Consider the following 115343-nt stretch of genomic DNA (forward strand, 5'->3'; position numbering starts at 1 on the left):
TACGTGAAGAAGAAGGCGGAGTTTACGGAGTAGGAGCAAGAGGAAGCATCAGCAAAACGCCTTATGGTTGGTATTCGTTTAGCATTAGTTTTCCTTGCGGACCCGAAAATGTTGATAAATTGAAAAAAGCAGCCATTAAAGAAGTTGAAAAATTGGTTGAAGAAGGACCAACCGAAAAAGATTTAGCGAAAGTAAAAGAGTCGCAAATTTTGGAAAGAAAAGAAGAATTAAAAGAAAATAAATTCTGGATCAACACTTTAAAAGATGCTGATTATGAAGATGAAGACGCTGAAAATGTATTTGAATTTGAAAAAAGCGTAAACAGTTTAACTCCTAAATATTTACAAAAAGTAGCCAAAAAATATTTAACCGATGGTTATATTTTAGGAATCCATAATCCAGAAGCTACCGAGTAATTTATTGGTACTGCCAAAGGCTTAATAACCCGAAGCAATTTACTTTTCACAAACCTACAAGGTCTTTTTGATCTTGTAGGTTTTTTATTTCCATATAAAATCTATAAAGTCTTTCAAGTTTTTTTGGTAAAACATTAAAATACCTGATAATGGGTAGATTATGAAATATTAATTACGTGTATATTTAACAATAAATCTATTATTATGAAAAATGATATCAAGCTTTTAGTTCTAGTTTTAGTATTTCCGCTGTTTACCTTTGCGCAAAATAAAATCTATTCTGCCCATTATAAAATTGATATTTATTATACAGGAAATGATACTTTTAAAGATTTTATTTCGGCAAATAATTCTATAAAAAATTATGCTGTTAAAGTGATAACAATGGATAGGTATATTTGGGCGAATGAAGATTATATGAAGATAAAAATGATAACGACTTCTTATGATAAAGAAACAAAAAAATCCACTCAAGACAGTACCATTCTTAGCATAGATAAAAATCGAGCACTTGTTTTAAATGAAAAAAAGAATGAATTTTTCAAAATAAAAAAATATGAGCTTGTAGATAATGGTTTTTTGGTCAAGGTAAAGACCAAGGACAATGAAAGTCATGTCTTTTTTGATAATGAAATTCCAAAACCTATCATGCCATTTTACACCGAAGGTTTAGGAATTAATGGAGGCGTGAATGTTTCTATGGGTGCAAATTCTATAATCCGTTTAATTAGTTGGGAAGAAACGAATAAAGCGATAGATTATTCTCAAGTATTCAGTAAAATTAAAGAACCCGAAACCTTAGAAGAAATGGATTTTTTTTAATAAAAAAATGTTAACCAAAAAGACCGCTTTGTTAGATGGTCTTTTTTTATATTTATTTCTTAAAGAGGTTTTATGAAAAGACTATTTATTTTTTCACTCATTTTTTTAAGCTTATTTTCTTGCAATAAAGATGATGATCAAAGTTCAAAAGATCCTGTAAGCCAATTACCAGCAGCTACGCAAACAGGTGAAAATACTTTTGGTTGTTTATTGGATGGAGAGGTTTTTTTACCGGACAACCACCATTTATCTTTAGATTGTGTATATCAGTATGTAAATGGAGGATATTATTTTGCTCTACAAGGGAATAGGGATAATGAAAATTTTGATAGTATATTGATAGGTGTTTCAACAAATGATTTAAAAATAGAAGAAGAAGGTTTGTATCCACTTAGAGAAAATATACCTACAAATGCTTATGGTACATATGGATATGCTGGAATATTTTCTCAAACATCTCAACAATATACAGGAGAATTGATTATTACCTATTTAGATGAAGAACAAGGGATTGTGTTAGGAACTTTTTGGTTTGACATCGAGGACCACAATGGAGTAGTACATAGAATAAGGAAAGGTAGATTTGATATGCAGTTTACAAATTAATATTTTAAGTTATTATCAATAAAAAAATCCTCCAAAATCTTAAAAACCTTGAAGGATTGATTCATATTAATTAAAAAATTACTCCTCACTTCTATACTCCGGATCGTTATCATCAGGATTTTGTTTTGGTGGAGTTGGTTTCTTGCGTTTTTTAGGAGTAATTCCTTTTAGCTTATTTTGCTTTTTCATCTCTTCACCAATTTGGTTAGAAGCGGTAAACGAAGCAATCATATTATTCAGCATATCGCTTCCGGCTTGTGGAGAATTTGGCAAGAGAATTAAATTGCTATTGGTTTCTTCACCAATCGATTGTAAGGTATCGTAATGTTGCGTCACCACAATTAGTGCCGAAGCTTCTTGGGAGTTAATCCCCACATTGTTCAACACATCTACAGATTCTTCTAAACCACGCGCAATTTCACGACGCTGGTCGGCAATACCTTGACCTTGTAAACGCTTACTTTCCGCTTCAGCTCTGGCTTTAGCAACAATCTTAATCCGTTCTGCTTCCGCTTCAAATTCTGCGGCAACTTTTTCACGTTCAGAAGCATTAATTCTGTTCATTGCTGCTTTTACTTGCACATCGGGGTCAATATCAGTCACTAAAGTTTTAATAATATCGTATCCATAATCAATCATCGCGTCGTTTAATTCAGCTTTTACCGCATTGGCAATATCATCTTTTCGTTCAAAAACATTGTCTAATTTCATTTTAGGAACTTCAGCACGAACCACATCAAAAACATACGAAGTGATTTGATCTTGCGGATTTTCAAGTTTATAAAACGCATCGTAAATTTTAGTTTGCAGCACTTTAAATTGAACGGATATTTTTAAACGCACAAAAACATCGTCTTTGGTTTTGGTTTCCACAATTACATCTAATTGTTGAATACGCAGATTAATACGCCCCGGAATACGGTCTACAATCGGAATTTTAAGGTGTAAACCCGAATTGCGAATGCTTTGAAATTTACCAAAACGTTCTACCACAGCGGCGGTTTGTTGTTTTACGGTAAAAATACCGGTGATAAGAATGATTAGTCCTAAAAAAATGACAAATCCGAATAAAAAATAACCCATAAATTTTGTTTAGATTGAAGTTTAAAGATAACACAAAACAACGGAAGTTTATAAACAAAAAACCTTCAACTATAATTGAAGGTTTTTTTGTCAATAGAACCGTCATGCTGAACTTGATTCAGCATCACATATGGTAGCTTCATCAAGCATTATGGAGCCCTGAATCAAGTTCAGGGTGACAAAGTTTTAAAACTTTTGCAGGAGATTCTTTTTAACGAAGTTCAGCTATAGCGAAATCTATACGCTGTATAGCATTTTCTTTTCCGATGGAAGAAATGATGTGGAATAAATCGGGTCCTTTCATTTCGCCTACCATTGCTAAACGTAGTGGTTGCATTACTTTTCCGAAACCAATTTCTTGATCAGTAATCCATTTTTTTACATTTTCTTGAAGGGTTTCTTGGGAAAAATCTTCTGTGCCTTGCAAGAGAATTTTGATATTCTCCATAATTTCTGGCGTCTGTTCTTTCCAAGCTTTTTTAGCGGCTTTTTTCTCAAAACTTTCCGGAGCAACAAAATAAAACGAACTCAACTCCCAAAAATCATTAACAAAGGTAGCGCGTTCTTTAATGGTTTTAACCACCTCTTCAACATAAGGTAAACTTGCTTCAATATTTTTTTCGGCTAAAATCTGAAGGTATCTTTTGGCTAAATCTAAGTTTTCTTCTTCTTGTAAATAATGATGCTGAAACCATTTTGTTTTTTCAGGATCAAATTTAGCACCGCCTTTAGAAACGTGTTCTAAACTAAAAGCTTTAATTAATTCATCTAACGAATAAATTTCTTTTTCTGAACCTTCACCTTCATTCCAACCTAAAAAGGCTAACATATTCATTACAGCTTCCGGAACATAACCTTCTTCTCTGTAACCTGATGCAATATCGCTAGTTTTAGGATCTTTCCATTCTAATGGGAAAACCGGGAAGCCCATTTTATCGCCATCACGTTTGCTTAATTTTCCTTTTCCTGTAGGTTTTAAAATTAAGGGTAAATGTGCAAATTTTGGTGTTTCCCAACCAAAGGCTTTGTACAATAAAACGTGTAACGGCATGCTTGGCAACCATTCTTCTCCACGAATTACGTGGGTAATTTTCATTAAATGGTCATCTACAATATTTGCTAAATGATAGGTTGGCATTCCATCGCTTTTAAACAAAACTTTATCATCTAGAATATTGGTATCAATATCTATTTCACCACGAATTTCATCTTGCATTTTTAAAGCTTCATCTTGTGGCGATTTAAATCGAATGACATACGGCTCGTTATTAGCCAATTTTTTCTGAACTTCTTCTTCACTTAACGCAAGCGAATTGGAAAGTTTTAAACGATTATGCCAATTATAAATGAAGGTTTTTCCCTTAGCTTCATGATCTTTTCTGTGCGCTGTTAATTCATCTGGGGTATCAAAAGCATAATAAGCATTGCCAGATGCTAATAAATTATCGGCATAAGCTGTGTATAAATCTTTACGTTCGCTTTGTCTGTACGGACCTACATTACCTTCTTTTTCGGGTCCTTCATCAAAAGGAATATTGCACCAATTTAGGGTTTCAATAATGTAATCTTCTGCACCTTCTACATAGCGTGTTTGGTCGGTATCTTCTATACGTAACACAAAATCGCCGTCATTTTTTTTGGCAAATAGGTAATTAAAAAGTGCCGTTCTTACGCCACCAATATGTAAAGGTCCGGTTGGACTCGGGGCAAATCGTACTCTAACTTTTGACATTCCTCTTTTTTTTGCAAAGATACAATCTTATTGCTCTTTTGCTAAAGCCTTTTTTTAGAAGTATTTTTTAATGCTGCTAATCCTACTTTAAATAGTTTATGTATTCATTTTTTCCAATGATGAAAAAACGAAACAAAAAAATCTAGGCTTACGAAACTTTATCTAAATTTATTGTTCGCCTTCTAAATTTTAGGAACTCGCCTTAAAAAATAGTGCTTTTTGGAATATTCTGGTTGGCTCAGACAGCCTAAAATTTTACTCTAAAGCACTATTACTATTTACTTTCAAAGTTTTAAACTTCGACACCTTGCTTTTTTGTAAAAATACATAAAACCTAATGCTAATTATTTTTGTTCCTGTTTATTAGGTAGTTACAATCAGGTCTTGATTCTTGTTTCTAAAAGCGAAGCGGTCTGGGTTCTATATTGGACAGCAAATACTTTTATGGTAAGAATTTTGCACTATACTTCCCGTTAAAGCCATTTTAAAAAATAGCGGAGTAAAATTTTTATTGTACTTTTAAAGGTTATAGAAATTGCATAGAAGAACATGAGTAATTACGATAAAATAATACATAAACTTGAAAGTTTCATTAAGCGGTATTACACCAATGAGTTAATAAAAGGAGCAATCCTTTTTTTTGCTATTGGTTTGCTTTATTTTTTACTCACCGTTTCTTTTGAATATTTCTTTTGGCTAGGCAGTTTAGGGAGAACTATTTTGTTTTGGTTGTTTATTGCAGTAGAAGTTGGACTTTTTGGCCGATTTATTTTGTTTCCCCTTGCCAAACTTTTTAAGCTTTCTAAAGGAATAGATTATTATGAAGCCTCAAAAATTATTGGTCAACATTTTCCTGAAGTTAATGATAAATTACTGAATGTTATACAGTTAAAACAAAATGCAAGTTCTAAAGATTCTGAATTAGCTTTAGCGAGTATAGAACAAAAATCGGTAGAACTACAACCTATTCCTTTTCAAATAGCTATTAATTTTAAACAAAATTTGCGCTATATAAAATATGCTGCCATTCCATTACTTATAGTCTTGGCAATATATATTTCAGGAAACAGCTCTTTATTTTCTGAAGGTTATACGCGAGTTGTTAATTATGAAAAAGCATACGAACCACCGGCACCTTTTCAGTTTACTATTAACAATAAAAGTTTACAGGTTAATGAAAATGAGAATTTTCTTGTTGAAGTAGAAACTAACGGAAAAATTATTCCGGAAGATGCTCAAATTCATATTGGCGATAATGATTATTTATTGACAAAAATTTCGCCCGGTGTTTTTCAATTTAGTTTTGATAATGTAAAAAAAGATCAGGAATTCTATTTTTCGGCTAATAAAGTTGAATCGAAACCATATACGTTAAAAGTCACACAAGTTCCTACTTTGTTGAATTTTGAAATGCGTTTAGATTACCCGGCATATCTTCAAAAACAAGATGAAGTTATTAAAGGGAACGGAAACGCCAATATTCCTGAAGGTACAAAAGTTACTTGGAATCTTAAAACTAGAAGTACAGATCAAGTTCAATTAGAATGGAACGACAGCCTAATTGATTTTTCGAAGGCAAATAACAGCTTTACACAGCAAATGCCGGTATATAGAAATAAATATTATAGCATTGCTACTTCCAATAAAGATTTAAAAAATTATGAGAAACTTTCCTATGCTTTTAAAGTAGTACGCGATCAATTTCCGGAGATAGAAGTGGAGATGAAAAAGGATAGTGTAACCGAAGATCAATTATATTTTCGGGGCAGAATTTCTGATGATTATGGCTTACGAAAAGTGGAACTTGTTTATTATCCTATCGAAAATAAAAAAGATACACAGCGAAAATCAATTTCAATTTCAAGAGAAAATTTCGATCAGTTCTTATATAGTTTCCCTGCTGGCGTGGACTTACAAGAAGGTAAGGCTTATGAATTGTTTTTTCAAGTTTACGATAATGATGGCGTAAACGGATCTAAAACCAGTAAAAGTTCGACGTTTGTTTATAGAAAAAGAACTGAGGACGAGGAAGAGGAGCGCCAACTCAATAACCAAAATGAAATGATTCAAGGGATGAATAAATCACTTGAAAAAATGAAAGAATCTAATGAAGAATTACAAGAAATAGATCAGCTTCAAAAGGAGAAGAAACAATTAAATTATAACGATCAAAAAAAATTGGAACGTTTCATCGAACGACAAAAACAACAAGAAAAAATGATGAAACAGTATTCCAAAAAAATGAAGGAAAACTTAGAAGATTTTAAATCTAAAGACAAAGAAGATCCTTACAAAAAGAATTTAGAAGAACGTTTTGAAAGAAATGAAAAGAAATTAGAGGAAAATGAAAAACTCTTAAAAGAATTAGAAAAGTATAACAAGAAAATTTCTAAAGAAGAACTAACCAAAAAGCTTGAAAAACTCTCTAAGCAAAATATTAACCAGCAAAAAAATTTAGAGCAATTATTGGAGTTAACAAAGCGATATTATGTTCAGGAAAAGGCAAAAAAACTGGCTTCGGATTTAGAAAAACTTTCAAAGAAACAAGAGGATTTAAGTAATAAAAAAGAAGAGAATACAAGTGAGGCTCAGAAAAAAATGAATAAAGATTTTGAAGAGTTGACCAAAGATATTGATAGTCTTCAGAAAGAAAATAAAAACTTAAAAAAACCCATGGAGCTGGGTATGAAAAAAGAAGACGAAGATGCTGTAAAAAAGGATCAAGAAGAAGCTACCAAAGAATTGGAGAAAAAGGAGGATGCTGAAAAAAGTGATTCCGAAAACAGTGAAGGAGATTCTGAAAAAAAGGATGCTGAGAAGGGTAGTAAATCTTCATCCAATTCTGCTAGTCAAAAAGCACAAAAAAAGCAACAATCAGCAGCAAAAAAAATGAAGCAAATGAGTTCTCAAATGCAGCAGCAAATGAGTCAATCCGGAGGAGAACAGCAACAGGAAGATGCCGAAATGCTGCGTCAAATTTTAGATAATTTAATTACCTTTTCTTTTCAGCAAGAAAATTTAATGGAAGATTTTAAGGCTTTGAGTGATAATAGTCCAAATTTTGGTAAAAAATTGCGTTACCAAAATGTATTGCGTGAAAATTTCCAACACATAGATGATAGTCTTTATGCACTTGCCTTAAGAAACCCGATGATTTCAGAAAAAATCACTGCTAAATTAACTGATGTAGAATTTAATCTAGAAAAGTCTTTAGAGCGTTTGGCTCAAAACGATTTACGTACAGGTACTGCTAGTCAGCAATATACTTTAACTGGTGCTAATGATTTAGCTAACTTGCTTGGGGATGCTTTAAATCAAATGCAAATGAGTATGCAAGGCTCAGATGGACAAGGAAAACCCGGTAAATCAGGTAAAGGACAGGGTCAAGGACGAGGTTTTCAATTACCCGATATCATAAAAAAGCAAGGAGATTTAAACTCGAAAATGCAAAATGGTCAGAAGCCTGGAGAAAAACCTGGTGGTGAACAACAAGGCCAAAATGGGAAAAATGGTCAATCGCAAGGTCAACAAGACGGACAGGGAAAATCAGGCCAAGGTTCGCAAGGGAATAATGGAAAAGGAGAACAAGGCCAAGGTCAAAATGGTGAACAACAAAGTGAGCGACTTTATGAAATTTACCAAGAACAACAGCGACTACGAATGCAGTTAGAAGATTTAATAGAACGCGAAGGCTTAGGAGGAGATGCAAAACGTCTTGCTAAAAGTATGGACCAAATAGAACAAGAATTATTACAAAATGGTTTTAATAGGCAAACTGAAGAACGCATGATGAATCTTCAACATCGATTATTACAATTAAAAGACGCAAGTTTAAAGCAAGGAAAAGATAATAAAAGGCAATCACAAACCAATGAAGATGAGTATGTTAATGAAGTAAATGATTCTTATAAAAAGGCAAAAGATTATTTTAATACCACTGAAATATTAAATAGACAAAGCTTACCTTTGCGCCAAAATTATAAAGAGCTTGTTGAGGAGTATTTTAAAGAATAATAATGATTAATTTTTTTAGCGAAACAAATTTTAATTTAGATTCTAGTCAAAATTTTGAAGATTGGATTACTAAGGTAATTTCATCAGAATCCAAAAATTTAGGCGATATAAATTATATTTTTTGTGATGACGAATATTTACATGAGATTAATCTAAAATACCTTCAACACGACACCCTTACAGATATTATAACTTTTGATTCAGTTGAAGGAGACATTATAAATGCCGATATCTTTATCAGTATTGACCGCGTTAACGATAATGCCAAAGATTTAAATATAAACTTTAATGAAGAATTAAAACGTGTTATGATTCATGGCATTCTTCATTTATGTGGTTTTTCAGATCATTCTACTGAAGAAAAGCAAATTATGAGGGAAAAAGAAAACGAAAAAATTAAAATGTTCCACGTGGAACAATAGAATTGCAATGTTATGTTTGAAAAGGAGTATGATGTAATTGTAGTAGGAGGAGGGCACGCAGGAAGTGAAGCTGCTGCAGCTGCTGCAAATATGGGAAGCAAAACGTTATTAGTGACTATGAACCTCCAAAATATCGCGCAAATGTCCTGCAATCCTGCTATGGGAGGTATTGCAAAAGGTCAAATTTTGCGTGAAATTGATGCCATGGGCGGTTACAGTGGAATTGTAAGCGATACGAGTGCTATACAATTTAAAATGCTTAATAAATCTAAAGGACCAGCAATGTGGAGTCCACGTGTTCAAAGCGATCGAATGCGTTTTGCTGAAGATTGGCGTATGATGCTTGAAAAGACTCAAAACCTTGATTTCTATCAAGAAATGGTAGCCGGAATACTCATTGAAAATGGAAAAATATCCGGTGTTAAAACATCCTTAGGTCTAGAAATTAAATCCAAAAGTGTAATCCTTACTAATGGAACCTTCTTAAACGGACTTATTCATATTGGTGAAAAAAACTTTGGGGGAGGGCGATCTGGTGAACGTGCTGCAACGGGAATTACTGCGGATTTAGTTGAACTAGGTTTTGAATCTGGAAGAATGAAAACCGGAACACCACCAAGAGTAGACGGAAGGTCCTTAGATTTTTCTAAAATGATAGAGCAACCCGGTGATGAAATCCCGGCAAAATTTTCTTTTTTGGATTCAACAAAACCATTAACGCATCAACGATCTTGTCATATGACGTATACTTCCCCTGAAGTACACAATCTATTGAAAGAAGGTTTTGATCGTTCGCCTATGTTTAATGGAAGAATAGATAGCGTTGGCCCGCGTTATTGCCCAAGTATTGAAGATAAAATTAATCGATTTGCCGATAAAGACCGTCACCAACTATTTGTTGAGCCAGAAGGATGGAATACAGTAGAGTATTATGTGAATGGATTTTCAACAAGTCTACCGGAAGATGTACAATATAAAGCTTTGAAATCTGTAGCTGGTTTTGAAAACGTAAAGTTTTTTAGACCGGGTTATGCAATAGAGTACGATTATTTTCCACCGACACAATTAAAACATACCTTAGAAACTAAACTTGTAGAAGGACTTTATTTTGCGGGTCAAATTAACGGAACCACAGGTTATGAAGAAGCTGCTTGTCAAGGATTAATGGCCGGTATAAATGCTGCCCTTAAAATACAAGAAAAGGAAGAATTTATTTTGAGTAGAGATGAAGCTTATATAGGCGTTTTAATTGATGATCTTATTACAAAGGGAACAGAAGAGCCTTATAGAATGTTTACTTCTCGTGCTGAATATAGAACACTTTTAAGGCAGGACAATGCTGATTTTAGACTTACTGAAAAAAGCTACAATCTTGGTTTAGCTTCGGAAAAAAGGCTAACGCGTATGCTTGAGAAAAAAATGGCAGCTGAAAAATTTGTTGACTTTTTTAAAGATACGAGTGTTAAACCCGAAGAAATTAATCCGGTTTTAAAAGTTAATAATTCTGCTCAGGTTAAACAAAGTGGAAAAATGTTTAAGATTTTTGCTCGTCCCAATATCAGTATGAATGATATCAGAAAGGTTGAATCTATAGAAAATTATATTCAAGAAAATAATTTAGATACAGAAGTGTTAGAACAGGCAGAAATTCAAGTAAAATATTCTGGATATATTGATAAGGAAAAAAATAATGCCGATAAATTACATCGATTAGAAGGTTTAAAAATCCCTGCAAATTTTGATTATTCCGGTCTTCAATCTATGTCTCTAGAAGCAAGAGAAAAATTGAATAAAATTCAACCCAGAACAGTTTCGCAAGCTTCAAGAGTAAGCGGTGTAAGCCCGAGTGATATTTCGGTTTTATTGGTATATATGGGGAGATAATTTTATATGTTCCACGTGGAACATATTATTATATGCTTAAAAAAGTTGCTTTTTTATTTGTTTTATTTTTCTTTATGTACTCTTGTATTCCTGTTTATACAGCTAAAAGAATTAGTACACACGAGATTTCAGATGGAGGTCAGGAGTTTTTAGAACTGAAAGCCTATACCTTTCAATATAAAGGAAACAATTTTAATTATTTCAAGGCTATTCGAGATTTTTTTGAGTTGTCTAATGATGTCAATTTAAATGAATTTATTACAAATGATTTCATTGAAAATAAAGAGCTAAAGTTTTTTATTTCTCGAGATATTGATAGGGATAGTTATTTAGATCTAACCGGATTAGTTTTCGGAAATAAGGATAATGACAATCAAAACAACTCTCATAATATAAATGATAAAGAAGGTGATATAACAATAAAAAATGGTGGAGAAGTTCACTATGTTTATATTCAAATTTTAGATGAAAATGGTAATGATTTACTTGCAACAGATAATTTTTGGAAATCTATTGCCATACAAAAGTTGAAAAAACTTCAAGAAAAGATTAATAACAGATGACCAAAAAATTAGATCGCTATTTTTTAAGCTGTCGAGATTATACAGTTTCCGGAAAAGAATTTGATTTGTATTGGAATGAAGAAAGAGATATCCTTCAAACATTTCCGGTTCCGTCTTCATCAGAATTACCCGGTTATTATAAAAGTCAAGATTATATTTCGCATACCGATTCTTCTAAAACATTGATTGATAAAATTTATCAAGCGGTAAAAAGCAAAATGCTTCAAAAAAAACTAGATTTAATTTCATCTTTTTCTAGCGGAAAAACTTTGTTAGACATCGGCGCGGGAACAGGAGATTTTTTAGCTTTAGCAAAACAAAACTACTGGCGTATAAATGGAATTGAACCAAATACCAATGCCAGAAAATTAGCCCTTGATAAGGGTGTTAATTTATCAGCTAATAAAAATACTTTAGAGCCTGAAAAATATGATGCTATTACACTTTGGCATGTGTTAGAACATATTCCAAATTTAGAAGAAGAAATAGAATCATTAAAATCACTTTTAAACATTGACGGAACTTTATTTATTGCTGTACCCAATTTCAAAAGTTACGATGCCAGGCATTATAAAAAATATTGGGCGGCTTACGATGTGCCTCGGCATATATGGCATTTTTCAAAAGAAGGAATAGAACGCTTATTTTCTCAACATAATTTAAAATTGGTTAAAACTAAACCCTTAGTGTATGACTCTTTTTATGTTAGTTTACTTTCTGAAAAATACAAAGGAGGAAATTTTAAATTTATCAAAGCATTCTTAACCGGATTAAAAAGTAATATTCTTGCAAGACGCTCTAAAGAGTACTCTTCTATAATTTATATATTTAAACAAGCTTAAAACGTTTTTTAAGGACATTATTTGCATTTTATTATAGATGAGTAGGCTTTTGTTCATAAATTCTACTGAATTCCATTAAAAAGCTCTTATTTAATCGATTTATAATAATAATTATCTATTCGAAAATAATTTATATAAATTTAAACTATAGCAACTTATTTTCTTCATTTTATTTAAAATATTTACATTTGACCAAAATCAAAAAATCATGAAAAAGTTTGCCTTAATTTTTATAGCCGCACTTGCTATTTCTTGTAATCAAGATAAAACAGCTTATGTAGACAATACTGTTTTAATAAAGGAGTATAAGAATATGAAAGCTACCGAGGAGAGATTCAATGAAAAATCTAAGGAAATGCAAAAGGAGCTTGATGCTGTAGCAAAACAATTTCAAAATGAGGTAGAAGCTTTTCAGCAGCAGTCCGCTTCTATGTCAGATGAAGAATTGCAAAAAAAACGAACACAGTTGATGCAGCGTCAACAACAATTGCAACAACAACAGCAAGCTAAAAGTCAAGCTTTACGCGAAGAAAGTGATAAGGTAATTGATAGTTTAATAGACGAAGTAAAAGGCTTTGTTGTAGACTATGGTAAAGAACATAATTACACCTATATTTTTGGCTCTAATGAATCTGCAAACATTATGTATGCTAAAGAAGGAAAAGATATTACACAAGATGTTTTAAAAGAGCTTAACGGTATTGAAGAAACTACTTCTAAATCTGAAAAAAAGGAAGAGTAATTATTCACAAATCTATATGTATAACCGACTTTTATAGGTCGGTTTTTTTATGCTTTTTTGTGAAGTAATCGTGTTAATTTGATGGATAAATCGGTTAAAATTATTTTAGCATTTCCATTTCGTTCGATGTGAAAAATAGCTTTTTCCAATTCTTCAGTTATAGCTAAAATATTGTTTCCGTGTACAAAAGGAGCAAATTTAGAAAGATCAAAACCTTGTGTTTGCGATTCAAAAAAGACTAAATTTTCAGCTTTATAATTTAATAATAAAGCTTGCCTAAAAAAATCAATACAATAATTTAGAAATTTCTTTTGCGTTTCTCTTCCTGAAGCTGCAATTTCTTCTGCCCAAGCTAAAAGTTCACTAATGGCACTTTTATTTCCTTTAGCTTTAAAGGCTGTACGAATCCATTTTATAAATAATTGCTCAAAATCTTCATCTTCCGAGTTATGGTTTAGAATTTCTAAGGCTTTAGTAAAATTTCCATCAGCCTGATGCGCAATCTTTTTTGCCTCAAGATTGGCAACATCTTTTTTTAGCAATGCATTTTTTATATCAATTTCACCCAATGGCGGAAAATGTAAAACTTGGCATCGCGAACGGATGGTTTGTAAGATTTGTTCTTCATCTTCGGTAATAAGCAAAAAGATGGTTTTCTGAGGCGGTTCTTCAATTAATTTCAACAATTTATTGGCCGCAGCAATATTCATTTTTTCGGCACACCAAATCAGCATTATTTTATAGCCACCTTCGTAAGCTTTTAAAGAGAGAGATTTTACAATATCTTGGGCTTCATCTACGCCAATCCTTCCTTGTTTATTCTCAATATCTAATTTTTGATACCAATTAAATAAAGTACCGTAAGGATTTTCGGCAATAAATGCCCGCCATTCTTCTAAAAAATGACTTGAAACGGGGTGTTTTTTTACTTTATTTGTTCCTGCTACCGGAAAGGCAAAATGAAGATCTGCGTGGGCTAGCTTTTTAAAATTAAGGTTGCAAGAATTTTTACCGGTATTATTTTCTCCATCAGAATTTTGGCACAAAAGATATTGGGCATAAGCAATAGCCATAGGTAGAGTACCGCTGCCGTGCTTGCCAACAAATAACTGTGCATGCGGAATTCTACCGCGATCTGCACTTGTGGTAAGGTGATTTTTAAGGTGAGTTAAGCCAACTATTTCCGAAAATAACATAGGGCGAAATTAGCTATTTTTAATTTATTTTAAAGCAGACAAGCCTTAAAAACAAGAAATAATTAAATTTGAAGAAAAATAGAACTTATGATGACTCTAGACGACTATAATTTTGAAAATAAGCAAGCCTTAATCCGAGTTGATTTTAATGTACCGCTAAATGAAAATTTTGAAGTAACTGATACCACAAGAATAGAAGCTGCAAAACCTACTATTACCAAAGTTTTAGAAGATGGCGGTTCTGTAGTTTTAATGTCGCATTTAGGAAGGCCAGAAGGAAAAGAAGAAAAATTCTCTTTAAAACATATTGTAGCAAAAGTATCAGAAATTATAGGTGTTCAAGTTAAATTTGCTGAAGATTGTGTAGATGATGAAGCTCAAAAAGCATCTGATGAATTGGCAAATGGAGAAATTTTATTGCTCGAAAATTTACGTTTTCATCCGGAAGAAAAAAAGGGTGACGAAAATTTTGCTGAAAAACTAGTGCAACACGGAGACTGCTATATAAATGATGCTTTTGGAACTGCGCACAGAGCACACGCCTCAACCACCGTAGTTGCTAAATATTTTAACGAAAAATGCTTCGGATATTTATTAGCGAAAGAAATTGAAAGCCTTCAAGAAGTTCTAGACTCAGATGATAAAGTAACCGCTATTTTGGGCGGAGCAAAAGTTTCTTCAAAAATTACGGTAATTGAAAATATACTAGATAAAGTAGATCATTTAATTATTGGCGGCGGAATGACATTTACCTTTATAAAAGCGCAAGGAGGAAAAGTAGGAAATTCTTTAGTTGAAGAAGATAAATTAGACTTAGCCCTAGAAATTTTAGAAAAAGCAAAGGCAAAAAATGTACAAGTTCACCTGCCGAAAGATGCTATTATTGCCGATGCTTTTGCTAATGATGCAAATACAAAGATTACTGCTATAAATGAAATTCCAGAAGGCTGGATGGGTTTAGATGTAGGTCCGGAAACCTTAATAGACTTTGATAAGGTTGTATTAAATTCAGCTAAAATTCTCTGGAACGGTCCGCTTGGCGTTTTTGAAATGGAAAATTTTGCTAAAGGAACAATCTCCTTAGGAAACAGTATTGCGCAGGCAACAAAAAACGGCGCTTTTTCGTTAGTAGGAGGAGGAGATAGTGTAGCGGCTGTAAAACAATTTGGTTTCGAAGATAAGGTAAGTTATGTTTCTACCGGAGGAGGCGCTATGTTAGAAATGCTAGAAGGAAAAACGCTTCCAGGAATTGCAGCCATCAAAAATGCTTAGGCATCATTTTTGATATTATCTTAACAAAAATTAACAAAGTATATGAAGAAACTCTTTTTTCTGTTAGCATTTGGTTCAACATTATTGGTACAAGCGCAACAAAAATCGCATTTAGACAAGCAAGAAAACGACTCATTAATAGCAAAAGAGAGCCTTGTAGAACGCGATTTCTCTGCCATAAATCCCGCTCCGGAAATAATGAAAGATTCCGTAGTATTACGGTTAATGGATTATAAACCTGCTGCTCGCGTAGATTCTTTATGGGAAAAGGAGCTTTTAAATTCAGACTTATATAAAAAAATGCAAGAGGCAATTGTTAATGCAGCATATGCAGATTCTCTTGTAAAAAAAGAAGTTTCAACCGATACCTTAAAATCTCGTTTAGCTAGATTAAATGCAAAAACTCCATTTCGTGTAGAATATAATACTTCTTTAGAAAGCGTTATTAATTATTATTTGAAGCGCAATAGAGAATCGATGGAGCGTTTACTTTCGCTAAGTCATTATTATTTCCCATTATTTGAACAAAAGTTAGATCAGTACGATATTCCACTAGAAATGAAATATCTGGCTATTGTTGAATCAGCACTTAATCCGCAAGCAAAATCTAGAGTAGGAGCAACCGGACTTTGGCAGTTTATGTTTGCTACCGGAAAAATGCATGGGTTAGATGTTAGTAGTTATGTAGATGAACGTATGGATCCTGTTTTAGCAACCGATGCGGCTTGTCAATATTTGGCAAAATTACACGGTATGTTTAACGATTGGGATTTAGCTTTAGCATCGTATAATTCTGGCCCGGGTAATGTTTCTAAAGCAATTAGAAGAAGTGGTGGAAATACAAATTACTGGGAGTTAAGAAGATATTTGCCAAGAGAAACCGCGGGTTACGTGCCGGCTTTTATAGCAACAATGTATATTTTTGAATATGCAGAAGAGCATGGTTTTAATACTTACAAACCGCAAGTTACATATTACGAAACCGATACTATTCAAGTAAAGCAATTATTGAAGTTTGACCAAATTTCTAAAGTTACCGGAATTGATAAAGAATTACTTTCATTTCTTAACCCAAGTTATAAATTAGGAATTATTCCTTTTATAGAGGATGAAGAATATTATGTGCGTTTACCGATTAGAGAATCTGGCGTTTTTGTAGCCAATGAAAATGAAATTTACGGGCACGTAACAAAAGAGCTAGAAGAAGCAAAAGAAGAGTTACCACGTTATGTTGAAGCAGACGCAAAAATAAGATATCGCGTTCGTAGTGGAGATTATCTAGGCAGAATTGCTGAGCGTTATGGCGTTGGTGTAAGCAAAATACGACGCTGGAATAATATGCGAAATAATAATATTCGTGTGGGGCAATACTTAACAATTTACCCAAGAAAACCAGCTGAACAAATTGCGATTACCGCTTCAAAAAAAGAAGAAAAAAAATCGATTAAAGAATTTTATACCGTGAGAAAAGGAGATTCTCTTTGGAGTATTTCAAAAAAGTTTCCGGGGGTTACTGTTCAGAATATTCAAAAATGGAATGATATTAGCGGGAATAGATTAAAACCAGGAATGAAGCTCAAAATATCTAAGAGTTAAACACGCACTACAGGAAACTTTATTATGAAAAAACTAATCGTATTTCTAGCTATTATCAGTGTTTTTACAGGATGTAAAGACGGTAAAAAAGATCAAATTATATTAACAACCTCTTCGGGAAGGTTAAACCATCTTTCTATAATTTCAGATAATGATTTGTGGCAAGGAGAAATTGGCGAAATGTTACGAAATAAATTAGCAGCTCCCGTAGAAGGCTTACCGCAACAAGAACCTTTATTTACGTTAAGTCACATCCCGACTAATGCTTTTGAAGGTTTTGTAAGAAAAAACCGTACTTTTTTAAAAATACAAAAACGCGAAAAGGCATCGTTTAAAATTGTACAAGATACGTTTGCACGCCCACAAACAGGAATTTACATTTCCGGGCCTACAACAAGATCAATAGTTGATTTAATTGAGCAAAAAAGTTTAAAAATTATAACAAGTTTAAAAAATACAGAGATCAATGAACAGCAAAACCGTATCTCAAAATCACTAAAAAATGATAAGTTTTTAGAAGAAAAAATGGGCGTTTCTTTAAAATTCCCTACAGCTTATCGATATGCAAAAAGGAAGGATGATTTTTTCTGGATTAGAAAAGATATTCCTAACGGAAGCATGGAAATTTTGGTTTACGAAGTTCCGTTTAGTACCATAGAAAGCGACACCAATACTATTGGCGATATCATAAAAATGCGCGATTCTATAGGAAAACAATATGTTCCCGGACCAACAGAAGGAACCTATATGATTACCGAAGCGGCTTATGCTCCGTATTTATTTGAATCTAAAATTGATGGAAAGTTTGCTTATGAAACCAAAGGAACTTGGGAAGTAAAAGATGCATTTATGGCCGGTCCATTTTTAAACTATGCTGTTAGAGACCAAAAAAATAATCGTTATGTGGTTTTAGAAGGATTTGTTTTTAAGCCTTCAGCTACAAAACGAGACCATATTTTTGAAATAGAGTCTATTTTAAAATCAGCTAAGATTAAGTAAAGTAAAAAAAAGAAGCATAAAAAAATCCGAACAAAAATTGTTCGGATTTTTTTATTTAACCAAGACAATAAAAAAATTATTGCTTATTATTTTCAACTTTTTTATCAGTTTTCACGTCTTCTTCATCTTCTTTTGAGGCGTCTTTAAATTCCTTCAGACCGCTTCCTAATCCCTTCATTAATTCTGGAATCTTTTTCCCTCCGAATAACAAAAGAATGACAACAGCTATAACCACACCTTGCCAAACTCCAAATGCTAAAAATATTCCTAAAGTCATAATTTCAATTTTTTTCTAATACAAACTTAATAATTAATATCTAAAGATTACGTTAACTTCTTAATAAATCAATTACAAGAATAGAATATCCTATATTTGTGGCGTAAGAAGCTTAAGTATGGCAGAAAAAAGAGAGAAAAAACGCTTAGCAAAAAAACTCTTGCATAAGTATCGATTAGTAATCCTTAACGAGGATACTTTTGAAGAACGTTTTGCATTTAAGTTAACCCGCTTAAATGTTTTTGTTACAGTAGGCTTATCGGCAATTGTTCTTATAACCTTAACTATTTTACTGATTGCTTTTACGCCCTTACGCGAGTATATTCCCGGATATTCATCAACCGCATTAAGGCAACGTGCTACAGAATTAGTTTACACAACAGATTCTTTACAACAAGTTATAGAAAAAAGAAACCGTTACTTTTCATCTATCCGAAAAGTCTTGAGTGGCGATGTTTCTCCAGCAGAAATCCAAAACCAAGATTCTTCAGGATATACCAATGCAATTTCTCCAGATAGTATAAATTTAAATCCGTCTAAAGCAGACTCTCTTTTACGAGACAAAGTTGAGCAAGAAGATAAATACAATGTGTTTGATGTGGCTGTTTCACGTTTAGATTTTAAATTATTTGCACCGGTTAACGGAAGTATTTCTGAAGCATATGATGTAGAAAAGAAACATTTTGCAGTAGACATTGTAACGGCTGAAAACACGCCCGTAAAAGCAACAGCAGACGGCACAGTAATTTTTGCCGAATGGACTTCAGAAACCGGTTTTGTTATTATTTTAGAACACAGTTACGGATTAATTTCTGTTTATAAACACAACTCTTCGTTGACAAAAGAACAAGGAGAATTGGTGAAAGCAGGCGAAGTTATTGCTATGGTAGGTTCTACCGGAGAATTTACCACCGGACCACACCTTCATTTTGAATTGTGGAGCGATGGTTATCCTGTAAATCCAAGTGAATTTTTAGAGTTTGAATAAATACACTTTATGTCTTTAAAATCTATTTCGGCCAAAATATTTGCTAAAATCATCAAGAAAAAAATTGATCATTGGGCAAAGAAACCTGTAGAAACACAACAGAAATTATTAAAGTCACTTATAGAAAGTGCTAAAGACACAAAGTTTGGTAAAGACCATGATTTTTCGTCAATAGCTAATGCAAAAGACTTTGCCATTAAAGTTCCTATAAGAGATTACGAAGCCTTAAAACCTTATGTGGATGAAGTAGTGGCTGGAAAAGATAATATTCTCTGGCCAGGAAAACCCCTTTACTTTGCAAAAACCTCAGGGACAACAAGCGGAGCAAAATATATACCGTTAACTAAAGCTTCTATGCCGAGTCATATTGAAGGAGCACGAAACGCAATTTTGTGTTACATTGCAGAAACCGGTAAAGCAGATTTTGTAGATGGAAAAATGATTTTTCTGCAAGGAAGCCCGGTTATGCACGAAAAAAACGGCATTAAAAATGGTCGACTTTCCGGAATTGTAGCACATTATGTACCGGCTTATTTACAGAAAAACAGATTGCCAAGCTGGGAAACTAATTGCATAGAAGATTGGGAAGAAAAAGTAGAAGCTATTATTGAAGAAACCTTACCTGAAGATATGGCTGTTATCAGCGGTATTCCCTCTTGGGTACAGATGTATTTTGAGCGAATTCAGCAAAAAACAGGAAAAAAAATAGGCGAGGTTTTTCCTAATTTTAACCTCTTTATTTATGGAGGAGTTAATTTTGAACCCTACCGCACGAAGTTTGAAGAATTAATAGGTAAAAAAATTCCAAGTATAGAATTATTTCCGGCTTCCGAAGGTTTTTTTGCTTATCAAGATTCACAAAAAGAAAAAGGAATGTTGTTGCGCTTAGATGCCGGCATTTATTATGAATTTATTAAAGCAGATGAATTTTTTGAAGAAAACCCTAAACGACTCACAATTGGCGAAGTAAAAAAAGACATTAATTATGTTATGATAATTTCTACCAATGCAGGTTTATGGGGCTATAATTTAGGAGATACGGTTATGTTTACTTCAATAAAGCCCTATCGTGTTATTGTTTCCGGTAGAATTAAACATTTTACCTCTGCCTTTGGAGAGCACGTTATTGCTAAGGAAGTAGAATATGCTATGAAAGAAGTAGCGGCAAAAATGAAAGTTCAAATTAACGAGTTTAGCGTAGCGCCACAAACCAATCCTAAAGAAGGCTTGCCGTATCACGAATGGTTTGTAGAATTTGAAAAAAGCCCCAAAAAATTAGATACCTTTGCAAAAGCGCTAGACGAAGCATTGCAAGCACAGAACAGCTATTATAAAGATTTAATTGAAGGAAATATTTTACGTACTTTAGTGATTAACACGGTTGCAAAAGGCGGATTTAAAAGCTATATGAAATCTATCGGAAAACTAGGAGGACAAAATAAACTGCCTCGCTTATCTAACGATAGAAAAATTGCAGAAGCACTAGAAAAAATCGATAAATAAAAACGATAAGATTTATGAATACGGTAAAAAATATAGGCAGAAATAGAGCGCAAGAAAGCTCTAACGCTATTGAGCGGCTCTATATTACCATGCGTCATTTATTTAATCGCGGTTTTTATAAACCAATGGGCGTTTCCGGAGAAACCCTTCGTGAAGCGTTATTAATTTTACGTCCTGAAATTTACGGAAGTGTTGCAGAAAATAAAGTAGAATTAAACGGATTGTTATATGTTGTAGATCGCTTGCCGGTTGGCATAGAAGAATGTCGTTATATTAACTTAACCAGTGACGAAGGCTATGGCGAATCTCATTTTAAACCGATTGTTCCACCAAAAAGAAGAAGAAATTGCTACCGAATAGATGAGGAGCAAATGAATATTGAAATAACACGTGGACGTTCAGAAATTTATGATATTCTTACCCATCTAACCTTTCTTTTTATCGAATCTCATAAAATAATGCGTCGGGTAATTATTGATGAAGAAGATAGTTTAACGCGCGATTGGCAAAAGCTGGAAGAAGCAGTTCATAAAAAAGAATTATCACAAGCAGAACGAGAAATTGCATTAACACATACCGCAAATATTTTAGGACGTACTTTTCAAGAAGTATCGCATATTTATCCGCTATTCAGTACACCCGAAAATAACAAACGGTTTTTACATCTAATATATTATTTAGGTCGTTTAGCAATCGATGAAAGTATTCATAATAATAAACGTATTGTTACCTTTACACCCGTACTTCGTGAACGCTTAGGGCATCATATTCACGGGGAAATTTGGGCCGATAAAATAAAGCAAACCTTAGCAGAAAAAGGCTTACTAAATCGTGAAATTCATATCATTAGTGCCAATATGCATAGTGTTATGAATACGCTTTATGCGCCTATAGCTTTAAAGGAAGAATTAAAAAATAAATCGAGAGAAGAACTTTACGAAGCCTTAAGTAACAGCGCCAACGGTAAGTTGCGAATGAAAGTTCAGAAAACGGCTTTAGAAAATGGAATGGTTTATATAGAAGACCAGAGTGGTGCCAATATAAATGTGCAACTTTTTGATACTTCAAAAATAAATCATCCGGAAAAACGATTTCAAGCAGATATTGAAAATGCTCCTGTTTTAATTGTGATGGACTATGCTTTTGGTGAGCAAGCTTACGAAACCATGGATGAATTGCTAAAACCTTACGCAACCATCGAAGAAAAAGTTCATCTACCGGTTAACTCAATCTCAATTATGGGTAAAGCGGGAATTTTGGAAGGTAAAAAAGGAGATATTATGATTCCGAATGCACATCTATTTGAGGGAACAGCAGATAACTATCCGTTTAAAAATAAGCTTAAAAAGAAACATTTAGCCGGCCATGGAATTCAAGTATATGATGGAGCTATGATAACCGTCTTAGGAACATCACTTCAAAATAAAGATATTTTACGCTTTTTTCATGATTCTACCTGGAATGTTATTGGCTTAGAAATGGAAGGAGCACATTACCAAAAAGCAATACAAGCAGCTTCACGCTTACGTGGAAATATAAAAAACAAAGTAAAGGTACGATACGCATATTACGCTAGTGATAACCCTTTAGAAACCGGAAGCACATTAGCTTCAGGTGGATTAGGAACTACAGGTGTAAAACCAACCTATTTAATTACAGAAAAGATTTTAGAACAAATTTTTGAAAACGAATGAGCACAAAACAAACAACCAAAGAAGAAACAGATGTAATTGATCTGTACGAACTTACTAAAAAAGTTTTTTATAAAACACTACAACTTTTTTTTAGGTTTATTAATTTCTTGATTAGGAATATAGTTATAATAGCAATATTAATTGCTATAGGTGGCGGCTTAGGCTATTTTCTAGATAAAAATAAACCTGATATTTACAAAACAGAGTTTATTGTTGCAACAGATTTTGATGCCGCTGAATATTTATATAAGTCGATTGAAGAATTAAAATTTGGGCTTAAGCACTATAACGATTCTTTTATGAACGAATTGGAAATACCTAAAGAGAAAGCTGCTAAAATAAACTTAGACATAGAGCCCATTGTCGTATTAAATGAACTTAATAAAGAAGAACAAGCTTATGCAGAGTTTTTAGACGAAAACATTGAAATTGAACAGAAAGAAAGATTGTATATCAATAGTGTAAAACGTCATAAGCTTACATTATACCATCCTGATGATATTGATTCTAAAGAGTACTTGACAAAAATAATTAAATATCTTAGGAAAAATGATTATTACCAAGACCTTTATTCATTATATGAAAAAGAAGCAAATCGCCAATATAAAAGCACAACAAATCTTTTAAGTCAAATTGACTCATTAGTTATAAACTACTCAAACAGTTTTAGACAAGAAAAGTATACCACTCCAGGGGTTACCTATTTTAACTCTGGAACGGTTATGGATCTAGGAATGGTTCTAGAAAACAGAACGCTTATTCAAGACGATGTTAACCGTCTTTTAGAAAATACAATAACAAGTACAGAGTTTTTAAAAATTATTGATAAGGGCTCTCCAAGAAACTTAGAGCATTTTAATCCATTTTCTCGTAAAATGTATTTTTATCCAGTTCTATTAGTTCTTATTTTTATTTTAATTAAATTAATTAGAGTGATTTATAGAAAGGCTAAAGCACTATCATAAAAGCTTTAATTTTTACAAAAAAATGCCTTAAAAATCACCAAAAAATTTTAATTAAGCATATATGAGAGGTAGCGTTTGTAAACACTTATAGTTTAACTACTATGAAGACGCTAAATAACTTCATAACAGGATGTTAAATACTTCTAAAATTTAAATTAATTTGTGAGTAGAAACCTCAGACTAGCAAAAAAGTTTACTAGAATTGTATAAACTTAACAAACTCATTTTATCCAATACTAGATCTTTGTACTAGTAGTGATATTTAAAAGAAAATTATTATGGATTTAAACCAGTTCCTACCTTTAATTATTGATGCCAGCCGTGATGCCGGAATCAAAATCATGGAAGTCTACAATTCTGAAAGTTTTGATGTAGAACAAAAGCAAGATGACTCCCCTTTAACTCGCGCCGATAAATTAGCAAATCAAGCAATTACTAAGCGTTTACAAGAAACAGACTTCCCTATTCTTTCTGAGGAAGGAGCAAAAATCCCTTATGAAGAACGAAAAGATTGGGAATATTTTTGGATGGTAGACCCCTTAGATGGAACTAAAGAATTTATTAAGCAAAATGGTGAGTTTACCGTGAATATTGCATTAATTCATAAAAATGAACCGATTTTAGGTGTCGTTTATGCACCGGCTTTAGATAAAATTTATTTCGGAGGAAAAGGACTTGGAGCCTATCGTTCAGAAAATATGGATCCACAAGACCAACTGAAGTTAATTAAGCACGAAAAAGGGCCAACAAGAATAGTAGCTTCACGCTCGCATTTAAATAAAGATACAGAAGATTATATTAATCAATTTAAAGAGGCAGAAACGGTTTCTATGGGAAGCTCTTTAAAGTTTATGCTACTTGCCGATAGCGAAGCAGATATTTATCCACGTTTTGCGCCTACAATGGAATGGGATACTGCTGCTGCTCATGCCGTTCTAAAAGGTTTAGATCTTGAAGTAATGAGTATGGAAGATGATAAACCTTTACGTTACAATAAAGAAAATCTTTTAAATCCGTATTTTTTAGTAAAACGATAATTTAATTATTTTTTTGCGTGCTATGTTGAACAAAATAAAATCATTTGCTTTTTCTTCAAAGGACGCAAAAGAGGTTACTATAAATTCATTTTGGTCTGTTATTGGAACAGTCATTTCTAAAGGATTGGCCTTTTTGGGATGGGTGGTTGTTGCTAATTTTTTGGGTAAAGAACTAAATGGTGAAATTGGTATAGTGCGTTCAACCATTAACCTATTTCTTATTTTCGTTGGATCTGGATTAGGGCTCACAGCAACACGTTATATATCCAAATATAAAAATGAAACGAGAACCAAAACAGCTAATATTGTAAGCTTAACACTTTTAACAACACTTATATTTGGACTATTTATTAGCTTACTGTTCTATTTTTTTTCATCTAGTCTTGCAAAAACTTTAAATGCTGTAGGTCTTACTGAAACTTTAAAACTCGGAGCATTTTTATTATTCTTTGGAGGTTTAAACGGTTCTTTAAAAGGATGTTTAGAAGGTTTTCAGTTATTTAAAGCAGCAGCAATCATTAATATTATATTTAGTGTGGCTTTATTTTTCGGCTTGTATTTTGGAGCAAAATTTAATAGCGTAGAAAGTACATTTACAGGTTTTTTATTAGCTACAATTCTACACTTTATTCTTCAAAGTATTTTACTTTGGTTTGAGTTAAAAAGAAGAGCCATTAAACTTACAGTTCGTTTAAAAGAGGAAATACCAGTTCTTTCAAAATTTACAATTCCTGCAATTTTAAGTGGAGCAATGGTAGTGCCTTTTAAATGGTTAGCTGAAGCTTTGCTGGTAAATCAGCCCGAAGGATATATAGAAATGGGTTTATTTGCAGCTATTATCTTATTTCAGACTTTACTATATATGATTGCAAATACTCTAAACGCTCCTTTAATTACATTGATGGCTAAGAAAGGAGAAAATTTAAAAATTGATAAAATTAGTTTAATATTACCTTGGGCAATAGGTGTTTTTGGAGCTCTACCATTTATCTGTTTTCCAGAACTATTTGGGTTAATTTTTGGTGACGAATATTTGAAGGATGCTAATTTTTTTAGTACCTATTTAATAGTTCTGCTGTTTACAATCGTAATGCTTTACAAGCAAGGTATTGCTAGGATTATGGTTCTTAACGATCTAATGTGGTTTAGTTTTTTAAGTAACTTGATTTGGGGTTTAAGTCTTACAGGAAGTTTCTTTCTTTTAAAAGATAGTGGAGCTGTTGGTCTTGCTTGGGCATACTTAATAGCCTACACTATCAATGTAATTATTGTGATACCATTATACTTAAAGCGAAAAATTATACCAAGATTTTTGGTATTTTCTCCTTATGCTATTAGTTTATGGATAGGCGTTTTAGGTTTAGCTTTTATTTGTTTTTATTTTGAAATGAATTTATTCATAAAAGCGGCTGTAGCCTTAATAAGTAGTTTTATTTTTGTATTCTTATTTTACAAACTTTTCAACTTCTCTAAAAATGCTTAAAAAAGGAAGTATAGATATATTGGTAAAAGGAGCTTATGGTGCAAAAAATTTTGGGGATGATGCCCTTCAATTTTTTTTAACTGAATGGTTTAAAAAGAACCATTATAAAGTTGCTTTTATAACAAAAAAATCAAAATATTTAAAAAAAATGTTTCCTAATACTCGTCTTATTTCTCAAGACCAGGCATTTAATGTTGATGCTAAAACACTTATTTTAGGTGGAGGAACACAGTTTTTTGCTTTCAATAAAATTAGTTTTAAAGAAAAATTAGCTTTTTATATAAAGCACCTTTCCTTTAAAAAATTGCTTTTTACTTTTCAGAAAAGAGTTTTAAAACAAAAAATGCGAGCTAATAAAAGCATTGGTCTGGGTTTAGGCTTGGGACCATTTCAAGAAAACACACCACAACTTACAGCAGCAAGCAATAGTATAGCAGCGTTAGATGAAGTATTCACAAGAGATCGTTTAAGTTTTGAGTTTGCTAAATCTTTAAATAGTAAAGCATTAAAATTTACCGATATTTGTTTTCTTCCAGGAATTATAGACTTTTCTAAATTTAAACAGCCCAAAACAAAGATAAAAAAAGTAGGGATAATTGTTAGAGATTGGAACTTGTCCTCTGAAGGTAAACAATATTACAAAAAACTTCAGCAAGAAGTAGAGCGTTTAAAAAGCCTAGGTTACTTACCTACTTATATTTTATTTAAACCTGAATCTTATTGGCAAGAATATTTAGAAAATCAACAGGAAAAATACATTGTTTGGAATCCTGAAAAGATGAAAATAGTAGATTTTCTTAAAGAATTAATGGAATTTGATTTAATGATAAGCGCTCGTTTTCACGGAATTATTTTTGCTTCACTTTTAGGTATTCCAAGCATTAGTATAGGTATAGAGCAAAAATTAAAAGTTGTAGGTGAATTTTTTCCTAATTCTTTACAAGTTTGGCCCTATCCTTTTTCAGAAGATCTTATAGAAAAAGTAAATGACGTACAAAAGAACTATGCTCAAGTGCAGAAATCCCTTCAGCAAGAAACAAACAACAATCAAATTTTAGCTCAAAATATGTTTAACGAGCTAAAAAAAGTAATACAAAATAATTAATAAGCTTTTGAAACTTCTATTTTATATCACGCAATTTGATCAAGTAAAGGATGCTACACAGTTCTATTTAGAAACTATTTGTGAAGCGCTTACAGGTTCTGCTAAAATGCAAATGACTGATAAAATAAGTGATTTAAAAGATGCAGACTACGTAATGACTTTTACGGTAACCGATTTTTTTAGGCTAAAGTTAAAGAACCCAAAAATAAAGATAATTCATTGGTTTCAAGGAATTATCCCTGAAGAGGCGCGCTTAAAAACCAAAAATAGAAAGCAATACTTTGCATTTAGTATGTTAGAACGTTTTACGTTAAAGTTTGCTATTTTTAACTTTTTTGTTTCTGATGCGATGAAGAATCATTACAGAAAAAAATACGCATATAAAAAGAAAAACTATTTTATAATGCCCTGCTTCAATGGTAAACTTCAGCATAAAAGAGCTTTTTTCGAAAAAGATTATACAAACCCAGATTTTGTTTATATAGGCTCTATGGCTACTTGGCAATGTGTAGATACTGTTTTGAGTGTGTTTAAATCGGTAAAGGATAAAATTCCGAAAGCACGTTTAACACTATTAACAGGACAGCAAGAAAAAGCAGAAAAAAAATGTGCAAAGTATAATGTAGAAGCAAGTATAGGCTACGTGCCCTTAGAGAATATAGATCAGGAATTATTGAATTATAAATATGGTTTTCTATTGCGTGATGATATAAATGTAAACCGTGTGGCCACTCCCACAAAAATGAGTACTTACATGGCTAGTGGAGTTGTTCCTGTTTACACGGATGTTATTGAAGCTTTTTCGGTTTTTAATTCATTAAACTATCAAGTTAAAATTAACAATAGTACCGTTACAGATATAGCTGAAAAGATTATCAATTTTGAAAAACAAGCGATTGATAATGAAATTTTATATGAAGAATATAAACAAGTTTTTGAGAATTATTATAGCAAAAAAAAATATATCAAAAATATAAAGGAAATTTTTAAAGCTTAATGAATTCAATATTATCAATAAAAAGAGATACTTTGGATAAAGCATTTTTGCTTTTTCCTGTTATTTTGATTTTCATTTCTGAGATTTTACACTTTATATTTCCTTCTATAGGAGTTGCAGTAAAGTTTTTGGGTCTAATTTCTATGGTTGGTATTAGTATTCTAAAAGGAAAATTTAATACTAATTCCCTAATAATTTTTGCCTTTTTAATTCCGGTTTTAATTTATCATTACTTTGTTTCGTTTAGCTATAAAGCAGCCACAGAAGAGTTAGTTCGCTACTGTTTCCCGATAGTTATTTTGTTTTATAGTTATACCTTAAAGGACCAGTTTAAATTGATTTTTAATTTTTTTCTTGTTTTCTTCTTTATAAATCTATTCGCACAAATAGTTAATTATATTTTATGGCAAAAAGGCGTAGTTTTATGGTTTTTTGATACACATGAAAACGGATCATATACTATTCCTTCTGTATATGGTTTTATGCGGGCTACAGGAGTTTTAGGATTCTTCAGTCTTTTTGGTTTTTTCTATTTATTAATGTTTTTTATTATAGAAACCTATTATAAAGGAAGGTTTAAGGTTGTTTTATTGTTACTTTCTTTATCAGGGCTTTTTGCAAGTATATCTTATAAAGGAATTGTAACTTTTTTAGTATTGATTTTTGTGTTTTCTAAAAAGAAACTACAAATAATTAGTGGGTTTATTTTTTTAGCTGCAATTCTCGTCTTCTCATTTCCTGATAAGGCTTTAGAGTTTTATGAAGGAGCTTTATTAAGAACTGAATTATACATTTCTGAAGGGAATTCTGCCAGAGCAGAATCGTATAGAGTTATGGCAAACCATACGGGTTTATTAGGAGAGGGTTTAGGTAGTTTTGGCGGTCCGGCTTCTGTAGACTACGGATCTCCATTTTATAGAGAAGTAAATTTTAATTGGTTTGGATTAAAATTAGGAACTACAGACACTTATTTTCCACATCTATTTATTGAAGTTGGTTTAATAGGAGCTTTGTTATATATACTTTTCTTAATGTCACCACTTTTAAAGAAGAGAATTTCTGTTCGTGCATTACGGATTTTAGGCATTATTTATTTTGCCTTATTTTTTGATGCTGCTTTTTCATATTCCTTAAATAATACGGGTTATTTAATGGTTGCCTTAATTTGGGTTTTTCCAGTAATTTATTATTCTCAACAAAATGAAAAAGCCTAAAAAAATTTTAATGGTTGGTAATTTACCGACTGAAGACTCACGTTCTATTGGAGGAGCAACGGTTTTAACGCAACGTATTTTTGAGTTTATAAAAACCAAAGCAACAATAGATCTTTATTTTTTAACAATCAGGAAGCATTGGAAACCTAAAGCCCAAATTATAGACTACTTATGGTTTCCATTTCGGTTTCTGTGGTATCAAAAAAGTTATAATCATATAAGTTTTCATGCCTCAACAGATTTTCACCTTACCGTTGGACCTATCGCAACAGGATTTTGCAGGTTATTTAGAAAAAAATATAGCTATCATTTTTTTGGTGGAAATTTTCATAAAAAATTTCAGCAGTTACCTAAGTTTTATCAAAAATGGATAAGAGCTACTATTTTAAAAGCGGATACCGTTTTTATGGAAACCTTAGAAATGATTCGTTATTTTGAAGCTGATGATATCAACTTAGAATGGTTGCCTAATTCTAGAAAAACACCGCCGGTTAATACACCTCCTAAAAAGTTTGAAAAGCGTTTTGTTTTTATTTCTAGAGTTACACCAACCAAAGGTATAGATACAATTATTGAAGCAGTAAAAAACTTACCACGAGACTATATAATTGATATTTACGGACCTTTAGATGAGCGTTTTTATAAGAAAGAGCATTTTGATAAGTTTAAAATAAATTATTACGGAAGTATTTCTGCAGATGAGGTTATTCCAACACTTTTAAGATATGATGTTTTACTTTTACCTACATTTCATCCAGGAGAAGGGTACCCGGGCATTGTTATTGAAGCTTTATCGGTTGGTTTACCGGTAATAAGTACAAAATGGAATGCTATAGAAGAATTAATTACAGATGAGATAAGCGGAAAAATAATTCCTATAAAATCCAGCCAAGCCTTAACCAAAGCTATACAAAGCTTTACACCAGAAAATTATCCCCTTTTTAGTAAAAATGCCTTAGATAGTTTTGCTAACTTTAATTCAGATTTGGTTTTTAAAAGAGTTGTTGAGAGTTATGATTAATGCCTATTCTTTTTATCAAGTAGCACATAAGCTGTATCAAAAGAAAATTCCTATTCTTCCGAAGCTTATAAAATTACTTTGTTTTTTAATTTATAATTCGAGTATTCCGTACGAATGTGTGCTAGGAAAAGGAACGCGTTTTGCTTATAGCGGAATTGGAGTTGTACTTCATAAAAGAACCGTAATGGGAAAAAACTGTATGATTGGTGCGCAAGTAACCGTTGGCGGAAAATCAGGCCATTATGAAGTTCCTACAATAGGAGATAATGTTTACTTGGCAACAGGTTCAAAAATTTTAGGACCTATAAAAATAGGCAATAATGTAACCGTTGGTGCTAACGCAGTAGTAATTAATGACATTCCCGATAATTGTGTGGTTGCAGGAGTCCCGGCAAAAATCATTAAAAAAGGATGATGAAGGATTTTTTGAAGTTTCATTTACGGCATAACTTTTTGTTAAAAAAAGAAATAAAAAAAATAGACAGCCACTTTCAATTAGATGCTTTAGCAGAAAAACAAAACAAAGCTTTTTTAAAACTTATAAAGGCTGCAAAAAAACCAAGTTTTATCCAGAATTTTATGAAAAAAATGGAGTAGATATTTGTCAAATTCATTCGTTAGACGATTTAAAAAAATTACCTATTCTTCAGAAAAAGCATATAAAAGAAAATCCTTCAGCCTTCTTAGCTCAAAAGAAATATCTAGCAAAAACAAAAGCTTACACTAGTGGAAGTACCGGTTCACCGTTAATGGTTTATCGCGATTTTAAATCAATTTTAATAGAAAATGCTTACGTTTGGTGGTTCAGGCAACGAGCCGGATTAGCTATTCAAGATAGAAAAATTTCTTTGCGAGGAGATTTAGATAGAAGCAAGCTTTTCTATTTTGATAAAGTTGCAAATACACTTTTTATTTCAAGTTATCATTTAAATAGAGAAAAATTTCCGCAGATTGTAGAGAAAATAAATCAGTTTCAACCCAAAGCTTTATTGGCTTACCCAAGCTCTGTATTTACATTAGCGGGTTTGTTAGAGGAAACAAATAAAAAATTAACTATTCCGCTAGTTTTTACAAGCTCTGAAAGCCTATTGGCTTTTCAGCAAGAAAAAATTCAGCAGTATTTTCAGTCAAGAATTTTTGATTGGTATGGGACTGCAGAACGTACAATTGCTTTATATTCAGAAAACGGAAAATATTATGAACCGCCTTTGTATTCTTTCAATGAATATCAGAAAGATAAAATAATTTCTACTGGTTTTATAAATACACTTTTTCCGATAATTCGCTATCAAGTAAATGATGTAATTCAGCATCAAAATAAATATGATGAAAATCATAAATCACTAGAGATTGAGGGAATTCACGGAAGGATAGAAGATTATATTTTACTTCCTGATGGTTCAAAAATCGGCAGAATGGATGTAGCTTTTAAAAATATTAAAGGAATAAAAAAGGCACAACTTATTCAACATTCATTACAAAAAGTAGAGGTGTTATTAGTTACTGAAAATTTTACTTCCTCTGAGAAAATAAAACTTCAGCAAAACTTAACAAATAGATTAGGAAAACAAATAGAAATTTTTATTAACGAAGTTGATGAAAATAAACTACAACATGCTGAAAATAAAAAGTTTAAATTTGTAATCTCTAAATTGAGTTAAAAAAGATAAGTTGAAAAAAAAGCTTTTTTTATTAGTTTTAATTCTAACGCAATTTTTTATTTCTTGTGAAGATGATTATATGGAAAAAGAATTGCCCGAAGTAAAAGTATTAAACTCATTAGGTGTTTTTTCTATAGCTATAGAAGATAATCAACTTATTTTAGCGCCAAAACACACAAAGATTACGGCTCCTTTATTGTACCAAGATGATATAAATAATTTTAATTTCAATGCATTATATCGAATAAAAAATGAAGAGGGTGAAATGGGGTATTTTCGTTTTGGTTGGATAGAATATAAAGATTCTGAAAATATACTTTCTAATATAAATTGGTTTTACACAAATCCGCCTACAACTTGGGGTTTTGAAGATTTTACTATAGAAACTGTTGAGGTCGCTTCAACTCAGAAAGGAAATTTAAAAGTTTGTACGATTGGTGATAGTCAGACGTGGTGGAGTAAATCTTCACTTTTAAGAAAAAAGATGAATGATATTTATCCTGATCTTTATTTCACCGGAAGCAACACAGATATTTATGGATTTCCTCATGAAGGAGAAGGAGGAAATGACACCAAAAAAGTACTCGAGCGAATGGGAAAAATTCCCGAAGCAGACTTCTATACCTTATTAATTGGAACAAATGATTGGAAAAACGATATTTATAAGAGTACAGAAAATATAAAAGAGATTATTAATTATCTTTTAAAAAAATATCCTTCATCAAAAATTATTTACCTTAGTCCCCTGCCTACAATAAATGGAGAAAGAGATCGCTTTAATCAAGCTTTAAAGTTAAATGTGATGAAATTTGCAGAAAGAAATCCGAAAATATTATCATTTTCTTTAGGCGAAAAAATGCGTGAAAATAAAAATTGGGCAACAGATTATTTTAAAGAAGATGGTTTGCACCCAAACGAAGAAGGGGTAAAGTTTATGGCAGAAAACATTACCTCTTTTATAAAACAAGAAACGGATTAATCTTTATAATCTATGAAATTTATTTCAAAAAAATTAATCGGATTCACATTTTTAGGATTCCTTGTTTATCTAACCATAGACTTCCTTCAAAAGAAGGAAGAAAATTTTTGGCAATTTAATTACAATTGGGAGGAAATAGAAACTGTACAAAAACTTGGTAAAGTAAGCCTAGACTCTGTACAAGTTAACTATTTAGAAATTTCGACCGATAAAAATGTTTCTACTGAAAATGTTCACACAATTGCCTTAGGAGAAGGGGCAAACAAGACCTATTTTAATTTTGAAAACTCCTATGTTAACAATCAAAAGATTAAGTTTACAGGTGGTTTTTGGGTGCTAAATGATCCTATAAAAAATAAAGAAAATGTTGAAGCAGAATTGATTAATTTACCTTTAAAACAAACCGGGGAACTAAAAATTAATATAATAACAGATTCCCAGCTTTTATGGCGAGGGGGAAGAAGCTTCAGAAAATGGCTTAAAGAAAAAAATAGTAATCTTTATTTTGTAGGTGATAAAATAGACTTATTCGGATTTCCTTATAACGGTGAAATTGTAAACACTACAGAGAAAACTTTAAACAACAGAAGTAATATTCCTAAAGCAGATCTCTATGTAATTTCATTAGGAACTCATGAGTCGCAAAGAACAATTCAAGAAAGTGTTAAGAATTATAAAAAGCTGATGAAAGAATTACAGCAAAAAAATAATTCAGCTACTATATTTATTGTTAATGCGCCGCCCTCTTTAGATAAAAGAAGAAACACATATAACAAAAAATTGAACAAAGCCTTAGCGACAATAGCAAATGCAGAACAAGTACAAATAATAGATTTTTACAAATTAGTAGAAAATAATTATAAAAACTTGTTGGTTCAAGATCAAATTCATTACCAAAGCGAAGCCTATAAAATGTTGGTAAATCACATTAATAAGCAAATCCATGGAATTAAGTAAATTAAAAATAAATTTTTTTAATTGGAGTTTAGTATTGCTTTTTATCACCTTGCCAATGCCCAAATATAGCTTGAGCACACAAGCTTTAATTGTATTGGCTATTTCATGGCTATTATTAAATTCATTTAAAGAAAAAGTTAGATTATTAAAAGAACATTCTTCGAGTATATTATTATTAAGCTCACTTTATGGAGTAATGTTAGTTGGAATGATTTATACTGAGAATTTAGATCAGGGTCTTGAACAACTGAAAGACAAGCTTCCTTTTTTAATTATTCCCATAATAATAGGGACTACACAAACATTAACCAGTGATAATAAATTTAAGTTCATTAAAATTTTCAGTATTTCTGTTGTATTAATGGCTTTGTTTGCCTTAGCAAAAGCTTGGTATATTCATGCATTAGGAATGGGTGATTATTTTGTATATGATAAACTATCCATTTTGTTAAATAAGCACACCACATACTATTCGCTGTATTGTGTAATCGCAATAAGCTATTTTTTATATGATTTACTTCAATTAAAAAAAACAAATCTGCTTTTTTCAATAGTAGCCATCATCATTTTGCTTTTTTTCATTTACTTGTTAAGTGCAAGAATTGCTATAATAGCACTAATTGTGGTTGCCATTTATTACATAAAAATGCGAATAACCCACCGTAAGCAAAAGGTCTTTTTAAGTCTGTTAGTTATAGGTATATTATCAAGTACATTACTTTTTAGTAGTAATTATACTGCACGTTTTGAGTCGATATCTAAAAACCCAAATGAATTAACAGAAAACAATGAATTTAATACAAGGCTAATACATTGGAAATCTGCTTTAGAAACATTAAATACATCAAGTTATATATTTGGTAAAGGTACTGGAGATGGTAAAGAAAACTTATATCAGCAATATTTGAAAAACGATTTTACTATCGGCTACCTTCAAAAATATAATGCGCACAATCAATATATAGAATTTTTATTATCAAATGGTTTACTTATTATAATAGCGTATTTTTGCCTGCTATTAGCAGCATTAATTTATGCCATCAGATTTAACGATTTGTTTGGTGTTTTAGTGGTTTTATTATTTATGATGTATTCTATTACAGAATCCATTTTAGAACGGCAATCAGGTGTATTAATTGTAGCACTCTTGTGCAGCGTGATACATTTTAGTAATAAAGAATTGTTGAATAAAAAAAATAGATAAAGCATTTTGCATACTACAGATTTTAAACAAAGCTTTACAAACTTGAAGCACTTTTGTGAAGCAGAAGACTTTAAGAGTTGGGATCCGTACGATGGACTTAACAGTAATTTATTTCAGCAATTACCAATTTTTAAAAACACTCGTTTCTTTCGATTAGCTTGGATTCAACTTTTTAAGCGATCACCTATAAATGTTAGAAAAATAGTAGGCGTTAAAAAAACACATAACCCAAAAGGCTTGGCGCTTTTTTTAATAGGGTATTGTAATTTATATAAGCAAGAGCCTAAACAAGAGTATTTAAATTATATTAAAAAATTAACTAAATTAATTTTAGTTAAAAAAACTAAAGGATATTCTGGATCTTGTTGGGGGTATAATTTTGATTGGCAGGCTCGTGCTTTTTTTCAACCAAAACATACACCAACAGTTGTTGCAACTTCTTTTGTCGCAGAAGCTTTAATCGCTTCATATAAGATAACGGGTGATTTAGAAGTATTAAGAACCTTAAAAAACATTGTAAAATTCATAACAGAAGATTTGAATAAAACCTATGATGATGATGGTAATTTTACGTTGTCCTATTCTCCATTAGATAACACGCAAGTTTTCAATGCTGGATTGTTGGGTGCAAAAACGTTGTGTTTATTATATGAATTTTTAAAAGAAGAAGATTTATTGGCTTTTTCAAAAAAAATAGTTCAATATGTGTGTAATAAACAACAGGAAAATGGAGCTTGGGCATATGGAACATTACCTTTTCATCAATGGATAGATAACTTTCATACGGGCTACAATTTGGAGTGTATTCATATTTATCAAAAAGTATCTGGCGACTTATCATTTCAGGATAATTTAACGTCGGGAACAAATTATTACCTTGAAACTTTTTTTACAAAAGAAGGAATGGCGAAATACTACAATAATCAGACATATCCCATAGATGTACATGCTCCTGCACAATTGATAATCACGTTAAGTAAACTAAAAATCTTAAAAAAGCATAAAGCTTTGGCAGATCGAGTACTGAACTGGACAATAGAACACATGCAATCATCAAAAGGCTATTTTTATTATCAAAAAAGAAAAGATATTTCCTCTAAAATTCCATATATGCGTTGGGCACAAGCGTGGATGTTTTACGCATTTTCTTATTATTTTTTAGATACTCCAGAAGCAAAACTTCATGATTCCTAGCATTAACATCCTAAATACAAAAATACATAACCTTAGCATGCAAGAAACTTTGCAGTTAATAACTCAGTGTATTCAACAGAAAGAACAAATTCACCATACCGTTGTTAATGCCGGAAAAATTGTAGCGCTTCAAAAAGATCTGGAGTTGCGGCAAAGTGTAAATGAAGCTGATTTAATAAACGCCGATGGACAAGCTGTTATTTGGGCATCTAATGTATTAGGCAAACCCTTAAAAGAGCGTGTTGCCGGAATAGATCTGTTTACTAATTTATTAGCGCTAGCAAAAGAAAAAAAATACAAGGTTTATTTACTGGGAGCAAAGCAAGAAGTGTTGAATGAGCTCATAAAGACAATTAAAAATACCTATGGTTCAGAGATTATAGCGGGACAACATCACGGTTATTTTTCAACCGAAGAAGAAGCAGAGCTTGTAGAGAATATTTCAAAAAGTGGTGCAAATATGTTATTTGTAGCCATGAGTTCCCCTAAAAAAGAGATATTTTTGCATAAACATAAAAAAGCTTTAAAAGCTGTTAACTTTATTATGGGTGTTGGTGGTAGTTTTGATGTAATCTCAGGGAAAACCAAAAGGGCACCTTTATGGATGCAGGATTCAGGTTTAGAGTGGTTCTATAGATTTATACAAGAACCACGCAGAATGTGGAAAAGATACCTTATAGGAAATACGAAGTTTATATCTTTGGTGCTCAAAGAGAAATTAGAATCTAAAGACGAGGCAAACTGATGGAAATAAAAAATATTTGTTGCATAGGCGCAGGTTATGTAGGGGGTCCAACAATGGCCGTTATTGCGCAAAAATGCCCGCATATCAACGTTACAGTGGTCGATATTAATGAAGCAAGAATTCAAGCCTGGAATAACGACGATTTATCGAAGTTGCCGGTCTATGAACCAGGTTTAGATCACGTGGTTAAAGAAGCAAGAAACAGAAACTTGTTTTTTTCTACTAAGGTAGATCAAGCTATTGATAAAGCAGATATGATTTTTATTTCTGTAAATACGCCAACCAAAACCTATGGTAAAGGTAAAGGAATGGCAGCAGATCTAAAGTATATAGAACTTTGCGCTCGCCAAATTGCTCGTGTTTCAAAAAGTGACAAAATTGTTGTCGAAAAATCAACACTTCCGGTAAGAACAGCATCAGCTATAAAAAGCATCTTAGATAATACCGGAAACGGAACAGATGTAAAATTTCAGATATTATCTAACCCGGAGTTTTTAGCTGAAGGAACTGCAATTGAAGATTTGCTACATCCGGATCGTGTATTAATAGGGGGCGATATTTCTACTGCTGAAGGAAAAGAGGCCATAGATGCCTTAGTGAATATTTACGCAACCTGGGTTCCTGAAAAACAAATCTTAACAACCAATGTTTGGTCTTCAGAACTTTCTAAACTTACCGCAAACGCATTTTTAGCACAGCGTGTTTCTTCTATAAATTCTTTATCGGAATTATGCGAAAAAACAGAAGCTGATATTAATGAAGTGGCCAAGGCTATCGGAATGGACTCTCGTATTGGGTCTAAATTTTTAAAAGCTTCAGTTGGCTTTGGTGGTTCTTGTTTTCAGAAAGACATTTTAAACCTTGTTTATATAGCCAAAACCTACGGATTAAATGAAGTAGCAGATTATTGGGAGCAAGTGCTGTTGATGAATAATCACCAAAAAAGAAGGTTTGCTCATAATATTATCAGTACACTTTTTAACACCGTTTCTGGAAAGAAAATCGCTTTCTTGGGGTGGGCATTTAAAAAAGACACTAATGATACGCGAGAATCTGCTGCTATTTATGTTGCTGATGAATTATTAAATGAGCAATCAAAAGTTTCTGTATTCGATCCTAAAGTGCAAAAAGAGCAGATGTATACCGATTTAGATTATTTGAATACACGCTCTAGCGAAGAAAATAGAGCGGGATTAAGCGTATTTAAAGATCCTTATGAAGCTTGTAAAGATGCACACGCTATTGCCATTTTAACGGAATGGGACGAATTTAAAACATACGATTGGCAGAAAATTTACGATACCATGCAAAAACCGGCTTTTCTTTTTGACGGAAGAGGGATTCTCAATATTCCTGAATTAGAAAAAATAGGCTTTGTGTGTTATAAAATAGGAAGCAGTAAGCATAATTATTAAAAAAGCGACAGCGATTGCAAAAAAATGGGTGTAAAACGAATTTTAATTACCGGTGCTGCGGGTTTTTTAGGCTCGCATTTGTGCGATAAGTTTATTGCAGAAGGCTACCATGTTATTGGTATGGATAACCTAATTACCGGCGATTTAAAAAACATATCACATTTATTTAAGCATGCTTCATTTGAGTTTTATCATCATGATGTCACTACCTTTGTACACGTTCCCGGACGTTTAGATTACATATTACATTTTGCTTCACCCGCGAGTCCAATCGATTATTTAAAAATACCGATTCAGACATTAAAAGTAGGTTCGTTAGGAACGCATAACTTATTAGGCTTGGCAAAAGAAAAAAACGCTCGAATTTTAATTGCAAGCACTTCTGAAGTTTACGGCGATCCGCAAGTTCATCCGCAAGATGAAAACTATTATGGTAATGTAAATACCATTGGTCCAAGAGGGGTTTACGATGAAGCGAAGCGTTTTCAAGAATCCATTACCATGGCCTATCATCGGTTCCATGGGTTAGAAACCAGAATAGCTCGAATTTTTAATACCTATGGTCCGCGTATGCGTTTAAATGATGGTCGGGTAATTCCGGCATTTATTGGTCAAGCGCTTCGTGGAGAAGATTTAACAGTTTTTGGTGATGGGAGTCAAACACGTTCTTTTTGTTATATAGACGATCAAGTTGAAGGAATTTTTCGTTTGTTGTTAAGCGACTATGTTTTACCCGTAAATATTGGTAATCCTGAAGAAATTAGCATTAAAGAGTTTGCTGAAGAAATAATAGCGCTAACAGGAACTTCACAAAAAATTGTGTATAAAGAATTGCCTAAAGACGATCCGCTGCAGCGTCAACCAAATATTGCTAAAGCTAGAGAAATATTAAATTGGAAACCAACTGTAGATCGTTCTGAAGGGATGAATAGTACCTATACGTATTTTAAAAACCTTTCTTTAGAAGAACTGCAAAAAAAGGAGCATAAAGATTTTACAGATCATATCAGAAAATAAATATGATACACAAACAAGGCAGATATTCTAGTTATTTACGTCCGTTGGCTTATCTTATAGATTTAGCCATTATTTTATTATTTGCCTTACAGTTTCAATTTCAACTGGTAGATTATTTTAATTACGTAGTTTTTATTGCAGTAGGCTGGCTTTTGTTATCGATAAAATCTAATTTTTACGAAATTTATCGCTTCACAAAAGTGATTAGAATTATATCCTTAACCATTTTACAAGCCTTATTATTCGGATTAATTGTATTCTCCTTTTTTGGGATATTTAATGAATTAAGCAGACCCTATCCACGAGTACTTTTATATATAGGAAAAGTATTTTCTTTTATTCTGTTAGCTAAATTGAGTGTTTTTTATTTGCTGAAAAAATACCGAAAAGATTTAGGAGGAAATTATCGTAAAACTGTAATTATAGGAAGAAATAGCAAAACGAGAATGCTTGCTAATTTTTTCACAAGAAATGTAGAGTATGGCTACCAATGTAAAAAAGTTTTTCACCTTTCAGAAAAAGTTAGTTTAGAAGATTGCCAAGCCTATATTTTAGAGAATGATATTGATGAAATTTATTGTTCGGTAGCCGAATTAGAAAACGAACAAATTAACCAATTAATAGATTTTGCAGATAACAACTTAAAGGTTCTTAAGTTTTTACCAGACAACAAAGATATCTATACCAAACAATTAAAACTAGAATATTACGGCTATTTGCCTATTTTATCATTACGGAATATTCCAATAGAAGATCCATTAAACCAATTCATAAAGCGCGCTTTTGATATTTTGTTATCTTTGTTTGTTATTGTTTGTATCTTATCTTGGCTGACACCTATTTTGGCAATATTTATAAAATTGGAATCTAAAGGACCTGTGTTTTTCAGACAAAAACGAAACGGATTAGATTACAAAGAGTTTTATTGCTACAAATACCGCTCAATGAAGGTGAACCCTAATGCTAATTTAGAGCAAGCTACAAAAAACGATGTACGCATTACCAAAGTAGGTAAGTTTATCAGAAAAACGAGTATGGACGAACTTCCGCAGTTTATCAACGTTTTGTTGGGCGATATGTCGGTAGTAGGACCGCGTCCACATATGGTTAGCCACACACATATGTACGCTGAGCGAATCGATAAATTTATGGTGCGCCACTTTATAAAACCGGGCATTACAGGTTTGGCACAAACCAGCGGATTTAGAGGGGAGGTTGAAACCGATTTTGATATCATTAGTCGGGTAAAATACGATATTTTTTATCTTGAAAATTGGTCTATATTGTTAGACTTAAAAATTATTTTCCAAACGGTTTATAATGCCTTAAAAGGTGAAGAGAAAGCCTATTAATTTTTCCGGGTTATTTTTGTTTTGTAAATTTCAAAAATTAGCGAAATGAAAAAAAGAACGCTTATTTCTATTGGTATAAGAATTGCCATTATGATTACCGCTTTTATGTGGTTAGGATTTGATTTTAATCAGTTAAAAGAATTTGCTACTGATGATTACAATCAAACTATTTTAATTATTGGGTTACTTCTTTTGGTATTGAATTTTTTAAAAAATTGGAAATCAAATCCTGCAAAATAATCTTATTTCTCCTAATAATTAATTCAAATAAAATTTCATCACCTAAGATTTCCCTTTATTTTTCCTAAAAAAATTAGGGCTTCAGTCTACAAACAATTATTTTTGAAGCTTCATTTATAAAACCCATTTTCAATGAATATTCTTGTATTAGGCTCTGGCGGAAGAGAACACACATTTGCGTATAAACTTGCGCAAAGTACAAATTGTAGTCAACTTTATGTAGCACCTGGAAACGCTGGTACTTCGCAAATAGCTACAAATCTTAATGTAAATCCAAAAGATTTCCAAGAAGTAAAAACCTGCGTTTTAGAGAAAGATATTCAAATGGTAATTGTAGGTCCTGAAGATCCGTTGGTTGACGGAATTTACGATTTTTTTAAAGAAGATGAGGCTTTAGAAAACGTGATGCTAATTGGGCCTTCAAAACGCGGCGCTTTGTTAGAAGGAAGTAAAGAGCGTGCAAAAGAGTTTATGGCGATGTACGATATTCCTACAGCAGCTTACGAGAGTTTTAAAGCAGAAAGTATAGAGGCAGGAAAAACGTTTTTAGAAAGCTTAAAACCGCCTTACGTTTTAAAAGCAGATGGTTTAGCAGCAGGAAAAGGCGTGTTGATTTTAAATGATTTAGCTGAAGCAAAACAAGAGTTAGAAAATATGCTAACCAACAAAAAGTTTGGAGAAGCAAGCGAAACAGTGGTTATTGAAGAATTTTTAGACGGAATTGAGTTGAGCGTTTTTGTATTAACCGATGGCAAAAACTACCTAACCTTACCTACAGCAAAAGACTACAAACGCATTGGCGAAGGAGATACAGGCTTAAATACGGGCGGAATGGGAGCTATTTCTCCGGTTCCTTTTGCAGATGAAGCATTTATGGTGAAAATCGAAAATCGAATTATTAAGCCAACAGTAAATGGTTTAGCAAAAGAAGAGATCGATTACAAAGGTTTTATTTTTATCGGCTTGATAAAAGTAAATGATAACCCGTACGTAATTGAATATAATGTACGTATGGGCGATCCAGAAACGGAAGTGGTTTTACCACGCGTAAAAAATGATCTAGTTGAGGTGTTTGAAAAATTAAGCAACGGACAATTAAACGAAATAAGCCTTGAATTAGATCAACGTTCTGCAGCTACAGTAATGGCAGTTTCAGGCGGTTATCCTGAAGCTTACGAAAAAGGAAAAGAAATTAGCGGGTATAACACTATTAAAGATTCTATTGTCTTTCACGCAGGAACCAAAGAAGATAATGGAAAAGTAGTTACAAGCGGAGGACGCGTAATTGCCATAACTTCTTTTGGAAATGATTTTAATGAGGCACTAAAAAAATCTTACCAAAATATAGAAAAACTACATTTTGATAAGATGTATTATAGAAAAGACTTAGGAAAAGACCTGAATTAAATTTCAGCGTTTTTTCCTAAAAATCCGTGTGCTTTTGCATCACGATTTTCTTCATTATTGTCATTAAACTTTTTAAGCTGCTTCATCCAGTAAACAAAAGCAACAGCGGCAATTAACATAAAAATCCAGTTAAGTGCGTTGGCTGCAAACCAGTTTTCTAATTCTAGTTTTCTAAGCGCGTGAAACGGGATAAATAATACATCTTCAAATAAAGTCTGTATAAGTTCTAAAAAATCTTTCATGAGTTTAGCTTATTATCTTATGCTGCAAAATTAAGTAAAATTTTGCAGTTATTTTTTGATGCTGCAAAGATGAAAAAAAATTATCGTATTTCTGCTCGCAAATCCTAAATTAGTATTGTATATTTTCATCAATTGAATTAAAATGATTTTTAGTTAGAAAAATTATATGATGCTGACCAGTTTTTTTAGGAAATCCAAACCGATACATTTTTTGTTGGTGGGAATATTAATGACTGTTTTTTTCTGTATCGATAATTTTTTTCTGATTAATGATAAGCTAGATTTTATTGCTATTTTAAAAAATGTAGCTTATTTATTAGTGTATTTAGGCTTAATGCTCATCATTAATTTTATTGTAAAACGTAGTGGAGTAACTAAACGAAACACCTTTACCATTATTCTTTTTGCGCTATTCAGCTTAAGTTTTGTAACTGTTTTACAAGCCGAGCAATTATTATTAAGTGCCTTTTTTTTGTTGTTGGCTTTACGTAGAATTATAAGCTTACAAACCGGAATGCACCAAAAACAAAAAATTTTTGATACAACTTTTTGGCTTGGTATAGCAACAATTTTATATCCGCCTTGCGCCATTTTTTTATTGATTCCTTTTGTGGGTATTCTTTTTTATACGGCAGAAAATGTAAAAACTTGGCTAATTCCTTTTGTGGCTTTAACTTGTGTTTTTATTTTAAATACGGCAGTTCAGTTGTTGTTGAAAAATCAATTTTTTGAGCTAAGTGATTTGTCTTTTACACCGGCTTTACAATTTGATTTGTACCGAAAGCTTGAAATATTAATTCCGTTAAGTGTTTTACTGACCTTTTCTTTATGGACACTTTTTAATTACCTCAACCAAACGCAAAAATCTATTAAAAAACAAAAAAAGGGACGCTATTTAGTTTTTGTCACGTGGATGCTTTCTATTTTAGTAGTTGCTGCCAGCCCACAAAATAGTGGAGCAGAAATATTGTTCTACATTTTACCTGTTAGTATTATTGGCGCAAGTTATTTTGAACAAAAAGGCGAAAAATGGTTTAAAGAAATTTTACTGATTAGCTTGGTTTTCATGTCTTTATGCTTACCTTTTCTTGTTTGAAATATGATTTAGAACAAATAGAAACCGAATTAAAAAAACGCCTGCCTTTTTCTTATCAATGGGGAGTTAAACAAAATGATGAGTGGGATCGTTACACAAACTTTATTTATAGATTTCAATCCTGGGAAGCAGTGGTAACTGCCATGAAAGCTACTGCAGAAGGCTACAACTTAGATAAAAGAAAGTTGTTTAATTATGCCGCAAATCGCTGGTTTAATTTTTGGAGCGCTATAGCCATCGAGCAAATTTTTACTGAAGTTAATGGAATAATACCTGCATTAAATTCAAAAAACCGACTGGTAGATTTTAATATCTTCGGAATTAATTTTGACCATAAAACATCTAAATTTCCACAAGGCTTTCAGCAAACCTTCTATTACGCACAGCGTCACGAAGAAGAATTGTTGTATTGGTTCTATAAAAACCAAAGTCAACAACAACGCAAACATTTCGGCAACAGATTGTTTATAATTGTCTATGCAGAAAACGGAGAGCATTGGAAATTAAAAGCAGAAATTAGCTGGCTAAAACAAGTCATTTTAAAATATGTAGCTACCTTTGATGCATCAAAATTGAAAAAGTTGGAATTCGATAATCAACAATCCGCTTTGGCAACAATAATTTGGGCACATCAATGAATTACATCGGTTCTAAAAATAAACTTTCGGAGTGGATTAAAACAACGGTAGAAAACACAATCGCTATGCCGTTAGAAGATATTGTTTTTTGCGATCTTTTTGCGGGAACCGGAATTATTGGTAGAAAATTTAAACCCTTTGTAAAACAAGTTATTGCTAACGATGTAGAGTTTTATAGTTACATTTTGCTGAAAAATTACATTGGGAATCATCAAGATATTTCTTCCGCAGTAAATTATATTCAACAGCTGAATGAATTAAAAGGAAAAAAAGGATTCATTGCTGAAGAATACGGTGAAAAAGGAAAAGCCAACCGACTTTTTTTTTCTGAAGAAAACGCCCAAAAAATAGATGCGTGTCGCCAACAAATAGAGAAATGGAAAAACGAAGGCGAAATTTCAAAAAACACCTATTATTTTTTATTGGCTTCTTTGCTAGAAAGCGCCGATAAAATTGCGAATACAGCTTCGGTTTATGGCGCTTTTTTAAAAAAGATAAAAACATCGGCTTCCAAAAAAATTAGTATAAAACCTGCAGAATTTTCGCTTACTAAACATGAACATCACGTTTTTCAGCAAGACGGAAATCAATTAATTCAGCAAATAAAAGGCGATGTGTTATATTTAGATCCGCCTTACAACGCAAGGCAATACGGTGCAAATTATCATTTGCTCAATACTATTGCAAAATATGATACCTTTGTACCCAAAGGAAAAACCGGATTGCCCGATTATTATAAATCGGCTTATTGCAAAAAAAATGAAGTCGCAAAAGCTTTTGAAAGGCTGATAGAAAATGCGCAATTTTCGTATATTTTCCTGAGTTATAATAATGAAGGTTTAATGCCGCCGGAAACGATTAAAGAAATTATGCAGCAATATGGAAAGTATAGCCTGCAAACCAAAAACTATCAACGTTTTAAGGCAGATAAAACCGAAAAGAGAAATCATAAGGCAAACGCCACAGTAGAATATTTACACATTTTAGAAAAATAAAGACTATGTTTTCAGACAAAGCCAACAAAATATTTCAAGAAGTCATTGAAAAATACCACGAGATAAATACAGTAGACCAACCTTTTAAAAATCCGTATGACGAGAATGATCAGCTTTTAGAGCATTTATTATACAGAAAATGTTGGATAGACACCGTACAATGGCATTATGAAGATATTATTCGCGATCCGCAAATTGATCCGGTTTCAGCCTTAAAATTAAAGCGCCAAATCGATACTTCTAATCAAGACAGAACTGATATGGTAGAATATATCGATAGCTATTTTCTCGATAAATTTAAAGATGTTGTAGCAAAAGATAATGCGACAATTAATACCGAAAGTCCGGCTTGGGGAATTGATCGTTTATCGATTTTAGCTTTAAAAATTTACCATATGGATGAAGAAGCAAATCGTGAAGACGCTTCTCAAAAACACAAAATGGCTTGCCAAGCAAAGTTGGATATTTTGCTAGAACAACGTGTAGATCTGTCAACTGCCATTAATCAATTACTGACCGATATTGAAAATGGCGATAAATACATGAAAGTCTACAAACAGATGAAAATGTATAATGATGAGGAGTTAAATCCTGTATTGCGGAATAAAAAGTAGAACAGAAATAAACAGCGTATTCCTGAAAGGTTTTTAAGAGAGCGTCATTCTGAATTTATTTCAGAATCACATAACAATTATTGGCATCGCCGAAGGCTTTAATACTTCGAGGCTTGCCCCGAGCTAGTTGATTAAATGATGATGAGAACCTGAAACAAGTTCAGGTTGACGAAATCAATTTTTCGTGCAGTATTAACAAAATAATGAAAAAAGCTTTTAAAAGAAATTCTATTTCTTCCCCTTTGGGGGAGATGCCGAAGGCAGAGAAGGATTTACATATTTTAGTGATCCGTTTGTCGGCGATGGGAGACGTGGCAATGTGTGTTCCGGTTCTACGCAGATTGGTAAAGCAATATCCGACGCTAAAAATTACGGTCTTAACCAAAGCTTTTTTTACGCCGTTTTTTGATGATATTCCGAATGTTGAAGTTCTTGTAGCTGATGTAAAAAATAAACACAAAGGTTTTTTAGGCTTAGCAAAACTCGCTTTTCAACTTCGGGAATTTAATTTTGATGTCGTAGCCGATTTACACAATGTTTTACGAACCAAAATTCTAGGTTTTTTCTTCTTTTTCTTCGGAATAAAATGGAAGAGTATTGATAAAGAGCGTGCAGAAAAGAAGGAATTAACAAAACTAGAACCCAAAACAATTCAGCCTTTAAAAACTACGCATCAACGTTATGCAGCCATTTTTGCCAATTTAGGTTTTCCGGTAGATTTAAATCAAAAAATAGAAATTCCGAAATATTCAGTTCCTAAAAAAGCACAGGAAATTTTAGGTAAAACACCTAGAAAGTGGTTAGGAATTGCACCATTTGCTGCACACGAAGCTAAAATGTATCCCTTAGATTTAATGGAAAAAGTCATCGCCGAAATCGATAGAAGTGATGCGTACGAAATTATCTTATTTGGTGGCGGAAAAAAAGAAACCGAAATTTTAAATAACCTCGCTTCAAAATATAAAAACGTAGAAAGTTTAGCTGGAAAGCTCAGTTTTAAAGAAGAATTGCAAGTAATTTCTAATTTAGATGCGATGCTTTCTATGGACAGCGGTAACGGACATATGGCGGCGTTATTTCAAATTCCGGTGATTACCATTTGGGGCGCGACGCATCCATTTGCTGGGTTTGCGCCTTTTCAGCAACCAAAAGAAAATCAATTGTTACCCGATTTAGAAAAGTATCCGTTATTACCGACTTCAATTTACGGCAATAAATCGGTTGAAGGTTATGAAAACGTGATGCGGAGTATAAACCCAATACAAATAACAAAACAAATTAAAGAAATTGCGTAAATGGATTTTAGTTCAACTTCTTGGTTAACCTATATTATACTCGGTTTAGTAGCAGCTTATGTTATTTTTCGCTTGGTTCAATTTAAAAGCTTAGACGACAATCAAAAACGCCGGGTATATCTTATGATTTTAATGCTCGCTATTTATGCAGGAGCAAAATTGTATGAAGTATTATTTAGATAAGTTAAAGAAGTTAGATTGACCTATTATGTTTGCATTTGCTATGGAAAAATTGATCAGTATTATAAATCACTATAAAAAAGGAAAGTGGATGTATTTATTTAATGCACTTATCTTACTTTTATTTAGTGGTTATTTTCTATTAGAAAACACCCGTCAAAATGAAAAATATTCCAATTTTTGGATGTTGTTTTTTGCCGGCTTTGTATGGCTGGGTATTTTTATTTATAAACGCGTTCAATTGGCAGAAAAGGAGAGAAGTAGTTAATTCAACTCACTTCTAATTAGGCTTTACTACAACTGCTCAATTCTAACTACTAATTACTAATAAACTACACGTCGTCGTAGTCAATTTTTATGTTTGGCGTAGTTGGGTGCGCTTGGCAGGTTAAGGTTAAACCTTCGGCAACTTCCTCATCGGTTAAGATTTGATTTTTTGCCATTTCAGCTTTTCCTTCGGTTATTTTAGCGATACAAGAACTGCAAATTCCGCCTTGGCAAGAATAAGGTGCGTCAAGATCTTTTTCGAGAACTGCATCGAGAATAGTCGATTTCTGGTCCATTTCAAACGTAGTTTCTTCGTCGTCAACGATTACCGTAATTTGCGTTTTCCCTTCTAAAACAGCTTCAATTTCGCCTTCTTCAGTAGAGTTGAATAATTCAAAATGAATTTTTTCTTCTACAACATTATTTTCTTGCAAGACTTCGCTCACTAAATCTATCATTTGCTCAGGTCCACACAAGTAAAAGGCTTCAAATTTATGCCCTTTAAAGCGGTTCTTTAAAATATAATTTACGGTGCTGCGCTCAATTCTTCCAAAAAACGATTTGTCTTCTTTTGCTTTACTGTAGACAAATTCAGCAAAAAAACGATCAGGAAATTTTGATTGTAGTTCTAATAATTCTTTAAAAAAGATGGTTTCTTCGGGCGATTTATTTCCGTAAACCAGCACAAATTTGCTGTGTTCTTCTTCGTGAAGCGCCGTTTTTATGATTGATAAAACCGGTGTAATTCCACTTCCGGCAGCAAATGCCGCGTAGTAATGATGCGCAGAATCTTCAACAGGGGTAAAAATGAATTTTCCTTCGGGCGGAAAAACGCAAAGCGTATCGCCAATTTGCAATTTATTGTTTGCAAAAGCAGAAAATAAACCACCATCAACTTCTTTTACCGTAACTTTTAATTCGCCACTTTTAGGGGTAGAGCAAAGTGAATACGAACGACGAATTTCTTTTCCATCAAATTCTTTTTTTATGGTAATATATTGCCCGGCCTTAAATTTAAATTCTGGCGTTAAGCTTTTAGGAAGCTCAAAAACTAAACTAACCGCTTTTGGCGTTTCTCTGATGATATTTTTTATAGCGAGTTGATGAAAATTCTGCATCGAAATATTTTTTCAACAAAAATACAAAGTAGTAGATTATTTTAAAGCTTTTCTATTGAAATTGTTCAGTAATAGTTCATCTTTTGTCTAAAAATAAAGCAATCTGATACTTCTAATATAAAAAGCATACCTAAGATTTTGATGCATAAGAAAATTAGGTATATTTGTGCTGAATTAATTCTGTCGAAATGTCGAATGCAAAATTATACAAAGGAAGTCTAAGTACCATCATTTTAAAACTTTTAGCTGAAGGTGATAAAATGTATGGCTACGAAATAACGCAGAAAGTAAAAAAGATGACGCAAGGTGAATTAAAAATTACCGAAGGCGCGTTATATCCGGCTTTGCACAAATTAGAAGCCGACGGTTTGTTAGATGTTGAGGTTAAAAAAGTTGACAATCGTTTGCGTAAATATTATAAACTTACCGAAAAAGGCACGAAAGAAAGCATAAATAAATTGGCAGAATTAGAGCGTTTTATTGAAACTATTCAAGGAATTGTAAACCCAAAACCGAGTTTAGGATGAGAACGTTAAGTGCAGAAAATATTCAGTTTATACGGAATTACTTAAAAAATTCTGATGTCTTTTTTATTGATGTTCGTTTAGAGATGACCGATCACGTTGCGAGTGCAATAGAAGAAAAGCTCAATAAAAATCCTGACTTAGAATTTTATGATGCCTTTAAAACCTATATGCTAAATCATAAACAAGAATTGCTAAAAAGCACCTCAAAACACCGATGGGATTTAGATAAAAAAGCACTGAAAGTTGTCGGTAAAAATATGTTTCATCCATTAATTGCTGGAATTTTTCTATTGGTTTTGGGTGTTTTTTATTTTGCTGATTTTTCATCAATTAACGTGGAGTACATTTTATTTCCCCAAGCTTTATTGGGAAGCTGTGCAATTCTTCCGCTTTTAATTTACCGCTATTTAAAAGTTTCGTTTGTTCATCATTTAGTTTTTCTAATTTATATGTACAATTCTTTTCTAGTCCATTTTGTAATTAAGGCTACAGAAAATAATGCATTTGTTTTTACGATTATTGCACTCATCTCACTTTGGATAAATATGAGCGCGCTAAAAACCATTATTGAAAGCTTTCGCTACTACAAGACAAAATTTAAGGAAGCATGAAAAAATTAACGGAAGAAAACATTCAGTTTATACAAAATTACCTAAAAAATTCTGCGATTGAATATGATGATGTATTAACCGAAATGACAGATCATGTTGCTAGCGAATTAGAAACACGTTTAGCCCAAAAAGACAATCAAGGTTTTTATGAAGAGTTTAAACAATATATGGTTCAGCATAAAAAAAGCTTGTTAGATAATGTTGGTAAATTCCGTAAGAAAGCATTTAAAAGAGTTGCAGTTTTACTATTAAAGAACTTGCTAACTCCAACAGTTTTAATTTCCAGTTTTATAATCGGATTAATCTTATTTTTTATTCCTATTTCCTTAGCTAAAAATATGATGTATATTTTATTAGGATTAATGATTTTGGAAGTAATATTATTTATAGGCTTATATTGGAAAATTAAAATAAAAAAAGGAAAAAAGTACTCATGTTTAGTAAGCTTGGCATTAGTAATAGGTTGGTTTAATCAATTTTATTTTCAACTTTTTAATAAGGTTGCACTTGATAAAAATGCATTTATTTTGTTGATGGTTTTTGTTTTGTTGAACGCTTCATTTCTAGTTTCCTCTATACAATTGGCAAAATATTATCGTAAAAATTATCAATTGTCATGAAAAAAGTAAACAAACAACAAATCGATCGTTTATACGAATTTACGCGGCAGCATTATGTTGAATATTACGATGTGCAAACCGAATTAGTAGATCATTTAGCCAACGCGATTGAAGAATATTGGGAAGAAAATCCCGATCAAGATTTTGAAGAATTACTCCAAAAAGAATTTAAGAAATTTGGTGTTTTTGGGTTTATGGAAGTGGTTGAAAAACGGCAAAATGCAATGACCAAAAAATACTATAAAATGATTTTGGAAGAAGTAAAGTGTTTTTTGAAATTACCAAAAGTCATTATCAGTATTGTATTGAGTTGGATTTGTTTTTTTATAGTGTCAAACTTTAATTATGGTTTAAGAATTCTGGCAGTTGGAGTCGTGATTCTTATTTTTTCGAGTGTGTTTTATTCTGGATTTAACTTAAGGCGATTAAAAAAAAGAGTTAAATCTGGAAATAAAAAATTGTATCTACTAGAAGAAACTCTTTTGACATCGGGAGGTTTGCTTACAGTTTTATTTTTTCCGTATTATGTTCTTAATTTTGGAAACTTTTTTGATACTTCAGAAACCATCAGTTTACAAGGGCAAATCTTTGTAAGCTTTGTTTTTACTGCGGAATTTTTATTGCTCTATATTTCGGTATTTGTAATTCCTGGTAAAAAAGAAGAAATTTTAAAAAAGGCTTATCCAGAAATGGAATTATCATAATTTAGCGCTTCATTTTAAAAAAAAAACAGGAATGAGAAAAAACGTTTTATTCAGTAAAAAACAGTTTTGCGCTCTTATTTTTTGCTTAAGCTGTAGCCTATCTTTTGCTCAAGATTTTTCTTATGGATTTTTATTAGGCGGTGTAGCGAAAAATATAACAAGTACGAATGAAGATTTTAAAACTTATAGCTCTAGAACTTGGCCGAAGGTGACAAAATTTCCATTAAGCATCGGTTTGTATGGCGATTATAAATTTTCAGAAAAAGCAGGTTTACTTACCAACCTTTTTTATTCAGAAACAGCAGATGGATATGAAAATTACACTTCAAGAAAAGCAAGTATAAATCTACAACCGCTTATTAAGTTTGATGTTAACGGAGAGTACAATAAAGGTTTTTATGTACTTGGCGGAGCAAGAAGCACGTATGTTTTAAACAGAGATTTAGAAGATAATTGGAAACCGGACGAGCGAGATGAGGTGATCAGCGATTTTTATAAGCCTCTTAATTTTGGTGTAAATCTTGGTTTCGGTTTTTCTATTGGTAAATATATAGGCTTTCAAGTAATAGGAGATTATGGCTTTGCCATGTTAGAAGAGTATAAAACCAATACCATTGGTGCCTACGGAAATATTTACTTAAAACTGGATCAACTATTTTAGTAAAGCTTGTAACAAAATCATAAAAATATATACTAACCCGGTAACCTAATCTAACAGTATGTTTAAACGATTTTTATCTTTAGAGTGGAAACAGTTCTCGCGTTCCTCCTATTTTCAGAAAGGCCTAGCTATAAAAATTTTACTCATTTTTGCCGCACTTTATTTTGGCGGAAGCTTTCTAGTATTAGGGACTACTGCATTTTTTATTTTAGAAGATGTTTTTCCGGGGCAAGATCCGCTTAATGTAGTTAATAATTACTTGATATTTTGGTTTTTAATCGATATGGCGTACCGGTATTTTATGCAGCAATTGCCGGTCATGAATATAAAACCTTATATGATTATCCCCATAAAAAGAGAAACCGTTATTCATTATTTATTAGGAAAAACTACGGTCTCTTTTTTTAATTTTTTACCGCTATTTTTCTTTCTTCCATTTAGCATCGTATTGTTATTTCAAGGATATGCACCAATACAAGTAATTGCTTGGTTTTTTTCGATGTTGTTTTTTACCTTATCTATAAACTACCTTAATTTCTTATTGAATAAAAACGACAAGATTTTCTATACAATTTTGACGATTTTGGTTGCCGGAGTAGCCATAGAATATTATAACATTTATCCATTAGCCGAAAAAGCCGGAATATTTTTCAATACCATTTACGAAAAGTGGTATGCGGTTTTAATTCCTCTGTTGCTGATGGTTTTATTATACCGAAAAACCTATAGTTTTATTAGAAAAGGATTTTATTTGGATGCTGAAATATCTAAAAAAACCGAAACCGTAAAAACCTCAGAGTTGAATTGGTTAAATCGTTTTGGTAGAATAGCACCATTTCTTAAAAATGATGTCCGGATGATCATGCGGAATAAACGCCCAAAACAAGTGCTTTTCATGTCTGGTTTATTTCTTTTTTATGGATTAATTTTCTATACCCAAGAAACTTACCAAAATATGCCTGCATTTTTAGCCTTTGCATCTATGTTTGTAACCGGTGGTTTTTTAATGTCCTTTGGGCAATTGGTGCCGTCTTGGGATAGCGAATATTATAAATTATTAATGAGTCAAAATATTCCTTACCGAGAATATTTAGAATCAAAATGGTTGCTTATGGTGGTTGCGGTGCTCATTTCTTTTGTATTAAGCACGCCTTATATTTATTTTGGCTGGGATATTTTTGGAATGATCGCTGCCGGAGCTTTATTTAATGTTGGTTTAAATTCATTTATAACATTGTATGGAGGCGTTTTAAACCGCGTGCCGATGGAATTAAACGTAAAAGCAAAAGCCTTTAGCAATACACAAGGTTTTAATCCTACACAATTACTTATTGCTTTGCCTAAAATCTTTGGGCCAATGCTTATTTTCTACATTCCTTACAAACTTATCAATTTTGAAGCTGGAATTATTTTCCTAGCCTTGTGTGGACTTGCAGGAATAGTTTTCAAAAACTTTTTCCTGAATAAAATTGAAAAGATTTATCAAAAAAATAAGTACAAAACCATCGCCGCTTTTGATGAAAAAGCCTAATTCAACTAAAACAAGAAAAATGATTCACGTAAATAATCTTAGCAAATCTTATAACGGGACCACGGTTCTTCATATAGACAATTTAGAAATTCCAAAAGGACAAAGTTTTGGATTGGTTGGAAATAATGGGGCCGGAAAAACAACATTTTTCAGCTTATTGCTAGATCTTATTCAGCCTTCTTCAGGAAATATTACCAATAATGAAGTCATTGTAAATGAAAGCGAAGCCTGGAAACCCTTTACCTCTTCTTTTATTGATGAAAGTTTTTTAATAGGTTATTTAACGGCCGAAGAATATTTCTATTTTATTGGCGAATTACGGGGTCAGAACAAATCTGATGTAGATAAATTACTGGCAAAATTTGAAGACTTTTTTCATGGAGAAATTCTTCAGCAAAAAAAATACCTGAGAGATTTATCAAAAGGAAATCAGAAAAAAGCAGGAATCGTAGCCGCACTTATCGGTAATCCAGACGTAATTATTTTAGACGAACCTTTTGCCAATTTAGACCCAACCACACAAATCCGCTTAAAGCAACTTATTAAAGAATTAGCAAGCGAAAAAAATATCACTATACTTATTTCTAGTCACGACTTAATTCACGTAACCGAAGTTTGCGAGCGTATTGTGGTTTTAGATAAAGGCGAAACCGTAAAAGACATCAAAACCAGCGAAGCAACTTTACAAGAATTAGAAGCTTATTTTTCGAGGTAATTCATTATTCATGATCGATTAAAATAATAGAATACTACGCTCTTAGAAAATAGATTTTTGGTTATTATAATTTAAAAGCTAATAAAAAAGGGGTTGTTTAGAAATATTAATAAAACGTAATTCTGAATATATTCCGATAACTAAAGAATCTCACCTCATTGAAATACAAATCAATAGGAGAACCTGAATCAAAGTTCAGGTTGACAGCTTTAGACATTTAAGATAGCCTCAACAAATTTTAGCCATCATAAAATTACTGCAAACCAATCTAAAACTCAAAGTTTTCAGCTAGTTATTTTTAGTCCTACTTCTTGTTTCATACAGCGCAGCGGTCTTGATTCTTTAATTAGACATTAATGATACAAAAATCCTATTTTATCGTATTTTTTAAGCGCTTTTTCTTAAAAGAAATGTATTTTTACCCGCAATCATACTAAAAAAAGGATTACGCAGTTATTCTTTACAAGAAGATGTTAATGAGTTTGAAGAATTACAAATCAGCTACTTACGCAAAAATAATACTTATCTTTGTTGCTATACTTTCTATTGCGGCTTGCTCCAGAAAGAAAAACAAATGGGTAAATCGTAACTTTCACGCCATGGGGGCTTATTATAATATCATTTATAATGGGCAATTAGCGCTAGAAGAAGGGCAGGCACAGTTACAGCAAGATTATCAAGATAATTATTGGGAGATTCTTCCGGTAGAGCGCATGCAAATTACCAAAAAAGACCCTACCGATACCACGCAGCAAAACCCAAAATTTCAACGTGCCGAAGAAAAAGCAACCAAAGCAATTCAAAAACACAATATGCTTATTGCGGGAACCGAATATAATCCGCAAATGGATAAAGCTTTTATTTTATTAGGAAAAGCGCGCTATTTCGATCAACGTTTTTTTCCGGCTTTAGAATCCTTTAATTATATTTTAACCAATTATAAAGAAAGTGATCAATTGGTTACGGCAAAAATATGGCGCGAAAAAACCTATATGCGCATGGATAATAATGAGTTGGCGCTGCAAAACTTAAAAGAATTATTCAAACAAAATTTAGACTTTGAAGAAAAAGACCGCGTTGAAGCGAACGCTGCAATGGCACAAGCCTATTTAAATCTAGGGGAAATTGAAATGGCAATTCCTAACCTCGATACGGCTATAAAGTATACGCGCTCTAATGAACAAAAAGGACGCCTTTTATTTATTAAAGGACAAATTTATGATCGCTTAGATCAACAGGATAGTGCCAATGTTTCATTTGACAGAGTTATAGAGCTCAACCGAAAATCGCCGCGCGTTTATATGATAAACGCTTATATGGAAAAGGCGAAAAATTTTGATATTGATGAAGGAGATCATATCGCTTTTCAAGAGTTGATGACCGAAATGAAGGAAGATCGTGAAAACCGACCATTTTTAGACATCATTTATTATCAATTTGGGCAGTATTACAAAAAGACAGATACCGTACCAAAAGCAGTATATTATTACAATAAGTCACTTCGTACCAATACACAAGATGAGTATTTGCGTTCTCGAAATTACCTTACCTTAGGCAATATCAATTTTGATTATGCAGAATATAAAGAAGCTGGTGCTTATTATGATAGTACGCTTACCAATTTACCGGAAAATACACGAGAATACCGTGCTATTCGTAAAAAAAGACAAAATTTAGACGATGTAATTTTATATGAGGATATAGCGCAAAAAAACGATAGTATTCTTCGTTTAGTTGCCATGCCAGAAGCCGAGCGTCAAGCTTATTTCGGAAAAATAGCAGACAGTCTTAAAACCATTGCTATAACCGAAGCTGAAAAAGCAGATAAAGGCGTAGCACAAAATACCGGAACGGGAAATTTATTTGGAAAACAACAAAGTCAGATAGGAAGTCAGCAATCTGCAGGAGAGTTTTATTTTTATAATAAAACACAAGCCGACTATGGGGTACAAGAGTTTAGATCGCTTTGGGGAAATATAGAATTAGCAGATAATTGGCGTTATGATCCCAAATCTAAAAATGGAAGTGACGAAGAAGCAGCTCCTAAAAAGAATGATTTAATTGCAAAGATTAATCAAGACCCCAAGTATGATCCACAAACTTATATTGATGAAATCCCGACAGATCAGCAATTAATTGACAGTCTTTCGGATGAGCGAAATTTCGCTTATTATCAATTGGGAATTATTTATAAGGAAAAATTCAAGGAGTACGATTTGGCGACAGATAAGCTGGAAAAACTACTAAAAAATGATCCTGAAGAACGTTTAATTCTTCCTTCAAAATATAACTTATATAAAATTTACACGACTACAGGAAATACAGAAAAAGCCAACCAGTGGAAACAAAATATCTTAACCAATCATCCGGATTCGCGTTATGCCACAATTCTTAAAAATCCGCGGGGTTTACTAAACCAAGAAAACAGTCCCGAGGCTGTGTACACCAGCATTTATCGTAAATTTCAACAAGAGCAATACCAAGAAGTTATTGCTGATAGTAAAAAATACATTACAGAATTTACCGGCTTAGATATTGTACCAAAATTTGAATTGTTAAAAGCTACTGCAGAAGGGCGTTATTATGGGTTTGAAGCATATAAAAAAGGCTTAAATTATGTTGCGTTAAATTATCCGCAAAGTGAAGAAGGAAAGCGTGCCGAAGATATTGTTTCCAATTCGTTACCCGATTTAGAGCAAAAGCAATTTCAACCGGATACACCAGAAGACAGCTATAAATTAGTCTATCCGTTTTCTTTAGAAAATAAAGAGGAAATGAAACTTGTGAAACAAAAAGTAGATACCGCTTTAGTAGATTTCGGCTTTGAAAATTTACGAAGCTCTATCGATTTTTATACGCCTGAAAAAACCTTTATAACCATTCACGGGTTCTCTTCAAAACTAGGAGCTATAGGATTTGGTGATAAGTTAAAGGAGGAAGAGGAGTATGAAATTGAACACGATAATTTTGGAATTTCCATGACAAATTACGAAATTATACAAGTTCATAAAAATTTAGCCGAATACCTAAAACAAGAAAAAGTAGAATAAAATTTACGCAATGTTTTCAGAAAATAAAAAAAGTCGTCAGTCAGGAGAAGCGAGTAAAGAACAGAATAAAATTTCTCAAGGAACTTTAATAAAGGGAGATATAGAGGCAAAGGGTAGCTTTAGAATAGAAGGTACAATTGAAGGTACCTTAAAAACCCCAGGGAAAGTAGTTCTAGGGAAAACAGGAGTTATAAAAGGAGATGTAGAATGCGAACATGCCGATTTTGAAGGAAGTTTCTCTGGAAATTTAACCGTCAAAGAAACCTTGAGCTTACGAAGTTCTGCGCATATTGAAGGCGAGGTAATTACCGGTAAATTAGCAATAGAACCCGGAGCAACATTTAATGCAACTTGCCAGATGAAAGGTGGCGTAAAATCGCTAAAAGATGAGCGAAGAAAAGAAAAACAACAATCCCAAGAAGGACAAACCGCTTAAAAATTGGGCGGTATTATCGGGTATCGCCATTCAAATGGGGGTAACTATTTTTCTATTTGCTTGGGGCGGAAAAAAGATAGATGAAAAATACCCGCATGAAAATGATTGGTTTACTATTTTAGGAGTAATTTTTGGGGTCGCTATCTCACTTTATGCCGTGTTAAAACAACTCAAACAACTTAATAAATGAAGATAAAACAGGTTGCCTTCCAATTTACGGGAGTTCTTTTTTTATTAACAGGCTTAACTTATCTCGGACATCAATATCTTATCAATAAAGATGATCAAGTTCTGCAAAAGCTGATTGATTTCAGTTATAAATTTAACGTCGGGATTACTTTACTTTTTACAATCACCATATTTTTATTAAGTCAAAAACTTAAAGATCAGCTTGGTTTTGTATTTATGGTGGGAAGTTTTATTAAAATAGCCCTTTTCTTATTATGGCTAAAGACCTCCGCAATTTCAGTTGATAAATCAACTTATATGCATTTTTTTATTCCTTATTTTCTTTGTTTAATTGTTGAAATATTTTATGTGAGTAAAATTTTAAGGAATATTAATTTCCAGAATGACAATTAATTAGGCTTCTTTTCAATAAAAAAAAACTTATTAACCAATTCGTGTTATTTTTTAAGTTTTAATTATGTACATTTGCACCGAAATTTAAAGACTGAAATTTTACCTGAAATGCAAAAGGGAAACATAGTTAAGATTTTATTATTCTGTTTAGTTGCGTCAATTTCTTTTTCGGGGAATGCAAACGACCCACAAGAACATCAAGCAGAAGGTGGGACTCCTCACATCGATACCAAAACCGAAGTTCAAAATTATATCGATCATCACTTGCAAGATGCTTACGATTTTACATTATGGACAGATAGTGAAACTGGAGAGCATGTTGGTTTTCCGTTACCGGTAATTTTAATTGATGAAGGTTTGAAAATTTTCTCTTCTTCTCGTTTTCACCACGGAGAAAGTGTAGCTGAGGTTGAAGGAAATTATTATAAAATCCACCATAATACTATTTACAAAACAAACGTTGCTGGCGATTTAAGTTTTGATGAAGAGCATCACGCTACAAATGAGAAACCGTTAGATTTTTCAATCACTAAAAACGTATTCACAATTTTACTTACGTGTATATTGTTGTTTTTATTGTTTGGTTCATTAGCCAGATCGTATAGACATAAAGAAATTCCCACTGGAATAGGTAGAGTTTTAGAACCATTGGTTTTGTATGTTCGCGACGATATTGCAATTCCTAATATCGGGGAGAAAAAGTACAGAAAGTTTATGGGCTTTTTGTTAACCGTATTCTTCTTTGTGTGGGTTTTAAACCTTTTAGGAATGACACCACTTGGGGTAAATGTTACAGGTAATATTGCTATTACAGCTTGTTTAGCATTATTCACTTATTTAATTACACAATTTAGTGGAACTAAAGATTATTGGAAGCATATTTTTTGGATGCCTGGTGTGCCAATCCTTATGAAAATTATTCTTATTCCAATAGAATTATTAGGAACCTTAACAAAGCCATTTGCACTTATGGTACGTTTGTTTGCTAATATTACCGCTGGTCACGTTGTTATTATGAGCTTAATCGCTTTAATATTTGTGACTGACAATTTAGTAATGGATGGACCTATTTCAATATTTTTGACATTATTTATTTCAGTTATAGAATTATTAGTCGCCTTTTTACAGGCATATATATTTACTATGTTATCTGCGTTATTCATCGGTCTTGCAGTAGAAGAGCACGATCACGAACATTCAGAAACAAACGAAATTGTTTAATTATTAATTATAAATTTTAGATTATGGAAACTTTAGATCTAGCAATGGTTGGAGCTGGCTTAATTGTGATTGGTGCAGGACTTGGTCTTGGAAAAATCGGTGGTTCAGCTATGGAAGCAATCGCACGTCAACCAGAAGCATCTGGGAAAGTTCAAACCGCGATGATTATTATCGCTGCGTTATTGGAAGGTTTAGCATTTGCTGCTTTAATCCTTGCATAAGAATTAAACAAAAACAAAACCCTGTAGCGGTTGGCTACAGGGAATTGTTTTTTCATTTGAAAATTTATAGTTAAGAAAGAAATCAACTGATGGAAAAGTTAATTCAAGATTTTGCATACGGACTGTTTTTTTGGCAAGCTTTAATATTATTAGTTTTAATATTTTTGCTTAGAAAATATGCTTGGAGACCCGTATTAGATTCATTAGACAAACGTGAAGAAGGGATAAAAGATGCTTTACAATCTGCAGAAAATGCACGTAAAGAGATGGAGAACCTTCAAGCAGATAATGAAAAGCTTTTAAGAGAAGCTCGCGAAGAGCGTGATAGCATTATCAAAGAAGCACGTCAAATCAAAGAAAAAATGATTTCCGATGCCTCTACGGAAGCAGAAGAAAAAGCTAATAACATTATTGTCAAAGCTCAAGAAACAATTAAAACAGAAAAGCAAGCTGCCGTTGCTGAAATTAAAGCACAAGTAGCAAACTTATCTATTGAAATTGCTGAAAAAGTAGTTCAAAAAGAGCTTGATAATAAAGAAGACCAAATGAAATTGGTCGATGGAATGCTGGATAACGTTAAGTTAAACTAAACCATGGCAAACACAAGAGCAGCAAATCGTTACGCAAAAGCATTGCTTGATTTAGCACAAGAGCAAAATCAGGCAGAAGCCGTTTTTGCTGATATAAAGCAAATACATGCAACACTTACACAAAGTAAAGACTTGCGTAATGTTTTAAAAAGTCCGGTGATTAAGCCTACTGCAAAACACAATGTTGTAAAAGCTATTTTTACAGAGGCAAATCCGGTAACTCAAAATTTATTTAGAATATTAATTGAAAACAATCGAATTAATATTTTAGAAACAGTTGTAGCAAGTTACGTAGCACATTACAATAAGCTAAATAACATTAAAGCTGCTACTGTTACTACAGCCGAAGCTTTAACACCGGCAATGGAGGAAAAAGTTCTGGCTAAAGTAAAAGAATTAACAGGAAGCAAAGCAAGCTTAAAAAATATAGTAGATCAATCTATTTTAGGTGGGTTTATTTTACGTGTAGACGATGTGCAATATGATGCAAGCGTTTCGGGTAAATTAAATGACTTACGCAATAGATTTAAGAATAACGCATACGTTTAATTTAAATAAAAACGACACGCTAAACGTGTCACTTTATAATAACTAATTATGGCAGAAGTGAATCCTGCTGAAGTTTCAGCAATTTTAAAGCAACAACTATCAGGTTTTGAAGCTAAAGCTTCATTAGACGAAGTAGGTACAGTATTAAGCGTAGGAGATGGTATCGCGAGTGTATACGGTCTTTCTAACGCAGAGTACGGAGAACTTGTTGAATTTGAAGGCGGTCTTCAAGGAATGGTTCTTAACTTAGAAGAAGACAACGTTGGAGTTGTATTGTTAGGACCTTCAAAAGGCATTAAGGAAGGTGATACCGCTAAACGTACGCAACAAATTGCATCTATCAATGTAGGTGAAGGAATTGTTGGGCGTGTAGTAAATACATTAGGTCAACCAATCGATGGTAAAGGAGCAATTTCTGGAGAGACAATTGCTATGCCACTAGAGCGTAAAGCTCCTGGGGTTATTTATCGTGAGCCTGTTGCTCAGCCACTTCAGACCGGAATTAAATCTATTGATGCCTTAGTACCGGTAGGTAGAGGGCAACGTGAGTTGGTAATTGGTGACCGTCAAACAGGGAAAACAACTGTTTGTATTGATACGATTCTTAATCAAAAAGAATTTTATGACAGAGGAGAACCGGTTTACTGTATTTACGTAGCAATTGGGCAAAAAGCCTCTACAGTTGCAGGAATCGCAAAAACTTTAGAAGATAAAGGTGCTTTAGATTATACTACTATTGTTGCGGCTAACGCATCAGATCCTGCACCAATGCAGGTATATGCGCCGTTTGCCGGAGCTGCTATTGGAGAATATTTTAGAGATACTGGACGTCCTGCATTAATTATTTATGATGATTTATCCAAACAAGCGGTAGCTTACCGTGAGGTTTCATTGTTATTACGTCGTCCACCGGGTCGTGAAGCATATCCTGGAGATGTATTCTACTTACACTCAAGATTATTAGAACGTTCTGCAAAAGTTATCAATGACGATACGATTGCAAAAGATATGAACGACCTTCCAGATTCGTTGAAGGATAAAGTTAAAGGTGGTGGTTCATTAACGGCATTACCAATTATTGAAACACAAGCGGGAGACGTTTCAGCATATATCCCAACCAACGTAATTTCTATTACTGATGGTCAGATTTTCTTAACGTCAGATTTATTTAACTCAGGGGTTCGTCCGGCAATTAACGTAGGTATTTCGGTATCGCGTGTGGGTGGATCTGCACAGATTAAATCGATGAAGAAAGTTGCGGGTACCTTGAAGTTAGATCAAGCACAATTCCGTGAATTAGAAGCGTTTGCAAAGTTTGGTTCAGATTTAGATGCAGCAACCTTGAGTACCATTGAAAAAGGTAAACGTAATGTTGAAATTTTGAAACAAGCACAAAACGATCCATATCCGGTAGAAAACCAAATTGCGATTGTTTATGCAGGTTCTAAAAACTTATTGAGAGATGTTCCTGTTAATAAAGTTAAAGAATTTGAAGCTGATTATTTAGAATATTTAAATGCAAAGCATAGAGATACCTTAGATACGTTAAAGTCAGGAAAATTAACTGATGATAGTTTAGAGGTGTTAACTAATGCAGCAAAAGAAATTTCAGCAAAATATAAAAAATAGATTTGAGAGATAAGTAGTGAGAAGGACTTCTTCTTACTACTTAATTCTCATTACTCATTACTAACAACATGGCAAACTTAAAAGAATTACGAAGCAGAATTACATCGGTTTCTTCAACCATGCAGATTACCAGTGCCATGAAAATGGTTTCTGCTGCGAAGTTGAGTAAAGCACAAGATGCAATTACTGCTATGCGTCCTTATTCTGAAAAATTAAGTGAACTTCTTCAGAATTTAAGTGCCACTTTAGAAGAAGGAAGTGAAAGTAAACTTGCAGAACAACGAGAAGTAAATAACGTACTTGTAGTTGCAATTTCTTCAAACCGTGGATTAGCCGGTGCCTTTAATACTAATATTATTAAAGGAGTAAAAAAAGCGGTTAATGAGCGTTTTGCCGGAAAAAATATCTCGCTGTATACCATTGGAAAGAAGGCAGATGATATTTTGAAAAAAGATTTTACGGTTGCAAAAAACAACAATGAAATTTTTGATAAGCTTGAGTTTGATGAAGTAGCTGCTATTGCAGAAGATATCATGAAAGCTTTTATGGAGGGTAAATATGATAAAGTAATGTTAGTGTATAACAGCTTTAGAAATGCTGCCACACAAATAGTTACCACAGAGCAATTTTTACCTATCGTACCAATCGATAATGATGGTGATTCTGAGGTGAGCTTAGATTATGATTTTGAACCTGAAAAAGATCAAATTGTAGAAGAGTTAATTCCAAAGTCGTTAAAAATTCAGTTGTTTAAGGCTTTAAGAGACTCTTTTGCTTCTGAACACGGTGCACGTATGACCGCAATGCATAAAGCAACTGATAATGCTACAGAATTGCGCGACAATTTAAAATTACAATACAACAAAGCAAGACAAGCCTCTATTACCAACGAAATCTTAGAAATTGTTGGAGGAGCTGAAGCGTTGAACAATTAGACGAAGCGGTAGCGAAGTCAAATTTCTTCAATTCGAAGCGTTGAACAATTAGACGAAGCGGTAGCGAAGTCAAATTTCTTCAATTCGAAGCGTTGAACAATTAGACGAAGCGGTAGCGAAGTCAAATTTCTTCAATTCGAAGCGTTAAACAATTAGCGACCATCGGGAGCAAATTTTCCCAAAGCGGAAGTTTTGAGGAAAGCGTATTAATTATAATTTAAAAAGCCTTACAATTTGTGGGGCTTTTTTTTGTTGTGTACTTTTATAACTTAATCACGAAAATAGATTGGCAGCACTAAAAAAATTCTTTAAAGACACGGTTATTTATGGGCTAGCAACTGTGCTGCCTAGATTGATGAATATTATTTTGGTGAACTTGCATACCGATACTTTAGAACGAGCAAGCTATTCTGATAACACTTATTTTTATGTATATGCAGCCTTTTTTAATGTATTGTTAACCTATGGAATGGAAACCGCTTTTTTTCGATTTTTCAGTAAATCAGAAAAAAAGGATAGGGTTTTTTCCACTGCATTTATCAGTATTTGTGCTACTACAATTGTTTTAATTGGATTTGCCTTTTTGTTTAATGATGATATCGCTTCCTTTGTAAACTTAAAGCTACACTATTTTAACCTCTTAATCTCTTTACTCGCTTTAGATACCTTGGTGGTTATTCCATTTGCTTATCTACGAGCCACCGGAAGACCCCTAAAATTTATGAGCATAAAGCTTGTTAATTTAGGCATTTATGTAGGCTTAAACTTTTTCTTTCTATGGTTTATTCCTACCTATAAAATTTCTTTTAGTTTTTATCAGCCCACAGATTTGGTTCAATATATTTTTATAGCCAATCTAGCCGCCAGCTTAGTAACATTTTTATTGTTATTGCCCTACTTTTTTAGATTAAAAATACAATTTGATACGGAAATTTTTAAACAGTTATTTAACTATGGGTGGCCCGTTATGGTAGCAGGATTAGCGTATGTGGTTAATGAAAATTTTGATAAATGGCTGTTGCCAGAAATGCTCAATAAAGATATTAATGGAGCTTATAGTGCGTGTTACAAAATAGCCGTATTTATGACTATTTTTATACAGGGCTTTCGCTTAGGAGCCGAACCTTTCTTTTTTAATCACGCGGCAGAAAAAAATGCAAAGGAAACCTATGCGTTTATCATGAAATATTTCGTGATTTTAGGAAGTATAATACTCATCGTTATTAGTGTTTACTTAGACTTTTTTAAACAATTGCTAGTCGATAATCCGGATTATTGGATCGCCATCAACATTGTTCCCATAGTTTTATTGGCTAATTTATGCTTAGGAATTTATTTTAACCTTGCAATTTGGTATAAACTGACCGATAAAACGCGTTACGGAATGTATATTTCTGTAATTGGAGCCTTAGTAACAATTGCTTTTAATTACTTCATGATTCCTAAGATAGGCTTTATGGCTTCCGCTTGGGCTACATTAATTGCTTATGTGGTAATGATGACAATTTCGTATGGACTAGGAAGAAAACATTATCCGGTTCCCTATCCTGTAAAAAGCATTCTGATGTATTTAAGTATTGCTATTTTTATGAGCTTTTTTTCTTATTATCAACTTGACAACAATTTAGTGATCGGAACTGTCTTTCTTTTTATATTTTTGGGGATAATCTATCTGAAGGAAAGAAAAGAAATTATCAAATTGCTACAACCTTAAAAATATGACGATTAAAATCATCAATAAATCCAAGCACGAATTACCGAGTTATGAAACTATTGCTTCAGCCGGTATGGATCTTCGTGCTAACCTAGAAGACAAAATTATCTTAAGTCCGTTAGATCGCGTTATTGTAAAAACAGGTCTTTTTATGGAGCTTCCTGTAGGCTTCGAAGCGCAAGTGAGACCAAGAAGCGGCTTGGCTGCCAAAAAAGGAATCACGGTTTTAAACGCACCGGGAACAATTGATGCCGATTATCGTGGAGAAATCGGAGTTATCTTAGTCAACTTGTCAAAAGAGGCTTTTACCATAAATGATGGCGAACGTATTGCGCAAATGGTGATTGCAAAACACGAACGTGTCGAGTGGCAAGAAGTAGAAACGCTTGAAGAAACCGAACGAGGGGAAGGTGGTTTTGGAAGCACCGGAAAATAAAAAACCAAAAAATTAATGCCTAAAAATTGCTAATCATATGAAAATTATAGTCCCAATGGCGGGTCGTGGTTCTCGACTTCGTCCACATACGTTAACCGTGCCTAAACCTTTAATTCCGGTTGCTGGAGAGCCTATCGTTCATCGCTTGGTAAAAGATATTGCTAGCGTACTAAATCAACCGATAGATGAAGTTGCTTTTATCTTAGGAGATCCTGCATTTTTTGGAGATGATATTGTAGAGAGCTTAAAAGGCTTAGCTAAAAGTTTAAATGCCAAAGTTTCAATTTATCGTCAAGATAAACCTTTGGGTACCGGACACGCAATTATGAGTGCTAAAGAATCACTTTCTGGTCCTGCGGTTGTGGCTTATGCCGACACGCTAATTAAGGCGAATTTCACCTTGGATGAGGAAGCCGATGCGGTAATTTGGACTAAAAAAGTAGCCAATCCCGAAGCTTATGGGGTGGTCAATTTAAATGAAAAAGAAGAAATAATTGAATTGGTTGAAAAACCCACAGAATTTGTAAGCGATCAAGCCGTTATCGGTATATACTATTTTAAAGATATTGCAGTTTTAAAAGAGAAGTTGCAAGAAGTATTAGAAGAAAATTTAATGCATGGCGGCGAATATCAAATTAATGATGGTATTAAAAAAATGATGGCCGACGGTAAAATTTTTACTACAGGAACGGTAGATGAATGGATGGATTGTGGGAATAAAAATGTAACCGTAGAAACCAATGGGAAAATGCTGAATTTCTTAAAGGCTGATGGTGAAAAAACCGTTTCAGATTCTGTAAAGCTGGAGAATTCTGAAATTATTGAGCCTTGCTATATCGGCGAAAATGTAGTGCTAAAAAATTCAACCGTTGGACCAAATGTTTCTATTGGCGATGATAGCATTATTGAAAACAGCAGGTTAAAAAACAGTTTGATTCAAACCAACGCAAGCATTAAAAATGCAACATTAGATAATTCTATGATTGGAAATCACGCTAAATATGATGGCGATTTCAAACAAATAAGCATCGGAGATTATTCTGTTTTGGAATAAAAATTGAACACGGTAAATTGTAATTATACATATTAGTTGAAAAAAAATCAATTCCATAGCATCCTTTTTTGCTTCTTGCTGTTTGCGGGAAGCAAAAGTTTTTTGTTTGCGCAAGAGCAAGATTCCCTAGCCATTGCTAAAAACGAAGTAAGCAAAGATGATTTAGGAAATGTAACCGATAAATTTCAGACCTATTTTTTTGAAGCTTTAAAGCAAAAGGCAATAGAAAATTACGAAAAAGCAATTTCAGCTTTAGAAAAATGTCAAAACTTGCGTCCAGATGAACCCGTTGTTTGGTTTGAGCTCGGTAAAAATTATAAAGCTTTAGAAGATTATACGCAAGCGGCTAATTACTTAACCCGCACCTTAAAAGCAAAACCTTCAGATCAGCAGGTGTTGGTAGAATTATTTGATGTTTATTTTCAAACGCAAAACTATACAGAAGCTATTCAAATAGCTAAAAAGCTGAGCAGTTTTGATGTTAACTATTACGAAGATCTTGCCAATCTTTATTTACTTACCAAAGACTATAAAAATGCGTTAGAAGCCTTAGATGTTATTGATAAAAAACAAGGGCCGAGTGAATACCGTGAAAATTTACGTAGAAAAATTTATGTAGAATCTGACGATGAAAAAGGGCAGATAGCCTATTTAGAAAACAAGATAGAAACCGATCCTGACAATAAGCAAAACTACCTGAACCTGATTTATTTTTACAGTCAAACGGGAAATGTAAAACAAGCCTATCAAGTAGCACAAAAATTGCAACAAATTCATCCGGAAGCTGCGGAAGCACATTTGGCGCTTTATAAGATTTATACAGAGGAGGACAAACTGGAAGAAGCGGTAAACTCCATGGAAATCGTGCTGAACAGCGAAACAATTTCGGCTGACATCAAACAAAAAGTAGTCAAAGACTTTATGGTTTTTGTGCAAAAAAACCCACAATTTGAAGGGCAGTTGGTCAATGTGTTGGGAGAAGAATTAAATTACGGAGAACAATCAAATAAGCAATTGGCAGAGTATTATATTGGAAAAGATAATACAAAAGCCATTCAGTATTTTGAAAAAGCCTTACAAGAAAATTCTTCAGATTTTGAAAGCATAAAAAAACTCTTGTTGCTGCAAATACAGGAACAAAAATATAAAGACGCACTTGCTTTAAGTGAGCGAACGCTGGCGGTTTATCCTACCCAGCCTATAATTTACTTATTGCAAGGTGTTTCTTTTAATAATACAGAACAATATAAAAAAGCTGAAGAAAGTTTGCTAACCGGACTCGATTTTTTAATTGAAAACCCGCAAATGGAAGCCGACTTTTATCAGCAATTAATCATTGCTTTAAAGGCCTTACAAAAAACAGAGGCCTTAAAAAAGTACCAACAAAAAGCAGAAAGTCTAAAAAAATAAAGTGCAGTTGAAAAAACAATTTTTATCATACCTGGGAAGTGTACTATTAATTTTCGTTTTGATTTCTTGCGGAAGTAAAAAAGCAGTTACCGAAAACATAAGAAGCGATGCTAATGCAGCTTCTTTAATTAAGAAGCATCAAAATTCTGAGGTTGATTTTGAAACCTTACAAGGGCGCTTACGCGGAAGTTATGCTACCAAAGACGAAGAGCAATCTATTTCGGTAAGTTTACGCATGGAAAAAGATAAAGTTATCTGGTTAAGCGCAAAACTTGCGGGAATAATTCCGTTAGCAAAAGTAAAAATTACTCCTGAACGTGTACAGTATTATGAAAAAATAAACGGAACTTTTTTTGACGGGGATTTTAGCTTATTGAGCAAATGGTTAGGAACGGCCTTAGATTTTGAAAAAGTACAAAACTTATTAATAGGTCAGGCTATTTACCCACTCTCAGAAGAACCTTATCGCTTAGAAAAAAGTGAACAAGGATTTCGTTTAGCTTCAAAAAATAACGCAGAAATTACAAAATACGTATTGCTAAACCCGATCAATTTTAGGGCAAATGCACAACAATTGGTACGAGAAAAAGAGCAACAAAGTGTGACAATTACCTATCCGGAATATCAGGACATCAATCAAAAAATATTCCCTAAAGAAATTAATATTGTAGTCAATCAGGAAGCAAAAAATACTAACATTACCATTAGTTATAGAAGCTTAGCTTTTAATGAGCCGGTTAGTTTTCCTTTTGAAATTCCTTCTGGCTACAAAGAAATTATTATGGAATGAATATATTAAAACCTCTGCATATTCTACTGGTTTTCCTTTGCTTAGGAATAAGTGCCGTTGGTTTTTCGCAAGTTAAAGAGCGTGAAAAACTAGAACAGGAGCGCATAAGATTACAAAAGCAGATTAAGGAAATCAATACCTTATTAACAAATACCCAAAATAAAGAAAAATCGGTTATTAACGAGGTAGAAGATTTGGATAGGCGTATTCGTACTACCGAAAATTTGATTAAAGTGACTAATCAAGAAGCTAATTTACTAACTCGTGAAATTAACACCAATTTAAATAAGGTTCAAAAGCTCCGCAAGGATCTAGAAAATTTAAAAGAAGATTATGCGAAGATGATTCAGAAATCATACAAAAGCAAATCACAACAAAGTAGAATAATGTTCTTGTTTTCTTCCGAAAGCTTCTTGCAAGCCTATAAGCGCTTGCAATACATGAAGCAGTACACAAATTATAGAAAGGAACAAGGAGAAGAAATAAAAAAGCAAACCCTCGCTTTACAACAGCTCAACAAAGATTTAGCCGAACAGAAAAAAGCTAAAGAACAATTACTTGCAGAAAACAGGGAAACGCGAGAAAAGTTACGAAAAGATAAAGAGCAACAGCAAGAATTAATCGCTTCCATTCAAATCAAAGAAGGGGAAATAGAGCAACAGTTAAAAGCAAAACAAGCTGAAATTGACAAAGTAAATCGTCAGATTGAAGAAGTTATTAGAGCTGCCATTGCCGAAGAGAATAAAAAACGAGGCTCTACGTCTAAAACAGAATTTGCCTTAACTCCCGAAGCTAAAGCATTAGCGGCAGACTTTACAGCTAATAAAGGAAAATTGCCTTGGCCGGTTAGATCTGGGGTATTAACTATGAAATATGGTAGAAACCCTAACCCAATCAGAAAGTCTATTTCCATTATGAGTAACGGCGTTCGTATTCAGACAAATGAGAGCGAGCCGGTAAAAGCTGTTTTTAAAGGTGAAGTTTATAAAATTCAAATCATAAAAGGAGCCAATAAACTTGTTTACATCCGCCATGGAGACTATATGACGGTTTACGGGAATTTAAGCGAAGTAAACGTAAAAGCAGGCGACCCCATAAGTACTGGTCAAATTGTAGGTCGAGTAGGTATTAGTTACTCTACTAAACGCCCTACCCTTAAATTTGTAATTTATAAAAATGCACAAACCTTAGATCCCGCATTATGGATTTATAAAATGTAGACTGAAGATTACGGAATTGTGATTATTGATGCAATCGTTAATTCATAAAATTGATCAGAAGCGGATCATTATCTAACAAATAATTAAGAGCTACTGTTATAGTTTGTTAAGTGCTTTTGAATTATTTTTTTTAGCTATTATCTTTCTAAAAAAAAGATATTATGCCATTTATTACTACCGAAAAAGAGAAAAAAGTTGATATTTTTTATCAAGACCATGGCAAAGGGCAACCTGTGATTTTAATACATGGTTGGCCATTAAGCCATAAAGCATGGGAAGCACAAACCGCAACCTTAGTAGATTCCGGCTACCGGGTAATTTCTTACGATCGAAGAGGTTTTGGTTCTTCTTCTGCGCCTTGGGGCAATTTTGATTATTCTACACTAGCAAAAGATTTGAGAACCCTCATCGTAGAACTTGATTTAAACAATTGCATTATCGTTGGTTTCTCCATGGGTGGAGGAGAAGTTGTTCGTTATTTTACTGACTATGGGAACGACCGTATCGCTAAAGCCGCATTAATTAGTTCCATCATTCCGTTAGTAAAGAAAAAAGAAGATAATCCAAAAGGTGTTCCGGAAGAAGATTTAAAGGGTATTATGAAATCGCTTAAAAGTGATCGAATAGGCTTTTTAAAAGACTTTCATAAAAATTTCTATAATTGCGATCAGCAAAAGGATAACTTGAGTGAAGCGCAGCTAGCATACGATTGGTCTATTGCCGCTCATGCTTCTCCAAATGCAACCATAAAGTGTGCAGAAGCTTGGGCAGAAACCGACTTTAGGTCAGAATTGAAAAATGTCAATGTACCGACCTTAATTGTGCATGGTGCAGCAGACAACATTGTTCCTATTGAAACTGCCGGAGATCAAGCTGCAGAAGGTATTAAAAATAACAGCTATGAAGTCATCGCCAATGCACCTCACGGTTTGAATATTACCCATAAAATAAGCCTTAACGAAAAGCTATTGCATTTTTTTAAAGAATAATGCTACCAAATGAATAGCATCATAATTTTAGGCTGAATAATTATGTAAAAGCATTCGCAAAATAATAGGAAAGTTGAATTTTAAGTTTCTGCACTACTTTTTCTCAGAAAGGAATAACTGAAGTGGAAGCTTAAAATTCAATTTTTTATGTTTTTTTGGTTGGCTTCATCGGTTGATTAGTTCAATCGCCTTTTCCAACACCTCATCTTTTCCTTTTTTAATGCCTTCTATTGTGGGGGTAATTATCCTATCGGGGACAATTCCTACGCGTTGGGTTGGCGTTGCATCCGGATAGTATACTCCAATTCCTGAGATCATAGTGCGTAAACCTCCCGGCAATAAAATAGGAGAAATATTTCCATCGGCTCCTGCAGTGGTGCTCCCTACAATTTTGGCGTCTTCAACAGCTCTAAATGCCATTGCCGTATATTCTGCTTGACTCTGTGTTTTTTCATTAACCAAAACCACCAATTTTCCTTTATAGGTTTTTCCTCGACTCTTAATTCTAGTGCCTTTTCTAAAGGTAAATTCTCCTGGATTATGGATATTTCCTTGAGTAAACTTTACAAAATGGGTAGGCTTAGAAACAAAATACGACCCTAATCGAAAAGGAACAAAGGTGGAAGGGTAATTTCGAATATCGATAATTATCCCTTTTGTGTCTCTAAAGGATTTTTTTATTTCAGGAATATCTTCTTTCTTAATATTCGCCAGGCTAATGTAACCAATGTCTCCATTTATTCGTTTAAAACTTTTTTCCTCTTTATTCACTTTGTACCAATGATACATATCTAGCTTATCACTTTCATATAGTGGTAATTTGTGTTGGTAGGCTTTGCCTTCAGAAATATATTGAATTGAAAGCTGATTCTTTGGCGAACGCAACAAGTCGATTGAGATATCGCGTAACATAGCTGCTTTATTGGAATGCGGATAATAGGCTTCTAAACTATCTACTAAGGTATTGATAGGTTTGCCTTGGATGTGTGTAATAATATCTCCAATTTTTAATTTACTTTCTTCTAAAAGTTCAGGATTGTAATAATCAACTACTACAAACTTATCTTCAATAAATTCAGCCCTACAAACGGCATAGTTGTTTCCTCGTGCTTCTGCTAATTTATCACCTCCGCCCCATAAATTGGCGTGGGTGTCATGTACTTCTCCAATTAATTGCAGGGCTGCCAATTCATAAGTTAATTCGTTTTCTGCTTCTATAAACTTTGGGATATACTCCGTAAGAATCTGTCCCCAGTCTTTATCGGTTAAGTGTTTGTTGGGGTAAAAATATTCAATCATATTCCAGTATCGGTAAAGCGACAATAGTCGAAAACCAGAATCTGGATAAGTCATTTCCTGATAAGCATTTTCGTGGGTAAACTCAGGATTCTTTACTCCTGGACGAAGGGAAATATAATAATGATCTTTTTGATTTCTACACTCATAAACTTTTTTTAATGCGGCTTTTACCTCAACGGATAAGTCAGACTTTGCTATCCAAGATAAATCAGGTTGTAGAACTGCATCGGCCGCTGTTTGCTTACAAGTTTTGCACGGAGGAATTGTGCCATATTTGTTTATCCAATTGAGGAGCACTTTATTGCGTTGTTGCTTATCTGCTTTCAAGTAATCAGGTAAAATTCGAAATAATTCATAATCCCAGTTGTAATTTCCCGCGGCAATGTTGGGATGATGATACTTTAAAAACCCCCAAATTTTTCCTAATAGGGCTAAGTTATCAATACGTTCGGGACTTAGATCAGGAATTACAATTGTAGAACCTTTATCGAATTCATGATCCTTTTCGGCAGGGAACTTTTTTCTTTGGTAGGTTTTAAGCTTAGGATCTTCTAGTTTTTTGCCATCGATGGACACCTCCAACTTATCTAGCCACATTTTACCATTTCCGACCAATAAACCTCCGAGTACAATTTTATCGGTTTCTTTAGGGTTTAACTGAAGCGTTATTTCATATTTTTTCCAATCGGTTGTTCCGGTAATTCCTCGGTCTTTCATATTATCGAAACCAATATTTGGATCAATACGCATCCATAGACCTGCGTAGCCCGCTGTTACCTTTTCAGTTTTTATGTAGCCGGACAAGCGAATTTTTTTACCTTTATAATTATCAGGTAACGTAAAAGCTAAGGCTTTAAAGTCTTTTCCTTTTCCGGTGTTTTCAATTACGGCCGAAAATTTTCCGTGTTTTGCGGTGGTAGAATCGATGTAGATCTTATATCCTGAACCTCCAAAATCACTCCAAGATCTAGTATTATCATGTTTTGGTTGTTCAAAGTCCAAGTCGAGTTTTCTACTGCCCGTGTTTTGAGCACAACTCATGATTGAACACAGGAAGCATAGTAAAAGTAATTTCTTCATGTCGACTGATTTGCTTCAGGAAATTATTTTCCCGAGACGAGTTCCATTTAATTTTATAAAGTTAGTCTAAGGACCTATTTTTAAAGTGCTTGTTACATTTATTTTTAGAAAAGCAGTTTTAATAATCTAAAGCAAGTTGACTAGAAAGTCTAGATTGTTAGTTGATGTAATTCTTTTTGACTCTTTGCAAACGATTGTCAGCAAAGATATATTGTATTTAAAAAACCATTATGGCGGGCTTTATTCAGATTTTTTTTAACTGCCCTATTTTTTCAGAATTTTCATCGATGTTCAAGCTTATTTTTATAAATAATTTCTCTCCTTTTGTCGTATAGGTGGTTCCGTTTTTTAGGTTACCATTGACTTTTTCTGGTTTTAATTTGTGAATGGCTCCAGTTATTGGGTCAATTAAAATCCCGATTAATCCACCAAAAGCGATGTTTCCAATATACCAAGCGTTAAATTTTCTCTCTAACTTTGTCGTATAGGTTTCATACCCGTCTAATTTTAAAATAAGGCTATATTCTTGATTTCTTTTTAGGTTCTTTTCTACAGGTGTATTTCCAACCTCAATTTCATTTATATAAACTTTTGCCTCACTCGGTTCAGAAGTTATTTTTACTTCTTGTCTAGAACCGGAAATAATGGTAGCGCAGCTCGAGAACAACAATATAGCAGATAACAGAATGTATTTCATTATGCTTTTCATGAGTTACTTTTGAATATTAGCCAAGTTTTAATTCGTATTGGGGTAATGAGGAAACATTTCCATCATATTTGTATAACTCAATTTTCAGGCGGTAGCAAGTGCTCCATATACCTGGTTCTTTTTTATCGACCACTTTTACAATATTAGCTCCATTTGCTCTTGCCTTGTTTCTCGCTTGCGTCAATAGGCTATTAAAGCTGCAATCTGTTGAAAATCCTGAATCTTGAAATCTTAAATCACCGATTTTTACAGTGTTTTCCGGTATCTCGTGTTCTATGTCCAAAAAAGCTACCTCATCATTTATTGATAATTTGGGTTGGGGGTTGGTGAAATTTGAAGATATTTTTGGAGTACAGCTAGTCAATGCGATTATAGTTAGCAATACTAGCGTATTAATGATGTGCTTCATGTTGATTGAAATTGTTTATAGGGATCCTCCAATGCTAATTTTAGAGCGGCAAATATATCATTTTACATGGTTCTTAACGGAATTACATAAAAAAATAACCATTCGTTTTTATTTCAAAAGAGTTTATGGAATGATTTTCCATCAAATTGATAAATGTTTCCATGGGCCGTTCCAAAAAGCAAATTGTGATGATCATCCTTATAGATACACCAAACCATTGGGGAGCTAAGCTTTTTATCAATAGTGTAGTTTTTTAGTGATTTGCCATTGTATTTCCACGCTCCAGTATCTCTGTCGCCAAACCAAATGTTACCTTCACTATCTTCCTCAATCGCAAAAACATGTTCAAGTGTGCCTGGCGGCGATGGATCTCCTTTTTTTGAACTTTCCGGATGAATTAGCTTGTGTTTTTTTGAAAAATTAATAATGCTGTCTCCTTCTTTTAGTAGTACCCCAATTCCATTATTCCCCATCCATAACCTTCCTTTTGAATCTTCCAAGAGGCTTCTAATATGAAGGGTTCCGTTTTCTTTTGTTAATCCTAAACTTTTATCATCAATGATGCTGAAGTTTCGGCCATTATATCCAAAAACACCGGCATATGTGCCCATCCAAAGCATATTATTTTTTCCTGTTGCAAAACCTGTTACATGATATGTTTTGTCAAACTGAATATTTGGTGATAGCGGAAAGGCTAAATAATTTAGGTGTTGACCATCGTACCTGATAACGCCTGCTCGATTTCCGGCATGAAACCAAAGATCGTGAGTTGTTTTTTGCCACGGGTGGTGTTCCTCATCTTTAACGGGTTGAGGATGAGTTGTGATGTTTTTTCCATCATAACGACTAATAGCATTTGCTGTAGCTATCCAAATATTTCCTTTGCTGTCTTGTTGAATAGAGCGGATTTGATTATCGGCTAAGCCATCATTAACGCTTATGTATTTAAAGAATTTTCCGTCAAAACGGGCTAGCCCTTCTTGATGACTGCCAATCCAGTAATTACCATTCCGATCTTGAAAAATTGCTCCAATTCCCGAAGTAAATTTTAAGGAGTCTATTGTTGAAGATGTTAGCTGAGCTTTAGTAAAACGGCTTGTTTCTTTTTTACAACTTAAGCAAAGTATTACGAGCAAACTCAAAAAATATTTCATACGTATTTGTATTAGTTTTCTTACGGCTAGCGGTTCAATTAAAAGCTATAAGAATACATCGCTAAAGAACCAATGCTGTAGCTTATGATGTTTACTATTAAGGTCGTCTTTATGATTTTTGATGTCTTATAATTATTTTTTAACATAAGGTAATTAACTAATCCTTCAATCAGTAAGGTTAATACAAAAGCAATAGCGTAAAAAAAGGCTAGGGAATTAAATCCTTCTTCTCCATTAACTTCATTGGCACTTACCCAAGGAAACCAAACCACTAACCACCAGCCTCCATTTAGAGCCATCGATCCGATAAACCCGATGATTCCACTAATCAGGTTAGACAAACAAGCGGTTTTGTAAGCTTTTTTGTCGCCATATTTTTTAGTCAACATATAGCTTAGCACTACGCATTCGATTAGGATGATAGCAATCATAAATATCCATCCTTGCGGAAGGAATGCGTAAATTCCAAAACTCACATTTAGTGTAATCATTTAGCTTATATGCATGTTTTAAGGTAAAAGCTACAGAGATTCATTTTTGTGCTTCCATTTTATTTTTACAGCTGATATTTTCTTAAGTTCAAGCCTATTATGTGTTATGAGTTCGAACCCGTTTTTTAAATAAAAGTCAAGAGGAGAATTATAGTGTTCTCCGTTTTTCTTCCGGTCATTGTTATGGTCAATTACCCAAGCGTTTAATTCTGGTTCTTTTTCTTTTGCTCGATTTAATAATTTAGTCCCGAGTCCTTTTCCCTGAAAGCTAGAATCTAAAATAAGGGCAAACCATTTTTCATTCTCACGAGTAAAACAAACATACCAAATCTTAACTTTTGAATTATGATCTAGCATTAAAATATGAGATGGAGCAGTCAATTCCGCGAGGTATTTTTCAAATTCCGCTATATGCTGAAAACCTAATTTCTCCGGGTATTCATTATTCCACAGCTTAAGTATTTCTCGCTTATTGCTTTCTGACAAAATACTTACTTCAATGAATTTCATTTGAAATATGCTTGATTAAAATAAGAATTTTTTTGTTCAGTTGTTCTTACAATTAAACTAAGATAGCTAAAATTATTGGCTTTTGTGTTTCATCTTCAGTGTTTCGGGATCTAATTGCTATTGCTCATCCTTCTATTTTGATTTTAATGAATCGAATGAAGGCGGCGGTGGTGGAGGTGGTGGAGGCGGAGGAAAAAAGTTTGAAGAGATTATTCTCCAGTTAACAGTTGAGTCTAGTTCATCTTTATGTTTCTTGTTTAATTCTGAATAATCAAGACAAAAAATTTCATTTGCTAAATAGTACTTATAATCGGCTATTCCTCTCGCTATTTCTTTAAATAGATGAAGCACATTGTTGTTTATTTCCTGATCATAAGTTACAAATACTAAACCCGTCGATACCGGATACTTTTTTCCATTGCTAAAATGCTGTACTCTTGCATCAGATTTAGTGGTCTCTTGGCTTGGATTCAATAGGAAGTTGAACACTTCTTTTCTTAAGTTTTCAAGTTTTGCGCGCTCATATTCGATTAATACGTCTTTATTATTTTCAAATTTTACATCTAAGCAATTTCTTCTACAATGCCAAAGCGGTAAATTTTGATTTTCCCAAACACTATCTAATTTTAAAGCGTATTGTTCTAAAAGGTATTTTATATCAGCATTTTCAGGGTCTTTTATAATTTTTCCAATGAATTCTTTTCGTAATAAAAATTCTCCATTTTGTCCATAAGCCTTACCAAAGAGAAGGTTAAAACTGATCAGGATGATTAGAAGGCTTGTTTTCATTTTTAAACTATAAAGGCATTTGTTATTCTACGATATTGTTTTTAATCAATACTGATTTCTATTGGAATTTGTGATTTAACTTCCTTTGTTTGTTCACAGGCAGGAGACCACCTTGTTAACTCAACCAATAAGTTAGTTATTTTACGTTTAACCTCATTATCCAGTTGACCGGCATAGCGTATGGGTTCTTTTTCAATTTTACCTTCTTCGTTAATAATGACATAGGCTTTTATAGTATGGGGGATATGTCCTTTTATTTTTTTTATTTCTTGGATCAGTAGTTTGCTGTCGGACTGTAAGCTAGGTAATCGGGAAGGGTTTAAATAAACACCATCCGAATTTGTTTTTGCATAATTATATTTATTTTGCTCTAGTACCCATTTGTAAGCAGCAGCTTGTTCGTCTATTCCCTTAAATGTTTTGAATTTACCTTTAAAGGTTTGGGTTTTAATTAAACAATCATTTTTGTAGTGACCTATTTCCAAGTGATAAGCTCCGCGCAATCCTTTTGTGCTGTTAAATGGATTTTGGTTGAGCAGCAAATCAGCCTTGTTTACTTTATAAGTAGTTGGGTTATCTATATTTATGTTGTCGGTCCAATAATTATAGCTAAGCTCTTTAATTTCTAGGACGCTGTTAATTGTAAATGAAATTTCATACCCTCCAAAACCTGTATGATAAGTGTTTATTATTTGGAACAAAGCAGCAGATTCAGCATTTAAAATTAATTCTTTAAAATCTTGTTCAGGTTTTTCGATATCATCAAAGCGCTCAAAATCATCATTAATTTCATATTTCTCAAGATTTTTGTCAATGGAGATCTTCTGTTGTCCAAAAGCAACATTTATTAATAAAATTAGGATTACAACTAACGCTTTCAATCGTTGTTTATTGGTTCAAACAAAATAATTATCAAGAAGTGTACCTAACAGCTGTATTTAAAAACGGCTTTCTTTTTTTACCTTTCCCTCAACTCTGACGGGTGCTAAGTGTAATTATAAATAATCTTTTTTACAGTACTCATTCCAAAATAGCAATAGAGTCAAGGGGGTATTCAATAACTTACCGCTTATAGCAATAGAATATAGGTTTTAGAACATGTTGAAATAAAACTAAAGTGTCTGTTGTGCTCAAATATCATAAAAAACAAAGCCCCCCTGATTAGGGAGGCCTTATAAAAAGTTTTAAAAATCGTATAGAACTATTTTACTGCCTTAATTACTTTTGTATTACCGTTATCTAAAATGACGTTTACAAAAAATAATCCTGAAGAAATAGTACTTGAATTAACTCGATAGTTTTTGGCATTTACGATTTCATTGCGAATTAATTTCCCGTTAGAACTTATAATTTCTATAGCCTTAATTTGTGTTGACGAGTTGATGGTAAATGTATCGCCTTTTATTGGATTCGGGTACAATACTACTTTGGTGCTTATACCTGTGATATCTGAAACGCTCAAATTAGCGTCACCAATTACAATTCTAGTATCTTGATCTTGATCTGTTTCTGCAATATTGTAGGCAGAAGCATTGTCTGGGTAGAAGCTAGACATATATTCGGCCACGGCATCCTGCTCTCCACCTGTATAACTGAAGGAGTTGTTGTTGTCCGGATCATTAGCAAGGTCCCCATCAGGGTAGTCTACTGTTTCACCAAAACCAAGACCGCTGTAATAATTTAGACGGTTTGGTGCGCTTAACTGATCAAAAGGATAGCTGTCACCACCCTCGGCTAAAAAGTTTAGCGTTACCATATTAAAAGTAATCCCGTTTGGAGCAACATTTACACCATCTTCCATCACCACAACATCATTGGTCGCATCTGTATCGCCTTTGTCTACTACTAAGCCTATAAGTCTGCTCCCTGCCGGTTCATCGGGATCGTATACAAAGCTCATACCTCCTACCTGTGGAAACTGTCCGGGCTCGGCACCAGGAGCTACAGCCGCAAGGCCATGCTCAACAATATCGATTAGTTCGTCAGCGGTTAGCGTTAATCTAACAAGACCATTGTCAAAGCGAAGCGTTGCTTTTAGATGGCCTTCGGAAACTCCGTTATCAGCCGGAGGAGAAAATATGATATCATCAGGATCATTAGAACCGCTTGGAATGACTGCCGAACCAATTTCTGTTCTCAATCCGCCCCCGTTTTTAAGAGAAATATCTACGTCTGCATCTGCAGCAGGATTGAGAAGATTAGCATACCAGAGGTTAGCGTCAGCGGTTAGGTTTCCTAAATTGGTTTCTTGAGTTCTTACTTGTGACCTTCTTCCGTCAAGATAAACACTCGAATAACCTACAACGTTGTTATATTGCGCACTAATAACTCCCTGTATAGCATTTCTAAGTGCTACTACTGAAGGATTTGGCGTGGCGTTCAATGAGTTTACCAAGGATTCGTTAGCCGGATAAGCACCATTAATGGTATTATCAAGTTCGTTTAGGTCTATAACCCCATTGTTATCAAATTCTACTACCAATCTTCCAAGATACTTATAATCGCCATCTACGTTTACGACCAGTACAGGATCGCCAGCAGCGTCTGTAGTTTGAAATGGATAAGACTCGTCAAATGCAGGATCTGTTACCAAAGAATTGCTAAAAAGCACGTCATTGCTATCGCCCATTCTTGTATTAGAACCTCCGGCAACGATGATATCTACCCCATCTAAAAGAGTCGCTAATTGTTTTTCGATACTGATGGTCTGCATGTGGGCTATCAGAATAATTTTATTTACTCCGGCCATTTTAAGTGCATCAACGCTTGACTGTATTTCTGTTGCCAGTTGGGTAACACTTGAGCCCGGAGCAGGAGTTATGCTTAGATCACCAATTGAGGTAATGTCCGGAAAGCTTGGAGCAACAGCACCAATAAGCCCTATGCTTTCACCGTTTATGGTTTTAACGGCGTATTTAGCAACCTGATTGTTAAGTGTGTTTATATTGTTACCATCCGTACCAACGATTCCGGAAAAATCTCCGTCAGCGGAGAAGTCCATGTTTGTGGCAAGCCATGGAAAGCTGGAGCCGGGAAAGTTGACGTTATTAAATGATTCGCTACTGAAAGCGGCATCAAAAAATTCACCGGGTCCTTGATCTAATTCATGATTCCCGATACAGGCAGCTTCAACGCCAAAAGCATTTGCAAAGGCGATGTCTAAATGACCGGGCTCATTGCTACCTGAAAGCGATCTTACGGCATCGTTTTCAGCAGCATAAAAGCGAGGACCGGGAATGATAAGATCACCAGAGGTTAGGGTCAGCGTGTTGTTAGTATAGTTAGGATCATTTTGAAAAAGATCAACCAAGGCAGAGAACTCATCTACTGCGTCAAGGGCATTTTCTTCGTTGCCGTCTACATCAGAGTAGTGCAATAATTGTAACTCAAAGTTCTGGGCAAATAAAGTAGCTCCAGAAAACATAAAAAAGGCTAATGTTAAAACCTTAATTGTTTTAAAGTAAAGAAGTTTCATAGGAAATTATTTTGTTTGATGTAAAACTATTCCTAATGTATTGTAAACGAGTTAATTTAACTTGAAATGATTGTTATATAGGTGAAAATAAATATCGTTAAGGTTTCTAAATTGTTAGTAGTGAAAGGACAAGATAATTATACCTTAAATAAATAAAGCTGTACGCTATATGCTTTAAGCACGATTTACTTGGATTTAACCCATCAGCAAATTAAATTTAAACCATAAAACTTGAGGTGTTTAGCTCCCAAGCTTTATGGTTTTCTTTACTATATATGTATCTCAATTATTTTTTTCTAAGAAGTTAAAAATAATCAATTTTAAATTCCTTACTTTTTCTAAATGTTTATTTAGTTTATTGTGAAACTCAAAATGTTCGTTGAAGAAATAAGCTTCACAATGCATATCTTCACATTCCCTAATTTCCAAAGTTTTATTGGTAAAATTAATTGTTCTATTATAAAACATTTTATTGTTCTCAAGTACTTTTTTTAAGGTGTTATGTAAATAAGATTTATCTTCCTTATTTTTATTGAGAGATTTAGCAAGTGTTGATTCTAATAAACTCCTCAGAAAAATTAATTCTTTTTCAATAAAGTCTAGATTTTTTTTCCAGTCTTTTAATTCTTTATTTAAGGTTAGAATAAGGATGCTCTCATCATCATCGTGTAATTTTACTGTGTTTTCCATTGTATAATGTATTTTCATGGGTTACATCAATAATTTTTATAGTTCCTTTTCCTGTGGGAAAATCCCAAGTAAGCTCATCTCCTTTAGCATATCCAAATAGTGCTAAGCCCATTGGGGCTAATATGGAGATTTTATCATGTGCAATACTACTTTTATCAGGAGTAACGATCTGATATTTTTTAGTCAGAAAAGGGGTCTCGATATGTACAATAGAATTAAATCGGATAACGTCAACAGGTAATTCTTTATTTTTTACAATTTCAGCTTGAGTCATTTCTTTTTTTAGAGCAGAAATAGCAAGGCGATAAGAATCACTTTTGTCGTGTTGCGCTAACGAAATAATTCGTTTTAACAAGTCAAATTCATTCTCTTCTATTAATAATTTTTTATATTTCATTTTAGTTATCTAAAATAAAGGGGAACCCGAAGACAGATTAACACCAAGTAGCACTAGTTGACTTTTATTGCACAAATCATGGAAAAACTCTTCTGGGTTCACCCTATTAAATGTTATTAAGGAAAAATACCGCGTTGTCTGTAAGCTGTTTCTATTCTGGAAATAGCTAATATATAAGAAGCGGTTCGCCAATCGGTTTGATGTTCTTCTACCGCTTTAGCCACTTTGGAGAAGTTTTCTGAAAACTTCTTTTCTATTTTTCGCATGACTTCTTCCAGTTGCCATAGTTCTCCATTTCTATTTTGAAGCCATTCGAAATAACTGCCAATAACACCACCGGAATTGCATAAAATATCAGGGATAATAGTTATCCCTTTTTCTAAAATAATATTCTCTCCTTCTCCTGTTATAGGACCGTTAGCGCCTTCAGCAATAATGTTTGCTTTTATGTCATAAGCATTTTGCTGGTTGATTTGATTCCCTAAAGCTGCTGGAATTAAAATATCACAATCTAAACCAAAAAAACGCTTAGGTTCAATTTCTTCTGCTCCTATAAAGCCTTGAATAGAGCCTTTTCTAGGTTTAGTATGTTCAATTAATTGGTCTACATCAATTCCATTTTCATTTATTAAACTAGCGTGTGCATCTTGTACTGCAAGTAGTTTAGCTCCCTCTTGTATCATAAAATGTGAAACCCATTGCCCTACATTACCAAAACCTTGTACAATAAAACGTTTTCCTTTTAAGGATTTTCCTTGCTCCGCTAGCAATAATTTGATGGATAAATAAACTCCAAATCCGGTAGCTCTATCTCTTCCTTCCAATCCTCCGGCCCCAACAGGCTTTCCTGTAACCACATGTTGATTATGAGAACGTTGTGAAGACGATTTGGTAGACATATAAGTGTCTAAAATCCAAGCCATGGTTTGCTCATTGGTATTTACATCCGGTGCGGGTATATCTTGTTCTGGTCCAATATTCTCTCCAAGGGCAAATGTAAAACGCCTTGTTATTCGTTCTAATTCAGCTAAAGAATGATCTCTAGGATCTAACTGTATTCCTCCTTTGGCCCCACCAAAAGGGAGACCGGCCAAAGAAGTTTTCCAAGTCATCCACATAGCTAATGCCTTTGCGTCAGATACATCTATAGAAGGGTGGTAACGGAGTCCACCTTTATAGGGACCTAAAGCATTATTATGTTGTACACGATAGCCCGTAAATATCTTAACATCACCATTATCCATTTTTACCGGAAAATGAATAATGATTTCGTTATTGGTGATTGCCAGTATTTTTTTTATATTTTCATTGAGATTGATGCGCTCTGCAACTTTATAATATTGTTGCATTACATTATCATACATTGATGCGGGTTTCTTTTCTTGAATAGTGCTCATAATTATTGGTGATTTTCACAATAAAGTTTATTAGTATGTTTCCAAGTGCAAGTTTTTATATGGTTGCAATTGATGCATAAGCCTTGCAGTGGCTTATTTTTTTTTGAGGCTTGATTAAAAGCTAGTATGGGTTCCAGTATTTCCATAATTAATTTAAATTTCTTTTATAATGGCAATTGATATACCAGTAATAATATTTTTAACTTAATTATGTTTAAACTGCTATAAATCAAACTATTATAAATTAATTTTGTAAGATTAATTAATAGGGGGTCGGGTATATTTTACCCGATAGGTGAAAAATGGACCAAGCTTGGTTTAGCCAAATTGATTACAGAAAAGATTTATTTTTATAAATAGCAGGAAATCAATACCGTTTCGTATGTCTAAAACTAGCTTTCTAATTTGTTTCGTAGAGTTTTACGGTCTATTTGTAATAATTTAGCAGCTTTAGTTTTGTTATTTCCTACAGAAGCCAATACTTTTTGAATATATTTTTTTTCCATGACCGAAAGTGGTAAAAAAATATCGTCTGTAGGTTTAGATGTTATTTTATATTTAAAATGATCCGGAAGTTGTTCTACACCTATTTCTCCATCGTTCATAATGGTTAATTTCTGAATGCAGTTTTCCAGTTCTCGCACATTTCCCGGCCAGGGATATCGCTGAAAAACGCTCATTACTTGTGCACTCAGTTGTAATTCTTTTTTAGCATACTCTTTAGCATACTTTTTTAAAAATCGATCACACAGCAAGGGGATGTCTTCACTTCGCTTATGTAAAGGCGGGACATTAATATCGACTACATTTAAACGGTAGTACAGATCTTCTCTAAAGGTTTGCTGCTGTACTTGTTGATAAAGATTTTCGTTGGTTGCAGCTATCACCCGGACTTGAATTTTTTCAGCTTTAGTAGCTCCAACTTGAAGTACTTCTTTTTCTTGAAGAACACGTAGTAGTCGTACTTGAACTGATGCAGGTGCTGTACCTATTTCATCGAGAAAAATCGTACCCGTATGGGCAGCTTGAAAAAAACCTTGTTTATGTTGATTTGCTCCCGTAAATGCTCCTTTAACATATCCAAACAATTCAGATTCCAAAAGATTTTCGGGAATTGCTCCACAATTTACCGTAATAAAAGGGTTAGCTGCAAAAGCGCCTTTATAATGAATTGCTCTTGCGATAAGTTCTTTACCGGTTCCGCTTTCTCCTTGAATAAGTATAGTGGCTCTATTATTTTTAACCCGTTCAATTTGTTCTACCAAATCTGCAATTTCTGGAGACTTTCCTATAATTCCGGCATACACTTGATGCTGAAGAAATTCACTTTTAGCTTCGTTATGAAAACGCAAGGGACTTGCTTTTCGGTTCTCCAAAGATTTTTCAATCGCTTTCTTTAACTCTGCATTGGTAAAAGGTTTAACCAGGTAATCTGTAGCGCCTGACTTTATCGCATCTACAGCAGAGTTTACTGAAGGAAATCCTGTTATAACCAATTTAGGCATATATGGATAATGCTCGTCTGCATACTTCAGTAATTCTAAGCCATTAATTTCGGGCATTTGTAAATCGGAAATCAACAAATCAATTGTAGTTAATTTTAAAATATCTAATGCTTCCTTAACAGAACTTGCTTTAAAAACGTGAAATTCAAGTGCTTTCAAGTTCCGTTGTAAAACCTCTAACATGTCATAGTTATCGTCTACAATAAGAATGTTCTCTTTTTTTAAGCTCATAGACTTGTTTTTTTGGGTATACTGATATGAAAAATGGTTCCTCGAGGTATATTTTCAGTAAAACTGATATCTCCTTTGTGACTTTTTATAATTCCGTGAACGACGCTAAGTCCCAGACCGGAACCTTCTCCTACAGGTTTTGTTGTAAAAAACGGATCAAAAATTTTACGTTTATTTTCAGGAGCTATACCTACTCCTTGATCGGCTATAGTGATATAAAATTGGGTAGCGTCTTGATTTAATTTACAGGTGATTTGACTTCCTTTAGGGGAAGCATAAATAGCATTAATCAATAAATTAAACAATACTTGCGTAAGTTGTATGCTATCTATTTGCGCCCGTACACGATGTGTATCACTAATTAATTTTGCTTTAATTTCAGCCTTTTTAAAACTTTGTCCTAACAAACTTAAGGCTTGTTCTATTACGGGTTTTATTTCAATTTCCTCTTTATTTTGTGGCATTTCACACGCAAAGAACATGAGCTTTTTTACGACTTCTCGAGAGAAAATAGCGCCCTCAATTATTTTCTGACTATCGCGTTGTATAGACGGAGTATTTGCTTGTTGATTGATTAATTCTGCAAAACCTAAAATATTACCAAGCGGAGTATTTAATTCGTGCGCTATCCCTGCCGTTATCTCCCCGAGTATAGTTAAACGATCGTTACGTTCGGCACTGCGTTTTAAAAGTTCTTCTTTTTTATGCTGCTCTTTTTTTTCAAAATACCCTCCTAATTCTAACGCTACTTTATTCAGTAATTTTTGTTCTTCCTCTAAAAAATCCTTAGCCAAAAATCTAGGAGAAGGATAATGCACCATTACATATCCATAGTGCTTATTGAACACTCGGATATCACTTTTTTGTGTTGCTTTTTTTTGAGTAATACGATGGGTTTCTACGCTTAGCTTACCCGCTATAATTTCTACAGCAGCTTCCGCTGAAAAACGCCAAGCCTTTTTTAAAACCTGACTAACTTGATGAAGTAATTTTGTTTCATCTTCATGTTCCAGCTGTTGAAAAAGAGAAGAAATCTCATACAAACAACTCAGTTCTTTTATGCGTTCTTTTAATTTTTCTTCCGTAGATCCCATAGATGTTTTCTAACAACAAAAATTACTGAATAAAGGTACTATTTTCTTTATCAAAAAATTGATCAATGTGTATTTCTAAAGAAATTAATTCATCATTTTCATTTGACTAACAATTTCTTGTAAAGATTTTTTAGCGTCTCCAAATAGAAGACGGCAATTCTCTTTTTCAAAGAGTTCGTTTTGAATACCGGCATAGCCCGTACTCATCCCTCTTTTCATTACTATTATTTTTTTACTTTGGTAAGCTTTAATAATCGGCATGCCGTATATGGGACTAGCCGTATTTGTTTCAGCGGCGGGATTCACTACGTCATTTGCGCCAATCACCAGTAGCATGTCATAGGTTTCCATAAGCGTATTTACACTATCCATTTCCTTTAAATAGTCGTAATCAATTTTGGCTTCGGCTAATAGTACATTCATATGTCCGGGCATTCTTCCTGCTACAGGATGAATGATATAGTCTATACTTTTATCCTGTGCTTCCAAGACTTTTTGTAATTGATAACATTCATGCTGTGCTTGAGCAATGGCCATACCGTAGCCCGGAATCACCCCTATCTTTTGAGCAAAACTCAATTGTGTAATGGTTTCGGCTACACTTGTTTCTTGAATAGTTTGAGGAGTATCTTCTCCCGGGTTTGTCGTTTTATTAAAATGACCGGCTAATACGTTTACAAGCGAACGATTCATGGCTTTACACATTAACAAGGTTAACAATAGACCAGCTGCCCCCACAAATATTCCTCCGGCAATCATCGCTTTATTTTCTTGCATAAAACCTGCAAGAGCTGTTGCTATACCGGTAATCGCATTTAGTAAAGAAATGACCACCGGCATATCTGCTCCGCCAATAGGTAATACAAATAAAACACCGTACACGAAGCTTAATCCAATGACACTATAGGTGAAAACGCTTATTGAAATGGGTATAAACCCAAGGTAAAACAAAAGACAGCTCCCAAAAATGATGACAATAAATACCCTGGCTAATATGGTATAGGTGGTTTGATGTACATCTTTTATCTTTCCTGCTAATTTTAAATAAGCGACTATACTTCCTGTAAAAGCAATAGCTCCTGTAAGACTCCCAATGAGCAATAATAATTGATAGGCGGTCCCTTGAGATAGCACCACGGATTCCCAAGTATGCATTTCAATTAGCCCTAATAGCATGGCACAACCTCCTCCGGTAGCGTTAAATAAAGAAACCAGTTGAGGCATCGCGGTCATTTCTACTTGAACAGCCATGCGTTGTCCTCCCCAGATTCCTAAAATTAATGCGCTTATAATGATGAGTACATTGACCGAAGGCACTTCAAAAGAATAGACTGCTATTAGTGTACAGCTTATGGCTAAAAACATTCCTATGGCTGCTACGAGAATTCCTGTTTGAGCACGTTTTGGTGAGCTCATCAATTTAAGCCCTAAAATAAATGATAATGCTGCCCCTAAATAACCCAATTCTATAAAAACATTCATTGCCATTATTTTTTTGAATTAAACATGCCAAGCATACGCTTTGTCACCATAAATCCTCCTGCGATATTCAGCGTTCCTAAAAAGACAGCTATTCCCCCTAAGGCTAATGCGCCATAATGACCTTGCGGAATTTGTAGTGTTATACCTATGGCTCCTACTATAATTACACCACTAATAGCATTAGCACCAGACATTAACGGAGTATGTAAAATTGCCGGGACATTTGCAATCACTTCTATTCCTATAAAAACGCATAAAATAACTATATATAGTGCTTCTAAATTTTGTTCTATAAATTCCATATCTATTCTTAAAATATTAAGTTGTTTTTATTGTATATACTGACTCACCTCACAGGTTTGAACTAGTTCATGTGCTAATCCGTGGGTTAATCTAAATTTTAAATAGTTGTAAAAGTTTGCGGAAAGAAGACTGGAAGCTGCTTTGGGCAATTCTCTAGAGAGGTATGAGTTTCCGTAAATTTGTATGCCTTCATAATAAATGGACGTTTCATTTTCAGTAAGGCTGCAATTGCCTCCTTGCTCTGCTGCCAGATCAATAATTATAGAACCTTTCGCTAAAAACTTGAGGCTGCTTTTTTCTAAAAGTACAGGCGCTTTTTTTCCGGGGATATTGGCAGTACAGATCACAATATCAGTTTGCGTAAGTTGCTTTTCAATGCATTTTTTTTGTTGCTTAGCATAAGTTTCCGTTTGGGTAACGGCATATCCTCCGGCAGCTGAAGTTTCGGTATTTCCGTTTACCTCAATAAATTTTGCTCCCAGGCTTCTTACTTCTTCCCCGGCTGCTTTACGAACATCAAAAGCATGAACCACTGCTCCTAAACGTTTTGCGGTAGCTATAGCTTGTAGTCCGGCTACACCCGCACCTAATACTAATATACGAACAGGCTGAAGCGTTCCTGCCGCTGTAGTTGACATTGGGAATACATTTTTATACAGTTCAGCAGCATGAATAACCGCTTTATACCCTGACAACGCATCCATCGAAGAGCGTACATCCATATTCTGCGCTAAAGTAGTACGGGGCAAAAGGTCTAAACTATAAGCCTTTACATTGTTTTCGCTATATTTTTTCATTCGAAACTGAAAAAATAAAGGCTTGTAAATGCCTATGAATTCTATTTTTGATTTTACCTGTTCTACGAAGCATTCAATAGGATTGATAGCGATTATAATTGTAGCCTCTTCGCCTATAATTTTTCTTGTCTTTATTTTTGCTCCTTTAGATTGATAATCTTGATCCGTAATACCGTGAGATGTAGCATAATCTTTTTCTACGAGTACACTTATTTCTAATTCATTTATCAATTTATGAACGTCATCCGGTAATAAGGCGATGCGTTTTTCAAAAGCGGGTTCTTTTAATAAACCAATACGATGTTTCATGAATCTCAGCTTGCTGCTATTAATTAGTTATAGCGCAAATTGATTTCAATTGATGTGCCAGAACCTCCCTGTCTTCAATAAAAAGTCGTTTCTTGTTGATTATCAACCTTAAACAATTCTCGAGTAATTAGTAGTATTGAGGAGGTTTTACCCGCTTGGGTACTATTGAAGCATAAAAATAACTTATACCTTTGTTTTTTTAGAAAACAAACGTGTTCTGAACTTGATCGGTTGCTAGACAAGCTAACAACGTCATTTTAGTTTTGCTTTTTTATGATTTTATAAATTCTATTATTTATGATTTCTGCTAAATTCCAATTGTACAATTTAGGGTCTGTGGTGTTATAGAATTGGACCACAACCGCATCAATATCTTTATGGTATGCTGCAAAACTTTGGTAGCCCGGAACCCAACCCGAGTGTTCAAATTTATATAGGGAAGCATATATTTCTTGCTCTTTTGGGCTTAATAAGCTTCCGTTATTCAACGCCCTCAAGAAAAGACCAACATCTTCGGCTGTAGCGAGCATGCCTTGTTCGTCTGTTTTAAGGTCAAATGGATGCCCCACATGATACCCGCTCATCACATGGTTCAGATTCACTTCCCTTAGCGAACTGAAAGTATTGTTAAGATTCAATGGTTTGAGTATTTCTTCCTTTATGAATTGAAAATTTTCATAACCGAGTGCATTATCCATTATCTTGTTGATCAAAAGATAATTTGTGTTGCAGTATTCGTAACGCTCATCGGGTTCAAAATTAGCAGGCTTATCTAAAATTAAGGCGATACTTTCTTCATAAGTCTGTGTGGGAGCAGCCCAAAAATTTGGCGTATCGGTGAAGTTGGGGATTCCACTTCTATGCTGTATAAGCAGCCGCAACGTAATTTTCTCTGCATTTTCTATTCTCCCTTCAAGTTCCGGAAGATAGTCTGCGAGGGTTTTATCTAGCGAAAGTCGACCCTCATTTACCAGTTTGGTAACAGCTGCAGCATCATACAGTTTACTGATACTGGCAATTTTAAATAAGGCATGAGGCTTGGCAGGTATTTTAGAATCTCGATCATGCCAACCCGAAACAACATACTGTGGAGCTTTGCCGGCTTGGTCTACGTAAAGAATCATTCCATCAAATCCGTGACCGATGGCTTCATCTACTTGTTCTTGAAGAGTATCGGGTAGTGGGAGAATCCATGCTTTCACCAAAAGCCAAGGGACAAAAAATAAGGACACAATCGCCCCCAGCAATAAGCTTATTCTGATGATTCTTTTTGTTGTCATATTCTTTTGGTATAGGTAATTTTTAAAATGACCTATAAACCTTTTGGCGGAGTTTTAGCAAACTGAATTTTCGATTGGTTGTTAAGCCTGCATAAATATATTCTTATTTTTTAATAGGCCTCTAATTCATTCCGTAAATAAGCATTTAAGGCTGTCTGTTTAATTCCTAACTGTTCTTCAATAGCCTTATAATAATCTGAATCGGCGGTTCCGCTTCTCATAAATTTTTTGAGGGCCTCCCATCCTCCTTTTTCATAAACCTTCTTCACAAGTAAACCTCCTAACGCATAATGATAGGCGGTAGCATTATCTAAGTTGTCTAACTCAAGTAAATTGTTGAGGTTAATTGCCGGGTTTCTTTTTAAATACGCATTGGTTTTTATGAGGTGCCATTCCAGATCTTTACCGCGACTGCCCCCAAGAAAAGTAGCCATACCTTCCGACACCCAAAAATGTTTGTTTGGATAGTGTTCGTCAATTTGCACGTGAAAAACTTCGTGAGGGTAGTACTCTCCTAATCCACTACAATAAACTTTCCCTTCAGAAGCTTTACCACTCGGCATTGATTCTCCCCCCATCCCTACATAATAATCAATTCCTTTTAGCTTTTGAACTTCGTCAAAGTGATCTGCAAAATAATAGTCGAAAGGTGTCGGGTTTACCTCTAAATTTTTACAAATCCTTTGTACAAAAGCATTTAGTTTTTCAGCTTTTTTAAAATCAAAATCGTGATAACCGGGAAAATAGAAGTTAATCATTCCGTTGGTTTTGCATTTCCAATGCTGTTTGTTAACATGCAAGGCATTATAAAGCTTAAATTCGCCGTTTTCTTTTTTAGCAAAATAGTTGACAATCGCTAAAACAAAAGGAGTGCCATCAGCCTTACAAAATGAAAATTGCGCTTTTATTTGATATAGGCCATTCATTGAGCTTATGCTTAGGACGTGAATTGGATATCCCATATATAATGAGGGTTGAAATTCACTTGCTAAAAAGTCAACGTCTACATAATTCGTTTGCACTTCTTTATTCCAGTATTCGCTATAGTTTTTTTCTTGTGGGTTAGAAGCTATATAGCTTTCAAATACATGCATAACTTCGTTGGTTTCTACGGCTGAAGAATCAACGATATGTTTATAGGTTATTTGTTGGCCGAAGCAAGACAGGCTGTAGAAAACTATTAGTATTTGCAGAAATTTTGTTGTCATAACAATTTTTAACGAAGTTGCACATCAGTATCGTATCAATTGCTCTAAAAAGAAGGGAATTAAAAGCATTGACTTTTACCCTTTTAGGCTTAGACACTCTTGCACGGTTTTCAATTTTTCTATTAGCGGCATTAATTCCAATTTTTTTTCTGTAAATGCAGCAATCATCTTTCCTAAAACATTTTTAGCTTTATTACAGTTGTTACAATCATTTTCGCATTCTAAAATGTAAGCCTTAAGTATTCTGTAATTTACTGCGTAATCATTCGGGAAGATTTCTTGCGCTTTTTTATAATCAAATCTGGCATTGTGCCAATGTGATTTTGTTAACCAATGGTCACCTTCTTCCATAAGCCTTAAATATTCTCTTTCTTTTTTCTGCTGAATTATTTTTTCTTGCTTTAAAACAGTTATTTCGTTTTGTTGAATTAATATCCTTGTAAAATACACAGCAATTGAAATCACCATGACTGACAAGGCAATCAGTATAAATTTTCTTTTCTTTTTTGTCTTATAATTTTTTTTCTAATTTTTAAAATATCTTCCTTAGAAGCTTTTTTAAAAGCTATTTTTCCACCGGCAGCTTTTAAATATTCTGCTTTTATACTTAAGAATGACCGCTCTTTTTTAAAGTAGCTTTTTGATCTAAGTAACTTTTTATTATTACTTAGACTATTTCTCATTCCTTGAATACTTCCTCCTCCGGGCATTTATTTCTAAAATTTTGGCATAAACCGAAGATAGCAAATTTGCAAGGATTTTTTCGTGTTAAGTTAGAAGCTTGCGGGGTAATAAATAACAGGTTCACGTTTTATTGGCATTCCAACTTTTTCATTGATGTGATATATTGATAGAATTACAATGCATATTAGGTATTTTAAATCAATAATTTCTATAATCTTGATTCTTTTAATTTTTTATAAGATTTTGTAGTGCTTTTAATGAGCATATAAAAGGTAAGACCAAGCTCCCCAATAGCCGCTAATACTCCCACTATCAGCGCTGTATAAACTTCATAGCCCGGAAAATTAAAATTTCCAAATGTTTCAATTAAATAACCGGTTCCGGCTCCTATCATAAGCCCTCCAAACAACTTTGGGAATACATTGGATTTAAGAATCAGCACCCCTAGCAATATACAATGGATACCGAAGAAGCCGCCCGCAATGAGATAACCGTATTGGTGAGCTTGTATTAAAGTAGCACTAAGCTCTTGTAGTTGGTGTAAGCTAAATACTTGAGATATATCTTGATTTTCTAATACCTTCAATGCCATATGATGGTTCAACAAGTTTATGCTACCTATTGCAGGGTGAGCTATAAGCCTAAAAGTAGAGGAGACCATTGCTAAAGTTTTATTGAAGGGTTTAAATATTTTGTATAATAGTATTGCTATCACAGCATCTAAAAGAAATGCAATGAAATCGGTTGTTAAGCCTAATTGAAACAGTCCTTTATTTTCAAGTAAATTGTTTGCTGTTGCTATAGCATTCCCTGGTACCACGAGCGTTTCCCTTACGTAGCCTTGGCTAAAGCCGGCGAAAATAATCACTAATAAGTAGAATAATCCAGTAAGACGAATCAATTTTATATTCACAAATGCTTTCACTTTGTTCATCATTCTTTATTTAAAATTCGAATTTTACTACTTTATAATTATTTAATAATTGTTTTAAATTTATTGACTTTATTGTAAATGTCTTCTTTGAAGTAGTTATCATTTATTTCTCCATTTTTAAAATTTTCGTAGAAAGAGGGTAATGAAAAGGTGTCTGTTATGCAAGCACCCATATACGGAAAGTAAGCACTTGCTGATTGTAATACGCTTGCTCCACCTCTACTTCCCGGTGAAGTTGCCATTAACAGCATGGGTTTTTCTCTCCAAAGTTTCATATTTATACGAGATAACCAGTCTATCGTATTTTTAAATACCGCTGTATAAGAGCCATTATGTTCTGCGAGAGATATTATAAATCCATCGGCCGAATTGAACAACCTATCTAGTTTTTTTACCGTTGTTGGGATAGCATTTTCTTCCTCAAAGTCAACACTATAGAAAGGTAAAACATAATCATTTAAGTCGATTGAAATAACTTCTTCATTTTCTAGTAAACTAGAAGTATAGTTTATTAAACTTTTGTTGATGGATCTTTGACTATTACTACCTGCCATTGTGATTATTTTTTTCATGATTACTATTTTTTAGAGATTAAACTATCTTTTGAATATTTTTACGTCCATTGCCAATTTGGTTAATGAAGACTAATTATCAGGAAGGAATATTCGTAACCTTCATTAGCTTGCTTCACGAACCAGTTTGCTAAAAACTCTGGGTACATTTAAAGTATCGGAGATATAAACATTATAGTATTACTTTGAAATTTTTATCTGTAACAAGTAAAACCATACCAGCAACACAACAATATAAAGCTGTGTAAAAATATTCATAGTCATTATGTGCAAAATGAGTTATCAATGCACCAATTGCGAATGGCAATAACCATAAAGTCGATAGGTTTTTAACTTGATGCATCCAAAACCCAACAACCAAACCAATAACTCCCAATAATTCGCCATAACCTATAAATAAAGTCCATATTTTTCCGAAACCAAAATTGCTCATGTTTTCCATCATACTTTGTTTTTGGAAAACTTTAAAAAGACTTGCATAACCGAAAGCATAGATTAAATATCCATATGCTAACCAATGTGAAACGTTTACTAAATTTTTCATGATATTTAAGGTTTAAAATTGTTTATAAAATTTTTCGATAATACAAACCGAAGGATGATTTGCCTATAGGGTTAGGCCCATACTGGTCAAAGTCTAAACCAATACCTAATTGATGGCCATTAAAAGAAGTTCCTAAACGCAATTGCTGAAAACTCCTTGAATGGGTTTTAAACTTGTCCCAAACGGTTAAAAACTGACCGTTTAACCAAAGGGAGATGTTATTATTTATAGGGAGGTTATACTGAAACTGAGCAAAGACTTCAGCATAGCTACCATCTTTTTGCTCAGAATGGGCTATTGTAGAAATAATTACCAATACTATTCGTGAATTTTCTAGTGTGAACTTTGCGGACAAACGTTCAGAATACCCAGCAAAACTGTTGTAATATAAAGATGGACCAATGGCAATATGCTTATTAAGACTCCAGAATAAAGTTGGTTGTATCCCGGTCTCATCAAAGCCTTGGGTTTCTTCATTTTCAAATTTCTGAAAGAAAGCCAAGGTGTTAACGCTCAAAGTCTTGCTTTTATTTATAAAATAGCTTGAGTAAGAGGTAAAATCAGTTTTATCAAAGCCTGAAAACAGTTCAAGCTGTGTAAACTGTGCTTGCAAATAGCTTGTAAACCCAATTATTAAAAATGATGAAATGATTATTATTTTTTTCATGCCTCAAAGTTCCGATAGGAACACATGAAAAAAATGAACTAGTTTAAGACTTTTATATTCGATTGACTTTCGTAATGATTTTACTCATGAATTCTGGCGTGATGCCAATATAGGCTGCTAAGTCTTTTTGGGTAATTCTATTGACAATTTTAGGGTATTTCTTTTTGAACTCGATGAATCGCTCTTCTGCCGTTAAGGATATGCCATGATTGGTACGCCTTATATAGCTTATGAGTGATCTTTGGTATAGAATGCGATAAAACCGTTCAAATTTTGGTATTTCCTGAAAAAGTAAATCATAATTAGCTCGAGAAATTCCTAATAATTCAGAATCCTCGGTAGCTTTAATAAAATAACGTGATGGTTGTTTGGTTATAAAACTTGCCATGTCACCTGTCCAGTAATCTTCAACAGCAAACATAGAGATATGAGGAGCACCATTCCCATCTAGCGTGTATACTTTTAAGCAACCCTTAGTTATAAAATACTCGTATTTAGTAATGTCGCCTGCTTGCATTAAAAAGGCCTTTTTATCTACTTTGATTTCTGTAAGCAGAGAAAGGTACTTTTGTTTTTCAAGCTCGGTTAAATCGATGAACCTGAATATATTATTTAGGATTAGGGTATGTGATTTTTTAAAAGTCAATTTTCTGTCTCGTCCTAAAATATGGCTACAGCTTACAACTTAATTTAAGCTGTTAATTTATATACCATATTTGGTGTTCTAAAGCCTAAAGATAAGTATAATCTTGCTTCATTGATTTAATTAAATTGTAAGGTATGTTATAAGTTATTTTTCATCTTTTCTACTAGCCAAAACTTTTGCACGTTGTTTTACCTTTTATTTCCAAAAGCCCACCGGAGGACTACTGCTACCAAAATAGAAAGTAAATACGACAGTAAATCAAAAGATTTGGCAGTTTACAAAGTATACCAAAGTTTCTGGTTTAAAAAAGATGTAGCTATGTGTTATGTGCGTTGTCTTGGTGCATTATGCTAGTTTAAGAGCCATTTAAATGTTCCGCAAAGAGTAAATAAAATAAGCCAAGAGTTTATAAGTAGCAAGGGAAACTAAGAGGTGAATATCTTCAGTTTGTAATTGTTTTACTAATAAATTTTAAAATCAGATTTCTAACATAACTAAATGGAAAGGCGAATGCACCACGAAGCTAAGCCCAAAAAAAGTATTTTTTTATTCAAGTATAAGATTGATTCATTATTAGCATAACTATAGAATATTGGATTGTCATATAAAGGGTTAAATCCGAAAAATATAGCAAATTTGCGAGGATTTTTAGAAGTAGAAAGGAACCAAGTCATTCGTTCTACACTTTTTTATCTGAATTGTTTTGGTTTTAATTGCTGACTAGCGTTTTCTACTATTTCAATAATTCTTTTATGCCTTGTTTTTTCTCTTTTAGCAGACACAACCCAATATAAAATCGATTTTTTATCAGACTTACTTAAGCTTTTAAAGTATTTAACAGCCCCTTTATGGTTTGCGAATTCCTGCAATAAATCACTTGGAATCTCTAGGTTTTCAACGCTATCTAGCATCGTCCAAGAACCATTCTCTTTTGCTATTTCAATACTTTTATACCCTGCTTCTGTCATGAGTCCTTTATCAATTAAGCTTTTTATTTTCTTCTTATTGATTTTTGACCAGTTGCTTTTTGCCTTTCGTTTGGTGAAATACTGTTTGTATCTTTCAGTATCAATTGTTCTTTTTGTACTATCTATCCATCCAAAACAAAGTGACTCGTCAACGGATTCACTCCAGCTTAGATTAAAGTTCGGAGATGCTTTTTTATAAAAAATAAGCCAAACAGCCTCTTTTTCTGTATGATTTAGCTCGAGCCATTCTCTCCATTCTTGTTTGTTTTTAGGACAAATTTCTTCAGTTTCTCTCATTTGCAATTTCAATAGCTTTTTCTAAAATTTCATCCCGACCATCGCTCAATCCGTTGATTGTCGGTTTAATTTCTATGTTAATTTTAACTCCTTTTCTTTGGGTTTCCGTTCCATCAGGGTAGAGAATTCCATTTCCGGACATTGCTGTTTTATAGCCCCCCATATATTCAAATACAACTACATCGCCATCAGCTCCTGCAGTTTGATTTCCGAGTGTAATTACCTTGTCAGCCGTTTGAAAAGCCATAGCTGTAAATTCTGCTCTGCTTATAGTTTCTTCATTTACAAGTAGAATAATATCTCCTTGAAAAGCTTTTCTATTACGAAGTGTTTTTAAATTGTCTTTAAAAATAAATCTTGAGGGATAATTGATGTTAGGGGTATAAACCTTGCTAAACGCTCTTTTTTCTGTATTTAAAAACCGGGTAAAGTATTTATAAATAAAATCAGGGTAATTTCTTAAATCAATTATTATAGTGGTTTTATTCTCAAAAGACTCAAAAATATCTTTGATATCCTCGCTTTTAACACTAGCCATATTAATGTAGCCTATTTGATTATTTAAGGATTTTGATTTTAGCTGTTTTGACTTATTCCAATAGTTAAAATCCTTAAAATCATATCTGTTTACTTTGATTTGTTTCGTTTGTCCCTCTCTTTCTATAGTCAAATTCACCTTATCTTCTAAGCCATTTAATATCTGACTGTAAGTTCGTTTTATTTTAATATTTGTATTAGAGCCCGAAACATACTTTAGATTTTTCTCTGTTTCTGTTTTGACGTCTAAATCATTTATTTTTAAAATAACATCCCCTAATTTTAAATTATTAAGTTTCGCAATGGAATCATTATAGAAGCCTGAAATAACCGCTTTATTTTCTATATGTGAAATTTTAACGGGAAGATATTTTTGTCTTTGTCCGGAGAAACTGATCCAAGCGTGAGAGTCGTCTAGTTTTGCAATAAGTACTTTTATTACTGATTGATACTCATCTTTACTTGATACCTCCTTGATTTTTGATATCATTTCTCTTAAAACTGAATCCCAATGTTGATCAGTAAGGTATTTGTAAGGGTAAAAATATTCTATGATATTCCAGTATTTAAATAGCCCTAAAAGTCTATATTCTTCATCTGGAAATTCAAAAGATTGGTAAGCAGGTTCATTTGTAACTTTTATTTTCCCAACACGTTCGGTAGTTACGTAAGAATTATTTTTTTGGTTCCGGTTTTTTTCGATGTACTTTAATTTGGAAGCGAGTTCATCTGTAAAAAAAGTAGTGTTTTGTGTCCACGATAGATCAAAATTCTTATCAAAATAACTTTCATCTGTATCACATTTTCTACAGGGTTTTATAGGTCCTAAGTTATTTATCCAACTTATATAAACTTCAGATAAAGCGGTTTTATCCTTTGCCTCTAAAACCTCAGGTATTTTTTTTATCAGTTCTTGATCCCAATCCAATTCTCCTTTAGCCACTTCAGGATGATAATATTTTAAATAGCCATAGATTTTTCCAAGCGAAGCTAATTTTTCATTGTTAGAAATATTCTGTTGGGCAGTCAGAAAACTGTAACTAAAAAAGGCCAAAAGTAGAAGTAAGCTTGTTTTTTTCATAATGCAACACAGGGTTTTTACTTTACCAATTGTTATGTGACGTTTTAATTCAATTTTACTCTGGTACTGAAACTCTTTTTGACAAAAATTAATCCACCATATGTTTCTACATATATTTTATTGATTTATATTCTATGTAAAAGTTTTGGTAGATAACCACCTGAGGCAATTAGCAAATGTTTTGACTTTTCATTGAAAAACTCTAAATCTTTGTCGAATTGAATATGATCAAGCATTGCGGTCCAGTTAACGAATGCTTCGGAAATAATAGCTGCCTAATTCATTTACTCATACTCATATAAAACTTCTACTTTTTTTGGGTTGTGATTGTATTCCGGATCTCCAAAATAATCTCGCGTTTCTTTGGTTAACCTGGAATTAGTATCAAAATCATATGTGATATTATAGCCGAAAAAGCTTCCATCTGAATAGGTTCTTTTAAATTGAGTGATATAATTATCAGAAATATAATTTACTACATTATCTCTATAGTTTAAATTAGAAAATTCATCGCTTTCCAGTAACAAGTTGTTTTTCCAGTGTTCGCCAAAAATATATTGGTAAAAGTTGTAAGCATCAGAACCTTGTTGTGAACTGTATTGATATTCGTCTAAAGTTCCACTAGCCATATCAACAGTTAATGGATTCCCATTTTGATAGTTAATGGTAGAAACGAAGGTCTGGTTATTTATTCCTGGAACCAATTCTTTATAAATTAAATTATCTGAATTTAATTTTAAATGATGAACGCTTGGATTACCTCCTCCAAATAATCTTCCAATAAACTCAATTTCATCTCCATTATAATTAAATTCGTGTACTATTGATCCATCTTCACCTGTCAAAATTGTTTTAATTAAGCGGTTATCATTATCATAAAAATATTCTGTTTCAGTTAAGAAATAAGTTTTCATTTTTTTAACTAAACCATTACTGTAAGTTTCCGCCAGAGCACTATCAACACTCCCATTAGAAGAAATTTTTACTTCTATGAGTAAATCATTTTGAAATGTATATTTAACCGAATGTATTTCATTATCATTATTATCAAACCGTTTAATAGTGACAGATTTTAAGCTTGTAGGTGTAGTGTTTTCGTTTATATCATTTAGGGTAATAGTAAAATTAGCATTATCTGAAACTCCACTATTTTCTACGGTTATAATTCCCGATATCACAGGATTGGTTTCAAAATCAAAAAGAGTTTCATCAAATACAGTAATTTCTCCGGTAGAGGAGTTTATTTCAATAGCGTTTGCCGGGGTTTGACTTGCAACCGTAAAAGTTAAGCTTCCTTGATTTGTTGTAGCCGTTAAGTTTCCTAAAGAGGTATTAGGAGCAGGGTTTTCATTTATAGTTGTACTGAAATCTGAAGCATTTACTGTAATAGAATTTGGTACAGGGTCAGCTGTATCGTCACCTTCTGTACAAGAAATAAATGCGGTTAAGAAAGCTAAACATAAAATTTTAATTTTTTTCATAAATAATATTTTTGGTAGAGGTCAAATTCAGCAGCTCAATTTACAACAAACCGTTAAAACTCTATAATAATTCTAATAAACTTATAGTGTAGGAATTTTTTTATAATTAAACAGTGTCAATTAGCAGAAATGATGAGGTGTGAATACTTTTACTTTTAATAATGTACAAAAAAAGAGTCTGTTTCTTCATCGTCGTCAACCATTTTAATATGCACATCAAACAATTCAGTCAGAATTTTTTCTTTAGTCGAGTTGTTAAATTCCTTAAATTCGAATTCCTTAATGCGTTTCGAAATTCTATCTCCATTATGCCATTTTTTAGCTACAATTTTTTCAATCAGAATACTTAATTCAACGGGAGGCACTTCATTTTCGGTTTTGTGCCATATGAATTGTTGTCGTTCTTCTGGATCATTCTCGTTATAGATTGCAATTCCGCTTATCGAGTTAACAGTTTCATTAGTTAATTCAATATTTTTAACCTCATATAATTTGAGATATGTTTTTAGGAAATTCAGTCTTTTTGATTCGTTCATTTGGATTTTCTCAAATCAGCTACAACGGCAGTCTGTCTTAAAGCTAACTAATTAGTGCTTGAAAATACTTATAATTTGCTTTTAAAACCAACAACCGGTGGCCCCTTTTTTATTTTGTCATCCAATGTATCAAATCTTTTTCGTTTACGATTGACCAAGCATGGGGATGCCTTTCTCCATTTGCGCGATAGCTTCTATTTTCGGTTTCTATAAATTCGATATCATTATGTTCGAATTCAATCTTTAATTTTTCCGATAGCTTTTTTAGGTAATAAGCATTTAGGTCCTTATAATCGTTTTTTCTGTTTTCTTGCCACCATTTTAAATCAGGTTCTGTGTATAATCTGATTTTGAGACCGTTAAGATTTTCCAAGTTTTTAATATGTTGTGTTTCGAGTGTAAACGGGGAGTACTTTTCATAATGCTCAATTCCGTTTTCAGGATTTCCAAACTCTTTGTCAAACCTATTTTTTATCCAAGTTGCCTCTTGAATTGAGGGTTCTGAAAAATTCATTTTTAAGTTTTTTTGAGCCGTATTATACAGTGCTAAAAGATCAATAGGCGAGTCCACTACAAAAACACCTTTCGGCTGTATCTGACTTTTGCTTTTAACAAGATAATCGCTAATCAGTAAACTTATATTTCCACCAGCTGAAAATCCCCCAATAACTATATTTTCTTTAGGTAAATTATTTTCTACAACGATATTCTCTAATTGTTTTGCTAATTGTTGTTTTTCTGACGGATGTAAGAACAAATGCCGGTTAAAGTTCATGGCTAAAACCGAAATCCCATTTCTTATGCTTATTTCTGCAATTTTAAATTCTGAAAATGTGTGTTTAGCGTCACAAGGTAAACAGGGAAATAAGATTAAGAGGCCTTTTTGTTTTTCTGACTTAATTAATTCAAATTCTGAGTTTATTATCCTTTCAGGAATTGATTTTTCAGTTTGATTGCTGTGTTTATGATTTCCCTTACAGGAAATTACAAGTAAAGCCAAAATTATTATGAATGTTCGCATTTTTTAAATGGTGCTAAAATATCGAGTAGTAAAGATATGGAGAACCTTTTTAAAAAATAGCAGTTGTACTTTTCGTAGAAAACAAACAGCATTGATAGATGCTTTTTAATATTTCATATCAAACTCGCCATCTCTTATCTCAACAATTTCGCCATTATCGTTAGTTGCATCAAAGAAAAACCTTCCTCCTAATATTCTATTTTCAATATCGTGATAAACAATCTCTAATTTACCAATAAAGTTTTCAGTAGTAGAATAATTAAAATCAAGGGAGTTGATTCTATATTTTCCATAACTGTTATTTGTTTCATTTTGAAGACTGTATGTGTTTCCTTCTAATGAAGAAGTGGGAGAGATATTAAAAACTCTAATTCTAATTGATTGAGAAATAAAATCTGGTTTTTCGCCTTTGTCTGTAAAATATAAAGACATGTAATTCTCATTATTATACGAAGTAAAAATAAGATCTTTTGTAGATGCTCCTGGAGAAATTACTAAGGTGGCTTCAATTAATTCTCCATTTGCTTTACATTTAATTCCTCCTTTGCCATCAAAAGTATAATTATTATCATTTACGTCTACATCATTTTTTGAACAACTACATAATAGGCTAATGCAGACGAAAACTAGAATTTTTTTCATGACTATCCTTTTTTAAATAGATACAATTCTTATTTATACAATGCGTTTAAATTTTTCTAAATTTATTGGGTTATGCTTTTGTTACGGGAGACTCATTATAAATTTTCTACCGTACGTACTCGACTGCATCAGTTGTGGAGTATAGTTACGTTACAGGTTGTGTGCTTTAAGCAATGAATTCAGTATATTATTTTTCAGCATTACTGTCATATATAGCCACAAACTTTATACATTCAATGGTAAACGAGTAGAGCTTTATGCTTTACGCTATATGCTTTAAGAACAGCCCTTGGTGCCCCCTTTTTTTCCTTGGTGTACAATTCCGGTCGGAGTGTGTTCTACTGCCATAATAATTTAGTTTTTTATGTTATAAGCATGATTAATGCTTTAAAGATAAGGGTTTTATCATTAAACCTCACATCTCAAAATAAGGTTTTATTAGTACAGTATTATACAAAAAACTTACTTCCACCTCCTTAACCTAAAAACACTTCTTTACGATGCCAGCTTAAGGCTTCTAAAGAAGGATAGTGATGTCCCTGTTTAGGCAGTTGAATATTTACCTCTTTAAATTGCGGGCGTACATGCATCAATTTTAGCTTTATGTTATAGTAAGAAAAACACTATTTTTAATACTTGTTAGGTTTTTAAGTAAAACACTTCGTATTTGGTTTTTTCTATAGTTTATTCCTGAATTAAAGTTGAAAATTCTTTGCTAATAGCGGTGCTTATTTTTGGCGGTATCTGTAATTCTTTGCTAAGTGGTTTCCAACTCTTTCTTACTTCTTGCACTTCTTGTATGATCCCTTTCGGGTTTTTAATAGCAAATTCTTCGGCAATGCTCATCACATCTTCAAAATTTATACGGTCTCTTTTATTGTTGATCGATAAGGCTCGTGATACATTCCTGTAATTAAGATTGATGTTTAAGGGATAGGTCAAGTCATAAGCCGGGGCCAATTTCCAACTATTCGTATCTGTAGTATACATAAAGCTATGGTTTTTTAAATGATCGTCTATATTGGCAAATACCACATTAAATACCATTCTTCGGAAAAGTTCCTGTATATCTTTATAAGGCACTTTAAGGTCCAATGCCAATTTAAACACATTTTCGTAGCTTGAATCTTCCGGTTTTTTAAAATCCCATCCGCTTGTCCGCAAGCCGTCAATACATGTTGTTTCTCTCCATGTTGTCTGTCATAACGTAAAGTTGCAAAATGTTTATTCTCTATGAGTTTAGAGGGCATCATTTGTATACCGGCTTCTTTAGCCATTACATAATAAGCATATTCTATCTTTTCTTTATTATACCCTTTTTCTCCTTCCTCATTTATAAAAAGCTTGACTAAGTAATGATTATAGTCATTACTATATTCCATATCTCCGGGAATAATTTTGCCTGTGGTCTTATGTTCTGAAATTAAAATTTTAGGTCTAGCCCCCCCGGCAGAAGTACCTATTTTAAAAACATTCAGTAATGCAATATCACTGAGTTCTTTTTCGTTAGTTTCTTTTTTTACGTATAATACTTTATGTAAAACCTCAATAATTTCATCTATATTAATAGTAGATGTTTTAGGTATTTTGCTTATCGGGTGGTATTCTAAAGCTCCCATACCTCGATTAGCCACATAGGTTAGTTGTTCTAAAGGGGTAATTTTTTTAAATTCCTTGTTTTTAGACTCAAACCACTCTTTAAAAATGATATTTCCAAACATATCTGGTAGCGAGTCGGCAATCATAGGAGGTAAGCCTCTAAAGGTTTCTCCTTCAAATTTATTGAAGATTTGAACTGGTTTTACACGCTTGAAGATATAAGGAAAAATATTTGTGTATTGGTTCGACTCCAAAAACTTTGGGTTGTATTGAAAATACGAAGCTTGTTTGTCTATATCATACCCCAGTTTACCTATTTCTAAACCAAATAAGCGTACTTCTATGATGCTGTTTTTTGCCATATTAATACAATGAATCAATGTCGTTAGTTGATTCCAAGTTTTTTAGGGCTTGGTAAAAGCTTTCTAACCAATCAAAATGATGAGCAATTTTAAGCACCGTATCTAAGGTGGCATTTTTACCGCTTTCAAATTTTTGGATGGTAAAACGTGATAAATCCAATGCCTTTGCCAAGTCCTCTTGAGACATTTCGTAAGCTTGCCTTTTCTGCTTACAAAGTTCTCCAAGTTTTGTTTTTACTTCTTTTATGCTTACTGCATTTATCATAGGAAGTTTATTATAATACACAAATATACTAAAAATAGCTCTAAATGTGTATTATAGTAAACAATTTTGCAGTTATATGGTATAATTCAAGCCCAGCAAAACTGATGCTAATCTTCTCGTTTATAACAAAAACACCGCTTTACGATGCCAAGCTAAGGCTTCTAAAGAAGGATAATGATGGACCTGTTGAGGTAGTTGAATGGTAGTTCCCTCAAATTGTGAAAGCGCATATACCGAGGCTCCTTCGTGTAATCTTTTGGAAACACGCACCGTAAAATCTGTAGTTATCGTAATTAACCCCCGGTCAAACGCGCGGTGTAGAGTAGGGGTTAGGGCCAAACCGTTTTGTATGGTGGCATCGTACGAAAGACTAATGGGGTGAATATGACATGCATCAATCAGTTGAATATTTAAACCCGTCTCTACCTTCATTTTGGAGATACAGCAACTATAATCATATAGTTTAGGAATGGTCTTTTTAAATAGGCTTCCTCTGATAAAAAGCTCTTCTTGATAATCATCCTCAGGTAAGCTTGCTTTTAACTCTATAATATGTTGCTTATAAATGGCAGAAGGTTCATTTAGAATTTCATACTCTAATTGCTGTTGGGTGGTATTTGGAAGCGCAAACGAGAAGTTGTGTTTGGTCTCCGGAAAATACGTATCTAACAAGACTGCCAGTAAAAGTTCTCGGTGAACAGGCTGCTGCAAAAGCTGAAATAAAGCTTGATCAATCGTGGCGAACGCTAGCGTTTCTTTTAATTTCGGAAAGCTTTTAATACTTCTTGACTTTGTAAGCGGGATTTGCTTTCCGGGTTTCGTGACCAATTCCCAAAATGGCTCAGACCTTAAATGGAAAAAGGGTAAGGCAAAATTAGCGGTATGCCCTGTAGTGACTAATTTTTTCCAGTTGTTCTTAAAGGCTAAAACAAGCTCTCCTGTAATAAAAATCCGGTTGCCGGTAATTTCTTGTTTGGCAATCAATTCTATGACCGATATTAACAAAACAGGTTTATGGGGGGCTTTGCCTAAGCCTTTGCTATAATCGCGGTTGAGCTGGGTAAGCTGAGCGATGTATTTATTGATGGGTTCTTGCATTATCGGAGTGGAAGATAAAAAACTTTTTAATTAATTTGTTATCAAAGTACTTCAAGGAAAGAGGGGGTATAGTAATGCTTGAATATGAACAATTGCGGTCAAATGTACGAACCACCGTATACAAGACCTGCTTGGTTCCTGAGCAATACCTAAGGGTAAGGTACGCTGCATCATTGTATGGCTGAGTTATCCACTCGACCATAGTGCTTTTTTATTCCGCTGTTACTATTTCAATCGTTTGTTTTTGTTCAGGCGGATTTTTTATTCGGACATTAATCCTTTTATATTTCCACTGATTTTCAATTTTATCCGCAGTAATATCCATTCTGGCTTTTCCTTTTGTGCCTGTTATTCGGATTGTTGAATTAACAGTTTGGTTATTATTTGTATAAAGAACTTCGCCTTCTAAAATTGCAAGTTTATCAATAGGTTCAATTTCGCCGAGTAGGTCAATAACTTTTTGTTCAGATTTTGCTTTTTCTAGTGCATCTTGATAAAGTTCAGTATCCGAATATGCTTGAGCCAAATCAGCTCCAATTCCGCCTATTCTAGAAAAAATAAAAACTGATAGAATAATCAATACTATACCGCTTACAGGAACGAACCATTTCCAATTCCTTTTCCACCAGCTTTTATGTTCAATCAGTTCGTTGTTCATTTCGTTATTATTGTTTTAGCAGTCAGTTCCGCTAATTTTTTATATACATTGCGTGTGCCTAGCACGGACATCTTTTGTTAACCGAAAGATAAACATTTATCCTAGTGGGTGCAAGTCCTTTATGGGCAGAGTAACCCTTCGGTTTCACTCAGGACAAGCTCTTTAAAACATTAGTAAGCTGCAAGCTTGCTATCCATGAGATCACAACAAAAGAAAGCGAGACTACACTCTGTCATTTAATGGCGGAACCATCCATGCGATTACCTGCTGGCTCTTCTTAGTAGTTCTACATGTTTAAATTGATAATTCAGAAAATTCAACCTTAGTTTTTAAACTATTTAAGCGGATATCTTTATACAAATGCTTGTGTTCCCTTTGTACTTGGGCGACAATTATACCTGGATGTTTTTTGAACTTTTCACTTAACTCCAAAATCAATTCTTTGTCAAAGGAAAAATAGTTAAACAACTCATTCCTTTCTTTCTCCGATAAAAGCATACGCGCTGCAAAGGAGTCTGCTTCATCTTCTTTTTCCTTGTTAGGTTTAATACTTTCAATACCATCAATAAAGATGTCTTTTTTTCCGTGGTATAAAATATGTCCTAATTCGTGAAAGAAAGTGAACCAAAAAGCATTATAATCTTTTTGTCTATCTGTTATTTGAATAAGGGGTATGCTATTATTTTTTATCCACCTTGTAGCTCCATAAATAGGTGCTTTAGCAATGCAAGGTGTATAAACTAAGGCTACACCGCAAGATGCACAAAGTGCTTGCAGTTCTTCTAACCAAGTGTCTGCATGTCTATAGGCAATGTCTTGAAATTGTTCTAAACAATGACGTAATGCTTTTTTATCAAATTCAGTTACTTTTATTTTCTCCGCTTGTAATTCTCCTAAGCGCAACCATACTGAAATAGCTTGTGGTTCGGCAGTATGTCTTAATTCTATTTTAAATGCTAATGAACTACCATTATATATGTCTGACCATTGCTTAGGGGAAGCAACTCTAAAAAACTTTAGTAAGCTATCTGCTAATTCAGGTTTTTTACGAGTATTTGGAAGCAAACCAAAAGATTTCATTTTAGCTAATGGAAAAGTAGAAACCCATTCTTGGCACAGTTCTAAATGTTCCATCTGTTCTATTTCTAATAATTCATCTTGATAGGTGCGTTCTAAATTGAGCCAAAAACTTGCAGAAACTCCCAAAACGTATTCCAATTTGGTGGCTGTTTCTTTGGTTATGGGTGCTTTTCCTTTAATTAACTCATTTAATTTAGGAATAGACCTGCCTAATCGCTCTGCTAATTCGGCTTGCGACATACCAATATGGTCTATATGCTCTTGAATACTATCGCCTGGGCACGATAGTAAAGATTTTTTAATTTGTAAATCAGTCATAATGTTTCCTTATTAAGTTAATGAGGGTCCTCTACAGACTCAATACTTATAATGGTTATCGCTTTTAAATCTATTCCACCATCTTCTAAGGTTGGTATAGGGTCTTGATTTATAACAAATAATATTCTCCAATTCTGTTGAATATTTATTGACCAAGTTCCTTTGCCTTTACCTATGTGCTGGTGCAATCGTAATACAGATAATTGTGAGATAACCTCTAAATTATCTGCATTTTTAAGCTGAGTGATACGTAACTTCACCTTTTTTGCTAATGTACCATAGCTCTTTGCTATACCTTTGTCGGTAGTGAGCGACTTCTTCAGCTTGTTATTTTTATACGATAATTCCATTGCAAAGTTACAAAACTATTTACTTAAAGGGTTAATTGTTTTTGTATTTTTAGAATACATTAATCTTTGGCGCTCATATCTTATTCATTTTATGTGCTTGTTAGCAACAGTAGTCTGTCTTAAAGCTACCTGATTAGTGCCTGAAAACACTTATAATTTGGTTTTAAAACAAAAATTCGTATATCCGGTTTTTTATTCCATAGATTAGCCTTAGCTGCTTTTAGAGGCATTATATGCGCTAAACATACACTTATAGAGTATCTATTAAGACTTCTTGTGTGACCCTACCTAACAACTACTGCCTACGGAGAATAACTAATCGCTATATAGAGTTAACCGACAGCCTCAATAATTATCGAGACTGGTTTAGTCAATATTGCGTTCTTGTTAGGTCGTCCCGACCACACGAACGCTAGTTATTGTGCGTAGTTATTTTTTTTATGTCCTTCAAAAGTTTCATATCTGGTCTTTAATTCCCCGTTTCCTATAACTACCCCGTGATAAATTTCAGGGTCGATTTCGGAGTATTCTGGATTTAGTTCAATAAAGTGTTCTGTCAATATTATCGATTTCATTCCGGTTGTCGATATAATCTCAAAGTTGTCAATGTAGTCCGTTTCTAAAGGAAGAGATCCGCAATAAATTGTGTTTTTGTCCTTCGAGTATGGGGGCTTTAGAATTTCAAAAGTTTCGGGGTTTGCTTTGTAAATTTTGTAATAGTCTATGTAAACATAATTTTTGTCCTTAGAATAGCCTTGGTCAATTGTTTCAAAGGTTATAGGGTCAGCATTTTTAATCTTTTCGCCTTTTAAATAGACATTACTTCTGTCTTTGGCATATGTTTCATTTTCTAAAACCACAAAGGACTCATTGTCAACTTGCAATTCCTTTATTCGTTTACCTGCTGCTTCGTCATAGGACACGTATGTCCATTTACCGTCAGTTTTTTCATAACCGCTTGAACATCCAATTAGTGTTAAAAGTGTCAATATGAAAATTATCGTTCTCAATGTCTTGGTCTAATTACGCACAACAGCAGTCTGTCTCAAAATTACCTAATTAGTGGTTGAAAATACTTATAATTTAGTTTCAAACCAAAAACCGGTGTTATCCAGTGGACTTATCCCATATTTTGAGGGTTTATATACGTTTATAGTGTTTGTTAAAACTGCTTGTATGCGCTTTTTGCCCCAAGCTAAAACTAATCCCTATAGATAGTTAACCGGCAATCCTAATGATTATCAAAACCGGTTCAGTCAACAAGACGTTCATATTGGGTCGTACAGACCATACGAACGCTAGTTATTGTAGCCAGTTTTTTTGTTTTTAATTTTCCCCCAAGCCAAAACTTTTACTCCTTTCGAATAATGAATTTTGCTTGGTCGTTCGTTTATAAATTTTTCAAATCTCGGATAATTCAATTCCAATTTTTGTATGTCAATTTCATTAATTTGCCATTCCAAATGATGGATTTCAAATTCGTTTATAGAATCGTCTGTGTCTTGGAAAAGAGCATATCTTTCTGTTAACCATTTGTCCAATTCCGTTTTCTCGGTCAGTTCGTTTCCAATTTTAAACTCAATATTTAATTTGTCATTAAATTCAGAGTTTTGGGATTGATATTTTTTGTCAGTCCGTTTAATATTTGAAAATCTATACGGAAGTTCAGAAATGCTTTTTGCAACTTTACAAGACAAGCTTTTTCCACCTTCAATGCTCAAGAAGTAAACTCCAGTTTTATTTTTTGACTTAACATAAGTCCGAATATTTATTTCGTCAAAATCCGATATTGGTGAAAAGGAAGGTAAGTTTTTCAGTCTAATTCTTTCCATTGTAAAAGCAACGACCGAAATCCAAGGTTTACCTTCAAAAAGGTCAATTTCTAATTCATTTGGAACAAACTTTTTTAATTCGGTCAAGTCAACTTGATAATGAAGAAATATTGCATTATTCCACTCTTGGTAAAATTTCCAATTTTTAGTTGGAATTTCCCAAGGTCTGTGTTGTGTGGTATTTAATATTTCTCGGATTTTCATTTCGTAAATTGGCTACAACGGCAGTCTGTCTCAAAACTACCTAATTAGTGGTTGAAAATAGTTATAATTTAGTTTCAAACCAAAAACCAGTGTCAACCCAATTTTTATTTCCCAGATTAATCTCATCTGTTTTTTTTGGCTTTACATGTGCTAAAAATACCACTTAAAATTGCTTTTACAGTTTTTGATGACCCAAGCTAACAACTAACTTTCCTCCCAAAAACAACTCAACCCCCATAAAAGAATTATCGAGACTGGTAGCCATCCTTGAAGATGCCCTCCTATAGCTCGCTTTTAAGGAACTTAAACGCTATCGAATCTAAGATTAAAAACCGCTAAAAACGGCTTATATTGATGGAGTATTTTTAAAATTTAGGGCTTGTGCAACGGCTACCGTTGTTACCTGCCGTTTTATTGATTATGTTCAATCAGTTCTAAGTTTGTTTTAGTACCATCAATATTTTTGTAGTTCAGTTGTACAAATCCATATTTTTCATTAAAGAATGCAGTCAATTTTGTTTTTCCGATTCTGCTTTTCCCTGAAGATTCAATTACATAACAATCTAATTTACCAAACTCGGTTTCTAACTTTATTTTATCAATAATTTCATATTTGTATTTGTTATCTATGGTACCTTTCCAAACTTTCCAGCGTTCATCTGCCCATCCATCACCAATTTTTAAACTCCAATTCCATTTATTTCCAATTTCATATGGTGCTTTTATGTAAGGAAATGGATTTAGTTCCAATATTCTAAAATAATAGTCTCGTGGTGGATGCATCCATAGGTTAGCTTCATTTTCAATAACACCTGACATTGAAAAACTCGATTCGTCAAAAAGAATATATTTTAAGTTAGTTTGATTATAATTGGCAATACCATTTGACATTGGATTTCCATCAAGGACAGAAATAGTCAAAGTATGTGTGGTTGAAAAATCAGTTGAATCTGAGTCTAGAAATTCCCATCCAGAATTATCCTCAGTCTTTTTGAAAAATTGAACTTCATTATTTTTTGTGATATGCTGATAGCTATAAATGAATTCAGTTCCTACTTTAAAAATAATATTGTTGTAATTATATTTATTTAAGTCTGCAACAGTAGAATCAAACGATTCCACTATAATATTTTCACCTTCGCCGATAAGCTCATAAGTAGGAAAAGCAATATTTTTATCTTTTACATTAGTATCTAATTTTTTTGTTTCGTTTTTACAGCATTGAAATATAATTGTGCATAGTATAAAAATAACAAATTTGATTTTCATTTTTTCAATTTAGGATTTGTTTTTAATGGCAGGTAACGAGTTTGTATATAACAAGTAGCGTGCAAGTTAGCTATTATTTTTCCGTCACAGAGCAAACCAAATATACCAAAATTTTCGAGTTGAAAAAGACATAGCTATTTGTTATATACTTGGTGTGTGCCCAGCATGGGCATCTTTAATTTACCGAAAGGTAAATAATTAATCTAGAGGGTGCAAGTCCCTTATGGACAGGGGTAACGCCTTGAACCATTAGTAAGCTGCAAGGTTGCTATCCGTGAGGATAGGACTGAAGGAAGCAGAACTACAAAACTCGGTACTGACGAACAGAAACCGTATACGAGGCATTTATGCACGGGTAAGTAAGCACATCATTGCAAAGCCCAAAGAATATCAAAAGTGCATATATGTAGATACGGCAGGAATCGAGTAAAAGAAGATGTTCTTACCTGGGGAGGTCTCCGTAATCACGAGTTGATAAAGCGGAGAAGTCAGCCGAGGTCATAGTACTCACAGAAAACGAGGTGCAGAAAAACTGCATAGGTCTCACAAATGAGGAAGGACTGAACGATAATGGTCTTTAATAAACTTAGGAGCGGTTTTGCGCTACGGATAGCCTTCCAGTAAAACAGTAGCCTTTGATTAAGCGAGACAGCAAGTCAAATTAGTATTAATGATTAAACAATTAACAAGTAAAAAGAACCTAAACGATGCCTATTGGCAGGTGTACCGCAACAAGGGTGCGGCAGGAGTGGACAGACTTTCCATAACGGAACTGAAATCCCAACTGCAAACCCATAGTAAACGGTATATCCAGCAAATAGAACGGGAGTTCTATCAGGTAGCCTCAATACTGGGTGTTGAAATACCCAAAAGCAACGGTAAGAAACGATTACTCGGTATTCCTACGGTTGTCGATAGGGTATTTCAGCAAGCACTGCACCAAGTATTGCAACCCGTATTCGAGTCAGATTTCCAACAGCACAGTTATGGGTTCAGACCAAAGCGCAACGCACATCAGGCAATTGCAAAAAGCCTTGAGAATATCAACTCAGGATATCAAAATATAGTAGACATCGACTTAAAGAGTTTCTTTGACGAGGTGGAACATTATATTCTTCTGGAACTGATATACAAAAAGGTAAAATGCAAACCGACCCTGAAGCTATTGCGCTCATTTCTCAGGGCACCCATACTGATTAACGGCAAACTACAAAAGCGCACTAAAGGAGTGCCGCAAGGCTCTCCTTTAAGTCCGCTGCTCTCCAATATCCTGCTCAACGAGCTGGACAAAGAACTGGAGAAACGCGGGCACCGTTATGTGAGATATGCCGATGACTTCAGTATTTACGTTAGAAGTAAAGTGGCTGCAAAAAGAGTAGGTAACAGTATCTACAAATTTTTGCGAAATAAACTCCAACTACCGATAAACAGGGAGAAAAGTGGTACGCGTAACCCTTTAGGTCTTCAAGTATTAGGGTTTGGTTTTGTGCCAACCTATAAAAAAGGAGAAAAAGGGAAATATCAACTAGTGGTTAAACCGTCAAAATGGAAGGAATTTAAGGCAAAACTTAAACAGCTGACCAAAAAGACGATACCTGCCAGTTTTGAAGAACGTATCGCACGTATCAATCTGTTGGTACGGGGTTGGATAAATTACTTCAAACCGGCATCTATTCACGCCAAGCTTAAAAAGCTGGAAGAATGGCTAAGAAACCGATTGCGGTATTGCATTTGGCATCACTGGAAGAAACCTAATCGAAAACGGAAAAACCTAATCCGCTTAGGTATCGACTATGATCACGCCTACGCTTGGAGTCGTACGAGAATGGGAGGCTGGGCAGTAGCTCAAAGCCCCATTCTGCGAACCACAATTACCGTAAAAAGGTTAAAAATGAAAGGTTATGTTAGTTTAATCGAACACTACAAGCGATGAGTTTCATTATCGAACCGCCGTATACGAGACCCGTATGTACGGTGGTGTGAGGGGTGCACTCCGTCATTTAATGGCGGAGCCATCCACTCGATTGGGCACAGTACTTATTTTTAGGATGCCCATTTCAATATACTTTTTTTAATGTTTTCACTCCAAATATTTTCATCTTCCATTTCTTGATTATTTTTCCATTGTCTTTCTAACCAGTTTTTTAGCTTTTCTGGGTTATCAAATTTATTATCTATTCCAGTTTTTACAAATTCAATGAATTGGTCGATTGATAGAGGTATAATTTTGGTTTTACCTCCATACAGTTTTGTGTTAAAACGATTTAAGTTAAAATAGTGTGCTAAAGTTCCTTCACTAATTTTGGGTGCAATAAATAAGCAATACATTTCTTTATTCAGACTTTCTTTAGCTTTTCCAAAGTGTCTTGGTACAGATTCACTTTCCATTTTGTATTGAGTATTGCCACCAGACATTGTCACTTCTGTAATTAAACCAAAATCAGCAAATTCGGATTCTATGTCAGGCTTTTGACCTGGTGCATAATTAAGTGGCATACCATCGATATCCATAATAAAATTACCATCAACTCTTTTTGCATAATTAAGCATAACCAAAGCTCTCCAAACATTCCACTCAAGGAATAGAGGTGCGTCAGGAACTTCTTTTTTCTTTATTTGCTTAAATACGTCAAGTATATCTGGTAGTTCTTTATAGTCTTTTAATTCACGCTTCTTTTCCTCAATATTTTTAGACTTAACAGTAATTTCAAGACTTTCTAAAACATCTTTCAGTTCTTCAATTGATGCTGTTTTATCAAATTCAGTAACGCCTAATTTTTCTATTTTATCAATTAAAAGGTCTTTATTATCAGATAATAATTTAACTGAAAAGGGATTAAATAGATGTTTTTTAAAATCAGATATATTTTTAAAAACTAAAGGTTTTCTATCAGTTTCTTCTAAAATATAATTTACCTCCTCAATTTTTTGAGGTGAAATTATCAATCTAAAAGTTCTTTTCTGAAAAGTAATTAATTCTGTTGCTCGAATATACCTGACAAAAGCATCAGCGTAGTCTTTCATATTTGAGCTTTTAGTTTTTATAAACTTTTGCAATGAAATATCAGAACTTTCCCTAGTTTTTAAGTTTTTATCTTGTACTTCTTTTTGAAAAATTTCTAATACTTCTTTTTCAAAACATTTTGCAACGTACATTTTACGGCTACCTTTAAAAGACTTTGAACCCCCACGGAAATCAACAATTTTCGCAACTATTTTTTCAAAATCCTTATAATTTATCAATTGTGAAAAAAACAAGGCTATTTCTGTTTTAGATAGGCTTCCAAGCTCTTTAACTAGTCTTAATAATTCAAGGTAAGGTTTTACTGAAAATTCAAGAGTTTTTGATTGAGTATGATAAGGCGAAGGAAGTTGGAATTTTAACATTTGCCTTGTGAATGTTTCATCTTCTCTTTTTCCAGTAAGCAATAATTTTCCAGCTTCCGTGATTTGAATTTTAGGTTTTAAATCGACAAAACCGAATGCTTTTGGTGCTCTAGTTATTCTATCTCTTGCTGCAAACGCAGGGTCAGCAGGATAGCTTTCGCCTTCATAAAAATCTGATTTATATAATGAATCGAAAAATTCAGCTTGTAATTCTGAATTGCCAGTCCATTTCTTACCTGAAAAGGAATTAGTTAGTAATTCAATTTCTGGAATAATTTTCTCTAAAGTTCTTGGGGATGTAAAACCGAATAGCGCTTTGACTTTTGATAAACTTCCCATATTTATTCCCAGAAGATTTTGTCATCAACTGCCATTGATTTTTTTTGTAAATTATCTTCTCCTGATTCCAAATATTCAG

The 115343-nt window shown here is 33.4% G+C and carries 117 protein-coding genes (2 of these 117 only partly in view); 67 read left to right on the top strand and 50 right to left on the bottom strand.

Annotation, left to right across the window (positions count from 1 at the left end; translation table 11 throughout):
- The 3 genes from D9R05_RS04815 to D9R05_RS04825 all read left to right on the top strand — a co-directional run.
- Positions 1-416 carry the end of a M16 family metallopeptidase gene (locus tag D9R05_RS04815; RefSeq protein ID WP_121666095.1) on the top strand. The gene continues 2425 nt to the left of window position 1, outside the view, so the window shows 416 of its 2841 coding nt (coding positions 2426-2841); the start codon falls outside the window, past its left edge; it ends in the stop codon at positions 414-416.
- A gap of 204 nt (positions 417-620) precedes the next feature.
- The gene (locus D9R05_RS04820; RefSeq protein ID WP_121666096.1) at positions 621-1238 is read left to right on the top strand and encodes a hypothetical protein; all 618 of its coding nucleotides are present in this window, start codon (positions 621-623) and stop codon (positions 1236-1238) included.
- 72 nt (positions 1239-1310) lie between these two features.
- Complete coding sequence (locus D9R05_RS04825) at positions 1311-1844, top strand: hypothetical protein (RefSeq protein WP_121666097.1); 534 nt, start codon at positions 1311-1313, stop codon at positions 1842-1844.
- A 78-nt stretch (positions 1845-1922) separates the two neighbouring features.
- On the opposite strand, the gene D9R05_RS04830 is transcribed toward D9R05_RS04825, so the two are convergent.
- Positions 1923-2927, bottom strand: coding sequence for an SPFH domain-containing protein (locus tag D9R05_RS04830; RefSeq protein ID WP_121666098.1), 1005 nt, complete (start codon positions 2925-2927; stop codon positions 1923-1925).
- 211 nt (positions 2928-3138) lie between these two features.
- The gene (gene gltX / locus D9R05_RS04835; protein ID WP_121666099.1) at positions 3139-4659 is read right to left on the bottom strand and encodes a glutamate--tRNA ligase; all 1521 of its coding nucleotides are present in this window, start codon (positions 4657-4659) and stop codon (positions 3139-3141) included.
- A 549-nt stretch (positions 4660-5208) separates the two neighbouring features.
- On the opposite strand from gltX, the gene D9R05_RS04840 reads away from it, so the two are divergent.
- From D9R05_RS04840 to D9R05_RS04865, 6 genes are all read left to right on the top strand, one after another.
- Positions 5209-8673, top strand: coding sequence for a DUF4175 family protein (locus D9R05_RS04840; protein ID WP_121666100.1), 3465 nt, complete (start codon positions 5209-5211; stop codon positions 8671-8673).
- A 2-nt stretch (positions 8674-8675) separates the two neighbouring features.
- Positions 8676-9095, top strand: coding sequence for an rRNA maturation RNase YbeY (gene ybeY, locus D9R05_RS04845; RefSeq protein WP_121666101.1), 420 nt, complete (start codon positions 8676-8678; stop codon positions 9093-9095).
- A 12-nt stretch (positions 9096-9107) separates the two neighbouring features.
- Positions 9108-10979, top strand: a complete 1872-nt coding sequence (gene mnmG / locus D9R05_RS04850) for a tRNA uridine-5-carboxymethylaminomethyl(34) synthesis enzyme MnmG (RefSeq protein WP_121666102.1) — start codon at positions 9108-9110, stop codon at positions 10977-10979.
- Between the two features lie 32 nt (positions 10980-11011).
- The gene (locus tag D9R05_RS04855; RefSeq protein WP_162984902.1) at positions 11012-11542 is read left to right on the top strand and encodes a hypothetical protein; all 531 of its coding nucleotides are present in this window, start codon (positions 11012-11014) and stop codon (positions 11540-11542) included.
- Positions 11539-12384: a class I SAM-dependent methyltransferase gene (locus D9R05_RS04860; protein ID WP_121666104.1), complete on the top strand. Its 846-nt coding sequence runs from the start codon at positions 11539-11541 to the stop codon at positions 12382-12384. The genes D9R05_RS04855 and D9R05_RS04860 overlap by 4 nt, the downstream gene beginning before the upstream one ends.
- 208 nt (positions 12385-12592) lie before the next feature.
- The gene (locus tag D9R05_RS04865; protein WP_121666105.1) at positions 12593-13126 is read left to right on the top strand and encodes an OmpH family outer membrane protein; all 534 of its coding nucleotides are present in this window, start codon (positions 12593-12595) and stop codon (positions 13124-13126) included.
- 47 nt (positions 13127-13173) lie between these two features.
- On the opposite strand, the gene D9R05_RS04870 is transcribed toward D9R05_RS04865, so the two are convergent.
- Positions 13174-14322, bottom strand: coding sequence for a DNA polymerase III subunit (locus tag D9R05_RS04870; protein ID WP_121666106.1), 1149 nt, complete (start codon positions 14320-14322; stop codon positions 13174-13176).
- A gap of 87 nt (positions 14323-14409) precedes the next feature.
- Here D9R05_RS04870 and D9R05_RS04875 point away from each other — a divergent pair, with 87 nt between their 5' ends.
- From D9R05_RS04875 to D9R05_RS04885, 3 genes are read left to right on the top strand one after another with little or no spacing between them, the layout of a single operon-like run.
- On the top strand, positions 14410-15594 hold the full coding sequence (locus D9R05_RS04875) for a phosphoglycerate kinase (protein WP_121666107.1): 1185 nt from the start codon (positions 14410-14412) through the stop codon (positions 15592-15594).
- Between the two features lie 42 nt (positions 15595-15636).
- The gene (locus tag D9R05_RS04880) at positions 15637-17190 is read left to right on the top strand and encodes a lytic transglycosylase domain-containing protein (RefSeq protein WP_121666108.1); all 1554 of its coding nucleotides are present in this window, start codon (positions 15637-15639) and stop codon (positions 17188-17190) included.
- A gap of 24 nt (positions 17191-17214) precedes the next feature.
- The gene (locus D9R05_RS04885) at positions 17215-18189 is read left to right on the top strand and encodes a DUF4837 family protein (protein WP_121666109.1); all 975 of its coding nucleotides are present in this window, start codon (positions 17215-17217) and stop codon (positions 18187-18189) included.
- A gap of 76 nt (positions 18190-18265) precedes the next feature.
- On the opposite strand, the gene D9R05_RS04890 is transcribed toward D9R05_RS04885, so the two are convergent.
- Positions 18266-18466 carry a Sec-independent protein translocase subunit TatA/TatB gene (locus tag D9R05_RS04890; protein WP_162984903.1) on the bottom strand — a complete coding sequence of 67 codons (201 nt, stop codon included), beginning with the start codon at positions 18464-18466 and terminating at the stop codon, positions 18266-18268.
- Positions 18467-18584: 118 nt separating this feature from the next.
- Here D9R05_RS04890 and D9R05_RS04895 point away from each other — a divergent pair, with 118 nt between their 5' ends.
- From D9R05_RS04895 to purD, 23 genes are all read left to right on the top strand, one after another.
- Positions 18585-19454: a M23 family metallopeptidase gene (locus D9R05_RS04895; RefSeq protein ID WP_121666111.1), complete on the top strand. Its 870-nt coding sequence runs from the start codon at positions 18585-18587 to the stop codon at positions 19452-19454.
- Positions 19455-19463: 9 nt separating this feature from the next.
- Positions 19464-20957, top strand: coding sequence for a GH3 auxin-responsive promoter family protein (locus D9R05_RS04900; protein ID WP_121666112.1), 1494 nt, complete (start codon positions 19464-19466; stop codon positions 20955-20957).
- 14 nt (positions 20958-20971) lie between these two features.
- Positions 20972-22651, top strand: a complete 1680-nt coding sequence (locus tag D9R05_RS04905; protein WP_121666113.1) for a DUF6909 family protein — start codon at positions 20972-20974, stop codon at positions 22649-22651.
- On the top strand, positions 22648-23616 hold the full coding sequence (locus tag D9R05_RS04910; protein ID WP_121666114.1) for a hypothetical protein: 969 nt from the start codon (positions 22648-22650) through the stop codon (positions 23614-23616). Before D9R05_RS04905 ends, D9R05_RS04910 begins: the two co-directional genes overlap by 4 nt.
- A 278-nt stretch (positions 23617-23894) precedes the next feature.
- A complete protein-coding gene (gene cysQ / locus D9R05_RS04915; RefSeq protein ID WP_121666115.1) occupies positions 23895-24653 on the top strand; it encodes a 3'(2'),5'-bisphosphate nucleotidase CysQ in 759 nt (252 codons plus the stop codon).
- Positions 24654-24678: 25 nt separating this feature from the next.
- Positions 24679-26136, top strand: coding sequence for an oligosaccharide flippase family protein (locus tag D9R05_RS04920; protein WP_162984904.1), 1458 nt, complete (start codon positions 24679-24681; stop codon positions 26134-26136).
- A complete protein-coding gene (locus D9R05_RS04925; protein ID WP_162984905.1) occupies positions 26129-27241 on the top strand; it encodes a polysaccharide pyruvyl transferase family protein in 1113 nt (370 codons plus the stop codon). The genes D9R05_RS04920 and D9R05_RS04925 overlap by 8 nt, the downstream gene beginning before the upstream one ends.
- A 7-nt stretch (positions 27242-27248) precedes the next feature.
- Entirely contained in the window at positions 27249-28238 is a 990-nt protein-coding gene (locus D9R05_RS04930; RefSeq protein ID WP_121666118.1) for a glycosyltransferase family protein, read from the top strand.
- Positions 28238-29452, top strand: a complete 1215-nt coding sequence (locus tag D9R05_RS04935) for a hypothetical protein (protein WP_121666119.1) — start codon at positions 28238-28240, stop codon at positions 29450-29452. Before D9R05_RS04930 ends, D9R05_RS04935 begins: the two co-directional genes overlap by 1 nt.
- Positions 29439-30473 carry a glycosyltransferase family 4 protein gene (locus D9R05_RS04940; protein WP_121666120.1) on the top strand — a complete coding sequence of 345 codons (1035 nt, stop codon included), beginning with the start codon at positions 29439-29441 and terminating at the stop codon, positions 30471-30473. Before D9R05_RS04935 ends, D9R05_RS04940 begins: the two co-directional genes overlap by 14 nt.
- On the top strand, positions 30466-30888 hold the full coding sequence (locus tag D9R05_RS04945) for a serine O-acetyltransferase (protein WP_205589269.1): 423 nt from the start codon (positions 30466-30468) through the stop codon (positions 30886-30888). Before D9R05_RS04940 ends, D9R05_RS04945 begins: the two co-directional genes overlap by 8 nt.
- A gap of 38 nt (positions 30889-30926) precedes the next feature.
- The gene (locus D9R05_RS04950) at positions 30927-31070 is read left to right on the top strand and encodes a hypothetical protein (RefSeq protein ID WP_162984907.1); all 144 of its coding nucleotides are present in this window, start codon (positions 30927-30929) and stop codon (positions 31068-31070) included.
- Between the two features lie 152 nt (positions 31071-31222).
- Positions 31223-32134, top strand: a complete 912-nt coding sequence (locus D9R05_RS04955; protein ID WP_121666122.1) for a hypothetical protein — start codon at positions 31223-31225, stop codon at positions 32132-32134.
- 10 nt (positions 32135-32144) lie between these two features.
- Positions 32145-33113 (top strand): SGNH/GDSL hydrolase family protein, encoded by a 969-nt coding sequence (locus D9R05_RS04960; protein WP_121666123.1) that lies wholly within the window; start codon positions 32145-32147, stop codon positions 33111-33113.
- 12 nt (positions 33114-33125) lie between these two features.
- Positions 33126-34070 carry an SGNH/GDSL hydrolase family protein gene (locus tag D9R05_RS04965; protein ID WP_121666124.1) on the top strand — a complete coding sequence of 315 codons (945 nt, stop codon included), beginning with the start codon at positions 33126-33128 and terminating at the stop codon, positions 34068-34070.
- Positions 34057-35274 (top strand): O-antigen ligase family protein, encoded by a 1218-nt coding sequence (locus D9R05_RS04970; RefSeq protein ID WP_121666125.1) that lies wholly within the window; start codon positions 34057-34059, stop codon positions 35272-35274. The genes D9R05_RS04965 and D9R05_RS04970 overlap by 14 nt, the downstream gene beginning before the upstream one ends.
- Before the next feature lie 6 nt (positions 35275-35280).
- Positions 35281-36468, top strand: coding sequence for an AGE family epimerase/isomerase (locus tag D9R05_RS04975; RefSeq protein ID WP_121666126.1), 1188 nt, complete (start codon positions 35281-35283; stop codon positions 36466-36468).
- A 37-nt stretch (positions 36469-36505) separates the two neighbouring features.
- On the top strand, positions 36506-37213 hold the full coding sequence (locus D9R05_RS04980) for a WecB/TagA/CpsF family glycosyltransferase (protein WP_240462922.1): 708 nt from the start codon (positions 36506-36508) through the stop codon (positions 37211-37213).
- Positions 37213-38628: a UDP-glucose 6-dehydrogenase gene (locus tag D9R05_RS04985; RefSeq protein ID WP_121666128.1), complete on the top strand. Its 1416-nt coding sequence runs from the start codon at positions 37213-37215 to the stop codon at positions 38626-38628. Before D9R05_RS04980 ends, D9R05_RS04985 begins: the two co-directional genes overlap by 1 nt.
- A gap of 24 nt (positions 38629-38652) precedes the next feature.
- Complete coding sequence (locus D9R05_RS04990; protein ID WP_121666129.1) at positions 38653-39645, top strand: UDP-glucuronic acid decarboxylase family protein; 993 nt, start codon at positions 38653-38655, stop codon at positions 39643-39645.
- 2 nt (positions 39646-39647) lie between these two features.
- Positions 39648-40997 (top strand): undecaprenyl-phosphate glucose phosphotransferase, encoded by a 1350-nt coding sequence (locus tag D9R05_RS04995; protein WP_121666130.1) that lies wholly within the window; start codon positions 39648-39650, stop codon positions 40995-40997.
- 45 nt (positions 40998-41042) lie between these two features.
- The gene (locus D9R05_RS05000; protein WP_121666131.1) at positions 41043-41237 is read left to right on the top strand and encodes a hypothetical protein; all 195 of its coding nucleotides are present in this window, start codon (positions 41043-41045) and stop codon (positions 41235-41237) included.
- A gap of 132 nt (positions 41238-41369) precedes the next feature.
- Positions 41370-42644: a phosphoribosylamine--glycine ligase gene (gene purD, locus D9R05_RS05005; protein WP_121666132.1), complete on the top strand. Its 1275-nt coding sequence runs from the start codon at positions 41370-41372 to the stop codon at positions 42642-42644.
- On the opposite strand, the gene D9R05_RS05010 is transcribed toward purD, so the two are convergent.
- Positions 42641-42886 carry a DUF6341 family protein gene (locus tag D9R05_RS05010; protein ID WP_121666133.1) on the bottom strand — a complete coding sequence of 82 codons (246 nt, stop codon included), beginning with the start codon at positions 42884-42886 and terminating at the stop codon, positions 42641-42643. The genes purD and D9R05_RS05010 overlap by 4 nt on opposite strands.
- Positions 42887-43052: 166 nt before the next feature.
- Between D9R05_RS05010 and D9R05_RS05015 the strand changes: the two genes are divergently transcribed.
- From D9R05_RS05015 to D9R05_RS05045, 7 genes are all read left to right on the top strand, one after another.
- Positions 43053-43982, top strand: a complete 930-nt coding sequence (locus D9R05_RS05015; protein WP_162984908.1) for a DUF6427 family protein — start codon at positions 43053-43055, stop codon at positions 43980-43982.
- Complete coding sequence (locus D9R05_RS05020) at positions 43979-44620, top strand: hypothetical protein (RefSeq protein ID WP_240462923.1); 642 nt, start codon at positions 43979-43981, stop codon at positions 44618-44620. Before D9R05_RS05015 ends, D9R05_RS05020 begins: the two co-directional genes overlap by 4 nt.
- The gene (locus tag D9R05_RS05025) at positions 44617-45615 is read left to right on the top strand and encodes a DNA adenine methylase (protein WP_121666136.1); all 999 of its coding nucleotides are present in this window, start codon (positions 44617-44619) and stop codon (positions 45613-45615) included. The genes D9R05_RS05020 and D9R05_RS05025 overlap by 4 nt, the downstream gene beginning before the upstream one ends.
- Before the next feature lie 5 nt (positions 45616-45620).
- Complete coding sequence (locus D9R05_RS05030; protein WP_121666137.1) at positions 45621-46229, top strand: DUF4254 domain-containing protein; 609 nt, start codon at positions 45621-45623, stop codon at positions 46227-46229.
- 203 nt (positions 46230-46432) lie between these two features.
- Positions 46433-47524 carry a glycosyltransferase family 9 protein gene (locus D9R05_RS05035; protein ID WP_240462930.1) on the top strand — a complete coding sequence of 364 codons (1092 nt, stop codon included), beginning with the start codon at positions 46433-46435 and terminating at the stop codon, positions 47522-47524.
- Entirely contained in the window at positions 47525-47707 is a 183-nt protein-coding gene (locus D9R05_RS05040; protein ID WP_121666138.1) for a hypothetical protein, read from the top strand.
- A 25-nt stretch (positions 47708-47732) separates the two neighbouring features.
- A complete protein-coding gene (locus tag D9R05_RS05045) occupies positions 47733-47972 on the top strand; it encodes a hypothetical protein (protein WP_121666139.1) in 240 nt (79 codons plus the stop codon).
- A gap of 64 nt (positions 47973-48036) precedes the next feature.
- Here D9R05_RS05045 and D9R05_RS05050 read toward each other — a convergent pair whose 3' ends face one another.
- Complete coding sequence (locus D9R05_RS05050; protein ID WP_121666140.1) at positions 48037-49089, bottom strand: ferredoxin--NADP reductase; 1053 nt, start codon at positions 49087-49089, stop codon at positions 48037-48039.
- Positions 49090-49277: 188 nt separating this feature from the next.
- Between D9R05_RS05050 and D9R05_RS05055 the strand changes: the two genes are divergently transcribed.
- The 24 genes from D9R05_RS05055 to D9R05_RS05170 all read left to right on the top strand — a co-directional run bounded on the left by D9R05_RS05055 (position 49278) and on the right by D9R05_RS05170 (position 71284).
- Positions 49278-49616, top strand: a complete 339-nt coding sequence (locus D9R05_RS05055) for a PadR family transcriptional regulator (protein WP_121666141.1) — start codon at positions 49278-49280, stop codon at positions 49614-49616.
- Complete coding sequence (locus D9R05_RS05060; protein ID WP_121666142.1) at positions 49613-50227, top strand: hypothetical protein; 615 nt, start codon at positions 49613-49615, stop codon at positions 50225-50227. Before D9R05_RS05055 ends, D9R05_RS05060 begins: the two co-directional genes overlap by 4 nt.
- Entirely contained in the window at positions 50224-50847 is a 624-nt protein-coding gene (locus D9R05_RS05065; RefSeq protein ID WP_121666143.1) for a hypothetical protein, read from the top strand. Before D9R05_RS05060 ends, D9R05_RS05065 begins: the two co-directional genes overlap by 4 nt.
- Positions 50844-51551, top strand: a complete 708-nt coding sequence (locus D9R05_RS05070) for a hypothetical protein (RefSeq protein WP_121666144.1) — start codon at positions 50844-50846, stop codon at positions 51549-51551. The genes D9R05_RS05065 and D9R05_RS05070 overlap by 4 nt, the downstream gene beginning before the upstream one ends.
- Positions 51552-51582: 31 nt before the next feature.
- Positions 51583-52212, top strand: coding sequence for an outer membrane beta-barrel protein (locus D9R05_RS05075; RefSeq protein ID WP_121666145.1), 630 nt, complete (start codon positions 51583-51585; stop codon positions 52210-52212).
- 58 nt (positions 52213-52270) lie between these two features.
- The gene (locus D9R05_RS05080; protein ID WP_121666146.1) at positions 52271-53743 is read left to right on the top strand and encodes a DUF5687 family protein; all 1473 of its coding nucleotides are present in this window, start codon (positions 52271-52273) and stop codon (positions 53741-53743) included.
- 19 nt (positions 53744-53762) lie between these two features.
- Positions 53763-54458, top strand: coding sequence for an ABC transporter ATP-binding protein (locus D9R05_RS05085; RefSeq protein WP_121666224.1), 696 nt, complete (start codon positions 53763-53765; stop codon positions 54456-54458).
- A 476-nt stretch (positions 54459-54934) separates the two neighbouring features.
- Complete coding sequence (gene porW / locus D9R05_RS05090; RefSeq protein WP_240462932.1) at positions 54935-57508, top strand: type IX secretion system periplasmic lipoprotein PorW/SprE; 2574 nt, start codon at positions 54935-54937, stop codon at positions 57506-57508.
- A 10-nt stretch (positions 57509-57518) separates the two neighbouring features.
- A complete protein-coding gene (locus tag D9R05_RS05095) occupies positions 57519-57944 on the top strand; it encodes a bactofilin family protein (protein WP_121666147.1) in 426 nt (141 codons plus the stop codon).
- The gene (locus D9R05_RS05100) at positions 57895-58134 is read left to right on the top strand and encodes an AtpZ/AtpI family protein (protein ID WP_121666148.1); all 240 of its coding nucleotides are present in this window, start codon (positions 57895-57897) and stop codon (positions 58132-58134) included. Before D9R05_RS05095 ends, D9R05_RS05100 begins: the two co-directional genes overlap by 50 nt.
- Positions 58131-58526: a DUF6168 family protein gene (locus D9R05_RS05105; RefSeq protein WP_121666149.1), complete on the top strand. Its 396-nt coding sequence runs from the start codon at positions 58131-58133 to the stop codon at positions 58524-58526. Before D9R05_RS05100 ends, D9R05_RS05105 begins: the two co-directional genes overlap by 4 nt.
- 108 nt (positions 58527-58634) lie before the next feature.
- Complete coding sequence (gene atpB, locus D9R05_RS05110; RefSeq protein WP_121666150.1) at positions 58635-59747, top strand: F0F1 ATP synthase subunit A; 1113 nt, start codon at positions 58635-58637, stop codon at positions 59745-59747.
- A gap of 23 nt (positions 59748-59770) precedes the next feature.
- Positions 59771-59968, top strand: coding sequence for an ATP synthase F0 subunit C (gene atpE, locus D9R05_RS05115; protein WP_121666151.1), 198 nt, complete (start codon positions 59771-59773; stop codon positions 59966-59968).
- A gap of 89 nt (positions 59969-60057) precedes the next feature.
- Complete coding sequence (locus tag D9R05_RS05120; protein WP_121666152.1) at positions 60058-60558, top strand: F0F1 ATP synthase subunit B; 501 nt, start codon at positions 60058-60060, stop codon at positions 60556-60558.
- Between the two features lie 3 nt (positions 60559-60561).
- Positions 60562-61107, top strand: coding sequence for an ATP synthase F1 subunit delta (atpH, locus tag D9R05_RS05125; RefSeq protein WP_121666153.1), 546 nt, complete (start codon positions 60562-60564; stop codon positions 61105-61107).
- Between the two features lie 48 nt (positions 61108-61155).
- Positions 61156-62736 carry a F0F1 ATP synthase subunit alpha gene (gene atpA, locus D9R05_RS05130; RefSeq protein WP_121666154.1) on the top strand — a complete coding sequence of 527 codons (1581 nt, stop codon included), beginning with the start codon at positions 61156-61158 and terminating at the stop codon, positions 62734-62736.
- A gap of 68 nt (positions 62737-62804) precedes the next feature.
- Positions 62805-63671, top strand: a complete 867-nt coding sequence (atpG, locus tag D9R05_RS05135; RefSeq protein ID WP_121666155.1) for an ATP synthase F1 subunit gamma — start codon at positions 62805-62807, stop codon at positions 63669-63671.
- Positions 63672-63957: 286 nt separating this feature from the next.
- The gene (locus tag D9R05_RS05140; protein ID WP_121666156.1) at positions 63958-65385 is read left to right on the top strand and encodes an oligosaccharide flippase family protein; all 1428 of its coding nucleotides are present in this window, start codon (positions 63958-63960) and stop codon (positions 65383-65385) included.
- A 4-nt stretch (positions 65386-65389) separates the two neighbouring features.
- A complete protein-coding gene (gene dut, locus D9R05_RS05145) occupies positions 65390-65821 on the top strand; it encodes a dUTP diphosphatase (protein ID WP_121666157.1) in 432 nt (143 codons plus the stop codon).
- Between the two features lie 37 nt (positions 65822-65858).
- The gene (locus D9R05_RS05150; protein WP_121666158.1) at positions 65859-66875 is read left to right on the top strand and encodes a sugar phosphate nucleotidyltransferase; all 1017 of its coding nucleotides are present in this window, start codon (positions 65859-65861) and stop codon (positions 66873-66875) included.
- Positions 66876-66977: 102 nt separating this feature from the next.
- Entirely contained in the window at positions 66978-68285 is a 1308-nt protein-coding gene (locus tag D9R05_RS05155) for a tetratricopeptide repeat protein (protein WP_162984909.1), read from the top strand.
- 1 nt (position 68286) lies between these two features.
- Entirely contained in the window at positions 68287-69075 is a 789-nt protein-coding gene (locus D9R05_RS05160; RefSeq protein ID WP_394340556.1) for a DUF4292 domain-containing protein, read from the top strand.
- A complete protein-coding gene (locus D9R05_RS05165) occupies positions 69072-70295 on the top strand; it encodes a murein hydrolase activator EnvC family protein (protein ID WP_121666160.1) in 1224 nt (407 codons plus the stop codon). Before D9R05_RS05160 ends, D9R05_RS05165 begins: the two co-directional genes overlap by 4 nt.
- A gap of 161 nt (positions 70296-70456) precedes the next feature.
- Positions 70457-71284: an alpha/beta fold hydrolase gene (locus D9R05_RS05170; protein WP_121666161.1), complete on the top strand. Its 828-nt coding sequence runs from the start codon at positions 70457-70459 to the stop codon at positions 71282-71284.
- Between the two features lie 165 nt (positions 71285-71449).
- Here D9R05_RS05170 and D9R05_RS05175 read toward each other — a convergent pair whose 3' ends face one another.
- The 42 genes from D9R05_RS05175 to D9R05_RS05375 form a co-directional block, all read right to left on the bottom strand.
- Positions 71450-73663 (bottom strand): S41 family peptidase, encoded by a 2214-nt coding sequence (locus D9R05_RS05175; protein ID WP_121666162.1) that lies wholly within the window; start codon positions 73661-73663, stop codon positions 71450-71452.
- Between the two features lie 244 nt (positions 73664-73907).
- Positions 73908-74372 carry a PEGA domain-containing protein gene (locus tag D9R05_RS05180; protein WP_121666163.1) on the bottom strand — a complete coding sequence of 155 codons (465 nt, stop codon included), beginning with the start codon at positions 74370-74372 and terminating at the stop codon, positions 73908-73910.
- Positions 74373-74388: 16 nt separating this feature from the next.
- Positions 74389-74781, bottom strand: a complete 393-nt coding sequence (locus D9R05_RS05185; protein WP_121666164.1) for a hypothetical protein — start codon at positions 74779-74781, stop codon at positions 74389-74391.
- Between the two features lie 113 nt (positions 74782-74894).
- A complete protein-coding gene (locus tag D9R05_RS05190) occupies positions 74895-75935 on the bottom strand; it encodes a ligand-binding sensor domain-containing protein (RefSeq protein ID WP_121666165.1) in 1041 nt (346 codons plus the stop codon).
- A 38-nt stretch (positions 75936-75973) separates the two neighbouring features.
- The gene (locus D9R05_RS05195) at positions 75974-76426 is read right to left on the bottom strand and encodes a hypothetical protein (protein WP_121666166.1); all 453 of its coding nucleotides are present in this window, start codon (positions 76424-76426) and stop codon (positions 75974-75976) included.
- Between the two features lie 30 nt (positions 76427-76456).
- Positions 76457-76936: a GNAT family N-acetyltransferase gene (locus D9R05_RS05200; protein WP_121666167.1), complete on the bottom strand. Its 480-nt coding sequence runs from the start codon at positions 76934-76936 to the stop codon at positions 76457-76459.
- A gap of 132 nt (positions 76937-77068) precedes the next feature.
- On the bottom strand, positions 77069-77725 hold the full coding sequence (locus D9R05_RS05205; RefSeq protein WP_121666168.1) for a hypothetical protein: 657 nt from the start codon (positions 77723-77725) through the stop codon (positions 77069-77071).
- Positions 77726-77766: 41 nt separating this feature from the next.
- Positions 77767-78606 (bottom strand): hypothetical protein, encoded by an 840-nt coding sequence (locus D9R05_RS05210; protein WP_121666169.1) that lies wholly within the window; start codon positions 78604-78606, stop codon positions 77767-77769.
- 320 nt (positions 78607-78926) lie between these two features.
- Positions 78927-81200, bottom strand: a complete 2274-nt coding sequence (locus tag D9R05_RS05215) for a 5'-nucleotidase C-terminal domain-containing protein (RefSeq protein ID WP_121666170.1) — start codon at positions 81198-81200, stop codon at positions 78927-78929.
- 282 nt (positions 81201-81482) lie between these two features.
- Complete coding sequence (locus D9R05_RS05220; protein WP_121666171.1) at positions 81483-81890, bottom strand: hypothetical protein; 408 nt, start codon at positions 81888-81890, stop codon at positions 81483-81485.
- Positions 81862-82287 (bottom strand): GreA/GreB family elongation factor, encoded by a 426-nt coding sequence (locus D9R05_RS05225; RefSeq protein ID WP_121666172.1) that lies wholly within the window; start codon positions 82285-82287, stop codon positions 81862-81864. Before D9R05_RS05225 ends, D9R05_RS05220 begins: the two co-directional genes overlap by 29 nt.
- A 116-nt stretch (positions 82288-82403) precedes the next feature.
- Positions 82404-83684, bottom strand: coding sequence for a Glu/Leu/Phe/Val family dehydrogenase (locus D9R05_RS05230; protein ID WP_121666173.1), 1281 nt, complete (start codon positions 83682-83684; stop codon positions 82404-82406).
- A gap of 392 nt (positions 83685-84076) precedes the next feature.
- The gene (locus D9R05_RS05235) at positions 84077-85420 is read right to left on the bottom strand and encodes a sigma-54-dependent transcriptional regulator (RefSeq protein WP_121666174.1); all 1344 of its coding nucleotides are present in this window, start codon (positions 85418-85420) and stop codon (positions 84077-84079) included.
- The gene (locus D9R05_RS05240) at positions 85417-86514 is read right to left on the bottom strand and encodes a sensor histidine kinase (RefSeq protein ID WP_121666175.1); all 1098 of its coding nucleotides are present in this window, start codon (positions 86512-86514) and stop codon (positions 85417-85419) included. Before D9R05_RS05240 ends, D9R05_RS05235 begins: the two co-directional genes overlap by 4 nt.
- Before the next feature lie 84 nt (positions 86515-86598).
- The gene (locus tag D9R05_RS05245) at positions 86599-87996 is read right to left on the bottom strand and encodes an NAD(P)(+) transhydrogenase (Re/Si-specific) subunit beta (protein ID WP_205589270.1); all 1398 of its coding nucleotides are present in this window, start codon (positions 87994-87996) and stop codon (positions 86599-86601) included.
- A gap of 5 nt (positions 87997-88001) precedes the next feature.
- Positions 88002-88298 carry an NAD(P) transhydrogenase subunit alpha gene (locus D9R05_RS05250; RefSeq protein ID WP_121666177.1) on the bottom strand — a complete coding sequence of 99 codons (297 nt, stop codon included), beginning with the start codon at positions 88296-88298 and terminating at the stop codon, positions 88002-88004.
- A gap of 27 nt (positions 88299-88325) precedes the next feature.
- Positions 88326-89405: a Rossmann-fold NAD(P)-binding domain-containing protein gene (locus D9R05_RS05255; RefSeq protein WP_121666178.1), complete on the bottom strand. Its 1080-nt coding sequence runs from the start codon at positions 89403-89405 to the stop codon at positions 88326-88328.
- A gap of 257 nt (positions 89406-89662) precedes the next feature.
- On the bottom strand, positions 89663-90685 hold the full coding sequence (locus D9R05_RS05260) for a serine hydrolase domain-containing protein (protein ID WP_121666179.1): 1023 nt from the start codon (positions 90683-90685) through the stop codon (positions 89663-89665).
- Between the two features lie 110 nt (positions 90686-90795).
- Positions 90796-91893 carry a hypothetical protein gene (locus tag D9R05_RS05265; protein ID WP_121666180.1) on the bottom strand — a complete coding sequence of 366 codons (1098 nt, stop codon included), beginning with the start codon at positions 91891-91893 and terminating at the stop codon, positions 90796-90798.
- 75 nt (positions 91894-91968) lie between these two features.
- Positions 91969-92361: a hypothetical protein gene (locus D9R05_RS05270; RefSeq protein WP_121666181.1), complete on the bottom strand. Its 393-nt coding sequence runs from the start codon at positions 92359-92361 to the stop codon at positions 91969-91971.
- 14 nt (positions 92362-92375) lie between these two features.
- Positions 92376-92603 carry a hypothetical protein gene (locus tag D9R05_RS05275; RefSeq protein WP_121666182.1) on the bottom strand — a complete coding sequence of 76 codons (228 nt, stop codon included), beginning with the start codon at positions 92601-92603 and terminating at the stop codon, positions 92376-92378.
- Positions 92604-92785: 182 nt separating this feature from the next.
- Positions 92786-93511, bottom strand: coding sequence for a DUF4386 domain-containing protein (locus tag D9R05_RS05280; RefSeq protein ID WP_121666227.1), 726 nt, complete (start codon positions 93509-93511; stop codon positions 92786-92788).
- A 38-nt stretch (positions 93512-93549) separates the two neighbouring features.
- Positions 93550-94083: an NADPH-dependent FMN reductase gene (locus D9R05_RS05285; protein WP_121666183.1), complete on the bottom strand. Its 534-nt coding sequence runs from the start codon at positions 94081-94083 to the stop codon at positions 93550-93552.
- A 172-nt stretch (positions 94084-94255) separates the two neighbouring features.
- Positions 94256-94627 carry a DoxX family protein gene (locus tag D9R05_RS05290; protein ID WP_121666184.1) on the bottom strand — a complete coding sequence of 124 codons (372 nt, stop codon included), beginning with the start codon at positions 94625-94627 and terminating at the stop codon, positions 94256-94258.
- Between the two features lie 22 nt (positions 94628-94649).
- Positions 94650-95294: a hypothetical protein gene (locus D9R05_RS05295; protein ID WP_121666185.1), complete on the bottom strand. Its 645-nt coding sequence runs from the start codon at positions 95292-95294 to the stop codon at positions 94650-94652.
- Between the two features lie 52 nt (positions 95295-95346).
- Positions 95347-95940: a Crp/Fnr family transcriptional regulator gene (locus D9R05_RS05300; RefSeq protein ID WP_121666186.1), complete on the bottom strand. Its 594-nt coding sequence runs from the start codon at positions 95938-95940 to the stop codon at positions 95347-95349.
- A 689-nt stretch (positions 95941-96629) separates the two neighbouring features.
- The gene (locus D9R05_RS05305) at positions 96630-97205 is read right to left on the bottom strand and encodes a YdeI/OmpD-associated family protein (protein WP_121666187.1); all 576 of its coding nucleotides are present in this window, start codon (positions 97203-97205) and stop codon (positions 96630-96632) included.
- On the bottom strand, positions 97192-98823 hold the full coding sequence (locus tag D9R05_RS05310; RefSeq protein WP_121666188.1) for a S41 family peptidase: 1632 nt from the start codon (positions 98821-98823) through the stop codon (positions 97192-97194). Before D9R05_RS05310 ends, D9R05_RS05305 begins: the two co-directional genes overlap by 14 nt.
- Before the next feature lie 284 nt (positions 98824-99107).
- Positions 99108-100304 carry a cadherin repeat domain-containing protein gene (locus D9R05_RS05315; RefSeq protein ID WP_121666189.1) on the bottom strand — a complete coding sequence of 399 codons (1197 nt, stop codon included), beginning with the start codon at positions 100302-100304 and terminating at the stop codon, positions 99108-99110.
- Positions 100305-100459: 155 nt separating this feature from the next.
- Positions 100460-100840: a hypothetical protein gene (locus D9R05_RS05320; RefSeq protein WP_121666190.1), complete on the bottom strand. Its 381-nt coding sequence runs from the start codon at positions 100838-100840 to the stop codon at positions 100460-100462.
- Between the two features lie 109 nt (positions 100841-100949).
- Positions 100950-101861 carry an alpha/beta hydrolase family protein gene (locus D9R05_RS05325; protein ID WP_121666191.1) on the bottom strand — a complete coding sequence of 304 codons (912 nt, stop codon included), beginning with the start codon at positions 101859-101861 and terminating at the stop codon, positions 100950-100952.
- 105 nt (positions 101862-101966) lie between these two features.
- Positions 101967-102503, bottom strand: coding sequence for a hypothetical protein (locus D9R05_RS05330; protein ID WP_121666192.1), 537 nt, complete (start codon positions 102501-102503; stop codon positions 101967-101969).
- A 684-nt stretch (positions 102504-103187) separates the two neighbouring features.
- Positions 103188-103613, bottom strand: a complete 426-nt coding sequence (locus D9R05_RS15680; RefSeq protein ID WP_317124592.1) for a HipA domain-containing protein — start codon at positions 103611-103613, stop codon at positions 103188-103190.
- Positions 103520-104464, bottom strand: a complete 945-nt coding sequence (locus D9R05_RS05335) for a type II toxin-antitoxin system HipA family toxin (protein WP_262696560.1) — start codon at positions 104462-104464, stop codon at positions 103520-103522. Before D9R05_RS05335 ends, D9R05_RS15680 begins: the two co-directional genes overlap by 94 nt.
- Position 104465: 1 nt before the next feature.
- Positions 104466-104729: a helix-turn-helix transcriptional regulator gene (locus D9R05_RS05340; protein ID WP_121666193.1), complete on the bottom strand. Its 264-nt coding sequence runs from the start codon at positions 104727-104729 to the stop codon at positions 104466-104468.
- 120 nt (positions 104730-104849) lie between these two features.
- Positions 104850-105827 carry an HNH endonuclease gene (locus tag D9R05_RS05345; protein WP_121666194.1) on the bottom strand — a complete coding sequence of 326 codons (978 nt, stop codon included), beginning with the start codon at positions 105825-105827 and terminating at the stop codon, positions 104850-104852.
- Between the two features lie 211 nt (positions 105828-106038).
- Entirely contained in the window at positions 106039-106485 is a 447-nt protein-coding gene (locus D9R05_RS05350; protein ID WP_121666195.1) for a cytochrome c oxidase assembly factor Coa1 family protein, read from the bottom strand.
- Positions 106486-106779: 294 nt separating this feature from the next.
- Positions 106780-107883 carry a HigA family addiction module antitoxin gene (locus D9R05_RS05355; protein ID WP_121666196.1) on the bottom strand — a complete coding sequence of 368 codons (1104 nt, stop codon included), beginning with the start codon at positions 107881-107883 and terminating at the stop codon, positions 106780-106782.
- A 17-nt stretch (positions 107884-107900) separates the two neighbouring features.
- Positions 107901-108233: a type II toxin-antitoxin system RelE/ParE family toxin gene (locus tag D9R05_RS05360; RefSeq protein WP_121666197.1), complete on the bottom strand. Its 333-nt coding sequence runs from the start codon at positions 108231-108233 to the stop codon at positions 107901-107903.
- A 416-nt stretch (positions 108234-108649) separates the two neighbouring features.
- On the bottom strand, positions 108650-109243 hold the full coding sequence (locus D9R05_RS05365; protein ID WP_121666198.1) for a DKNYY domain-containing protein: 594 nt from the start codon (positions 109241-109243) through the stop codon (positions 108650-108652).
- A 288-nt stretch (positions 109244-109531) separates the two neighbouring features.
- Positions 109532-110269: a YqjF family protein gene (locus tag D9R05_RS05370; RefSeq protein ID WP_121666199.1), complete on the bottom strand. Its 738-nt coding sequence runs from the start codon at positions 110267-110269 to the stop codon at positions 109532-109534.
- Between the two features lie 411 nt (positions 110270-110680).
- A complete protein-coding gene (locus tag D9R05_RS05375; RefSeq protein ID WP_240462935.1) occupies positions 110681-111538 on the bottom strand; it encodes a hypothetical protein in 858 nt (285 codons plus the stop codon).
- Between the two features lie 670 nt (positions 111539-112208).
- On the opposite strand from D9R05_RS05375, the gene ltrA reads away from it, so the two are divergent.
- The gene (gene ltrA / locus D9R05_RS05380; protein ID WP_121666200.1) at positions 112209-113471 is read left to right on the top strand and encodes a group II intron reverse transcriptase/maturase; all 1263 of its coding nucleotides are present in this window, start codon (positions 112209-112211) and stop codon (positions 113469-113471) included.
- Between the two features lie 110 nt (positions 113472-113581).
- Here the strand turns inward: ltrA and D9R05_RS05385 are convergent, their stop codons facing one another.
- Together D9R05_RS05385 and D9R05_RS05390 are read right to left on the bottom strand one after the other, a co-directional pair.
- Complete coding sequence (locus tag D9R05_RS05385) at positions 113582-115264, bottom strand: AlwI family type II restriction endonuclease (protein WP_121666201.1); 1683 nt, start codon at positions 115262-115264, stop codon at positions 113582-113584.
- Positions 115265-115266: 2 nt separating this feature from the next.
- Positions 115267-115343 carry the end of a DNA-methyltransferase gene (locus D9R05_RS05390; protein ID WP_121666202.1) on the bottom strand. 889 nt of this gene lie beyond the right edge of the window, so the window shows 77 of its 966 coding nt (coding positions 890-966); the start codon falls outside the window, past its right edge; the stop codon is at positions 115267-115269.

Origin of the sequence: Mesonia aquimarina, assembly GCF_003667275.1 — a bacterium.
In the GTDB taxonomy this organism is placed as follows: domain Bacteria; phylum Bacteroidota; class Bacteroidia; order Flavobacteriales; family Flavobacteriaceae; genus Mesonia; species Mesonia aquimarina.

Bases quoted from the DNA above. Each gene is read 5' to 3' on its own strand.
- D9R05_RS04820 (WP_121666096.1), top strand. From the start codon at position 621: ATGAAAAATGATATCAAGCTTTTAGTTCTAGTTTTAGTATTTCCGCTG.
- D9R05_RS04825 (WP_121666097.1), top strand. From the start codon at position 1,311: ATGAAAAGACTATTTATTTTTTCACTCATTTTTTTAAGCTTATTTTCT.
- D9R05_RS04830 (WP_121666098.1), bottom strand. From the start codon at position 2,927: ATGGGTTATTTTTTATTCGGATTTGTCATTTTTTTAGGACTAATCATT.
- gltX (WP_121666099.1), bottom strand. From the start codon at position 4,659: ATGTCAAAAGTTAGAGTACGATTTGCCCCGAGTCCAACCGGACCTTTA.
- D9R05_RS04840 (WP_121666100.1), top strand. From the start codon at position 5,209: ATGAGTAATTACGATAAAATAATACATAAACTTGAAAGTTTCATTAAG.
- ybeY (WP_121666101.1), top strand. From the start codon at position 8,676: ATGATTAATTTTTTTAGCGAAACAAATTTTAATTTAGATTCTAGTCAA.
- mnmG (WP_121666102.1), top strand. From the start codon at position 9,108: ATGTTTGAAAAGGAGTATGATGTAATTGTAGTAGGAGGAGGGCACGCA.
- D9R05_RS04855 (WP_162984902.1), top strand. From the start codon at position 11,012: ATGCTTAAAAAAGTTGCTTTTTTATTTGTTTTATTTTTCTTTATGTAC.
- D9R05_RS04860 (WP_121666104.1), top strand. From the start codon at position 11,539: ATGACCAAAAAATTAGATCGCTATTTTTTAAGCTGTCGAGATTATACA.
- D9R05_RS04865 (WP_121666105.1), top strand. From the start codon at position 12,593: ATGAAAAAGTTTGCCTTAATTTTTATAGCCGCACTTGCTATTTCTTGT.
- D9R05_RS04870 (WP_121666106.1), bottom strand. From the start codon at position 14,322: ATGTTATTTTCGGAAATAGTTGGCTTAACTCACCTTAAAAATCACCTT.
- D9R05_RS04875 (WP_121666107.1), top strand. From the start codon at position 14,410: ATGATGACTCTAGACGACTATAATTTTGAAAATAAGCAAGCCTTAATC.
- D9R05_RS04880 (WP_121666108.1), top strand. From the start codon at position 15,637: ATGAAGAAACTCTTTTTTCTGTTAGCATTTGGTTCAACATTATTGGTA.
- D9R05_RS04885 (WP_121666109.1), top strand. From the start codon at position 17,215: ATGAAAAAACTAATCGTATTTCTAGCTATTATCAGTGTTTTTACAGGA.
- D9R05_RS04890 (WP_162984903.1), bottom strand. From the start codon at position 18,466: ATGACTTTAGGAATATTTTTAGCATTTGGAGTTTGGCAAGGTGTGGTT.
- D9R05_RS04895 (WP_121666111.1), top strand. From the start codon at position 18,585: ATGGCAGAAAAAAGAGAGAAAAAACGCTTAGCAAAAAAACTCTTGCAT.
- D9R05_RS04900 (WP_121666112.1), top strand. From the start codon at position 19,464: ATGTCTTTAAAATCTATTTCGGCCAAAATATTTGCTAAAATCATCAAG.
- D9R05_RS04905 (WP_121666113.1), top strand. From the start codon at position 20,972: ATGAATACGGTAAAAAATATAGGCAGAAATAGAGCGCAAGAAAGCTCT.
- D9R05_RS04910 (WP_121666114.1), top strand. From the start codon at position 22,648: ATGAGCACAAAACAAACAACCAAAGAAGAAACAGATGTAATTGATCTG.
- cysQ (WP_121666115.1), top strand. From the start codon at position 23,895: ATGGATTTAAACCAGTTCCTACCTTTAATTATTGATGCCAGCCGTGAT.
- D9R05_RS04925 (WP_162984905.1), top strand. From the start codon at position 26,129: ATGCTTAAAAAAGGAAGTATAGATATATTGGTAAAAGGAGCTTATGGT.
- D9R05_RS04935 (WP_121666119.1), top strand. From the start codon at position 28,238: ATGAATTCAATATTATCAATAAAAAGAGATACTTTGGATAAAGCATTT.
- D9R05_RS04940 (WP_121666120.1), top strand. From the start codon at position 29,439: ATGAAAAAGCCTAAAAAAATTTTAATGGTTGGTAATTTACCGACTGAA.
- D9R05_RS04945 (WP_205589269.1), top strand. From the start codon at position 30,466: ATGATTAATGCCTATTCTTTTTATCAAGTAGCACATAAGCTGTATCAA.
- D9R05_RS04955 (WP_121666122.1), top strand. From the start codon at position 31,223: ATGGTTTATCGCGATTTTAAATCAATTTTAATAGAAAATGCTTACGTT.
- D9R05_RS04965 (WP_121666124.1), top strand. From the start codon at position 33,126: ATGAAATTTATTTCAAAAAAATTAATCGGATTCACATTTTTAGGATTC.
- D9R05_RS04970 (WP_121666125.1), top strand. From the start codon at position 34,057: ATGGAATTAAGTAAATTAAAAATAAATTTTTTTAATTGGAGTTTAGTA.
- D9R05_RS04980 (WP_240462922.1), top strand. From the start codon at position 36,506: ATGCAAGAAACTTTGCAGTTAATAACTCAGTGTATTCAACAGAAAGAA.
- D9R05_RS04985 (WP_121666128.1), top strand. From the start codon at position 37,213: ATGGAAATAAAAAATATTTGTTGCATAGGCGCAGGTTATGTAGGGGGT.
- D9R05_RS04990 (WP_121666129.1), top strand. From the start codon at position 38,653: ATGGGTGTAAAACGAATTTTAATTACCGGTGCTGCGGGTTTTTTAGGC.
- D9R05_RS04995 (WP_121666130.1), top strand. From the start codon at position 39,648: ATGATACACAAACAAGGCAGATATTCTAGTTATTTACGTCCGTTGGCT.
- D9R05_RS05000 (WP_121666131.1), top strand. From the start codon at position 41,043: ATGAAAAAAAGAACGCTTATTTCTATTGGTATAAGAATTGCCATTATG.
- purD (WP_121666132.1), top strand. From the start codon at position 41,370: ATGAATATTCTTGTATTAGGCTCTGGCGGAAGAGAACACACATTTGCG.
- D9R05_RS05010 (WP_121666133.1), bottom strand. From the start codon at position 42,886: ATGAAAGATTTTTTAGAACTTATACAGACTTTATTTGAAGATGTATTA.
- D9R05_RS05015 (WP_162984908.1), top strand. From the start codon at position 43,053: ATGATGCTGACCAGTTTTTTTAGGAAATCCAAACCGATACATTTTTTG.
- D9R05_RS05025 (WP_121666136.1), top strand. From the start codon at position 44,617: ATGAATTACATCGGTTCTAAAAATAAACTTTCGGAGTGGATTAAAACA.
- D9R05_RS05030 (WP_121666137.1), top strand. From the start codon at position 45,621: ATGTTTTCAGACAAAGCCAACAAAATATTTCAAGAAGTCATTGAAAAA.
- D9R05_RS05035 (WP_240462930.1), top strand. From the start codon at position 46,433: ATGAAAAAAGCTTTTAAAAGAAATTCTATTTCTTCCCCTTTGGGGGAG.
- D9R05_RS05040 (WP_121666138.1), top strand. From the start codon at position 47,525: ATGGATTTTAGTTCAACTTCTTGGTTAACCTATATTATACTCGGTTTA.
- D9R05_RS05045 (WP_121666139.1), top strand. From the start codon at position 47,733: ATGTTTGCATTTGCTATGGAAAAATTGATCAGTATTATAAATCACTAT.
- D9R05_RS05050 (WP_121666140.1), bottom strand. From the start codon at position 49,089: ATGCAGAATTTTCATCAACTCGCTATAAAAAATATCATCAGAGAAACG.
- D9R05_RS05055 (WP_121666141.1), top strand. From the start codon at position 49,278: ATGTCGAATGCAAAATTATACAAAGGAAGTCTAAGTACCATCATTTTA.
- D9R05_RS05060 (WP_121666142.1), top strand. From the start codon at position 49,613: ATGAGAACGTTAAGTGCAGAAAATATTCAGTTTATACGGAATTACTTA.
- D9R05_RS05065 (WP_121666143.1), top strand. From the start codon at position 50,224: ATGAAAAAATTAACGGAAGAAAACATTCAGTTTATACAAAATTACCTA.
- D9R05_RS05070 (WP_121666144.1), top strand. From the start codon at position 50,844: ATGAAAAAAGTAAACAAACAACAAATCGATCGTTTATACGAATTTACG.
- D9R05_RS05075 (WP_121666145.1), top strand. From the start codon at position 51,583: ATGAGAAAAAACGTTTTATTCAGTAAAAAACAGTTTTGCGCTCTTATT.
- D9R05_RS05080 (WP_121666146.1), top strand. From the start codon at position 52,271: ATGTTTAAACGATTTTTATCTTTAGAGTGGAAACAGTTCTCGCGTTCC.
- D9R05_RS05085 (WP_121666224.1), top strand. From the start codon at position 53,763: ATGATTCACGTAAATAATCTTAGCAAATCTTATAACGGGACCACGGTT.
- porW (WP_240462932.1), top strand. From the start codon at position 54,935: ATGAGTTTGAAGAATTACAAATCAGCTACTTACGCAAAAATAATACTT.
- D9R05_RS05095 (WP_121666147.1), top strand. From the start codon at position 57,519: ATGTTTTCAGAAAATAAAAAAAGTCGTCAGTCAGGAGAAGCGAGTAAA.
- D9R05_RS05100 (WP_121666148.1), top strand. From the start codon at position 57,895: ATGAGCGAAGAAAAGAAAAACAACAATCCCAAGAAGGACAAACCGCTT.
- D9R05_RS05105 (WP_121666149.1), top strand. From the start codon at position 58,131: ATGAAGATAAAACAGGTTGCCTTCCAATTTACGGGAGTTCTTTTTTTA.
- atpB (WP_121666150.1), top strand. From the start codon at position 58,635: ATGCAAAAGGGAAACATAGTTAAGATTTTATTATTCTGTTTAGTTGCG.
- atpE (WP_121666151.1), top strand. From the start codon at position 59,771: ATGGAAACTTTAGATCTAGCAATGGTTGGAGCTGGCTTAATTGTGATT.
- D9R05_RS05120 (WP_121666152.1), top strand. From the start codon at position 60,058: ATGGAAAAGTTAATTCAAGATTTTGCATACGGACTGTTTTTTTGGCAA.
- atpH (WP_121666153.1), top strand. From the start codon at position 60,562: ATGGCAAACACAAGAGCAGCAAATCGTTACGCAAAAGCATTGCTTGAT.
- atpA (WP_121666154.1), top strand. From the start codon at position 61,156: ATGGCAGAAGTGAATCCTGCTGAAGTTTCAGCAATTTTAAAGCAACAA.
- atpG (WP_121666155.1), top strand. From the start codon at position 62,805: ATGGCAAACTTAAAAGAATTACGAAGCAGAATTACATCGGTTTCTTCA.
- dut (WP_121666157.1), top strand. From the start codon at position 65,390: ATGACGATTAAAATCATCAATAAATCCAAGCACGAATTACCGAGTTAT.
- D9R05_RS05150 (WP_121666158.1), top strand. From the start codon at position 65,859: ATGAAAATTATAGTCCCAATGGCGGGTCGTGGTTCTCGACTTCGTCCA.
- D9R05_RS05165 (WP_121666160.1), top strand. From the start codon at position 69,072: ATGAATATATTAAAACCTCTGCATATTCTACTGGTTTTCCTTTGCTTA.
- D9R05_RS05170 (WP_121666161.1), top strand. From the start codon at position 70,457: ATGCCATTTATTACTACCGAAAAAGAGAAAAAAGTTGATATTTTTTAT.
- D9R05_RS05175 (WP_121666162.1), bottom strand. From the start codon at position 73,663: ATGAAGAAATTACTTTTACTATGCTTCCTGTGTTCAATCATGAGTTGT.
- D9R05_RS05180 (WP_121666163.1), bottom strand. From the start codon at position 74,372: ATGAAAAGCATAATGAAATACATTCTGTTATCTGCTATATTGTTGTTC.
- D9R05_RS05185 (WP_121666164.1), bottom strand. From the start codon at position 74,781: ATGAAGCACATCATTAATACGCTAGTATTGCTAACTATAATCGCATTG.
- D9R05_RS05190 (WP_121666165.1), bottom strand. From the start codon at position 75,935: ATGAAATATTTTTTGAGTTTGCTCGTAATACTTTGCTTAAGTTGTAAA.
- D9R05_RS05195 (WP_121666166.1), bottom strand. From the start codon at position 76,426: ATGATTACACTAAATGTGAGTTTTGGAATTTACGCATTCCTTCCGCAA.
- D9R05_RS05200 (WP_121666167.1), bottom strand. From the start codon at position 76,936: ATGAAATTCATTGAAGTAAGTATTTTGTCAGAAAGCAATAAGCGAGAA.
- D9R05_RS05205 (WP_121666168.1), bottom strand. From the start codon at position 77,725: ATGAAAACAAGCCTTCTAATCATCCTGATCAGTTTTAACCTTCTCTTT.
- D9R05_RS05215 (WP_121666170.1), bottom strand. From the start codon at position 81,200: ATGAAACTTCTTTACTTTAAAACAATTAAGGTTTTAACATTAGCCTTT.
- D9R05_RS05220 (WP_121666171.1), bottom strand. From the start codon at position 81,890: ATGGAAAACACAGTAAAATTACACGATGATGATGAGAGCATCCTTATT.
- D9R05_RS05225 (WP_121666172.1), bottom strand. From the start codon at position 82,287: ATGAAATATAAAAAATTATTAATAGAAGAGAATGAATTTGACTTGTTA.
- D9R05_RS05230 (WP_121666173.1), bottom strand. From the start codon at position 83,684: ATGAGCACTATTCAAGAAAAGAAACCCGCATCAATGTATGATAATGTA.
- D9R05_RS05235 (WP_121666174.1), bottom strand. From the start codon at position 85,420: ATGAGCTTAAAAAAAGAGAACATTCTTATTGTAGACGATAACTATGAC.
- D9R05_RS05240 (WP_121666175.1), bottom strand. From the start codon at position 86,514: ATGGGATCTACGGAAGAAAAATTAAAAGAACGCATAAAAGAACTGAGT.
- D9R05_RS05245 (WP_205589270.1), bottom strand. From the start codon at position 87,996: ATGAATGTTTTTATAGAATTGGGTTATTTAGGGGCAGCATTATCATTT.
- D9R05_RS05250 (WP_121666177.1), bottom strand. From the start codon at position 88,298: ATGGAATTTATAGAACAAAATTTAGAAGCACTATATATAGTTATTTTA.
- D9R05_RS05255 (WP_121666178.1), bottom strand. From the start codon at position 89,405: ATGAAACATCGTATTGGTTTATTAAAAGAACCCGCTTTTGAAAAACGC.
- D9R05_RS05260 (WP_121666179.1), bottom strand. From the start codon at position 90,685: ATGACAACAAAAAGAATCATCAGAATAAGCTTATTGCTGGGGGCGATT.
- D9R05_RS05265 (WP_121666180.1), bottom strand. From the start codon at position 91,893: ATGACAACAAAATTTCTGCAAATACTAATAGTTTTCTACAGCCTGTCT.
- D9R05_RS05270 (WP_121666181.1), bottom strand. From the start codon at position 92,361: ATGGTGATTTCAATTGCTGTGTATTTTACAAGGATATTAATTCAACAA.
- D9R05_RS05275 (WP_121666182.1), bottom strand. From the start codon at position 92,603: ATGCCCGGAGGAGGAAGTATTCAAGGAATGAGAAATAGTCTAAGTAAT.
- D9R05_RS05280 (WP_121666227.1), bottom strand. From the start codon at position 93,511: ATGAACAAAGTGAAAGCATTTGTGAATATAAAATTGATTCGTCTTACT.
- D9R05_RS05285 (WP_121666183.1), bottom strand. From the start codon at position 94,083: ATGAAAAAAATAATCACAATGGCAGGTAGTAATAGTCAAAGATCCATC.
- D9R05_RS05290 (WP_121666184.1), bottom strand. From the start codon at position 94,627: ATGAAAAATTTAGTAAACGTTTCACATTGGTTAGCATATGGATATTTA.
- D9R05_RS05295 (WP_121666185.1), bottom strand. From the start codon at position 95,294: ATGAAAAAAATAATAATCATTTCATCATTTTTAATAATTGGGTTTACA.
- D9R05_RS05305 (WP_121666187.1), bottom strand. From the start codon at position 97,205: ATGAGAGAAACTGAAGAAATTTGTCCTAAAAACAAACAAGAATGGAGA.
- D9R05_RS05310 (WP_121666188.1), bottom strand. From the start codon at position 98,823: ATGAAAAAAACAAGCTTACTTCTACTTTTGGCCTTTTTTAGTTACAGT.
- D9R05_RS05315 (WP_121666189.1), bottom strand. From the start codon at position 100,304: ATGAAAAAAATTAAAATTTTATGTTTAGCTTTCTTAACCGCATTTATT.
- D9R05_RS05320 (WP_121666190.1), bottom strand. From the start codon at position 100,840: ATGAACGAATCAAAAAGACTGAATTTCCTAAAAACATATCTCAAATTA.
- D9R05_RS05325 (WP_121666191.1), bottom strand. From the start codon at position 101,861: ATGCGAACATTCATAATAATTTTGGCTTTACTTGTAATTTCCTGTAAG.
- D9R05_RS05330 (WP_121666192.1), bottom strand. From the start codon at position 102,503: ATGAAAAAAATTCTAGTTTTCGTCTGCATTAGCCTATTATGTAGTTGT.
- D9R05_RS05335 (WP_262696560.1), bottom strand. From the start codon at position 104,464: ATGGCAAAAAACAGCATCATAGAAGTACGCTTATTTGGTTTAGAAATA.
- D9R05_RS05340 (WP_121666193.1), bottom strand. From the start codon at position 104,729: ATGATAAATGCAGTAAGCATAAAAGAAGTAAAAACAAAACTTGGAGAA.
- D9R05_RS05345 (WP_121666194.1), bottom strand. From the start codon at position 105,827: ATGCAAGAACCCATCAATAAATACATCGCTCAGCTTACCCAGCTCAAC.
- D9R05_RS05350 (WP_121666195.1), bottom strand. From the start codon at position 106,485: ATGAACAACGAACTGATTGAACATAAAAGCTGGTGGAAAAGGAATTGG.
- D9R05_RS05355 (WP_121666196.1), bottom strand. From the start codon at position 107,883: ATGACTGATTTACAAATTAAAAAATCTTTACTATCGTGCCCAGGCGAT.
- D9R05_RS05360 (WP_121666197.1), bottom strand. From the start codon at position 108,233: ATGGAATTATCGTATAAAAATAACAAGCTGAAGAAGTCGCTCACTACC.
- D9R05_RS05370 (WP_121666199.1), bottom strand. From the start codon at position 110,269: ATGAAAATCCGAGAAATATTAAATACCACACAACACAGACCTTGGGAA.
- D9R05_RS05375 (WP_240462935.1), bottom strand. From the start codon at position 111,538: ATGAAAATCAAATTTGTTATTTTTATACTATGCACAATTATATTTCAA.
- ltrA (WP_121666200.1), top strand. From the start codon at position 112,209: ATGATTAAACAATTAACAAGTAAAAAGAACCTAAACGATGCCTATTGG.
- D9R05_RS05385 (WP_121666201.1), bottom strand. From the start codon at position 115,264: ATGGGAAGTTTATCAAAAGTCAAAGCGCTATTCGGTTTTACATCCCCA.